At 69.6% G+C, this 115,343-nt stretch carries 95 protein-coding genes, 1 other RNA gene and 1 pseudogene (1 of these 97 only partly in view); 52 read left to right on the top strand and 45 right to left on the bottom strand.

All coding sequences use genetic code 11. The features are described from left to right. Positions 1–110 carry the 5' portion of a MauE/DoxX family redox-associated membrane protein gene (locus LDL49_RS02345; RefSeq protein WP_225289184.1) on the bottom strand. 772 nt of this gene lie to the left of the window's left edge, so only the first 110 of its 882 coding nucleotides appear in the window; the start codon lies at positions 108–110; its stop codon lies beyond the left edge, outside the window. A 16-nt stretch (positions 111–126) separates the two neighbouring features. Continuing rightward, entirely contained in the window at positions 127–2,016 is a 1,890-nt protein-coding gene (locus LDL49_RS02340; protein WP_225289183.1) for an ABC transporter ATP-binding protein, read from the bottom strand. 274 nt (positions 2,017–2,290) lie between these two features. Between LDL49_RS02340 and LDL49_RS02335 the strand changes: the two genes are divergently transcribed. After that, positions 2,291–2,461, top strand: a complete 171-nt coding sequence (locus tag LDL49_RS02335) for an SflA family class IV lanthipeptide (RefSeq protein ID WP_225289182.1) — start codon at positions 2,291–2,293, stop codon at positions 2,459–2,461. 143 nt (positions 2,462–2,604) lie between these two features. Further along, a complete protein-coding gene (gene lanL, locus LDL49_RS02330; protein ID WP_225289181.1) occupies positions 2,605–5,208 on the top strand; it encodes a class IV lanthionine synthetase LanL in 2,604 nt (867 codons plus the stop codon). 168 nt (positions 5,209–5,376) lie between these two features. Here the strand turns inward: lanL and LDL49_RS02325 are convergent, their stop codons facing one another. Beyond that, complete coding sequence (locus LDL49_RS02325; protein WP_225289180.1) at positions 5,377–6,675, bottom strand: M14 family zinc carboxypeptidase; 1,299 nt, start codon at positions 6,673–6,675, stop codon at positions 5,377–5,379. A gap of 138 nt (positions 6,676–6,813) precedes the next feature. Continuing rightward, a complete protein-coding gene (locus tag LDL49_RS02320; protein WP_225289179.1) occupies positions 6,814–7,890 on the bottom strand; it encodes a TOMM precursor leader peptide-binding protein in 1,077 nt (358 codons plus the stop codon). 383 nt (positions 7,891–8,273) lie between these two features. On the opposite strand from LDL49_RS02320, the gene efeB reads away from it, so the two are divergent. Next, positions 8,274–9,482 (top strand): iron uptake transporter deferrochelatase/peroxidase subunit, encoded by a 1,209-nt coding sequence (efeB, locus tag LDL49_RS02315; protein WP_225289178.1) that lies wholly within the window; start codon positions 8,274–8,276, stop codon positions 9,480–9,482. Here the strand turns inward: efeB and LDL49_RS02310 are convergent. The 3 genes from LDL49_RS02310 to LDL49_RS02300 form a co-directional block, all read right to left on the bottom strand. Next, positions 9,479–10,084: a hypothetical protein gene (locus LDL49_RS02310; RefSeq protein WP_225289177.1), complete on the bottom strand. Its 606-nt coding sequence runs from the start codon at positions 10,082–10,084 to the stop codon at positions 9,479–9,481. The two genes, efeB and LDL49_RS02310, sit on opposite strands and share 4 nt — an antisense overlap. A gap of 3 nt (positions 10,085–10,087) precedes the next feature. Next, positions 10,088–17,791, bottom strand: coding sequence for a polymorphic toxin-type HINT domain-containing protein (locus LDL49_RS02305; RefSeq protein ID WP_225289176.1), 7,704 nt, complete (start codon positions 17,789–17,791; stop codon positions 10,088–10,090). Between the two features lie 137 nt (positions 17,792–17,928). Beyond that, complete coding sequence (locus tag LDL49_RS02300; protein ID WP_225289175.1) at positions 17,929–18,738, bottom strand: NAD(P)H-binding protein; 810 nt, start codon at positions 18,736–18,738, stop codon at positions 17,929–17,931. Positions 18,739–18,976: 238 nt separating this feature from the next. Here LDL49_RS02300 and LDL49_RS59030 point away from each other — a divergent pair, with 238 nt between their 5' ends. Then, positions 18,977–19,138 carry a Scr1 family TA system antitoxin-like transcriptional regulator gene (locus tag LDL49_RS59030; protein WP_372470306.1) on the top strand — a complete coding sequence of 54 codons (162 nt, stop codon included), beginning with the start codon at positions 18,977–18,979 and terminating at the stop codon, positions 19,136–19,138. 34 nt (positions 19,139–19,172) lie between these two features. Beyond that, positions 19,173–20,306 carry a winged helix DNA-binding domain-containing protein gene (locus LDL49_RS02290; protein ID WP_225289174.1) on the top strand — a complete coding sequence of 378 codons (1,134 nt, stop codon included), beginning with the start codon at positions 19,173–19,175 and terminating at the stop codon, positions 20,304–20,306. A gap of 26 nt (positions 20,307–20,332) precedes the next feature. Here the strand turns inward: LDL49_RS02290 and LDL49_RS02285 are convergent, their stop codons facing one another. After that, positions 20,333–21,400, bottom strand: coding sequence for a suppressor of fused domain protein (locus tag LDL49_RS02285; protein WP_225289838.1), 1,068 nt, complete (start codon positions 21,398–21,400; stop codon positions 20,333–20,335). Positions 21,401–21,637: 237 nt separating this feature from the next. On the opposite strand from LDL49_RS02285, the gene LDL49_RS02280 reads away from it, so the two are divergent. From LDL49_RS02280 to LDL49_RS02260, 4 genes and pseudogenes are all read left to right on the top strand, one after another. After that, positions 21,638–22,054 (top strand): AfsR/SARP family transcriptional regulator, encoded by a 417-nt coding sequence (locus tag LDL49_RS02280; protein WP_225289173.1) that lies wholly within the window; start codon positions 21,638–21,640, stop codon positions 22,052–22,054. Between the two features lie 63 nt (positions 22,055–22,117). After that, positions 22,118–22,738, top strand: a complete 621-nt coding sequence (locus LDL49_RS02275; RefSeq protein ID WP_225289172.1) for a TetR/AcrR family transcriptional regulator — start codon at positions 22,118–22,120, stop codon at positions 22,736–22,738. A gap of 107 nt (positions 22,739–22,845) precedes the next feature. Continuing rightward, positions 22,846–23,381, top strand: a pseudogene (locus tag LDL49_RS59835) (ABC transporter ATP-binding protein). Further along, complete coding sequence (locus LDL49_RS02260; RefSeq protein ID WP_225289170.1) at positions 23,378–24,079, top strand: DUF6297 family protein; 702 nt, start codon at positions 23,378–23,380, stop codon at positions 24,077–24,079. Before LDL49_RS59835 ends, LDL49_RS02260 begins: the two are co-directional and overlap by 4 nt. Before the next feature lie 31 nt (positions 24,080–24,110). Here the strand turns inward: LDL49_RS02260 and LDL49_RS02255 are convergent, their stop codons facing one another. From LDL49_RS02255 to LDL49_RS02240, 4 genes are all read right to left on the bottom strand, one after another. Next, on the bottom strand, positions 24,111–24,269 hold the full coding sequence (locus tag LDL49_RS02255; protein ID WP_225289169.1) for a hypothetical protein: 159 nt from the start codon (positions 24,267–24,269) through the stop codon (positions 24,111–24,113). 158 nt (positions 24,270–24,427) lie between these two features. Beyond that, on the bottom strand, positions 24,428–25,636 hold the full coding sequence (locus LDL49_RS02250; protein ID WP_225289168.1) for a cytochrome P450: 1,209 nt from the start codon (positions 25,634–25,636) through the stop codon (positions 24,428–24,430). Between the two features lie 1,193 nt (positions 25,637–26,829). Beyond that, on the bottom strand, positions 26,830–27,333 hold the full coding sequence (locus tag LDL49_RS02245) for a hypothetical protein (protein WP_225289167.1): 504 nt from the start codon (positions 27,331–27,333) through the stop codon (positions 26,830–26,832). 119 nt (positions 27,334–27,452) lie between these two features. After that, positions 27,453–27,881, bottom strand: a complete 429-nt coding sequence (locus LDL49_RS02240) for a hypothetical protein (protein WP_225289166.1) — start codon at positions 27,879–27,881, stop codon at positions 27,453–27,455. Positions 27,882–28,623: 742 nt separating this feature from the next. Between LDL49_RS02240 and LDL49_RS02235 the strand changes: the two genes are divergently transcribed. Together LDL49_RS02235 and LDL49_RS02230 are read left to right on the top strand one after the other, a co-directional pair. Continuing rightward, a complete protein-coding gene (locus LDL49_RS02235) occupies positions 28,624–29,493 on the top strand; it encodes a dioxygenase family protein (protein WP_225289165.1) in 870 nt (289 codons plus the stop codon). Beyond that, positions 29,490–29,654, top strand: coding sequence for a hypothetical protein (locus tag LDL49_RS02230; protein WP_225289164.1), 165 nt, complete (start codon positions 29,490–29,492; stop codon positions 29,652–29,654). Before LDL49_RS02235 ends, LDL49_RS02230 begins: the two co-directional genes overlap by 4 nt. Positions 29,655–29,763: 109 nt before the next feature. On the opposite strand, the gene LDL49_RS02225 is transcribed toward LDL49_RS02230, so the two are convergent. The 3 genes from LDL49_RS02225 to LDL49_RS02215 all read right to left on the bottom strand — a co-directional run bounded on the left by LDL49_RS02225 (position 29,764) and on the right by LDL49_RS02215 (position 32,719). Continuing rightward, positions 29,764–30,450, bottom strand: a complete 687-nt coding sequence (locus tag LDL49_RS02225; RefSeq protein ID WP_225289163.1) for a response regulator — start codon at positions 30,448–30,450, stop codon at positions 29,764–29,766. Between the two features lie 56 nt (positions 30,451–30,506). Beyond that, positions 30,507–31,742 (bottom strand): sensor histidine kinase, encoded by a 1,236-nt coding sequence (locus tag LDL49_RS02220; protein WP_225289162.1) that lies wholly within the window; start codon positions 31,740–31,742, stop codon positions 30,507–30,509. Positions 31,743–31,960: 218 nt separating this feature from the next. After that, positions 31,961–32,719, bottom strand: a complete 759-nt coding sequence (locus tag LDL49_RS02215; protein WP_225289161.1) for a hypothetical protein — start codon at positions 32,717–32,719, stop codon at positions 31,961–31,963. Between the two features lie 481 nt (positions 32,720–33,200). Between LDL49_RS02215 and LDL49_RS02210 the strand changes: the two genes are divergently transcribed. The 4 genes from LDL49_RS02210 to LDL49_RS02195 all read left to right on the top strand — a co-directional run bounded on the left by LDL49_RS02210 (position 33,201) and on the right by LDL49_RS02195 (position 36,032). Further along, entirely contained in the window at positions 33,201–33,731 is a 531-nt protein-coding gene (locus LDL49_RS02210; RefSeq protein ID WP_225289160.1) for a PadR family transcriptional regulator, read from the top strand. 93 nt (positions 33,732–33,824) lie between these two features. Then, entirely contained in the window at positions 33,825–34,850 is a 1,026-nt protein-coding gene (locus LDL49_RS02205; RefSeq protein WP_225289159.1) for an alpha/beta hydrolase, read from the top strand. Then, the gene (locus LDL49_RS02200) at positions 34,847–35,380 is read left to right on the top strand and encodes a nitroreductase family deazaflavin-dependent oxidoreductase (RefSeq protein ID WP_308016052.1); all 534 of its coding nucleotides are present in this window, start codon (positions 34,847–34,849) and stop codon (positions 35,378–35,380) included. Before LDL49_RS02205 ends, LDL49_RS02200 begins: the two co-directional genes overlap by 4 nt. Before the next feature lie 148 nt (positions 35,381–35,528). Further along, a complete protein-coding gene (locus LDL49_RS02195) occupies positions 35,529–36,032 on the top strand; it encodes a hypothetical protein (RefSeq protein WP_225289158.1) in 504 nt (167 codons plus the stop codon). A gap of 31 nt (positions 36,033–36,063) precedes the next feature. Here the strand turns inward: LDL49_RS02195 and LDL49_RS02190 are convergent, their stop codons facing one another. After that, entirely contained in the window at positions 36,064–36,465 is a 402-nt protein-coding gene (locus LDL49_RS02190; protein ID WP_225289157.1) for an NUDIX hydrolase, read from the bottom strand. A gap of 158 nt (positions 36,466–36,623) precedes the next feature. On the opposite strand from LDL49_RS02190, the gene LDL49_RS02185 reads away from it, so the two are divergent. The 3 genes from LDL49_RS02185 (at position 36,624) to LDL49_RS02175 (ending at position 40,574) form a co-directional block, all read left to right on the top strand. Beyond that, positions 36,624–37,247: a phosphotransferase family protein gene (locus LDL49_RS02185; protein ID WP_225289156.1), complete on the top strand. Its 624-nt coding sequence runs from the start codon at positions 36,624–36,626 to the stop codon at positions 37,245–37,247. 416 nt (positions 37,248–37,663) lie between these two features. Beyond that, the gene (locus LDL49_RS02180) at positions 37,664–39,583 is read left to right on the top strand and encodes a sialidase family protein (RefSeq protein ID WP_225289155.1); all 1,920 of its coding nucleotides are present in this window, start codon (positions 37,664–37,666) and stop codon (positions 39,581–39,583) included. Positions 39,584–39,839: 256 nt separating this feature from the next. Beyond that, entirely contained in the window at positions 39,840–40,574 is a 735-nt protein-coding gene (locus LDL49_RS02175; protein ID WP_225289154.1) for a FadR/GntR family transcriptional regulator, read from the top strand. Positions 40,575–40,868: 294 nt separating this feature from the next. On the opposite strand, the gene LDL49_RS02170 is transcribed toward LDL49_RS02175, so the two are convergent. Beyond that, complete coding sequence (locus LDL49_RS02170; RefSeq protein WP_225289153.1) at positions 40,869–41,282, bottom strand: VOC family protein; 414 nt, start codon at positions 41,280–41,282, stop codon at positions 40,869–40,871. 125 nt (positions 41,283–41,407) lie between these two features. On the opposite strand from LDL49_RS02170, the gene LDL49_RS02165 reads away from it, so the two are divergent. Both LDL49_RS02165 and LDL49_RS02160 read left to right on the top strand, forming a co-directional pair. Continuing rightward, the gene (locus LDL49_RS02165) at positions 41,408–42,271 is read left to right on the top strand and encodes a sigma-70 family RNA polymerase sigma factor (RefSeq protein ID WP_225289152.1); all 864 of its coding nucleotides are present in this window, start codon (positions 41,408–41,410) and stop codon (positions 42,269–42,271) included. Continuing rightward, the gene (locus tag LDL49_RS02160; protein ID WP_225289151.1) at positions 42,268–42,684 is read left to right on the top strand and encodes a VOC family protein; all 417 of its coding nucleotides are present in this window, start codon (positions 42,268–42,270) and stop codon (positions 42,682–42,684) included. The genes LDL49_RS02165 and LDL49_RS02160 overlap by 4 nt, the downstream gene beginning before the upstream one ends. 475 nt (positions 42,685–43,159) lie before the next feature. Here LDL49_RS02160 and LDL49_RS02155 read toward each other — a convergent pair whose 3' ends face one another. Next, the gene (locus tag LDL49_RS02155) at positions 43,160–44,779 is read right to left on the bottom strand and encodes a hypothetical protein (protein ID WP_225289150.1); all 1,620 of its coding nucleotides are present in this window, start codon (positions 44,777–44,779) and stop codon (positions 43,160–43,162) included. A gap of 303 nt (positions 44,780–45,082) precedes the next feature. Between LDL49_RS02155 and LDL49_RS02150 the strand changes: the two genes are divergently transcribed. Beyond that, positions 45,083–45,691 (top strand): hypothetical protein, encoded by a 609-nt coding sequence (locus tag LDL49_RS02150; protein WP_225289149.1) that lies wholly within the window; start codon positions 45,083–45,085, stop codon positions 45,689–45,691. Between the two features lie 108 nt (positions 45,692–45,799). Next, positions 45,800–46,135, top strand: a complete 336-nt coding sequence (locus LDL49_RS02145; RefSeq protein WP_225289148.1) for a hypothetical protein — start codon at positions 45,800–45,802, stop codon at positions 46,133–46,135. Here LDL49_RS02145 and LDL49_RS02140 read toward each other — a convergent pair. Both LDL49_RS02140 and LDL49_RS02135 read right to left on the bottom strand, forming a co-directional pair. Continuing rightward, complete coding sequence (locus LDL49_RS02140) at positions 46,130–46,690, bottom strand: hypothetical protein (RefSeq protein ID WP_225289147.1); 561 nt, start codon at positions 46,688–46,690, stop codon at positions 46,130–46,132. The two genes, LDL49_RS02145 and LDL49_RS02140, sit on opposite strands and share 6 nt — an antisense overlap. After that, positions 46,687–49,212 (bottom strand): toll/interleukin-1 receptor domain-containing protein, encoded by a 2,526-nt coding sequence (locus LDL49_RS02135; protein ID WP_225289146.1) that lies wholly within the window; start codon positions 49,210–49,212, stop codon positions 46,687–46,689. The genes LDL49_RS02140 and LDL49_RS02135 overlap by 4 nt, the downstream gene beginning before the upstream one ends. A 399-nt stretch (positions 49,213–49,611) precedes the next feature. Between LDL49_RS02135 and LDL49_RS02130 the strand changes: the two genes are divergently transcribed. Further along, complete coding sequence (locus LDL49_RS02130; protein WP_225289145.1) at positions 49,612–50,904, top strand: helix-turn-helix domain-containing protein; 1,293 nt, start codon at positions 49,612–49,614, stop codon at positions 50,902–50,904. A 43-nt stretch (positions 50,905–50,947) separates the two neighbouring features. Here LDL49_RS02130 and metK read toward each other — a convergent pair whose 3' ends face one another. The 5 genes from metK to LDL49_RS02105 all read right to left on the bottom strand — a co-directional run bounded on the left by metK (position 50,948) and on the right by LDL49_RS02105 (position 57,115). Continuing rightward, on the bottom strand, positions 50,948–52,129 hold the full coding sequence (gene metK / locus LDL49_RS02125) for a methionine adenosyltransferase (RefSeq protein ID WP_225289144.1): 1,182 nt from the start codon (positions 52,127–52,129) through the stop codon (positions 50,948–50,950). A gap of 174 nt (positions 52,130–52,303) precedes the next feature. Continuing rightward, positions 52,304–54,094 (bottom strand): methionine--tRNA ligase, encoded by a 1,791-nt coding sequence (gene metG / locus LDL49_RS02120; RefSeq protein WP_225289143.1) that lies wholly within the window; start codon positions 54,092–54,094, stop codon positions 52,304–52,306. Positions 54,095–54,096: 2 nt separating this feature from the next. After that, positions 54,097–55,242 carry a pyridoxal phosphate-dependent aminotransferase gene (locus LDL49_RS02115; protein ID WP_225289142.1) on the bottom strand — a complete coding sequence of 382 codons (1,146 nt, stop codon included), beginning with the start codon at positions 55,240–55,242 and terminating at the stop codon, positions 54,097–54,099. Beyond that, positions 55,239–55,991 (bottom strand): SDR family NAD(P)-dependent oxidoreductase, encoded by a 753-nt coding sequence (locus LDL49_RS02110; protein WP_225289141.1) that lies wholly within the window; start codon positions 55,989–55,991, stop codon positions 55,239–55,241. Before LDL49_RS02110 ends, LDL49_RS02115 begins: the two co-directional genes overlap by 4 nt. Positions 55,992–55,993: 2 nt before the next feature. After that, positions 55,994–57,115, bottom strand: a complete 1,122-nt coding sequence (locus LDL49_RS02105) for an SIS domain-containing protein (RefSeq protein WP_225289140.1) — start codon at positions 57,113–57,115, stop codon at positions 55,994–55,996. Positions 57,116–57,301: 186 nt separating this feature from the next. Between LDL49_RS02105 and LDL49_RS02100 the strand changes: the two genes are divergently transcribed. Together LDL49_RS02100 and LDL49_RS02095 are read left to right on the top strand one after the other, a co-directional pair. Then, positions 57,302–58,837, top strand: a complete 1,536-nt coding sequence (locus tag LDL49_RS02100) for a toll/interleukin-1 receptor domain-containing protein (RefSeq protein ID WP_225289139.1) — start codon at positions 57,302–57,304, stop codon at positions 58,835–58,837. Positions 58,838–58,869: 32 nt separating this feature from the next. Next, positions 58,870–60,600 carry a tetratricopeptide repeat protein gene (locus tag LDL49_RS02095; RefSeq protein ID WP_225289138.1) on the top strand — a complete coding sequence of 577 codons (1,731 nt, stop codon included), beginning with the start codon at positions 58,870–58,872 and terminating at the stop codon, positions 60,598–60,600. On the opposite strand, the gene LDL49_RS02090 is transcribed toward LDL49_RS02095, so the two are convergent. Then, positions 60,590–61,006: an HIT family protein gene (locus tag LDL49_RS02090; protein WP_225289137.1), complete on the bottom strand. Its 417-nt coding sequence runs from the start codon at positions 61,004–61,006 to the stop codon at positions 60,590–60,592. The genes LDL49_RS02095 and LDL49_RS02090 overlap by 11 nt on opposite strands. Positions 61,007–61,324: 318 nt before the next feature. Here LDL49_RS02090 and LDL49_RS02085 point away from each other — a divergent pair, with 318 nt between their 5' ends. The 3 genes from LDL49_RS02085 to LDL49_RS02075 all read left to right on the top strand — a co-directional run bounded on the left by LDL49_RS02085 (position 61,325) and on the right by LDL49_RS02075 (position 62,798). Further along, positions 61,325–61,804, top strand: a complete 480-nt coding sequence (locus LDL49_RS02085) for a hypothetical protein (protein ID WP_225289136.1) — start codon at positions 61,325–61,327, stop codon at positions 61,802–61,804. A gap of 203 nt (positions 61,805–62,007) precedes the next feature. After that, complete coding sequence (locus LDL49_RS02080; RefSeq protein WP_225289135.1) at positions 62,008–62,457, top strand: hypothetical protein; 450 nt, start codon at positions 62,008–62,010, stop codon at positions 62,455–62,457. Further along, positions 62,454–62,798 (top strand): tyrosine-type recombinase/integrase, encoded by a 345-nt coding sequence (locus tag LDL49_RS02075; protein WP_225289134.1) that lies wholly within the window; start codon positions 62,454–62,456, stop codon positions 62,796–62,798. Before LDL49_RS02080 ends, LDL49_RS02075 begins: the two co-directional genes overlap by 4 nt. 77 nt (positions 62,799–62,875) lie before the next feature. Here LDL49_RS02075 and rnpB read toward each other — a convergent pair. From rnpB to LDL49_RS02055, 4 genes are all read right to left on the bottom strand, one after another. Then, an RNA gene (gene rnpB / locus LDL49_RS02070) (RNase P RNA component class A) lies at positions 62,876–63,271 on the bottom strand. Between the two features lie 67 nt (positions 63,272–63,338). Next, entirely contained in the window at positions 63,339–64,661 is a 1,323-nt protein-coding gene (locus tag LDL49_RS02065) for a bifunctional RNase H/acid phosphatase (protein WP_225289133.1), read from the bottom strand. Further along, on the bottom strand, positions 64,658–65,398 hold the full coding sequence (locus tag LDL49_RS02060) for a zinc ribbon domain-containing protein (protein ID WP_225289132.1): 741 nt from the start codon (positions 65,396–65,398) through the stop codon (positions 64,658–64,660). Before LDL49_RS02060 ends, LDL49_RS02065 begins: the two co-directional genes overlap by 4 nt. A gap of 2 nt (positions 65,399–65,400) precedes the next feature. After that, positions 65,401–66,201, bottom strand: a complete 801-nt coding sequence (locus LDL49_RS02055) for a Nif3-like dinuclear metal center hexameric protein (protein WP_225289836.1) — start codon at positions 66,199–66,201, stop codon at positions 65,401–65,403. Between the two features lie 114 nt (positions 66,202–66,315). Here LDL49_RS02055 and LDL49_RS02050 point away from each other — a divergent pair, with 114 nt between their 5' ends. From LDL49_RS02050 to LDL49_RS02035, 4 genes are all read left to right on the top strand, one after another. Next, positions 66,316–67,779, top strand: a complete 1,464-nt coding sequence (locus LDL49_RS02050; RefSeq protein ID WP_225289131.1) for a flavin-containing monooxygenase — start codon at positions 66,316–66,318, stop codon at positions 67,777–67,779. Positions 67,780–67,788: 9 nt separating this feature from the next. Next, on the top strand, positions 67,789–68,571 hold the full coding sequence (locus LDL49_RS02045) for a GNAT family N-acetyltransferase (protein WP_225289130.1): 783 nt from the start codon (positions 67,789–67,791) through the stop codon (positions 68,569–68,571). Between the two features lie 69 nt (positions 68,572–68,640). Further along, positions 68,641–70,071, top strand: coding sequence for an Nramp family divalent metal transporter (locus tag LDL49_RS02040; protein ID WP_225289129.1), 1,431 nt, complete (start codon positions 68,641–68,643; stop codon positions 70,069–70,071). A 50-nt stretch (positions 70,072–70,121) separates the two neighbouring features. Then, positions 70,122–71,078, top strand: coding sequence for a helix-turn-helix transcriptional regulator (locus tag LDL49_RS02035; RefSeq protein ID WP_225289128.1), 957 nt, complete (start codon positions 70,122–70,124; stop codon positions 71,076–71,078). A 49-nt stretch (positions 71,079–71,127) separates the two neighbouring features. Here LDL49_RS02035 and LDL49_RS02030 read toward each other — a convergent pair whose 3' ends face one another. Genes LDL49_RS02030 through LDL49_RS02020 form a run of 3 tightly spaced genes read right to left on the bottom strand, consistent with a single transcriptional unit; the run spans position 71,128 to position 74,752 of the window. After that, positions 71,128–72,612, bottom strand: coding sequence for an AMP-binding protein (locus LDL49_RS02030; protein WP_225289127.1), 1,485 nt, complete (start codon positions 72,610–72,612; stop codon positions 71,128–71,130). After that, positions 72,612–73,589, bottom strand: a complete 978-nt coding sequence (locus LDL49_RS58145; RefSeq protein ID WP_225289126.1) for an acyl-CoA dehydrogenase family protein — start codon at positions 73,587–73,589, stop codon at positions 72,612–72,614. The genes LDL49_RS02030 and LDL49_RS58145 overlap by 1 nt, the downstream gene beginning before the upstream one ends. Then, positions 73,586–74,752, bottom strand: coding sequence for an acyl-CoA dehydrogenase family protein (locus tag LDL49_RS02020; protein ID WP_225289125.1), 1,167 nt, complete (start codon positions 74,750–74,752; stop codon positions 73,586–73,588). The genes LDL49_RS58145 and LDL49_RS02020 overlap by 4 nt, the downstream gene beginning before the upstream one ends. Positions 74,753–74,935: 183 nt before the next feature. Between LDL49_RS02020 and LDL49_RS02015 the strand changes: the two genes are divergently transcribed. From LDL49_RS02015 to LDL49_RS02000, 4 genes are all read left to right on the top strand, one after another. Continuing rightward, entirely contained in the window at positions 74,936–76,162 is a 1,227-nt protein-coding gene (locus LDL49_RS02015) for a sensor histidine kinase (protein ID WP_225289124.1), read from the top strand. Positions 76,163–76,165: 3 nt separating this feature from the next. Then, complete coding sequence (locus tag LDL49_RS02010) at positions 76,166–77,515, top strand: sensor histidine kinase (RefSeq protein WP_225289123.1); 1,350 nt, start codon at positions 76,166–76,168, stop codon at positions 77,513–77,515. An 11-nt stretch (positions 77,516–77,526) separates the two neighbouring features. Further along, positions 77,527–78,126: a TetR/AcrR family transcriptional regulator gene (locus LDL49_RS02005; RefSeq protein ID WP_225289122.1), complete on the top strand. Its 600-nt coding sequence runs from the start codon at positions 77,527–77,529 to the stop codon at positions 78,124–78,126. Positions 78,127–78,192: 66 nt separating this feature from the next. Next, positions 78,193–79,158 (top strand): AurF N-oxygenase family protein, encoded by a 966-nt coding sequence (locus LDL49_RS02000; protein ID WP_225289121.1) that lies wholly within the window; start codon positions 78,193–78,195, stop codon positions 79,156–79,158. A 6-nt stretch (positions 79,159–79,164) separates the two neighbouring features. On the opposite strand, the gene LDL49_RS01995 is transcribed toward LDL49_RS02000, so the two are convergent. After that, a complete protein-coding gene (locus tag LDL49_RS01995) occupies positions 79,165–79,923 on the bottom strand; it encodes a class I SAM-dependent methyltransferase (RefSeq protein WP_225289120.1) in 759 nt (252 codons plus the stop codon). Positions 79,924–80,038: 115 nt separating this feature from the next. Between LDL49_RS01995 and LDL49_RS01990 the strand changes: the two genes are divergently transcribed. Both LDL49_RS01990 and LDL49_RS58140 read left to right on the top strand, forming a co-directional pair. Next, the gene (locus tag LDL49_RS01990) at positions 80,039–80,632 is read left to right on the top strand and encodes a copper resistance CopC family protein (RefSeq protein WP_225289119.1); all 594 of its coding nucleotides are present in this window, start codon (positions 80,039–80,041) and stop codon (positions 80,630–80,632) included. Then, entirely contained in the window at positions 80,629–81,654 is a 1,026-nt protein-coding gene (locus LDL49_RS58140) for a CopD family protein (protein ID WP_225289118.1), read from the top strand. The genes LDL49_RS01990 and LDL49_RS58140 overlap by 4 nt, the downstream gene beginning before the upstream one ends. On the opposite strand, the gene LDL49_RS01980 is transcribed toward LDL49_RS58140, so the two are convergent. Together LDL49_RS01980 and LDL49_RS01975 are read right to left on the bottom strand one after the other, a co-directional pair. Next, positions 81,612–82,799 (bottom strand): hypothetical protein, encoded by a 1,188-nt coding sequence (locus LDL49_RS01980; protein ID WP_225289117.1) that lies wholly within the window; start codon positions 82,797–82,799, stop codon positions 81,612–81,614. The genes LDL49_RS58140 and LDL49_RS01980 overlap by 43 nt on opposite strands. Before the next feature lie 95 nt (positions 82,800–82,894). Further along, a complete protein-coding gene (locus tag LDL49_RS01975; RefSeq protein ID WP_225289116.1) occupies positions 82,895–84,178 on the bottom strand; it encodes a cytochrome P450 in 1,284 nt (427 codons plus the stop codon). Between the two features lie 82 nt (positions 84,179–84,260). Here LDL49_RS01975 and LDL49_RS58135 point away from each other — a divergent pair, with 82 nt between their 5' ends. The 3 genes from LDL49_RS58135 (at position 84,261) to LDL49_RS01960 (ending at position 88,551) form a co-directional block, all read left to right on the top strand. Further along, a complete protein-coding gene (locus LDL49_RS58135; protein WP_225289115.1) occupies positions 84,261–84,668 on the top strand; it encodes a PaaI family thioesterase in 408 nt (135 codons plus the stop codon). Between the two features lie 47 nt (positions 84,669–84,715). After that, the gene (locus LDL49_RS01965; protein ID WP_225289114.1) at positions 84,716–87,568 is read left to right on the top strand and encodes a CocE/NonD family hydrolase; all 2,853 of its coding nucleotides are present in this window, start codon (positions 84,716–84,718) and stop codon (positions 87,566–87,568) included. 131 nt (positions 87,569–87,699) lie between these two features. Further along, entirely contained in the window at positions 87,700–88,551 is an 852-nt protein-coding gene (locus LDL49_RS01960; RefSeq protein ID WP_225289113.1) for an ABC transporter permease, read from the top strand. A gap of 385 nt (positions 88,552–88,936) precedes the next feature. Here LDL49_RS01960 and LDL49_RS56545 read toward each other — a convergent pair whose 3' ends face one another. Next, positions 88,937–89,062, bottom strand: a complete 126-nt coding sequence (locus LDL49_RS56545; protein ID WP_263654453.1) for a hypothetical protein — start codon at positions 89,060–89,062, stop codon at positions 88,937–88,939. A 121-nt stretch (positions 89,063–89,183) separates the two neighbouring features. On the opposite strand from LDL49_RS56545, the gene LDL49_RS01955 reads away from it, so the two are divergent. Continuing rightward, positions 89,184–91,295, top strand: a complete 2,112-nt coding sequence (locus LDL49_RS01955; RefSeq protein ID WP_225289112.1) for an ATP-binding protein — start codon at positions 89,184–89,186, stop codon at positions 91,293–91,295. On the opposite strand, the gene LDL49_RS01950 is transcribed toward LDL49_RS01955, so the two are convergent. Then, a complete protein-coding gene (locus LDL49_RS01950) occupies positions 91,292–92,212 on the bottom strand; it encodes a terpene synthase family protein (protein ID WP_225289111.1) in 921 nt (306 codons plus the stop codon). The genes LDL49_RS01955 and LDL49_RS01950 overlap by 4 nt on opposite strands. A 154-nt stretch (positions 92,213–92,366) precedes the next feature. Continuing rightward, positions 92,367–92,768 carry an ankyrin repeat domain-containing protein gene (locus LDL49_RS01945; RefSeq protein WP_225289110.1) on the bottom strand — a complete coding sequence of 134 codons (402 nt, stop codon included), beginning with the start codon at positions 92,766–92,768 and terminating at the stop codon, positions 92,367–92,369. Positions 92,769–92,853: 85 nt separating this feature from the next. Here LDL49_RS01945 and LDL49_RS01940 point away from each other — a divergent pair, with 85 nt between their 5' ends. Together LDL49_RS01940 and LDL49_RS01935 are read left to right on the top strand one after the other, a co-directional pair. Continuing rightward, on the top strand, positions 92,854–93,753 hold the full coding sequence (locus tag LDL49_RS01940; RefSeq protein ID WP_225289109.1) for a proteasome assembly chaperone family protein: 900 nt from the start codon (positions 92,854–92,856) through the stop codon (positions 93,751–93,753). A gap of 114 nt (positions 93,754–93,867) precedes the next feature. After that, positions 93,868–94,929 (top strand): Gfo/Idh/MocA family protein, encoded by a 1,062-nt coding sequence (locus LDL49_RS01935; protein WP_225289108.1) that lies wholly within the window; start codon positions 93,868–93,870, stop codon positions 94,927–94,929. Between the two features lie 288 nt (positions 94,930–95,217). Here the strand turns inward: LDL49_RS01935 and LDL49_RS01930 are convergent, their stop codons facing one another. Beyond that, complete coding sequence (locus tag LDL49_RS01930; RefSeq protein WP_225289107.1) at positions 95,218–96,009, bottom strand: tyrosine-protein phosphatase; 792 nt, start codon at positions 96,007–96,009, stop codon at positions 95,218–95,220. A gap of 65 nt (positions 96,010–96,074) precedes the next feature. Here LDL49_RS01930 and LDL49_RS01925 point away from each other — a divergent pair, with 65 nt between their 5' ends. Then, positions 96,075–96,947, top strand: a complete 873-nt coding sequence (locus LDL49_RS01925) for a hypothetical protein (protein ID WP_225289106.1) — start codon at positions 96,075–96,077, stop codon at positions 96,945–96,947. Here LDL49_RS01925 and LDL49_RS01920 read toward each other — a convergent pair whose 3' ends face one another. Beyond that, on the bottom strand, positions 96,948–99,470 hold the full coding sequence (locus tag LDL49_RS01920) for an ATP-binding protein (protein WP_225289105.1): 2,523 nt from the start codon (positions 99,468–99,470) through the stop codon (positions 96,948–96,950). A 71-nt stretch (positions 99,471–99,541) separates the two neighbouring features. Then, the gene (locus tag LDL49_RS01915; protein WP_225289104.1) at positions 99,542–101,650 is read right to left on the bottom strand and encodes a M6 family metalloprotease domain-containing protein; all 2,109 of its coding nucleotides are present in this window, start codon (positions 101,648–101,650) and stop codon (positions 99,542–99,544) included. 76 nt (positions 101,651–101,726) lie between these two features. Here LDL49_RS01915 and LDL49_RS01910 point away from each other — a divergent pair, with 76 nt between their 5' ends. Both LDL49_RS01910 and LDL49_RS01905 read left to right on the top strand, forming a co-directional pair. Beyond that, entirely contained in the window at positions 101,727–102,908 is a 1,182-nt protein-coding gene (locus tag LDL49_RS01910) for a PucR family transcriptional regulator (RefSeq protein WP_225289103.1), read from the top strand. 123 nt (positions 102,909–103,031) lie between these two features. Next, positions 103,032–104,063, top strand: coding sequence for an amidohydrolase family protein (locus LDL49_RS01905; RefSeq protein WP_225289102.1), 1,032 nt, complete (start codon positions 103,032–103,034; stop codon positions 104,061–104,063). Between the two features lie 7 nt (positions 104,064–104,070). Here the strand turns inward: LDL49_RS01905 and LDL49_RS01900 are convergent, their stop codons facing one another. Then, complete coding sequence (locus LDL49_RS01900) at positions 104,071–104,490, bottom strand: MarR family winged helix-turn-helix transcriptional regulator (protein WP_225289101.1); 420 nt, start codon at positions 104,488–104,490, stop codon at positions 104,071–104,073. Positions 104,491–104,560: 70 nt separating this feature from the next. Between LDL49_RS01900 and LDL49_RS01895 the strand changes: the two genes are divergently transcribed. From LDL49_RS01895 to LDL49_RS01880, 4 genes are all read left to right on the top strand, one after another. Next, positions 104,561–106,294 (top strand): ABC transporter ATP-binding protein, encoded by a 1,734-nt coding sequence (locus LDL49_RS01895; protein WP_225289100.1) that lies wholly within the window; start codon positions 104,561–104,563, stop codon positions 106,292–106,294. A gap of 97 nt (positions 106,295–106,391) precedes the next feature. Beyond that, positions 106,392–107,702, top strand: a complete 1,311-nt coding sequence (locus LDL49_RS01890; RefSeq protein WP_225289099.1) for an MFS transporter — start codon at positions 106,392–106,394, stop codon at positions 107,700–107,702. 72 nt (positions 107,703–107,774) lie between these two features. Then, on the top strand, positions 107,775–109,376 hold the full coding sequence (locus tag LDL49_RS01885) for a gamma-glutamyltransferase family protein (protein ID WP_225289098.1): 1,602 nt from the start codon (positions 107,775–107,777) through the stop codon (positions 109,374–109,376). A 53-nt stretch (positions 109,377–109,429) separates the two neighbouring features. Continuing rightward, positions 109,430–109,753 (top strand): DUF5709 domain-containing protein, encoded by a 324-nt coding sequence (locus LDL49_RS01880; RefSeq protein WP_225289097.1) that lies wholly within the window; start codon positions 109,430–109,432, stop codon positions 109,751–109,753. 31 nt (positions 109,754–109,784) lie between these two features. On the opposite strand, the gene LDL49_RS01875 is transcribed toward LDL49_RS01880, so the two are convergent. Next, on the bottom strand, positions 109,785–110,438 hold the full coding sequence (locus tag LDL49_RS01875; RefSeq protein WP_225289096.1) for an HAD family hydrolase: 654 nt from the start codon (positions 110,436–110,438) through the stop codon (positions 109,785–109,787). Positions 110,439–110,687: 249 nt separating this feature from the next. Between LDL49_RS01875 and LDL49_RS01870 the strand changes: the two genes are divergently transcribed. Continuing rightward, entirely contained in the window at positions 110,688–111,308 is a 621-nt protein-coding gene (locus tag LDL49_RS01870) for a Uma2 family endonuclease (RefSeq protein WP_225289095.1), read from the top strand. Positions 111,309–111,324: 16 nt separating this feature from the next. Here LDL49_RS01870 and hrpA read toward each other — a convergent pair whose 3' ends face one another. Further along, a complete protein-coding gene (gene hrpA / locus LDL49_RS01865) occupies positions 111,325–115,194 on the bottom strand; it encodes an ATP-dependent RNA helicase HrpA (RefSeq protein WP_225289094.1) in 3,870 nt (1,289 codons plus the stop codon). Positions 115,195–115,343: the final 149 nt, after the last annotated feature.

The following is a 115,343-nucleotide window of genomic DNA, read 5'->3' as shown; positions in this document are numbered from 1 at the left end:
CGGTAACCCGCGATGTCGGCGGCGAATCCCGCCAGGTCACGGGCCTTGCTCACGGCCGCGTACAGCAGGACCGCGATCAGCGCCGCGTAGGCCGACGACAGAACGATCATCGAAACGCCCAGGCGGTCATGTGGCCGCGTCCTGGTAGGCCTGTGCCTGGAGGGTGTACATGTCGGCGTAGAGGCCGCCCTCCTCCATCAGCTCGGCATGCGTGCCCTGCTGGGCCACCCGGCCGTGGTCGAGGACGTAGATGCGGTCGGCGTACCGGACGCTGGCGAGCCGGTGCGTGATGAGGACGATGGACCGGCCGTCGGCGTATTTGCGGATGCGCTCGAACAGGGCGTGCTCGGCGCGGGCGTCCAGCGCGGAGGTCGGCTCGTCGAAGATCACCAGGGCGGCGTCGCGGTAGAAGCCGCGGGCCACGGCGATCCGCTGCCACTGCCCGCCCGACAGATCGTGACCGCCTCGGAAGCGCTGGTCGAGCAGCGAGTCGTAGCCCTGCGACAGTCCCGCCACCACCTCGTCGGCCCCGGCGGCGGCCGCGGCGGCGGCCAGGCGGCCTTCGTCCAGCGGGCGGCCCATGAGGATGTTCTCGCGGAGGGTCAGCGGCCAGCGGGTGTGGTCCTGGGCGATCACCGAGATGAGCCCGCGCGTGTCGAGGCCGGCCAGGTCGGCGCCGTCCCAGCGGATGCTTCCCGAGTCCGGCCGGTACAGTCCGGCCAGCAGCTTGGCCAGCGTGGTCTTGCCGGAGCCGTTCTCCCCGACCAGCGCGATGACCTCGCCGAACCCCACCGAGACGCTGATCCCGTTGAGCGTGGGGCCACTCGCCCCCGGGTAGCTGAACGTCACCTGGTCGGCGGTCAGCCGCCCGGACGGTTCCGGGGCCGCCGTACCGGATGGCCGTCGCACGCGCGAGGCGGCCAGCTCGCGGAAGGACAGGTAGTCGCCGAAGTAGAGGCCCGACTCGTACAGCCGGTTCATCATCTGCACCAGCGCGGCAAGGGACATCTGGCCGGCACGGATGGCCAGCACGGCCGCGCCCGCCACCGAGAGCGGGATGACGCCGATGGCCAGCAGCCCGGCGAGCGCGGCGTAGACGGCGACGGTCGCGGCGCCGGTCAGCAGGTCGCCGGCGGCCTTGGTGACGGCACGGCGGCGCGCGACGTCGAGTTGCACGTCCTGTTCGAGGTCGGCGACGGTCCCGTATTCGCCGAGCAGGAAGTCGCGCAGCGCGAACGCGCGCACCTCGGCGGCGGGCAGCCGCTCGGCCATCAGGTCCGACAGCATGAACTTGCGCCGCCGCGCGGCCGACAGCCGGTAGTACGCCTGGTACTGCAGGCGCGCCGCCCGCACCGCGGCCCAGCCCGCGGGCACGACCGTGACCAGCAGCAACGGCGTCAGGAGCGGGTGCATGAGGCCGAGCGCCACAGCCGAGGCCAGCACGCCGACGACGCCGCCGATCACGGCGAGCGTCGCCTCGACCACGCCCGCGGCGTCGGGCACGCCGCTGTCGCGGGCTCTGCGCATCGCGTTGTGGAACTCGTCGTCGTCGAACGCGGTCAGCTCCACCTGGGTGGTCAGCTCGAAGAGCCGCGTCTCGGCCAGCCGTTCGACTTCCACCTTGAGCCGCGCCTGGGCCCAAGTGGCGGCGGTCAGCAGCGCCCCGCGCAGCCCGGCGGCGGCGGCGACCAGCGCCAGCGAGGGCAGCGCCGCCCGGACGCGCTCGGGCGTCGGTCCGCCGGCGAACAGCGAGGCGAGCACGTCGGACGTCGCGACCAGGCCGTAGACGGTGAAGATGCCGGCCGCCAGGTTTCCGGCCAGCGCGATGATCGTGTCGCGGCGGTGCGCCTCCCAAGCCATGCGCAGCGCGGACATCACCAGGTACGGCAGGCGACGCGCGATCTTCGCCAGGCTCGCCGTCAGGAGTTCGTCGCCATGGCTCTCCCAGTAGGCGACCGCCAGCCCCGACCTGTCCGCCGAGACGTCCGGGGCTCGCTTCTTCCAGAACGCCTTCATGCGGGGGGCCCGGGGATCACCTAGCCAATCTAAGTGACCGTTGTGTCGTCGTAAACCCCTTCTGTAAACGATTTCCCGTCAGTGCGGTCGGGGCAGGGAATCCTGTTCCATGACGCCTGGACATATTTGGCGAGATATGCACATAATGCGTCCGTTTGGCCGCGACAGGCGATTCCCATCGCGGTCAAGGCACGGGTAACGGCACTTATCCGGTGCCGTCCCGAGGCTCAAGCCCCGCAGCGGCCACCTACCGGTGGCCAAGGAAGGAGCCCTTATGTCCGTTCTTACACTGGAGCCCCGCGACGCAGGCGTTCTGGAGTACGAGGACCTCGCCGTCGACTTCGAAGGCGAGCTCACCGCACTGCTCCATGGCCCTCAGGCCTGCGTGAACACCTGCAAGCGCACCGTTTGCTCGACGTTCCCCTGCTGCCCTTCGATCGTGTAATCGAGCGGTAACGCGTTCGGCGTTCCGCGGCGGCGCGCTTCTTGCGCCGTACCGCTGTGGAAAGGCCATCGGTGCACTTCCGGTGGCCTTTCTTCGGGCATCCGGCCGGTCGGTGCAGAAGGGTTTTCTCGTTGACAGTAAATGTGGTCGTTTCCCTTACCCATTTTGCCGAGTCGAACACTAGGGAAATCTACGAGGGCGACACCTGGGTCAGCGTCCACGACCCGCGTGCCACCACCCCCCATCAGGGGTGGAAGCTGCATGTCTCCGCCCGTCCCGGCACCCTGGGCGACACGCTCGAACGGGTCCTGCCCGTCCTGGCCGGCGTGTCCTGCGACTTCAAGGTCGCCCGCTCGCCCGAGAAGCTCGCGGAGCTCAACTCCGGCGACCTCGACGCGGGCGCGGTCGGCAAGGCCATCACCGTCTACCCGCAGCCGGACGAGGTCGTCCCGCTCGGTCACCGGCTGGCCGAGGCGCTGGCGGGGCTGGCCGCGCCGCGCATCGTCAGCGATCGCCGGGTGCGCCGCGACGCGCCGGTCTATTACCGGTACGCCCCCTTCGCCCCCCAGTACCGCGTGGACGAGAACGGCGACTTCGAGCTGATCATCGTCGGTCCCGACGGCGAGCACCTGCCGGGCGCGGCAGGGCCCGAGTTCTCCTGCCCGCCGTGGGCGACCGACCCGTTCCGCCCGCAGAGCGGCGTCCCCGGCTCGCCTTCGGACTCGCTTCGTGAGAGCGCCACCGGCCCGGACTCCGGCGAGGCCCCGGCCAGGCTCATCGGCAACCGGTACCGCGTCACGTCCGGCGTCGCGCGTGGCCCCCGCGGCAACGTCTACCGGGCCGAGGACGCCGACGGCCGGCCGGTCGTGGTCAAGGAGGCCCGCGCCTACGTGGGCGAGAACGCCGAGGGTTGGGACCTGCGCATGTACCTGCGCAACGACCTTCGCATCCTCAAGGCCCTGGACGGCGTCGCGGGCATCCCCACGCCGATCGACCACTTCCGGCACGGCGAGGACGAGTTCCTCGTCATGACCGACGCCGGGAGCCTGGACCTCAACCGGTTCGTCGGCGAGCGGGGCCGCTTCACCGAGGGCGGCGGCGACCGGGACCTCACCGCGCTGGCGGGCCGGCTGCTGGAGGTGCTGGACGCCGTGCACGCGCGCGGCGTCGTCGTCAGGGACTTCTCCCCCAAGAACGTTGTGCTCGGCGAGGACGGCCGCTGCACGCTGATCGACTTCGGCAACAGCAGGTACGAGGGGCTGCAACTGCCCGGGTGGAGCCGTGGCTACAGCGTGCCCGGCCAGCAGGCGGACCGCCCCTCCGAACCCGCCGACGACTACTTCTCGCTCGGGGCGACGCTGTTCTTCTCGGCGACCGGGATGAACCCCATCATGATCGACACCGACCCGGCCAGGAACGTCGAGCGGACGCTGATGTGCCTGGCACGGATGTTCCCCGGCGTCACGACGGGCGTCATCGGACTGCTGCCGCGCCTGCTCAGCCTCGACGCCGAGGAGCGGGTGGCGGCTGCGGCCGACCTGAGGGCTTGTGTCAGCGCCGACGCCGGGTCCGACGTCAGGGCCGGGCGGGCGGGTCGTACGGTGTCGCGGTCTGACGGGGTGCGGTTCAGCGGTGCTCTGCTGTCGCAGGTCCTCGAGCACACCACCCGCGTGTGCGTACGGTTCGCCGAGGGCCTGATGGACGGCCCGGCGGACTCCCGGACGTCGAGCCCGCCGGTGACGAACGTCTACGGCGGGTCGGCCGGGGTCGGCATGGAGCTGCTGCACCACCCCGAGGCCAAGACCGTCGCCGCCGACCTGGCCCGCTGGACGGCGCGCGTCATGCCGCCGACCGCGCTCCCCCCGGCGCTCTACTTCGGCCGCACGGGAACGGCGCTGTTCCTGGCCGCCGCGCGGCTGACCGCCGTCCCCGAACTGCCGGACCCCGGGCCGATCGTCTTGGAGGGCGAGCAGCGCGCGGACCAGGCCCATGGCGTCGCCGGCATCGGCACGGGACACCTCTCGCTGGCCGCGCTGGAACAGGATCCGCGCCACCTGGAAGTGGCCGCCGAGTGCGCCAGGCGGCTCGTCTCCGGCGAGGTGACGGACTCCGAGGACGCGGTGGCACCGGCCCAGGCCGGTTCGGGCGTCAACGTGGAGATGGCCTTCGCGCACGGCGCCGCCGGCTGCGCGGAGTTCCTGCTCTCCTACCACGAGGCCACCGGCGACCACGACGCCGGGCAGGCGGCCAGGGAACGCTTCGAGTCGCTGGCCGCCGCCACCGAGACCATGCTCGGCGAGCTCACCGGCCCGGACGCCAAGGCCATGGGCGCGTCCTGGTGCCAGGGCGCCTCCGGCATCCTCGGCCCGCTGGCGCACGCGGCCACCGCGTACGGCGAGGACCGCTACCTCGACCTGGCGGAGCGGGGCGCCAGCGCGAGCCTGGCCATCGCGCCGCAGGCGTGGGTCGTGTCCCAGTGCTGCGGCCTGGCGGGTATCGGCGAGGCGCTGATCGACCTGGCGATGGCCACCGGCGACGACTCCTACTGGCGTGGGGCCGAAGAGGTCGTCGAGCTGATGCTGATGCGCGCCGGCGGGGAGCTCTCCGCACCGGTCTTCACCGGCAACGATCTCGACAAGCCCGGCTACACCTGGGCGACGGGCGCGTCCGGTGTCCTGTCGTTCCTCCGCCGCCTCGACCGCCGCACCGGCTCCCGCCTGTGGACGGCGAACTGGCGGCTCCCCTAGCCCCCCGGGTGGTTCGTCACGCGACCGGCGCGAGCTTTCTGAAGGTCCGTGGTGGCTGGGGTCCTTGTAGAGGAATACCCCCTTCGGGGGCGAGGAAAAAGCCGGCCCGTCGTGGCAGAGGTCCCCATGGAAGAACACCCCGCCGGGGAGACGAGGAAGACGGCCCGTTCAGCGCAGGAGGCGGGTGGCGGCCAGGGCGGCCTCTGTCTGGATCGTGACGATCCGGTCGAGCGGATCGGTGAGCTGGACCAGCTGGCCCTCGGCCTCCGCGCAGAGGCGCCCCAGGCGCTCCTCCAGCGCCGCGCGGACGGCCGTCAGGTCGGCCGGGCGGTTGCCCGCCGCCGCCTCGGCCGCCAGCAGCCGCAGGAACATGGCGCTGGCCCGCAGCGGCAGGCGGCGGACGGTGTCGTGAATGCCGCTCGCCTCGGCCCGCGTGACGGTCCTGGCGGCGTCCTCCCGGTCCACGGCGCCTTCGAGCGAGGAGACCAGCAGGTGGGAGACGGCGAGCGTGTCGTCCACCGCCGCGTGGAACGGGGTGTGCGCGACGCACTGCGGCCGGACGTCCGTACGCGCGCGGGCCAGCGGCTCGATCTCCTCGCGCAGCCGTACCGCGGCCGTCTTGACCAGGTGGCCGAAGGAGAGCCCGGCGTCCGAGGGGTCGTCGCACCCCGGGGTGGTCCACAGGGGCACCTCGGCGATCAGCGTGAACGTGCCGTAGCGGTCGGCGTAGTGCCAGCTCGACGCCCCGTACGTACGAGGTGTGCGCGCGTCGCCGCCCGTCTCCACGAAGTCGATGTGCTCGGCCGGCGGCAGCAGCGTGACGCCGGGGCCGGCGACCTGGTAGCCGACGGTGTCGATGGGCCCCAGGTCCAGCGGGACGCCCTGACCCGCGGCGATCGAGGCCAGCTCGGCGGCCAGGCCGGGCACGTCGCGGGTGATCTGGAAGTAGGCGCCGCCGAAGTCGGCGTTGTGCAGCGACAGCATGAACGCGGGCCGCAGCTCGTCGATGACCCGCATCATGGCCAGGGTCTCCGGCAGCGGCCGGTCGAACCGCTTGCGCCCGGCGTGGATGGGGAAGGTCCATTCGGGCTGGTCGCTCATGGACGGCCGGTAGAAGTGGCGGTGGTAGTGGCTGATCGTGTACGGGCCCGCGTACCAGCCCTCGTTCAGCCGGGCGCCGTCGGGATCCACGCACGCGATGAAGTGCCAGGTGAACCCCCGCCGCTCGGCCGCGTTCTCGCACAGCACGGAGGCCAGGCGGAGCACGGTCAGGAAGCCGGCGGGCTCGTTGGCGTGGGGGCCGCCGAACACCAGGGCGTTCTGGCGCCCGTCCCCGATCGAGACCAGTTCCAGCGGCTCGCCCCGCCGGGAGGCGCCGATGAGGCGTCTGCGGCAGGTCGCGGGGAACCGGTCGCACAGCTCCCGCAGTAACGCGGCCATGTCGTCGATGGTCGGGATGACGCGCATGGGGGAAGCCTCTCAAGCGCGCGCCGCCACGTCACGTGGCCGATACAGGACGTTTCGCAACCTCGCCCGCCCCGAAGATCCCCGCGGAACGCAACCTCGGCCGCCTCGTAGGATCCCCGCGGAACGCGGCCTCGCCCGTCAGGCGGGATCCCCGCAGACCCGGCAGGTGTCGAGCCGGGTGACGGGCTGCTCCGCCGTCGCCATCGTCAGGAGGTCGAAGTGGACCACCCGGCCGACCAGGGCCGGCGGGACCACGCCGGTGAGGTAGCGGACCGCCTCGGCGGCGACGAACCCGGCGACGATCGCGCAGAGCGGGCCGAACGCCGGAATGCTCCGCCCCTGGTTGAGTATGGCGGGCAGCTCCCACCCGCCATTACGGCCCCGGAGCTCCTCGTCCAGGCAGGCCAGGCAGGCCGAGCCGCCCGGCACGACCAGCGGTCCCGCGATGCCCAGGTGCTGGCTGAACCCGCCCGGCAGGAGTGGCACCCCGGCGGCCACGCAGCCGGCGTTCATCCATTGGCGGATCTGCGGCTGCGGGCTGTCGGCCGTGGCGATGACCAGGTCCGCGCCCGCGACCAGGGCCGCGACGTCCCCGGCGCCGGTCAGCGTGCGGTGGTGCGTCTCCACCTTGACCGCCGGGTTGTGCTCGGCGAGCCGGCGGGCGGCCGAGTCCACCTTCGGGCTCCCGACGTCCTCCGCCGAGTAGAGGTATTGGCGGTGGAGGTTGGACTCGTCGACGTCGTCCTGGTCGACGAGCCGCAGCCGCCCCACCCCGGCGGTGGCCAGTTGCAGGGCGACGAAGCCGCCGATCCCGCCGACGCCGAGGACGGCCACCGTACGCCCGGCGAGGTCCCCTGCCATCTCGGCGGCCCGCGACGCGGGCTGGAACATGGAGAAGAACAGGGCCTGCCGCGACGTGGGCACGTGGCGCGTCAGCAGCTCGACGTCCTGCTCCTCGACCAGGATCCTGGCCCCGAGCAGAGCGGTGATGGCCTGGTCCACCTCGGTGGCCGTGACGCCGCCGATCCCCGCCGTGAGACTGACCAGCTCCTCACGGGGCAGCGCGGTGGAGGCGCACCGCCGTACCAGCTCGCGCAGGGCCGGGGAGGCGGACTTGAGCACCTTTCCGGTGCCCGGCAAGTCGCCCAGCCGGATGAGTTCGCGGTGGTCCTCAATGAACAGGGGAAACGCCGGGTTGACCAGAACGCGCGACAATTATCCGCTCCACGTCAGAAAAAGGCGCGGGATCGGCGACCCGGGTGGCCACCAATCCCGCGATGAGTATCAGCTGTTGCTGTTACCGCACGTGAGCTCCACTGCCTCTATCTCGGCAATCGTGATCTCCATGCAGTCCCCCCTCCTGATGATGCTGGGACATTTGGGGCTATAGCGAAGAAATGTCCTCGAGCGAGGAAGGTAGTTTCCCCAACCGTCAGTGTCCACCGCTTTGGTGATAAATGACCCACTTGAGCCAGTTTGTTCAGTAGCCCGTCTCCGAAACGGGCTTTAGGGGGAAGCCCTATCAGGCCAGTCGAGACGCCCCCGGGAGGCAGGATCCGGAAGGCAGGATAAGGTCAAGATCTTCGACGGGAGGTCCGGTGGGGAGACTGAGCAGGCGCGGGCTGCTGACCGCCTCCGGCGCGGGCGTGGTGGCCGGCGCGGCGGCGACGGCGGGCGCCTTCCTGCTCGGCGGGCCGGAGCCGCCGGCGAGCGGCGCGGCCCCCGCACAGGTGGTGGGCTTCCATGGGCCGCACCAGGCGGGCATCGCCACGCCCGTCCAGGACCGCCTCCACTTCGCGGCCTTCGACGTGGCCGTGAGCACGCGCGAGGAACTGGTCGCGCTCCTGGTCTCCTGGACCAGGGCCGCCGAGTCGATGACCGCGGGTCGCGTCACCGCCGACGACGACTCCGGTGAGGCCCTCGACCTGCCCGCCTCCCGCCTGACGCTGACGGTCGGGTTCGGTCCCACGCTGTTCGAGCGGGCCGGGGAGGATCGCTTCGGTCTGGCCGCCTCCCGGCCGCCCGCGCTGGCCGACTTACCGCCCTTCCCCGGCGAGAAGCTCGACCCGGCGCGCGGCGGCGGCGACATCGCCGTCCAGGCGTGCGCCGACGACCCGCAGGTCGCGGTGCACGCCATCCGCACGCTGGCCCGTATCGGGCTGGGCCGGGTGAGCGTACGGTGGTCGCAGCTCGGCTACGGCAAGACCTCCTCGACCACGCCGACCCAGCTCACCCCGCGCAACCTCATGGGCTTCAAGGACGGCACCGACAACATCCCGCACGACGACCACGCCGCGCTCGACCAGCACGTCTGGGTGGCCGCCGCCGATGGGCCCGCGTGGATGACGGGCGGCAGTTACCTGGTCGCGCGGCGGATCCGCATGCACCTGGAGTCGTGGGACCAGGCCTCCCGGCAGGACCAGGAGGCCACGATCGGCCGTACGAAGACCGAGGGCGCCCCGCTCGGCGGCAAGGGCGAGCGGGACAGGTTCGACCCGGCCAGGCTCCCGGCCGACTCCCATGTGCGCCTGGCCCATCCGCTGTCCAACGGCGGTGTACGGCTGCTGCGGCGCGGCTACTCCTTCGTGGACGGCAGCGACACCCAGGGTCGCATCGACGCGGGCCTGTTCTTCCTCGCCTACCAGCGCGACCCGCGCCGCCAGTACGTACCCGTGCAGCGCAGGCTGGCCACCGACGACCGGCTCTCGACCTACATCCGGCATGTGGGGTCGGGCCTGTGGGCGTGCCCGCCCGGCGTGTCCCCCGGCGGGCACTGGGGCGAAACGCTCCTCGGGCAGAGCGGCTAGAGCTCGTCCGGCCGGATCCAGCCGCCGGGCACCAGCAGGGCGAGCTGGTCGCGCAGCAGGTCGCGCAGCGGCCCGTCGGGCTGCTCGCCGTAGACCTGGAGGAGCCTGCCGGGCCGCTCCAGGATCTCCTCGGGGTCGTCCTGGCGGGCGGTGTACTCGGCGATCAGCTCCGGCAGGCGGGCGGTGACGTGCTCGTCCAGGCCGAGCCGGACCGCCGAGCACAGCGCGTACTCCCAGGCCACCAGGTAGCGCCAGAGCTGATCCTCGCCCTCGAAGGAGGCGCGCTCCAGCCGGGAGAAGGCGCCGAGCACCGCGCCGTGGTCGCCGTCGCGGTAGGCGAGCACGATGAGGTGGAACAGCGCCCACTGGTGGCCGCGCCGCAGCAGCTCCGCCCGCTCGAAGGCGGCCCGCGCCTCGGCGTGGGCGCCCAGCAGGTACAGGGTGTAGCCCCGCACGTAGTGGGCGTCGGCCGAGCCGGGGGCCTCCTTCAGCAGCCGCTCGCTCTCCCGCAGCAGCCGCCCGAACGTCTCGGGAACCTCAGGCCCGTCCTCGGCCGCCTCGATCAGCCCGGTTATCGAGGCGGGCGGCGTGTCAGCGGGCACCGCTCACCATCCTCCGGAGTGGCCGGTGGATCTGCCGTTGGCCATCCAGCGCTTGGCGGTGGCGCGCAGCTCCCTCTCGATCTCCGGCAGCATACCCGGGTGCTCCCTGATGAAGCGTTCGAGATCCCTGGCGGCGGCCTTGAAGCCCTCGCCGTGCCGCCCGCTCTCGAAGCTGGTGTCGCCCCGGTACCGGTCGCGGATCTCACGCTTGACGGAGTTGGCCCACTCCGTCGGGGACAGCCAGCCGCAGGGGTACTTGGGACGCGGGCTGTTGTGGACGAGGACGTCGGTGCCGCCCTGGCCCACGTGGTAGGTGTGCGGACCGTCCACGCTGAGGTTGTGGACGCGCTGGCTGTCGCGGTGCTCGGTCTCCACCGCCGAGACCTGGACGAGGGTGCCCGCCGAGGTACGCAGCCACATGCCCGGCCGCAGCTCGGCGGCGGGCAGCCAGGTCTTCAGCGCGGGCACCCAGAACGGGTGGTTGTCGGTGGCGACCAGCACGCCGCCCGCGACACCCACCTTGACCAGGTCCTTGGCGCCCTGGCTGGTCATGGTGGCCACGACCGGCTGTGACGTCGTCTCGCCGGTGGCGGGGTCGGTCGCCAGGACCTTGTCGCCGACCGCGACGTCCTCGATGGCCTTGGCGCTGCCGTCGGCCATCCGTACCTTGGTGCCCGGCACGAAGCTGCTGGTCAGGCGGCAGGTCTTGCCGACGCTCTCCACCACCTCGTCGCCGTACTTGCCGAAGCGGGCGAACTTGGTGCCGCCGAAGGTGATCGAGCCGAGCGCGCCCTCCAGGCAGCCCTTGCCGAAGCCCCGGGCGTAGTCGCCGAAGGAGTGCTTGCGGCCGAGCAGCGCCCCGGCGACGGTGTTGACCAGGCCGTTGCCGACGCACGCGCCCACGGCCGCGACCACCTGCGGCGGGATCGTGCCGTCGGGGTCGGTGTAGTCGGCCGGGTCGCCGAGCGCGTACTCGTAGAGGTTGTAGCCGCCGCCGAAGCCGATGGTGTCCTCGGAGACGAAGCGCCGCAGCGACGGGGAGTACAGCCGGGACCTGTTGTCCTGCAGCCCGCCGGGGATCGGCGCGCCGGAGACGCGGCCGGTCCAGCGCAAGGTGTTGGGGTCGTCGGCCGCGGAGGAGGTGGTGGCGCCGAACAGGTCGTAGCCGTAGGTGGTGGTGATCTGGCCCGAGCCGTCGGTCAGGGCCAGCGTGGAGCCGAGCGCGTCGGGCAGCAGCCCCTGGACCTGGCCGTCGCCGCCGATCCTGGCGAGGGCCTCGTCCTGGCCGAAGCCGTTGAGGAAGGAGACGTCCGTCCCGCCGGGCCCGCTCTGGCCGATGAGGGCGTCGCCGTCGAAGCGGAAGCGGGTGGTGTCGGCGCCCGTGGTGCTGCCGACCCGGCGTCCTGCCGGATCGTAGCCGAGGGTCGTGGTGACGCTGCCGTCCGACACCGTCACGAGCTCGCCGCGGGCGTTCCAGGTGTAGGTGAAGACGCCGTCGGAGGTCAGGTTGCCGGCCGGGTCGTAGCCCAGGGTCCGGCCGCCGTTGCCGGTCAGCCGGTTGGCGTCGTCGTAGGTGAGGCCGGTCGCGGCGGCGGGCAGCTGGGCGCGTACGAGGGTGCCGCGCATCCGGGTCCGGCGCCCGAGCTGGTCGTAGGTGTAGGTCACGTCGCCGACGCCGGTGGTGCCGCGCTTGTAGCCGATCGAGGTCAGCAGGCCCGAGTCGTCGTAGCCGTAGGCGGCCGTGATGCCGCCGGGCAGGGACTTGGAGGTCATCCTCGCGTCGTCGTCATAGCCGTACACGGTGCTGACCGCGCCCCGGGTGACCGACTTGAGCAGGCCGTTGGGGAAGTAGTCGTAGCCGACCGCCGGTTGGCCCGAGGCGGTCATGGTCTTCAGCCGCCCGGCCGCGTCGTAGGTGTAGCCGACGCTCCCCGCCGAGCTGGTCTCGGAGGTCAGGTGGTCGAGGTCGTCGTAGCCGTAGGTGATCTTCCCGGCGCCGGTGGTGCTGTCGCTCAGCTCGCGGATGCGGCCTCTGTCGTCGTACAGGGCGCTCTGCGTCGACTCGTAGTTCTGGCCGTTCTTGCCGAAGCCGGTGAAGGTGGCGCGGCCGAGCTCGTCGTAGCGGTACTCGGTGACCTTGCCGCGCCGGTCGGTGACCGTGGACAGGCGGTTCATGCCGTCGTAGGTGAAGGTGTCCTTCGCGCCGAGCGGGTCGGTGCGTTCGAGCAGCCGGTCGGCGTCGTCGTAGCGGTAGGAGGTGATCTTCCCGCGGGCGTCCTTGACCGAGGTGATGTTGCCGTTCTCGTCGTAGCCGAAGATCGTCTCGTCGCCACCCGCGTCGGTGACGGACCTGAGCACGTCGGCCGCGTCATAGACGCGCCGGGTGGAGGTCCCGTCGGGGGCGATCGTCTCGATCACCCGGTTGGCCGCGTCCCGGACGAAACGCGTCTTGCGTCCCTCGGGGTCGGTCACCGTGCTCAGGGCGCCGTCGACGTAGTCGTAGGTGGTGACGCGTCCCTGCGGGGTGGTCTGGGTGCGCGGGTGGCCCTGGTCGTCGTAGCTGGTCTTCCAGGTACGGCCCATGGCGTCGGTGATCTGCTCGGGGTTGCCGCGTGTGTCGTACTTGAAGCGGGTGACGGCTCCCGTGGGGTCGGTCAGCGTGTCCGGCCTGCCGTACGGCGTGCCCTGGTAGGTGGCGTGGCCGGTCACGGTGGCCGAGCCCGCCGCGCCCTTGAGCTCCAAGGGGTTGCCCGCGGGGTCGTAGGTGATCGTGGTGGTGCGGCCGAGGCCGTCGTCGATCGTCCTGGGCAGGTCGCTGTCCGGGTCGCGGGTGATCCTGATGGTGTGCTCGCGGTCGGTGCCCGCCGCCTGGGTGTCGGTGGCCAGGTAACCGAGATCGTCGTAGGTGGTCTTGCGTACGGCGCCGTCCGGCTCGGTGACCTGGGCGGCGACGACGCGCGTGCCGTTGAGGGTGTAGCCGAAGGCATAGGTGCCCTGGCCCAGGATCGTCTGGGCGGCGACCCTGCCGTTGGCGTCGTAAACGTTGGTCAGGTAGGTGTGGTCGCGGGCGTCGGTGATGGCGTTCATCCGGCCCGCGGTGTCGTAGCCGTAGGTGGTGGTCTGGCCGGTGGGGCCGGTCACGGTCTTGAGCCGGTCGCCCTCGTAGCCGTACGTGACCGAGCGGCCCGCGTTGTCCTCCACCTTCGTGACCTTGTCGGCGGCGTCGTGCGAGTAGCTGAGCCAGAACCCGTTCGGCGAGCGGACCTCGGTGACCGGCCCGAGGTAGCTGCCGAAGCTGTTCTTGTACTTGCGCAGGATCTTGACGGTGTTGCCCTGCGGGTCACGGATCTCCTGCAGCGGCGCCTCGTCGCCGAAGACGTAGGTCATGCCGTTGCGCAGCTTGAGGTGCCAGCCGCCCGCGTTGCACCCGCCCACGTAGCGGAACCCGGACCCGGTGAACTCCGGAGAGGTGTCGCGCGCCTCGAAGACCGCGTCACAGAACCCGGTGCCCGGCGAGGTCCGCACGTAGTGCACCTGGGACCCGTCGGGGAAGTTGAGGTCGGCCTCCTGGTACTGCTTACGCGACGACAGGTACATGTTGTACAGGTCGTTGCTCCCGATGCCCATCGAGCGCTTGCGGGTGTCGCCCGGGTTGTAGCCGCGGTTGACGGTCAGCGGCATGACATCGTCGACCATGAGGTCGGTCTGGCTCAGGGTGAACAGCCCGCTGCCGAGGTCGACCGGGTCACCCGACGAGTTCAGGAACTTCAGCAGCCACTTCCACAGCGGCTCCTCGTTGCCCGGCACGTTGATCATGGCGCCGTCGAAGTCGGCGATCGCCGTCCCCGCGTCGGGGACGACCTGCCGGGCGGCCGGATCGACCTTGCCCGCGCCGAAGATCTCCCAGCCCTCGCCGCTCTTGTCATAGTGCCAGAAGTTGACCCGCTGCCCCGCCTGCAGTTTCAGGTAGTTCGGGTAGGTGATCTGGGCGGTGCCGCCCACCAGCCGGCCGCCCGCGGGCTGGACCGTGTAGTAGACGGGCACGCGCACGCCGTCCGGCATGGGGATCGGCGTGCGGTCCACCGGGATCGGCGTGATGCCGACGCGCCGTACGGGCTTGCCGTCGGCGTCCTCGATTGTCACGCCCGCCGGGATGCGCACCTCCAGGCCGGGCACGCCCGGGTTGGACAGCACGACCTCCTTGGTGGTCGGCGAGGGGATGTCGATCTCGTAGTCGGTGTCCAGGGCGGGCAGGTACGGCGTGTAGAACAGCTCGTTGCCGCCCGCCTTGAGCGGCACCTGCACGTCGAACACGCCGTACTTGAGCTTGCTCGTCGAGGCGCTGCGGCCGTCGATGCGCAGGCGGCGCACGCCCTGGCGCAGGTCGGTGAGCTGGAAGGCGCCGCGTGCGTCCGTGCGGGCCTCGCGGCCGTCGGCGCGCAGGGTGACGCCGGCCAGCGGCAGCCCCGCGGTGGTCTTCACGACACCGGTGAGGCTCGCGTCCTTGTGCTTCTTCGCGGTGTACGACGCCAGGGGCTCGCCGCGCTTCACCCCGTCGGGCAGCGGCTCCTTCTTCCGGGATTCCGTGGCCTGCTTGGCAGCGGCGGCGGCTGTCGCGACCCGGATGGTGGCCGCGCCCGTCTCGGCGTCCTTGGGGTTGATCTTGAAGGTGTACGTGCCGGCGGCGGTCAGGGTGGTGGTGTGGCTGCCGTTCTTGGACAGGCACGTGGTCCACAGGCGCGCGCCGGTGGGTGACCACAACTCCGTGGTGGTGCAGGTCGCGTATGTCTCGTCGATCATGGTGATCTTGACGGTCTGCCCGGCGGTGGCGGTGAAGGTGACCGCCGAGTTCTGTCCGGCCTTGGCCGTGGTGACCACGACGTCCGCGCCCCCGACCGTCGCCGCCTTCGTCACGTCGGCGGGCACGTCGACCAGGGTGACCGTGATCGTGCCGGTCCAGGCGTCCTTCGGGTCGAAGGCCAGCTTGTACGCCCCGGCGACGGGTAATTCCAGCGTGTCGATGTACTCGGCCGCCTGGTAGATGCACGTGTCCTTGGCCAGCTCGGTGCCGTCGGGCTTGAGCAGCCGCACCTCCAGGGCGCAGGCGGGCGCCCCGGCCGGAACGGCGAGCTTGACGAAGAGGCGATGGGCGGCCGTACCGGTGAACGTCACGGCCCCGCCCTGGCCCGGCTTGGCGATCGCCACCGCGGCCGGGGCGGCGTCCGGCGCGCTCGCCACGGCCACGTCGGCCGGGACGCCCGTCAACGCGAACGTCAGCGTGCCCGTCCAGGCGTCCTTCGGGTTGATCGTGAACCGGTAGGCGCCGTCGGCGGGCAGGGTGATCGTGTCGATGTACTCGGCCGCCTGGTAGATGCACGTGTCCTTGGCCAGCTCGGTGCCGTCGGGCTTGAGCAGCCGCACCTCCAGCCCGCAGGCGGGGGTGCCGGCCGGAAGGGTGAGCTTGGCGAAGATCCGCTGCCCTGTCGTGCCGGTGAAGGTCACCGCGGCGTCCTGGCCGGGCTTGGTGATCGCCACCGCGGCCGGGGCGGCGTCCGGCGAGGTCGCCACCACCACGTCGGCGGGCACGTTCAGCACCTGCAGCGTCGGAGTGCCCGTCCAGGCGTCCTTCGGGTTGACCGTGAACCGGTAGACGCCATCGGCCGGCAGGGTGACCGTGTCGAGGTACTCGGCCGCCTGGTAGAGGCAGGTGTCCCTGACCAGCTCGGTGCCGTCCGGGTTGAGCAGCCGCACATCCAGGCCGCACGTGGGCGTGCCCGCCGGGACGGTCACCTTGGCGAAGATCCGCTGCCCCGCCGTGCCGGTGAACGTCACCACTCCACCCTGGCCGGGCTTGGTGATCGCCACCGAAGCCGCGGCCGCGTCCGGCGAGGTCGCCACCACCACGTCGGCGGGCACGTTCAGCACCTGCAGCGTCGGGATGCCGGTCCAGGCGTCCTTCGGATTGACCGTGAACCGGTAGACACCATCGGCCGGCAGGGTGACCGTGTCGAGGTACTCGGCCGCCTGGTAGAGGCAGGTGCTCCTGAACATCTCCGTGCCGTCCGGCTTGAGCAGCCGCACGTCGAGGGCGCACGAGGGCGCGCCCGCCGGAATGGTGAGCTTGGTGAAGATCCGCTGCCCCGTCGTACCGGTGAACGTCACCGACCCGTTCTGGCCCGGCTTGACGATCGCCACGTTGGCCGGGGCCGCGTCCGGCGAGGTCTGCACGGCCACGTCGGCGGGCACGTTGATCACTGCCGCCTTGTACGGACCACCGGTGACCAGGCCCTTGGGATCGACGGCCACCCGGTACGTACCGGACACCGGCAGCGTGACCGTGTCGAGGAAGGAGTCGACCTGGTACACGCAGGTGTCCTTCACCAACTCGGTGCCGTCGGGGGCGCGCACGCCGGCGGCCACGTCGCAGGCCTTCGTGCCGGTCGGCATGCCGAGCTTGGTGAAGACCCGCTGGCCGGCCGTTCCGGTGAAGGTGAAGGCGGCCTGCTGGCCGGGGACGGTCGTGGTGAGGGTCCCCTGCGCCCCGTCCAGGGCGAGCTCGGTCGTGGCGTCGGCGACGGCGGAGGCCAGGACGTCCACCTTGCCGGTCTGGTCGTCCTGCGGGTCGAGCAGCACGGCGTAGGTCCCGGGCTTCGAGCCCTCCGGCAGTTCCCATTCCCACGTGCTGGAGCACATGCTCTGGCTGAGCAGCGTGGTCCCGTCGGGGCCGTACACGGTGATGGGCAGGCAGCCGGAGAAGGTCTCCCCGGACATGTAGAGCATGGCGCGCTGACCGGCCGCCACGTCGAACAGCGTCAGCGCGATCTGCTGCGCCGCGCCGACCGGGACCGAGGTGAGGGTGTTCTGCGCCAGCCGCAGCGCGCCGCCCGTGCCGATGTTGGCGGCCAGGTAGGGGGCGGGCGGGACGACCACGTCACCGGCGGAGACCGCGCTGCCGCCGGGGTTGACGACCTTCACGTGCCCGAAAGCGGGACCCGGCGGAAGCTTGACCTTCAGGTCACCCGTGGTGGCCTGCGTCACCTGGATCTTCGCTCCGTTGAGCGAGGTGACGTTACGGATCTTGTCCGCGTCGAAGCCGCTGCCGGGGACGGTGACCTCGGCTCCCGCGTCGCCGACCGTGATGCCCGTCAGGGAGACCGCGGGCTTGGGCCGGGTTCCGAGGACCTTGAAGCCCTTCCAGACGGCGGACTTGCCGCCGACCGTCACGGTGACGTCGCCCGAGGCGGCGCCGCCGGGGACCGTCACGGTGATGGTGTGGTCGGTGACGGCGCCGGGTGTCGCGGTGGCGCCGCCGAAGGAGACCGTCACCGCCGACTTGTCCGTGCCGAACGCGGTGCCGTAGATCGTCACGCCGGTGGCCGGGGTGGCGCTGGGCGGGGAGACCTGGGCGACGGCCAGCGTGCCGGCGGGCAGGTCGCGGACCTCGGTGATGTTGCCCGCGGGGTCGTGGCTGATCTTCGAACCGTCGCCCGGCTGGGCGAACACCCCGGTGACGCGGCCGTTGGCGTCGTGCGCGTACGAGACGTCGGCGGCCTGCGCGGGTGCCTGCCGCTGCTTGGCGGCCGGTTCAGCAGCGGGCTGCCCCCGCGTCGTGGCGGCGACCGGGACGGTGGTGAGGCGAGGTGGTGCGGCGGGCGGCGGGGGTGCCAGACCGGCGATTAAGGCAGCAACGACTAAACCCGCGATCACCCGCATGAGTACACTCCGCCTCAAATAATGATCAACCCGGGCAAACCATAAGGATCATTACAAACCCCCGTCAATGATCTCGGCCCAAGTTGTACGAAGCCCCAGCCCAGCAGCCTGATCCGGGGGAACCCGGCGGCCTAGAAGGCGTGCGCGTGCTCGGCCGCCCACGAGCGGAACGTGCGTGCCGCGGTCCCGGTCACCTCCTCCACGGTGGCGGTGACCGGCGCCGGACCGAGCGTCATCTCGGCCTGGGCGCGCAGGATGCCGTCCACGGCCGCGGCCGGCCAGCCGCGGGCCAGCATCTGCCGCCGGGCGTCCTCCGGCGAGGTCTCCTCCCAGCGCACGGGGTGGCCGATCGCCTCGCCGATGACGCGTACCTGCTCGGCCTGGGTCAGGGAGTGCGGCCCGGTCAGCTCGTACACGGCGCCGGCATGCCGGTCCTGGGTCAGTGCCCGCACCGCGACTGCGGCGATGTCCCGCTCGTGCACGACGGACATCGCGGCCTGACCGTACGGGCCACGCACCACTCCCCCGCCGCGAATCTGCTCGGCCCAGCGCAGGGCGTTGGCCGCGAAGGCGTGCGGGCGCAGAATCGTCCATCGCACCCCGGACCCGGCGATCAGCTCCTCGGCCTGCCGCTCATGGTCCCGCACAGCCGCCGACGACAGGTACACCACCCTGCGGGCCTCGGCCATCCCCTTGAGCACCGTCTCCAGCCCCTCGGCCGTGGCGAACGGCCAGACCAGGAACACCGCCTCGGCCTCGTCGAAAGCGGCATGCAGAGAATCAGGGACCGACAGGTCACCACGCACGCCCTCGACGGTCGGTGGCAGATCGACCGGGTCCCGGGTCAGCGCGCGAACCTCGACCCCGGTTTCCAGCAGCTGCGCCATCACCTGGCGGCCGACCGTGCCGGTCGCCCCCGTGACCAAAATCCGTTGCGCCATCCTGCGCCTCCCATCCATCAGTGGTTCTACTGATGGTCAACCGTAGGAGGAACAGATGAGATGACCAATGCTTAAAGGTCTGGCATTCATACGCAATCGTCTTCAGGCCGAAAGGCTCAGACGGCGATTCGGCCCAGACCGCGGTCGACGACCATGATCAGCAGGAACAGCGTCGCGGCGCCCATCATGACCCAGGCCAGTACGGCGGCAACGCATCCTTGGCCGAAATAAGCCGCCCATGCTCCTGGTGCTCGTCGATGCGGGCGTATTGCGCCGCAGAATCGGCGGCCCTGAACTGATGCGTGAGCAACTCGGCCATCTGCAAGTCCGGCGACTTCCACCTTCTGCCCTAAAATCATCCGCATCACGCTCCCCGTCGCTGGACGACGACAGGCGCTGATGGCCGCCCGCCGTCGAAGACAAGGAACGGGGAGATGGGACTCACCGCCCGACAGCTCAACCGGGCCACGCTCGCCCGGCAACTGCTGTTACGGCGCGAATCGCTGACCGTGGCCGACGCCGTCCGCCGACTCGTCGCCCTGCAGGCGCAGGAGGCCCCGTCTCCGTATGTCGCCCTGTGGAACCGGCTCACCGACTTCGAGGCGAAAGAGCTGGACGTCGCGTTCGCCGACCGCGAGGTGGTCAAGGCCACGCTGCTGCGCATTACGTTGCACGCGGTGCATGCCGAGGACTACCCCGACTTCCACACCGCGATGCGGCGCACGGTACGGGCAGCGCGGCTGGGCCATTCCCGTTTCACCTCGAGCGGACTGACCATCGCCGACGCCGATGCCCTCCTTCCCCATCTCGCGGAGTTCGTGGCCAGTCCGCGTACCAGCACCGAGATCGAGGGCTTCCTCAAGGACAGGTACGGGGAGCCCAAGCGGGGTGCGTGGTGGGCGCTGCGGACGTTCGCGCCTTTGCACCACGCGCCGACCGGTGGGCCGTGGTCGTTCGGCGCACGATCGTCATTCCTCGCCGCAGGCACCACCTCAGATCCGGAATCTGAGGACGAGTCCGTACAGCGACTGGTTCTGCGTTACCTACAGGCGTTCGGCCCCGCCTCGGTGCCGGACATGGCGCAGTTCACCCTGCTCAAGCGGTCGGTGCTGCGGCTGGCAGTGCAGGCTCTGGCCGGCCAGGTCGAGGAGCGGGAGGGGCCGGGAGGGGTGACGCTGTTCGACGTGCCCGGCGCACCGCTCCCGGCGGAGGACACCGTCGCCCCGCCCCGCCTGCTGCCGATGTGGGACAGCGTCCTGCTCGCCTACTCCGATCGCAGCCGCGTCATTCCGCCCGAATACCGCCCGATCGTCATCAGGCGCAACGGCGACGTCCTGCCGACCCTGCTCGTCGACGGCTACGTCGCCGGTGTGTGGCGCCCGGTCGAGGGCGGCATCGAAGCGACGGCATTCCACCGGCTGGACGAGGAGGTGTGGAAGGGGCTTGCAACGGAGGCCGCGGCACTGGCGGCCTTTCTGGCGGATCGCGGGTCCACTGTCTATCGCCGCTACGCCCACTGGTGGACCAAGCAGTTGCCGAGCGCCGAAGTCCGTTTACTCCCCAGCTAGGCCGTGACAGCACCACACAAAGATCGTTAGCGCCTGTCTCGGTCCACGATGTGCAACGGTACGTCCCGCTCGACCCGCTCCAGCACAGCGGCCGCGTTGCCGCCCTTGGCCGCGACGTACTCCGCCTCGGTCAGCGCAACGACCTGCAAGAACGTCACACGGCCGTGCGGGGTGTCCAGCACACCCAACTGCGGGTCGACGGCGAACGCGAGCGCCGCGAGTTCGGTTGGATCGTCCGCCTCCTGGTCCGGGCGGTCGTTGAACGTTCCCCGGGCCACGTGGATCGTGTGGCCGGGCGCGAACGGCCGCTCCGCGAAGACGTACCTGGCCAACTGCTGCAACAGCACGGCCGGCCACTTCGGCGGCGCTTCGTCCTGTGGGCCACGGGCCACCCGGATACTGAACTCGATCCCCCAGCCCGACTCCTCCGGGTCGTCGGTCACCTTCTCGTAGAGCTCGGACATCCCGAAGCTCACCAGGTGCCAGTGCGGTCGCGGCTCGTCCCGGGCGTAGATCCGGATCGCGTCCAACGGATCGGGACCGCCCGCCGAGTACGGCACGTCGGGCGCGAACGTCCCCACCGGTTCGGTGTCGCCGTAGAGATCGTGCAACGCCGTCTCGATCGCCGCCCAGCCGATCGCCTCCACGTCCGTGGAGATGACGATCTCGGCCCCTTCCGGTAGGTCCTTCACCTGCCCGTGGATCTGGCCGGCGACGTTGACGCTGACCACGAAGTCGATGGCGTCGATGTTGTCGACCGCGACCCGACCACCGGCGACCGGCGGGTGCTTGAAGTCGTAGACCTGTTCGGCGTCGGGGACGATCCCGGCACGTTCGGCTTCCTGGGCCAGCCCGGCCATCAGATACCGCTCCTGACCCTCCGGCGTGTCCAGCTCCGCTCGCAGCACCTCGACGCCGTCCCAGCACCGGGTCAGCGTGCCGTGCACGATGCTGAGGAACCAGCAGCCGTCGTCGGACCGGAGGAAGACATCCCCGAACGGGGACGCGAAGAGCGGCACCTTGTCTCCGATATCGGCCCACTGCCAGGCATCCAGGGCGCGCGCGTACTGCTCCGGCGAAAACGCTCGAATCATATTCACGCGGGGATCCAACCACAGTCTTGTTCGGCGAACACATCGTCGCTTCGGCCCTCTGACCGGGTAAGGGCGGCACATCACTATGCCGCTGCACGGCTCATCATCACCCCGTGGCTAGCGAACGAGGCCGCACCTCCATGGGGGTGACCGGGTCTGCCGATGCGATGCCCGCCTCAGGAAGCGGACCGATGAGTGACTTGGCGATCCAACAGGTCGTGCTGCGATAGTGGGCGGGTGCGCGTCGGCATCCTCGGTTCCCTGGTGCTGGAAACCGCTACCGGCCCGACGCCGGTCGGGGGCGCGCGGCTGCGGGCGTTGCTGGCCCGGCTGGTGCTGGACCCCGGGCGTGCCGTCCGGCCGGCGACCCTGGTCGAGGGGCTGTGGGGCGAGGCGGCATCGGCCGATCACCTGCACGCGCTGCAATCGCTGGTGTCCCGGTTGCGGCGCGTCCTGGGCGACCCCGGGCTGCTCACCTCGGGCCCGGACGGGTACCGGCTGGCGGTCGAGCCGGACGCGATTGACGCCGTCCGGTTCGAGCGGCTGGTCCGCGCGGGTCGGCGCTCGCACGCGCAGTCCCGGCCCGCCGAGGCGGCCGCCACCTTGCGCGAGGCTCTGAGCCTGTGGCGGGGCCCTGCTCTGGCGGACGTATGATCTCATGCGTTCGCATACAACCCGTACGTCCATGACGTTGAACTGGTGAGTACAATCGACGGCATGAGCACCACGCGCGGGCGGATCGACAAGCGGCAGGCGATCCTGGAGGGCGCGTTCACGGTGTTCGCCCGGCTGGGCTACGCGCAGGCGGGCGTGCAGGACATCGCCGCCGAGGCGGGCGTGGCCAAGCCGACGGTGTACAACCACATGACCGACAAGGCCACCCTGTTCAGACACGCCCTGGAGGCCGCCGCCCAGACCGTGCTGAGCGAGCGGCTGGCCGCCCTCGATCCGCTCGTCGCGCCCGGCGACGACCTGCCCGCCACGCTGGAGGGCGTCGCGTACGAGCTGCTCCGGCTGCACACCGACCAGCGATCGTGCTCGCTGAAACGGCTGCTCTACTCGGAGATCACCACGTTCCCCGACGCTCTCGACCTCGTCCTGGACAGCGGCCCCCATCGGCTCAACCAGGCCCTGGCCGACCGGCTGGCCCGGCTCGTGCTCTCCGGACGTCTGCGCGCCACGGATCCCGACCTGGCGGCCGAGCAGTTCATGGCCCTGCTGACCGGCCCCCTGGAGGCCCGTACCCGGATGGGGACGCAGCAGATCACCGACTCGGAGCTGCGGACCATGGCCCGCGCGGCCGTGGAGACGTTCGTCCGGGCTTGGAGCGCTTCCTAAGGCAGCGATAGGAAAACCCAATAGCCCACGCTCATGCCGTCCGCCGCGTATGCGGCGAAGCGCAAAATAGACCTGAGCGCCGTCGCGATCGTCGCCGACGACTTTTGATGGATCTGTTCGCGGACTATACGGCCGAGGAGCATTGCATCGCGATGAGCACGCCAGCCACGCCTGACCTGTTATGCGTGTCGCACTTAACCAAAACCTACTTCAACGTCCCCATACTGCAGGACGTCAGCTTTTCGCTTGTCCATGGTGAGGCAGTGGCCGTTGTCGGCCCCAATGGCTCCGGCAAGTCGACCTTGTTGAAGTGCGTTACGGGGATCGAGGATATCGACGACGGCACTGTTGAGCTGAATGGCGAGGCATGCGCGAACTCGACCTGTCATCGGCGGCGAACCAGCTTCCGATCACCCTGTCCAGCGGACAGCGTCACCGGCTCGGCCTCGCCGCCTGCTTCGTACGCCCGCGTCGCCTGCTCATCCTCGACGAGCCGGAGCAACGCCTGGACGCCAAGGGTCGGGCCTGGCTGGCATCCCGGCTGCGGGCGGAGAAGGAGGCCGGCGTCGGCATACTCTTCGCCTCCCACGATCGCGAGCTGGTCGACGCGGCGGCCGGCAGGACCATCGAGGTGGCGGCGTGACCGTGGTCGACGCCCAGGTGATCGTTCCGAAGGCCGGTCAGATCCGCAGGAGGAAGCGGTCCGGGAGACCGCGGCGGTCCATCGCGTACACGCTGTCCCTGCTGATCGAGCGGGCGCTCTACTTCGCGATTCTGGGCGGCCTGATCGTCGAGGTGGTCCGCTCAGGTCTCGGGCGGATCGACGAGGGCGGCGCGCCGCCCGAGTCGCTGCAGATGTCGGTGACGCAGCTGACCGCCGCGGTCATCACCGTCTTGTGCCTGGTGCTGCTCGCCAAGGCGCTGCTGGCATTCGGGCCCCTGTACGTCGGCGCGCCGGCGCGCACCTGGCTGCTCAGCACGCCGGTCGACAGAGCCGGCCTGCTCATCGGACATCTGGCCGCGGCCGTGGCGATCGGCATGGTCCTGTCCGTGACGCTCGGCTTCGTCTTCCTCGCCGTGACCCGCCTGGCGATTCCGCCGGCGCCCTGGTTCACGCTGTGGGCGGCCCTCGGCATCATCGAGACGTGTGTCTGTGTGCTGGCCGAGCAGGACAGCACCTCGGTACAGGTGGTGTACGTCAACATGAAGATCGCGACACCGCCGACCTGCTGCCGCATGGTCTGTGCGAGCAGGACGAGTCGTTGCCGTTCGGTGGAGTGCCCGCCGATCTCTCCGTTGAAGAACGACATCATCCGCTCGACGGTGGCCTCGCGGCCGTGACGCGCGCTTCCGGAGCCGGCGTCAGCCGATGTCAGCCCCAGGCTTTGCCCGCGGCGACGATGACGTCGCCGACCGAGTCGCGCTCGGACACCATGAACAGACGCGAGGCGGCCTCGGTCACCCACCTTTCGACGCCGTTGGCCATGGACAGACGCGAGGCGGCGGCCACATCGGTGCTGCTGAAGGGCATCGGCGGCCGTTACTTCGAAGCCTGCGACGAAGCCGAGGCGCCCCGCGCGATCCCCGGGCCGTCCCGCTTCGGACGGCCCGAGGAGTTCGCCGGCCTGGCCCTGCGCCTGGTGGCGACTGGTCGTGCCGCCAGGGCCGCGTGCGCGGGGCGGGATGGGTTTACCAGGTCACAGGGAGTTCGTAGACTCCGTACACCGCCCCATCGTGCTTGAACGGGATCTGCTCCAGGTCGGCGGCCAGGCGCAGGGTGGGGATGCGCTTGTAGAGGGTGTTGTAGGCGACCTGCAGCTCCATCCGGGCCAGCGGCTGGCCCAGGCACTGGTGGACGCCGAAGCCGAAGGCCACGTGGCGGCGGGCGTCGCGGCGGATGTCCAGCTCGTCGGGGTTGGGGAAGATCTCGGGGTCGCGGTTGCCGATGTCGTTCGGCATGATCAGCCCCTCCCCCGCCCGGATGGTCTGGCCGGCGATCTCGATGTCCTCCAGGGCGACCCTGCGGCGTCCGCTGTGGGTGATGTTGAGGTAGCGCAGCAGCTCTTCCACGGCCCCGGCGACCAGGTCCGGATCGTCGCCGGCGCGCAGCAGCGCGAGCTGGTCGGGGTTCTGCAGCAGGGCGCACGTGCCGAGGGCGATCATGTTGGCGGTGGTCTCGTGCCCGGCGATGAGCAGGAGAACGCCCATCTGCGCGGCTTCCATCTGCGACAGCTCACCGGTCTTGACCCGTTCGGCCAGCCGGGACAGCAGGTCGTCGGCGGGGTTGGCGAGTTTCTCGCCCACCAGGGCGTTCAGGTATTCGGCCAGCCGGGCGCTGGCAGCGGCGCGGACCTCCGGGGCGGTGCCGCGGTTGATCATGACCTTGCTGCTCTCCTGGAAGAAGTCGTGGTCGGCGTACGGGACGCCGAGCAGCTCGCAGATCACCAGCGACGGGACCGGCAGCGCGAACGCCTCCACCAGGTCCACCGGCTTCGGACCGGCCAGCAGGTCGTCGATCAGATCGTCCACGATCTTCTGTACGGCCGGCCGCATGCCCTCCACCCGCCTGACGGTGAACGGCGCCTGCACCATACGACGCAACCGGTGGTGCTCGGGGTCGTCCATCATGATGAAACTGGCGAACGACCCGTTCATGGGACCCTGCCTCGGGTAGCCAGGGCGGGAGAACTCGGCGCTGACCCTGGGATCGGCCAGGAGCGCCCGCTGCTCGGCGTAGGTGGTCACCATCCACGGCGTGCTGCCGTCCCACAGCCGGACCTTGGCCAGCGGCCCCTCCTTCTGCAGGGCCTGCAGGTTCGGCGGCGGGTCGAACGGGCAGCGCGCCGCCCTCGTGCCGGGGAACTCCGGGACTTCGGGGTGACTCAAGATCTCGGTCATGACTTACGTCCTTCCACACAAGGCTGGAGCCACGCTGGGCATCGGTTCCGGTATCGGGTCCACGTCCGACTCACCTGTCACGGGCGCCGTCCATATCGCACGATCGGCGTCGATCGGGCCGATCGCCGCACCGTGTCGGCTGGCGCGGCGCGGTGCGGGGTGCGGCCCTCGGCCAGTGCCCGTTCGTGGTCGGCGCACGTGTGCGTTCATCAGGGTGCTGGTCATGTGCTTGCGCTCGGCTCGCACCGGCGGCGGGAGGTCGGGAAGGCAGCGGTTCAGGCCGTCCAGGATCCGTACGAGCGCGGGAGAGGTGAGCGCCTCGTCGATATCGCGCCTCAACGGGACTCCTTCCGAACCGGCTCTCCTGCATTGTCAGTAAACTCTCGCCACCGGATTAAGTCAATTGCTTGATTTAACCTGATGGCGTCAACGATCCATGCTGATCAAACTTCGGCGGTGCCAGCCTGATCGCTTGCCCACTGCTGGGGCTGCGGACTACGGACTACGGGACTACGGGTGCGACCGGGAAGTTGCGAGCTGCGGGCTACTGATCACAGCTGGCCGCTGTTAGCCACGCGTGCTACTGACTGGCCTACTGCCCCTGCTGCTGCGTACCGCGAGCCGGGCCACTGCCCACGCTGCCCGCTGACCTACCCCAGGCTGGCCGATTGCCCGCTGCGTATCGCGGGTTGGCCTAACTGCCTGCTGCGTACTGCGGGTCGGCCTACTGTCCCGCTGCAGGCACTACGGGGTGGGCAGGCACCCCTGGCGCGCTGCGACAACCAGGAACTTCTCGTACGCGCCGCCGACCCCACGCACGCGCACACTATTTTGCGAAACTGGCCGACCTGGCACCTCGCTTGCGTTGGCGGTCAGAAACCCCGGCCGGCGGTCACCGACGGTCCTGGTGGACGGCCCTGGGCTCCAGGCAGGCGGCCACGAAAGATCCCGGCGGCCGGACTCGTCTCCCGAGGGCCGACTCCCGTACCGGGATGGATGGGTCCGATGCGCTCGTCGGCGCGGCCCGGCTCCGCGTGGCGAGGTCCGGGGAGACCGTGCTCGATGCCGTGGGGCCGACGAAGGAGGCCCTGCTGCGCCGATCGCCCCCAGCCCGCCACAGCGCGGTAGCGGCAGGGCGGTCGGCGCAGCGGTCAGCTCGCGCACATCACCCACTCCATCGCAAGGAGGAAGGTTCAGCCGGTGACCCGGGCCAGGAACTGGCCCTTGGCGTGCTCGTCGGTCTCCCGGGTGCCGTAACCGGTGGCCCGCAGGCCGCCGCCCGGCACAGCGCCGAGCTGCTTGATCCGGTAGTCGTCGAGCAGCGGCGGTTTCGGCGCCTGCTGCCAGGCGGTGCCGTTCCAGCGCAGCAGCACACCGACGCTGCGCGCGGTGGCGTCGTCCTGCCCGCTGCCTCCGGCCCACAGCTCGGTGCCGTTCCAGGCCAGTGAGGTGATGGAGGATCCGTACCAGCCGGTGATCGCCGGGGTCGGCGCCACCGTCCACGCGCTACCGTTCCAACGCATGGCGAACGCCTCGCGCTTCTTGACCGAAATGCCGTTGACCTCGTAGGTGGTCCGCTGACCGGCCGCCCACACCTCGCCGGGCCGCGCGGCCACCGCGTCCAGGGTGGTCTCGACCAGCGCTTCCTTCGGCGGATCCGGCAGCCGGGACCAGGTGTGGCCGTCCCAGTGCAGCACCAGGGTGTGCGCGTCGGCGCTCGGCCCCTAGCGGTTGGTGGTACCGACCGCCCAGACGTTGTCCGGCGCCAGAGCATGCACCGCGCTCAGGTCGGTGTTGCCCGCGAGCGGCGGGAGGCTCATCTTCTGCCAGGCGGTGCCGCGGCGGCCGACACCGAGGTCAGCGCGCCCCGGCAGGTGTTATCCGGCCGGTCGTTCACCCATGTCTGACCGTTCCAGCGGAACAGGTCGGGGCAGACCACACCCGGCGGCGGGTACGGCCAGCCCTCCATCCGCACCTGCCCCACAGCCCAAGCTTGGGTGCCGCTCAGCGCGGCGACATCGTTGAGTTCTTTGAGTTGCTTCTCGGATTCGACGTATCCGTAGGGAAAGGACAGGAGGTCCCAGACCGGCGCGAGTGTCGCGCCCGCCGGCGCCGCGGTCGCCAGGCTCGCGGTCGCCAGGCCCGCGGTGAGCGCGACCGCGCCAAGAATTCTGCTGGATGTCAGGAATAATATTTTTCGCTTGGTCACGAACGCTTTCGTACCATCGCCGGTCAGCCCGCGCACATGGCCTAAGGGAATGCATAGGGGCCCTGGAGGAATCATAGGGGCCCCTAGGGGTGCTCACTGGCGCGTCCATTACGATAGGTATACGCGTAAGATTGGCGGCTGGTCCGTCGCCGACCATATGCGAGGAGAATTCGTCACGGAAGACGGCCATCGAGCTTCAGCGTCTCGAGATTGGCCAGACGATCATTCATTCTGACCCGTGGGCGCAGTATGCCGGCGCCTTGGCCGATGACGTTTTCTCGCTGAATTTCAGCTCATCTACCGGGTGCTCGAAATGGACGAGAACGAGCGCGGCGCGGACCAGATCGCTGACTCTGCTGGGGGCTGAGCGTTTCTGACGTATTGGCGGGGTCAGCAGTGGCGGTCCGCCAACGGTTCCCACGTTCCGACGCCAGCTACCGCAGGGCGATCGTAGGGCGCTCTGGCTGGCCACCATGATCGAAACCGGGACCCCGACGTGGCCGCCAGACCAGCTCCCCGGTGACCGTGTACCGGGAGAACTCCTGTCCGTCTGCCAGGATCCCCATGTCTGCCTACCGGGAGAAACTCCTGACCGTCCACAGCGTGGCTGGCCGACCCGACACCTCGCGTGTCTGGCCAACGTGGCAGCTCGCGTGGCTGGCCGACCTGGTGGCGAACAAACGCTGTACGACAACGCAACTCAATGTGACACGTACACCGGAGACTGGCTTCCGGACCACCTCATCGGCCAGTGACTACCGAGCAGTGAGGAAACCCCATGGACTTCACCGTCGAGACCGCCACCGACGCGGTCGTGGACAGTTTCCGGGGCACCGAAGATCAGCGACTGCGGGAGATTCTGGACAGCCTCACCCGCCACCTCCACGCCTTCGTAACGGACATCGAGCCCACTCTCGAGGAGTGGGAGGCCGCGATCGGTTTCCTGACGGCCGTCGGGCGGAAGTGCGACGACACCCGGCAGGAGTTCGTCCTGCTCTCCGACATTCTGGGCGTATCCATGATCGTCGAGACCATGAACGGCGCCGAAGAGGGCACCGAGAGCACCGTCCTCGGCCCCTTCCACATGACCGTCTCCCCGCGCCGCGAACTCGGCGACTCCATCGACCTAGTCGGCACTGGCCGTCCCTGTGTGGTCTCCGGCCAGGTGCTCAGCTCGGACGGCACTCCCCTGCCGGGCGCCGAGCTCGACGTGTGGCAGTGCAACGAGCAGGGCTTCTACGACGTACAGCAGCCCGACACGCAACCGCCGGGCAACGGACGCGGGCTGTTCCGCACGGACGACGAGGGCCGCTTCTGGTTCCGCTCCGTCGTCCCCTCCCATTACCCGATCCCCACCGACGGCCCCGTGGGGCGCCTCCTGGACGCCACCGGCAGACACCCCTACCGCCCCGCCCACGTTCACTTCATCGTGAGCGCCGCGGGCCACCGCCCGGTCACCACCCACGCGTTCGTCGCCGGCAGCCCGTACATCGACTCCGACGCGGTCTTCGCCGTCAAGCGGAGCCTGATCACCGACTTCACCGAGTCGTACGACGAGCAGGAGGCAGCCCGCTTCGGCGCGTCCATGCCCTTCACACACGCCAGGTTCGACGTCGTGCTGACACCGGAGGCGGCGGCATCGCAATGACCTTCACCTACGAGGCGCTGCCCATGCGGGCGGTTAACACTGAACTTCACGCGCGCGATCGGGCGAATCTCGGACGGACGAACGGGCGGGCGGACGAACGGGCGGACGGGCGGGCGGGCGGGCGGGCGGGCGGGCGGACGATCATCGAACATCGCGCGTGAACGCCGAACACCCCGGGGGCGGACGGGGGAACCTCGAACGCCGCGCGCGATCGGGCGAACCTCGAACATGGCGGGAGCGAACAGGCGAACGTCCCGCGTGCGATCGGGTTCAGGAATCGGTCGATTGATGAGCGGTGCTCACCAGCCCCGACTCGTAGGCGCTGATCACCAGTTGCGCGCGGTCCCGCGCCCCGAGCTTGGTCAGCAACCGGCCGATGTATGTCTTGACGGTGCCGGTGCTGCGGTGCAGGTATTCGGAGATGTCGGCGTTGGAGAGCCCACGGGCCACGAGCATCAGGATCTCACGCTCACGCTCCGTGAGGTCGTCCAGCGAGGAGCCCGGCGCCTGGTGCCCATAAGGAAGGCGAGCGAACTCGGCGATCAGGCGTCGGGTCACCGACGGTGCGAGAAGAGCCTCACCCGCGGCGACCGTGCGGATACCTGCCAGCAGGACATCGGGTGAGGTGTCTTTGAGGAGGAAGCCCGCTGCTCCGGCCCGCAGCGCGCCGTAGACGTACTCGTCGAGGTCGAAGGTGGTGAGGATGAGAACTCGTGTCCCGGCTGTCTCGGGAGATCTGGCAATGTTCCGGGTCGCCTCGATGCCATCCATTCCGGGCATCCTGATATCCATCAGCACCACGTCCGGGCAGAGCCGTCGGGCGCTCTCGACGGCTTCGGCACCGTTGCTCGCCTCGCCCACTGCGGTCAGCCCAGGGGCGGTGTCGATGAGCACCCGGAAGCTGCCTCGGAGCAGAGACTGATCATCGGCGACGAGTACTCGGATCGGTTCGGACACGTCCCTCTCTACCCGGATCGGTTCCGACACGGCCCCCTCTACCCGGAGCGGTTCGGTCACGCGGCTCCCTCTTTCCGGCTCGTGGCCGTGCTGTGCTCAAGTTCGGGCGAGAGACGAGCTGACACGGCGAACCCGCCGCCGGGCCGCGGGCCGGCGGCCAACGTCCCCCCGTACATCATCACGCGTTCGCGCATCCCCACGAGCCCGTGACCGCCCTTGAGCTCCGTCCCATCGGACACCACTGCGTTGCCGGCTCCGTCATCCACTACCTCGATATGCACATCTCCTCGCGAGTCGACGGTGATCGTCACCAGGCAGTGGGTTCCGTCGCCGGAGTGCTTGACCACGTTCGTCAGCGCCTCCTGAACGATCCGATAGATGGCCAGCGCGGGCCCCGTGGGGAGTTGGACGGCCAGCTGGGTGCGGAGTTTGGTACGGACTCCCGCCTGCTCGGCACGTTGGATGAGGGCCGGCAGGTCATCCAGTCCGGGAAGGGGAGCCATCTTCGCCGAGCCGGGATCTCCCGCGCGCTGATCGGCGGTTTCGCCGCGCAGCACCCCCAGAGCACGCCGCATCTCAGCGAGCGCCTCTCGGCCGGTCTGCTCGATCGTCCGAACGGCGTCGCGCGTCTCTTGGGGGCGTTCCTCTGCCACGTGGTTGGCGACCGCTGCCTTGACCACGATCACGCTGAGGCTGTGCGAGACGATGTCGTGCAACTCTCTGGCGATGCGTAAGCGCTCCTCGGTCAGCGCCTCCTCCGCCAGGCGCCGCTCCTGTCGGGCCGCTCGGGCTCGCCACTGGTGCACCACACGGCCGGCGGCCCAGGCTGCCCCGATGATCAGCCAGACGAACGCTGCGGTGCCGACGGCTTCCGACCACGGACCGGATGGCGTCATGACCGCCTCACCGGTGATGACCGCGGCTGCCGAGATCACCAAGGTCAGGGCGAGCGCCGCCGAAGCCCGGCGTACCGGCTCGACGAGCGCCACCACATAGGCGGCCAGGGCCGTTGATATGTAGGGATCGCGGGTGATGTCGAGGAATGTCGCCGCTGCCGAAGCGGCCAGAATCAGCGCCAGGGCTGGCAGGGGCCACAGGCGCCGCACAGCCAGCGGCGCTCCCACACAGACGGCCACCAGCCAGCCCAGCCACCACGGACCGGAGAACCGAGGCAAGCCGTCCGAGGCGTCTTGCCCGGCCAGGGCCACGTGTACGGCTACCACGCCGGCCGCCACGCAGGCGTCGAACGCCAGCAGGTGCGCACGTGTCCGCAGGTGCCCGCGTGTTCCCATGTGCGACCGTGTTCCTACGTGCTGGCGTATTCCCACGTGCTGGCTGGCCCACCGGCGCCACTGGGCTATGTGCATCGCACGACGATATCGATGCCCGCTCATCCGGCCTCCCCCGAAGTTCCCTGCTCATACGGTCTGCTCGAAGACGCCCGCCCCCGATGCCATTCATCCGGCCGACCCGAAGACGCCCGGCCCTCCGGTCTCCCCAAGACGCCCGCTCATCCGGCCTGCCCCAACAGGAACATGGCGACGCCCACCGCCCCTACCAGGAGGAGCCTTCCGGCGACCGTGGCCGTTCGCGGCACCGGCCCGCTGCGCAATGCGGCCACGCCCAGAGGGACGAGCGCGACGCACAGTCCCGCAACGGCGGCGACCGACCACGGAGTCGTTCCCTTCAGCACCCCCAGCGGCATCGCCGATGCCAAGCCGAGGGCCAAGGCACGTAGTGGTCCGAACACCCCCGAGCGGTACGCGCCGATGGCCAGCAGAATCCAGCCGCCCATGATGGCCGCGTTCAGCGTGCTGAAGATGTGGAACGCGCCGTAGGTCTCGCTCACGGTTCGAGTCGCCGATGCCGCCCCCTGAATGGTCACCAGCTGGAAGTCCAGATGGTCGACACCGGCATGAAACGTCCGGGCGAACAGGCCGAGGACCGTTAAGGTGCCGCCCCATGCAGCCAGCTCCCGGAAACCTTCGCCGATCCTGGCAGCGAGAAGCACGACTCCTGGCCAGAGCAGCACCCACCCGGCGGCGACAAAGCTATAGGACGCCGTCATGAGGGCCGGATCGTGCTCGTACGCGCTCAGCTGCGCGGGGAAGAAGAAGTCGTAGGGCAGACGAAGCAGGACCCCAGTGAGCAATAGCAGGGGTCCTACGACGAGGGAGGCGCCGCCCACCCAGCGTCCCGGCAGGGCAGGACTCGAAACGGCGATCGACGGAGTCGTGAAAGTCATGGGCCAACGATGCTGCAGCCGCATGCGCCACGTCGTCGGAGCACGGGCCACACTTTCAGATCAGACCGTGGTCGTACTGACCTGCCTCATGTCGGCTTCCAGTCCGGTCTTCATGCACGTGCCTCTTGGCGGCGCCCTTGCCCCAAGTACGCGGAGGCAGCCTCGGTCGCGGTACTTCAGCGTGTCATCCTCCTCCCCGGCCGGGGTCGTCACCAGGCTTGGCAAGCGGACGCCACCCGGAAGCTGTGCCTTGCGGGAAGGGATGGCAGCCGAGGGAATGGGGCCGTCCAGGGATGGTGAACCGTACATCGCCGGTGGACACGACTGGGCCACCGCCTCAAGCCTCGGCGACCCTCAGGTCAGCCATACGGACATCGACCCCCACCGAGCCGCTGGATCAGTGACCTGAAAGAGCAGCGCGTCTCGGTTCCGCTGCACGGAAGGCTAGCCTGGGGCGGGCGCGCGATCGGTGGGTACGACGTGCCCACGGCGAGTGAGGGAGACGATGTCGGCGACGCGACTGCTGGTCCTCGGCGTGGTACGGCTGCACGGTCAGGCACACGGCTACCTGGTCGGGTCCGAGCTGGATTCGTGGGAGGTCGCGCAATGGGCAGGGCTCAGGTCGGGCTCCATCTACCACGCTCTCCGTCAGCTGGCCAAGGACGGCCTGCTGGACGCCACGGAGGTACACGAGTGGCCGGGCCGCATCGACTACGCCATCAATGACAAGGGCGAGGCGGAGTTCCTGGGGTTGCTGAGAAGTGCTCTGAGCGTGCCGGACCGACGCCCGGAGCTGCTCGGCGCAGCCCTCGCGCTGCTGCCCGCGCTGCCCGAGAAGGAGGCGCTCGCGCTGCTCAAGGAGCGGTTGCAAGCGCTTGAGGTCGAGCAGACGCGAATCGTGGCCGCGATGTACGAGCAAGAGCGGCCAAGGCACCTGAGGGAGCTGTTCGGCCTGCGCGCGGCGCAGGCGGCGAACGACGCCGCGTGGACCCGCGGCCTGATCAGCAGGTTGGAACGGGGCGACGACCCGGCCTAGGGCGGCCGAAGTTGACGGTGGGGAGGCCGATGAGCCATAGTTCGATACCCAAATTTGGTTAACCAAATTTGGGTAGCAAACGATAGGAGTTCCATGCGCATCGCGGCAGCAGTATTACTGGCGCTGATCTCGATTCCCGTGACCACGACCATGATCCCGGCGACGGCAGCGAACGCCGCCACCCCTTGCAGAGCGGTCAGCGCCAAGGTGGCGATGACCGCCGGTGGGGCCGCCGACCAGCGCGTGGCCGGCACCCTGTGCCTGCCGCGCGGCCGTGCCACCAGCGTTCAGCTGCTCATCCCCGGCGGCTTCTATGGCCAGGCCTACTGGCAGATGCACGGGGACCGGCGGCGGCCCTCGTTCGTCGAGACGATGACCGCCGCCGGGTACGCCACGCTGGCCATCGACCGCCTCGGCACCGGCGCCGGCTCGTACCCGCCCAGTGCCCGATTCCAGCAGGACACCCACCAGATCGTCATCCGCCAGCTCATCCGGCAGCTGCGCGAGGGCCGTCTCGGCGGCCCTCGCTTCGCCAAGGTCGTCCTGGTCGGCCACTCGCTCGGCTCGACCCTTGCCCGTACCCTGGCCGCCGCGCATCCAGCGGAGGTGGACGGCGTCATCCTGACCGGCGAGTCGAGCGTGCCCAACGAGGCCGCGTTCGAGCAGATGGGCGCGGGAATCTACCGGGCCGCCGACGATCCCCGTTTCGCCGGCCGCGGGCTCGACGACGGCTACCTCACCACCCGGCCGGGCCTTCGCGCCACCTGGTTCTACCACCGGCCCAACGCCGACCCCGAAGTCATCGCCGCCGACGAGGCCGCCAAGACCACCGATGTCTTCCCGCCCGGCGACTCCTACACCCCGCCCTCGATCAACAAGAGCATCCAGGCGCCCGTACTGATCGTCAACGGCGAACACGACAAGCTGCTGGCCGGAGCCCGCTCCTCCTCCGCCGCGCTCCGCAGGCAGGAGGCCCCCTTCTACGGCCCGCGCGCGAGGCTGGAGGCCATCGTGGTTCCCGGCACCGGGCATGTACTGAACGCACACCGCACGGCCCCTCACTGGTTCGCGCAGGCACGCGAGTGGGTCGACCGCCGCGTGGGCGGGGCGGCCCGATGAGCGAGGTACGGGGCGGCCCGATGAGCCACGAACAGGGCGGCCCGATGAGCCATGAGCCGACCGACAGCCCGGCCAGGTGGGTGGCCAGGCACGTCAACAGCTACGTCGAGTCCGGTGGCACCCGAGGCCACCTCTTCCACGGCGCGCCCACTCTGCTGATCACCACCACCGGCCGCCGTTCAGGGCTACCGCGCCGCACCGCGCTCATCTACGGCCGCGACGGTGACCGCTACCTCGTGGTCGCCTCCAACGGCGGTGCGGCCGACCATCCGCTCTGGTTCCACAACCTGCTTGCCCAGCCGCAGGTACGGGTGCAGGTCGGCGCCGATGTGTTCGACGCGGTGGCCCGCCCGGCGACCGCGGACGAGCGGCCCCGCCTGTGGGAGACGATGACCGCGATGTGGCCGCACTACACGAGCTACCAGCGAAAGGCGCCGAGGGAGATCCCGGTCGTCGTCATCGAGCAGGCGGTCACGCCAGGCGGCCGCGGTCTTCAGACGGATGCCGCCCAAGCGAGCGGTACATCGTGAAGAGTGGTTCATCGTCTTCGTCATGGTCACCTGGTGACGTTGACCAAGGTGCCGGGCGGGAACGCGGCGCACGTCGCCCTGAAGTGGCAATACGATCAGACAAGAGTTGGCGAGCCATCTAGACGAACAGGCTGACGGGGATCCAGAGTTGGCGACCATGGACCCGGCCAACGATGCGATCTTCGACCAGCCCGACCTCTTCCCCGCGCCCGAATCCGACGTCGACGTCGACGTCGACGTCGACGTCGACGTCGGATTCGCCACCAGCTACCGCGTCACCGTCACCCGCACCGGAAAGCAGTGGACCGCCACCGCCACCGACCTTCCCGGCGGGCACATCGTCCAGGCCCAAGGCACAAGCTGGGTCGAAGTAAGGAGAAACATCGGCGGTCTCATCGTCGACCTGCTCAAGGACGAACCCGGCACGATTGCGCTCCATGTCGTCCCCGCCGACCCGGAGGCCGCCGCCGCCCTGGCGGCCGTCATCGAAGCCCGCCAGGCGCGCATGCTCGCCGAGCAGGCCGAGCGTGACGCGGTTCGCCACGCCGCCCGCCTCCTCATCGCCCAGGAATGGACCACCAGGGACGCAGGCAGCGCCATGCGCTTGTCCCACCAGCGCATCTCCCGGATCGTCTCGGCCGCTACCCCGTAGGTCGTACACGTCCCGGAAAGCGGCTCTTGAGTCAGTGAAGCTGGCCGGTCTCGTGCAGGTGATCGAAGATGATCTGGTCCACGGGGGCTACACGATCGCGGGCGGCGTACGTCAGCCAGATGACTTCTTCGATCTCGCTGCTGGGAGTGGGTGTTCCGTGGTGATCGGCGGTGTAGCAGGTCATCTGTACGGCAACGCCGTCGGCGTGGCCGTGTGCCTGCGCCTGGTAAGTGCCCACGTGGGTGGCTGTGGCGGGGTTGATGGCGACGGACAGTTCCTCATCGATCTCGCGAACGAGGGTGTCGAGATCGGTTTCGCCGGGTTCGCGCTTGCCGCCAGGGAGGTAGTAGACGTCCTTGCCGCGTGAGCGAGTGCTGAGGATTCTGCCGTCCCGCAGGTGGATCCAGGCGATCTTGTCGATGATGATGGCCATCGTGCGTCCCCCTCGCTGGTTGAGAACGGCCGCTTCGTCCGGTCGTTCGGATGAGTCTGGCATGACTGGAGGCGGCTCCGGCGCGTACCAGGGCGACGGCGCGAGGGGCGCCCATCGCGCACGTACCGATAAACCACGACAACAAGATCGGAGAGTGCATGGACACCCAGGCGAGCAAGCACACGATCGAAGTGCGGTCCGATGTCGTGATCAAGCGGTACCGACGGCTGGACTATGGCCAGCCTGAGCGGGAATGGCGAGCGTTGGAGCTGCTCAACGAGTATTCACCTGGACTCGCGCCGGCGCCGGTGAAGGCCGACCTGGAGGCCGACCCGCCAACCGTGGTGATGTCCCGACTCGGCGGCGCCGCCGTGGAGGGGCCGATCAAGGGACAACTGGCGGACGCGCTGGCCGACGCCGTCACGGGAGTCCAGCAGGCGATCCCTCAGCGTGTGCTGGAGCGGGTTCCCGATCGAGCCGGGCATCCAGTCGAACTGCTCGATCAAGTTCGATCATGGTGGGTGGCGGCGGCGCCTTCTGATGCGGAACCTGCGGTCAGGGACGCGTTTCGCGACGCTGGGAACTGGGTGCAGCAGCCCATGTTGGAGGGGCTGCTGGCCCAGCCGGGCAGTCCGGTGTTCGGCACCGGTGACGGGAACCTGGCCAACTATCTGTGGGACGGAACCAACGTCGGTGTCGTGGACTTCTGTAGAGGGCCGATTCCGCTCGGCCGGAGCCCACGCCGCGATGGACGGCGCATTTACCATCGTGAATTTCCCTGACCAGACTGCTCCAAGCATGGTCTATGCGGCAGCGGCTTCGACTGGCACCTGCTAGAAGCCGAACTGCACGGTCGCGGGCACGACACAGTCGCCGTAGACCTTCACATGTCCGATCCGCAGGCGGAGCTCTGGGACTACGCGGAAGCCGTGATCCCGACTGGTCGGCACGCAGCGGTCGGCCCTCGTCCGATATCGACGACGACTACGAGCTCTACCTGCGTGACGTCCCGTACGAGCTGGCCGAGCCGCGCATGTGCCGATGTCCCCACGATGGATTCTCTCAGGCCAGCCGGACGATCAGCTCGCGGACACCTTCGCTCACTCACGAACATCCTACATTCATCATCTGTTAAACATCCAACGTTGGACGTAGGATGTCCCCTCCATGACTGTCTCCTGTCAGGAAGGGCAAGGACATGCACGATGGTCACCCCCCAGAGGTCCGTACCGGGCGCTCCTGGCGCCGCCGGGCGGGCGCCGTAGTGGTGCTCGCCGGTTTACTCGTCAGCGGGTTAGGCGCGCCGGCGACCGCGGCGCCGGCGGACAGCTCCCAGGCCGGTGCAACGGGCGACACCGCGCCGTTCGTGGACGAGCAGGTGCTCTACAAGCAGGGCGACTTCGGATACGGCTGCTTCCGGATCCCCGCCGTGGTGCGGGCCACGAACGGCATGGTCCTGGCGTTCGCCGAGGGGCGGGTGAAGGACTGCGGCGACGACGAGGACATCGACCTCGTGCTGCGCCGTTCCGCCGACGGCGGGCGGACCTGGGGACCACTGCAGGTGATCTCGGAGGGCAACGGTACGACTCACGGCAACCCGGTGCCGATCGTTGACGAGCGCACCGGGCGGATCGTGCTGGTGAGCACCCACAACGGTGGGGAGCCGTGCCCGAACGGCTGTGACCGCGACCCCTGGGTGCAGTTCAGTGACGACCACGGGGCGACCTGGTCGGCCGCCAGGGAGATGACCGAGGGCAAGCGTCCGGAGTGGAACTTCTGGTACGCCACCGGCCCGATGCACGGCATCCAGCTCAAGCTCGGCCCGCACGCCGGCCGGCTGGTCGTCGGGGCGAGTTTCGAAAGCTGGGACCGGGTCGGCAAGCACGTCTACGGCACGCACCTGCTCTACAGCGACGACAGCGGGGTGACCTGGAACATCGGCGCCGAGACGTCCCGCGATGACGGAACGGTCATCGCCCAGGAGGTCACCGTCATCGAGCTCACCGACGGGCGGATCTACGCCTCGGCCCGCGAGCGCGGCACCGACGAGGGCAGCCGGGCGTACGCGACCAGCAGCGACAGCGGCGAGACGTGGGACGCGCCGTTCCGCACCATGCCGGCGCTGGCGACGACCGACATCCAGGCGTCGCTGCTGCGGTTCAGCAAAGAGCGCATCCTCTTCTCCGCGCCGATGCACCCGGGCGCCCGGGAAGCGATGGGGATCCGGTCGTCCTACGACGAGGGGCGCAGCTTCGAGACCTGGAACGAGGGCAAGGTCTTCTCCTGGGGGCCGTCGGCGTACTCGGACATGGTGCGCCTGGACGGCGACGAGGCGGCCTTGATGTACGAGGCCGGCACCATCACGCCGTACGAGCAGATCCGGTTCGCGCGGTTCAACGAGGCCTACCTGGAGACGCCGAACGGCACCCCGCCTGGCATCCCCGGCCCCCCGGCGCCCGGCCCGACGACGCCGGACAAGTCGCCATACCGCAACGAAGCGTATGTCCGCGGGGGTGCGCAGACCACCGACGGGCGGTTCGGCAACGGGCTGGCCCTGGACCGGGTGGACGACCGGGTGGAGGTGCCGTACGACGACTCCCTCGACCTCGGCGCGAAGGACTTCACGCTGACCTCCTGGATCCGGTACTCGGAGCAGACCGGCGCGCACACGATCCTCTGGTTCCACCGGGTGAACAGGGGCACCAACCCGCCGGCGCTGTGGCTGCGGGCCGAACCGGCCAGCAACCGCATCCGAGCGGTCCTCTCCGTCGACCGGTTCAACGTGACCGTACAGTCGCCGAGCGCGTACAACGACGGGCAGTGGCACTTCGTGGCGCTCCAGCGGGTAAGTGGCGAGCTCCGGCTCCTGGTGGACGGCGTACAGGTTTCGTCGGCGACGGCGCCGGCCGGTTCACTGACCCTCGGCAAGGAGTTCGGGCTCGAGGGAATCCACATCGGACAGCGGCTGGACGGTGTGGACCGCTTCCGCGGGACGCTGGACGAGGTACGCGTCTACCGGCGCGCCCTCACGGCCCACGAGCTGGACGTGATCCGACGGTGGAACCTCCCGATCGGCGGCCGGCTCGGGCTGCGGCTGCCGTTCGATCACGTCGGCTAAAGGGACACGAACCGCTTGGCGATGGCGCTCGCGAGGTCACGCGGGCGTCATCGCCGTGCCTTGACGATGTCCTTCGCTGCCGGCCATGGACACCCGGCAGCGAAGGACATGCTGCGTCTCGAACGCGCGGGAACCGGCAACGTCCGTCCGGTTGCCCATCTGTGTCGTCGGCGTAAATTTTCCTGCTCCGCCTGGCCTTCCAATATCAAGAGGTGGGATGTTTGGACATAAGGACTTCGACGAGCCTAGGGGCAGCATGCGTATGCGCGACGGCACGTCGCTTCAGGAGCGCATCGTCGCCCTGATCCACGAGCGCGGACTGGCCCCCGGGTCACCGATGCCGACCGAAGTGCAACTGATGGACCTGCTGGGGGCGAGCCGCAACACCGTCCGCGAGGCCGTACGGGCCCTGCGGGCGCTGGGCATCGTCGAGATCCGGCACGGTCATGGGACGTTCGTCGGGCACGCGCCGCTCGACGTGCTGACCCCGTCGCTTGCCTTCCGGGTACGTTCGGGGCCGGGCGGCGGGGTCCGCGCGCTGCAGGATCTGGTCGAGGTCCGCGAACTGCTCGAGACCGGGCTGGTCGGCCAGGTGGCCCAGAGCACCAGCGCCGCCCGGCTCGCCGCGTTGGACGCCCTGGTCAACGGCATGGACCGGGACCCGGAAGCCGATCGGGCGTTCCACGCGCTGCTGTACGAGTTGTGCGGCAACGAGTTGGTGCTGCAGCTGATCGGCCTGTTCTGGGACGTCTACCACCAGGTCGAGCCGACACTCGGCCCACCGGAGGAGCGGAGCGCGGAGATCGTCGTCAACCACCGCCGGATCGTTGCGGCGCTCCGCGCTCAGGACGCCGAGGCCGCCCGGGAGGCGATGCGGCTGCACTTCCGCGACGTCAAGGCGCGCATCGCGCGGGCGGAGGCCCGGCCCGTATCCGCGGCCGACCCGACCCGGCCGCCCGGCCATACCCGGTCACGCCAGGCCGACGGCTGATGTCCATGCCTAAGCCGAGGGCCTGACGGCCGCCGTCGGCGATGGGGCGTAGGCACTCGCCGTCGGCACTCGGGAGGACAGCCGCGAGGCCCGGTTCGACGTCTTCGCCAGGGCGCATCTTTTGAGTTCGTGAATGGGCGTCCGACAACGCGCGGTGGTTCGGCGTCGACACGGTCCCGCGTCGACGCCGAACCTACTCGTCGGTACCGATCATGCCGCGGGACCATCCGTTCAGAGGAGTCCGGCCGACGTGCCCGGCGATGGCCGCGTCACCCACACTCGCCAGAGGCATTGCTACTCCGCGTAGGGCTGGTCCTTTCCCTGGGCGCTGTAGGCGAGACTCCAGATGTAGCCGTCCGGGTCCGCGAAGGAGCCGCCGTACCCGCCCCACGGCAGGGCGCCGGCGGGCTTGAGGATCGTGGCGCCGGCCTTCTCGGCCTCCGCCATGACCTCGTCGACTCGCGCCTCACTACGGACGACGTACGTGAGGACCAGCCCGCTGAAGCCGCTGCCCTCCGGGCTCGTACCCACCTGGGAGGCCAGGCCATCGCGACCGTAGAAGCCGACGGGCGAGGCTCCGTCCGATTCGAAGAACACCGAGATGCCGTAGTCGTCCTTGACCTTCCAGCCGAGCCCCTCGGTGTAGAACCGCTTGGCCTGGTCCATATCCCGGACGCCGAGGAGGATCGAGCTGACGTGCGCTTTCATGCCTTGTCTCCTTTTGTGCTTCAGATGTACGTGCTGCCCGAACATCCGAGCCAGGCCCGGATGTCACACCGGCGTGGGTTCGCCGGTCAATTGGTATGACAGGCCCGGACGGAGGAACGTGACGGATGACTGACCAGGACTGGGTGAGCGAGCGGTTCGCCGAGCACCAGGACCGCTTGCGAGCGGTGGCCTACCGGATGCTCGGCTCAGCCGGCGAGGCCGAGGACGCGGTGCAGGAGGCGTGGCTGCGGGTCAGCCGCGCCGACACCGGCCAGGTGGAGAATCCGGCGGGGTGGCTGACCACGGTCGTCGCCCGGGTCTGCCTGAACATGCTCGACGCACGCCGGAGCCGGCGTGAAGACTCGGCCGGGGCGCTGCCGCCCGAACCGGACGCCGGTATCCACCCTCCAGGCCACGCCAGCCCCGAGGAGGAGGCGCTGCTGGCCGATTCGGTCGGGGTCGCGCTGATGGTGGTGCTGGACACGCTGACTCCCGCCGAGCGGCTCGCGTTCGTCTTGCACGACGTCTTCGCCGTGTCGTTCGCCGAGATCGGCACCATCATCGACCGCTCCCCGGTGGCGGCCCGGCAACTCGCCAGCCGGGCCCGGCGCCGGGTGCAAGGAGCGGCCGGGGCATCCGACGCCGCACGCTCGGCGAAGCGGGACATCGTCGAGGCCTTCCTCGCCGCCTCCCGAGGCGGGGACTTCGCCGCCCTGCTCGAGCTGCTCGATCCGGACGCCGTGGTCGGCGAGGTCCGCGGCGACCAGGCGGTGGCGGCCTTCTTCGCCGGACGAGCCCAGGCCGCCCGGCTCGCTCTGGTCGACGGGGTACCGGCGGCCGTCTGGTCGCACCTCGGCCGGCCGAAGGCCGTCCTCACGTTCACCATCGACGACGAGAAGATCACCCGCATCGACATCGACACCGACGCCGACCGGCTCCGCGACCTCGACATCGTCATCCTTACCGCCGGCGACAAGGAGCGACGTTGAGCCGTACGGATCTCAAGCTCTCCGCTTGCACCCTCACCGTCCACGACCTCAACGAGGCGCTCGGCTTCTACCGCGACGTGCTCGGCTTCGAGGTACGCGACGACGACGGGTCTGAGGGGATGCGCTGGGTGAGCGTCGGCCCGCCGTCGCAGCCGGGCGCGCGGATCGTCCTCGAATCCCCCGGCACGGACCCAGGAGTCTCGCCGGCCGACCGGCAGGCGATCGCAGACCTGCTGGCCAAGGGCCTGCTGGGCCGTCTCGTCTTCCTAACTGACAACTGCGACGCCATCTTCGAGCACGTCGAGGCCGCGGGCGCTGAGGTGATGCAAGAACCGATCAATCAGCCCGAGGGCGTCCGCGATTGTGCCTTCCTCGACCCCTCCGGCAACATGCTGCGATTCACCCAGCCATGACAGGTGGTCCAGGCACACACCGCGAGGGACCGCCAGGCACCCTGAAGACCTCGGGCGCGGAAAGGGGGGGTGGCCTTCGTGGTGCTGCCGTTCTTCGCATGCGGTCGTGAGTTCATCCTCAAGCTTGTGGACAAGTTCACCGTATGGGCGCGGGTCATCGTCCCGAGGACCGATGCCAAGTGATGCCAGGGATGTGAGACGAGTCGGCCTGTAGGCCGGGTTCTAACGTGGCATGCTTTCGAGCTTAACGGGTTACAGGCATACAGCTTCCTGAAGTGCGATGACGCTGCCATGCTCTGCCATCGCGTGATGTAGTCCTACACCGCCATGTGCCCTGAAAATGCCCGTGATCGCCGGCAGCCGGGCGATCCTGAGTGAAGCACGAACCACATCACGCGCGAGGATTGCCAAGGCCCGAAGCCCGGCATTCGCATGGAGAGTCCGCATCACGTGTCCCGACCTGACACACCGCCGCTCAGGGCTCCGGCGAACGGTAAATCGTCCCTTCCTCAGCGAGGTGGACTGCCGCGAGCGCGACAAGATTCGGATCATTTCCCAGCGCGGCGGAATCGGGCTCTATTGGCGACGGCGCCGCACGCACGATGAATTCCGACAGCGCGAAGCCGGCGGTCGGCGTGCAGAGCGTCAGAAGCGGCGCCTCGTCCCCGATCCGGACGGCAAGCACCACATGCCTTCCATCGAGCGCCGAAAAGCCCTGCACCACGTACCGGAACCGGTGCCCGGACTGCATCCAGGCCCGCACACAGTCCGTGAACGGCAGATCGACGACATGAGTGACATGGCACGACTCCTCCAGTGGCCCCCTCCAGACCACCCGCCACGCGTCGTCGGCGGCGCAGGCTAAGGACACGTTCGCCAGGACTCCATGATCACCGCCGAGCCCCGCCAGGAACCTTAGCCGCGCCGGATCGTCGAGTTCGTACAACTCGACGACGTCCACCCCGTCCGATCGCTGGCGCCGTACCTGGACGGCCACGATGACCCGGTCCCGGGTGGCCCCGGCCGTCAGCCGGTACCGGTCGGCCAGATCACTCAGCCGCCGGGCGATGACGTAGATGTGCCGGTCGGGTCGTCCCCCTGAGAGGAGGCGTTCCGGTTCCACCGCTTCCGTCAGGGGCAGGAGCACCGCTTCGGGACGTGCACCCGGCCTGATCCGTTCACGGTCGAAGAAACCAAAGGTCCCCAGTTCGGAGTCGGTGTCAAAGGTGATCGGGAGGGAGAATTCCGTCCGCAGCAGCTCGACCATGCGCCGTTTGAGTTCCCGCACCTCGGGGGTACGCGGGGCGGGGTGCCCGAGCGCCTCGAAGTGGAGGCTCACCCGCTCGATCGCCAAGCGGCGCAGGCGCGACCAGAACAGCTTCAGTTCGGGAAGCCGCGCAAGTGGATCGGCCGCCATGGTGCCGTCGATCTCCGCCCAGGCGTCCTTCGCGAAGGCCGCCCCAAACCCCGCCCACAGGTCGTCCGCGGTGCGTCGCAGCAGGCCGAACCGCCAGTCGGGGCGGTGCCGCTCGGGCACGTCGGCGAGGTGGAATCGCGTGATCCCCCGCTCCACGAGTTGCTCCAGAGCGGGAGTCTGCATGCAGACGGCCAGCGCGCTGGTGACGGCGACCGCCCTCCAGTAGGGCCAGGATGAACCGTCCACGTCGGGCATCAATGATCCGGCCGCGAGGGCTCTGCCCAGGTGCTCCCAGTAGCCGGGATAACCGGAGAGCAGCACCTGCGGCTCGACCCCAGTCGTCCGGGTGAGGTCGAAAACGCTGGAGTGGGTCGCGTAGGCCTCGTGGGTGAGGCGGCAGGCTCCGACGAGTTTCCCGAGGAGCGCAGTGAACCGCGAGTCCGGGGAAGACCGGGAAGCCACCAGGACGGCCTGAAGCACCCCGCCCCAGGCAGTCGAACTGTTGAGGGCCATGTGGCCCGCCTCGTGCAGGGTGATCATTCTGCTGACGATCTCGTCGTCCAACCCGCCGGGGGTGACCTGCCAGTGGTCCTGGCCGAACCGACCGCGCCCGTGCTGGGCCTTCTCCTCCGGGAAGAACCACAGGATGTGGTCGTCCGGGTCAGGCACTTCGTCCATGCCGTACCTCCTCCCCGCCACACCCGTCGCGTGGCACCATGAGCGAATACGCCATTCCGGCTGGTTTGAGCATGACGTCTGTCACCTGCATCGACCCGGCGACAATCCCCGCACCGCGCAGTTCGTGTCAAGCCACGAGTCGCACCACCAGCAGCTCCAGCACTCGACGAGCTTTGGAGCCGTCACCCGGGTCTTCCACTCCCTGGGAGCCACCACCGGCCGGGTGGGCTACAGTGACCTGGCCTGGGTGCTGACCCAGGCCAGCACCCAGGCCAGGAAGTCTTCGCCTCTTAGGTGCTCTTGATGGCCCTCGGCTGGAGCCGCGAGGAGGTCATCGACCTCTTCCCTTCCTACGCCCGCTACTTCGACGCCATGACCGCTCTCGCCGAGTCGATCACCAGCCCCTACCTTCGTTTCCACGCGGGCCACGCGCTTGCCCGCGCCTGCATGCAGACGACGATCATCGACCGGGTCCTCGAAGCCGGTTTCGACGGCTTCACCATCGCCCGGCTCCGGGAGCGCGAACTGCCCGACTCCCGTTTCATGCGGTTGCGGCGTTGTCCTTTGCGCAGGCCAGAGGTTACCCATCCCGACCCCAGGACGAGACAGCCGGTGGAGGCCGACTCCCTCATCGCCGAGATGTTCGATGTGGAGCTGGAGAAGTGGTGGAACACGGCGAACAAGGCGATGTACGAGGCCGCCGCTCTCGGCCCCGGCTCGACGCTGCCGGTCAACGGCCACCTGGACCGGACGCCTCATCTCGTGACCACGGCCCGGCGCCTCGCCCGAACCCTCGGCGTCGAGGCGACCAGGCGGAGCCGGCCCGCCCAGGCGCGCGGCATCGTCCTGGAGAACATCGAGTTCGAGGTGTTCTCCGTCGCCGACCCTTCCCGCGCGGATTCTCCGCGCTGACGTTCCGGCCGAGCACCGCTAGCTACCGGCGTCCCTCTGGCCACCGCCGTTCCGCTGACGCTGGAGGACCGGGCGAACGTCCTGGGAGGCGTCCCCTCCGCGCTGATCTTGGACGTACCGCTGGTGGAACACCTCGACCACTGGCCGGCGACCCCGGGAAGCCTCTTCCACCACGTGTTCCTGCACATCGAGTCGTTTGGACGGGTCGCGCCATTCCTGATCGGCAGGCTGGACAACGAGGAGCGGGCAACGTCGCCCCTCATGATCCGCCCGCTCTCCCACACGGGCGTCCGCATCCACAAGGCCACCACCCTCGACGAACTCTACGGGCCGGACGGCAAGATCCGTGAGGACGGCACTTTCCTCAACGAGCACCAGGACGTTCTCGATCTCATCCTCGCGCACACGGCTGGGGAGGGTATCCGGTTCGGCCTGCGGTCATGACGGTGCGGGCCTGGTGAGAAGCAGCCTGATGCCTGGCGTCGGCTCCGCCGTCGTGCCCTCGTCCGCCGCGTCGCCCATGGCCTGGAGGAAGTCGCCGTAGTCCAGCGGATGAACGGTCTCGGTGAGATGGGCGGGCAGTGCCCCGCCGGTGACTGGGATCTCCACCCGGACGGGCCAGGCACCGGGAACGACCACCGCCGCCGCCAGGTCGGTGGCGGCCGGCAGCACCTGGGCGACCCAGGCGATGGAGTTGTCCGCCCATCCGGCCTCGACCAGCCAGGCAGCGACGAGCACCTGGAAGAGCCCACCGCGGTTGTGCTCGGTGTCCAGGTCCAAGCTCCACTCGTCGGGGTGCAGTTCGAACCACTCGTCGGTCGGGCGCTCGCCCCGATCCCAGGTCAGGCCGCACACCTTAGCCGTCGCGGCGATGAAGTCGTCGGGGTCGGCGCACCCCGCCGCCATCGCAAGCCGCTTCAGCTCAGGCGCCCGGACTGTTCCGATCGGGGCCTCCGACCGGCTCAGGATCGCCTCGATGCCGTCGTTCTCTTTGTTCATCGTTCCTTCTCCGGGTCGGCCGGTTCCCCCGGCTCGAAGCTGTCAGCGGGCTCGTCACCCAAAGCCGCTCGGTTGCGGGTGATCGTGGTCAGATCGTCGGCGAACCGTTCGGGATGGCGCTTCACCCAGGGGCCCAGGAGGTTGACGGCCTCCTCTAGGACCCGTCGGGCCCCGTCCCGGTCGCCGGCCAGGCGTCTGACGACACCCAGCGAGTTGAGGGCGCCCGCGAGCGCCGCCACATAGGCGTCCGGGCGGCGCGCCGACAGTTCCCGTCGGAGGGCGACGGCCTTCTCGGCCTCGATGAGAGCCTCGTCGAGGTCACCGTTCTGCGCGGCCGCCGCCCCCAAGTTGTCGAGGGTGTCGGCGAGCAGCGAGGTGTAGGTCCGGCGGTCGTCCTCGGCCAGGGCGGTCGCGAGGAGGACCGCCTCCCGTGCGTAGGCGTGGGCCTTCTCGACCACGCCCGCGACCCGGGTACGCACCGCCTGGTTGTGGAGCGCCGTCGTCAGGCCCGCCTTCCCGGGGTTTCCCTCCGACCGGTACGCCTCCACCGCCCGTTCCCCCGCCTCGATCGCCTCGCCCGACTGGCCGAGCGCGTCCCGCACAAGCGCAAGGGTCGCGTACGCCTCTGCAGCGGCGACGCCGCCGAGCAAGGCGGACACGGCCACCTCGGCTGCCGAGCGGGCCTCCTCCAGCCGCGCCGACTGGGCGACCGCCCGGGCGGCGAACCGCAGGCCCAGGCGGACGGCCTCCTCGCCCGACGACCGGCGCCAGGCCAGACCCTCACATGCCAGAGCGTAGGTCCCGAGCGTGACACTGCGCTGGGGCAGGCTCGCCGTCACCTCCGCGAGCGGCGCGTCGTCCAGGCCGTCCAGCGCCTCGGTCATGGCGGCCACGAAGGGGTCGGGCAACGGCGTCGCAGCCGCGACCACGACGCACAGCGGAAGCAGACGGGCGGGCGCCGCGCGCAACGCCGCCACCAGCTCCGGCGCGAGGCGCGGATGGTGGTCGAGCACCCCTGCGAGCACGCCAAGCGCCCGGACGGCCTGCCGGTCGGAGACCTCGCCCAGCATGTCGAGCAGGGTGGGGGTCCGGCGCAGCGCGTCGACGACAATTCCCCTGGTCAGACTGGCCGATGGAGTCCCGTTGAGCGCCTTATCGCCGGGATAGACTCCGCGCGCCCAGTCGGCGTAACGCTGGACCGACTCCGGGTTCGGCTCCCCCCCGCGGAAGGTGGGCAGGAGGCTGAGGGTGTGGACCGCCTCGGCGTCATCGTCCGCACCGAACAAGCAGCCGACGGCCAGCACCTGCGCGCACCGTGCCCTGTGCGGATCGAGCAGCTCGTACAGGTCGGCCAGGTGGTTCCAATAGACACGTTCGCGCGCCAGCAAGTCCGCCGAGCCTGACGTTCCGAGCAGATCGGACAAGGCCGCCTCGTGCGCCTCGAGCGGCGTGCCGAAGCCAGTCTTCCTTTCCGCGAGTTCCGGCACCGGCATCCGCAGCTCCCTCGCATAGGCCCGCAGCGCCCAGGTGTACTCGGTGGCGCCGTCGCCCGCCGTCAGTTCCATCTGGGCGACCGACGGTGCGAGCAGCCCACCCCACTCGACGTCCTGGATCTCCTCGAACCAGTCGCCCGGCGTGCGGGCGAGCGCAAGCACCGCCACCCTCGGTAGGTTGGGCGAACGTCCCAGGACCGCAGTCAATACGGCGTCAATCTGTGTGGTCCTGGTTTCCGCCTCGTCGACGACCAGCAGTGCGGGGCCGCGCGCCTTCCTGACCCGGCGCAGGGTCTCGGCGGGCAGGCCTGGCGGCACGAAGCCGACCGTCCAGTTCTCGGCTTCGAGACGACGGCACACCTCGACGGCGAGCCGCGTCTTGCCCACCCCGGCGGGCCCGGTCAGCAGTATGGCCGGGGAATCGGAGACGTCCCGGCAGCGGTCCGTCAGCGTGTCGGCGTCGCCGCCCCGGTCACGGAAGGGGACGACTTTCTCGCGCGGATCGAGCAGGGCACTCGGGCGGTTGGTGCGCGGCGGCCGCCGGTCCTTCCCGACGACGTCGCGCAGCCCCAGTTCGGGAAGCAGTCGCTCGATCATGCGGGCGAGCCGTTCGAGGTCGGTCTCAAGCGTGCGGTGGTGGAGCCTGGTGTGGTTCTGGACGGTCAACTCGCCGATGCTCTCCGGGATGGCAGACCTGGCCGGCATCTGCGCGTTCACCAGGACGGGGATGATCGGAATGCCCTCGGCGAGAGCAATCTCGATCTCCCGACGGACCCAGTCCTCCGGTTCCTCCAGCCGGGGTCGGCCGCCCTCGCCGCGAACCGAGGCCCACCCCGACCCGATGACCGCCACTAAAGCCGACGAGGTGTGGAGCCGGTCGAGGATCTGCGGCTGGAAGTCGCCGGCCTCCACAGAACGGCTCGCCCGGAAAACGTTGTCCTTGCCGAACCGCGCGCACAGTTCGACGTCGATCAGACCCGCGGCCCAGGGCTCATCCTGGTTGCGATAGTTGATGAATACCCCGGTCATCGTGTCATCTCCTGGGAGGACGGCGGGAGCGGATCTCCCGCGCCGCGAGAAAGAGCAGGTACGCTCCGATCAGCAAGAGGACAGCAGCGGACGCCCACCTTTCTCCGCCCGGCAGGTCGCGCCGAAGAGTCAACGCCACCGCCCCCCCGATAAGACAGAGACCGAAGAGCACGGCCCACAACGCCGTAAAGACATTATCTCCCCCGATTCTCCTCATGACATCTTGTCGCCTTTCCGGTCGGAGTAAATCATTGTTTTGGAACCTCCGATAGAGAACACAGGACCAGAATGCGGCCGTGATACAGTGCCCGCTAAGACCGTCGACTAGAATCCCTGAGAACCGAAATCCCGGCTGAAATTATCACCCAGGTACCCCATTGCGAACCTTGGACGACCTTGATGGAAAGATCGGAAGACTTCGGAATTGAATTGCGGCGGCGACGTGAGGCCGCGGGCATCTCTCTCGGGCAGTTCGCGGAAATAGCCCACTACAGCAAAGGGCATCTCAGTAAAATTGAGAACGGCCTCAAGAAGCCGAGCCGGGAGATGGCCGTGCGGTTCGACGCGCTTCTCGGCGCCGGGAATGCCCTCGCCCGCCTCGTCCTTCCGCAGGATGCCCCGGACACCGCCGCGCCTCCACATCCGGCCCGCCAGGACCGCTCCTGGGTGATCGAGCTGAACGCCGACGGCCAGGCCAGAGTCATCGCGATGAACACCCCGGGCTTCGGACTGCCGCCGACCCCCACCGCGGTGATTCGGCTGCACGGCTCCCACCCAACAGCGCTGGAACCCACGAAGGCCGCGCACGCGGACATGCTCACGGCGATTCGGCGGGTAGGGCAGACCGTCGGCCCGAGAGGGCTCCTGCTTAGCATCGTGCCCCAGATCCACGCGCTGAAGGCGCTGGCGCAGGCCACCCGGCGAGGCGAACGCGACGGTTTCCTCCTTCTCGCCGCCCACTATGCCGAGTACGCCGGCTGGCTCGCCCAGGAGAGCGGGGAACGCGAGATGGCCGAGGAGTTCACCCTCGACGCCGCCGCACTGGCCGAGGAAAGTGGTGACAAGGACATCCCCGCCTACGCCCTCATCCGCCTTGCTCTGATCCGCCTGTACGAAGACGACGGCCAGGGCGTGATCGACCTGGCCGAGCACGCGCTCACCCACCGGTCGGCCTCGCCGCGGGTGCGGGGACTGGCGCTGCAGCGCCTCGCTCAGGGACACGCGCTCACCGGAGACCTTTCCAACTGTCTGAAGAACCTCGAGGCCGCCGCCGGCTTGCTCGGCGACATCGAGCGGGCCGACGGAGAATCCGTCCGTCCCACTCTCGGATCGATGCACGTGATCAACCCGGTGGAAGCGGCCTTGGGCTGGTGCTTCTACGACCTCGGCCGCCCCCGCCAAGCCGCCGAGCACCTGACCCGCACCGTGGCCGTGCTTCCCCCCAACGCGCAGCGCAGCCGCGCTCGCTACGGCGCCCGCTACGCCCTGTCCCTGTACGCCATGGGCGAGGTGACCCAAGCCTGCGAGACCGCGTCCGAAGTGCTCGACCTGGCCACCGCGGTGGACTCCGCGACGATCAGGACCGATCTGAGGCGGCTCCGCCAGGGGCTCAGCCGGTGGCGCGGCCATTCGCCCGTCCGGGAACTGCTGCCCCGGCTCGACCGGCTCAGCCGCGGCGCCGAACGGGTGTGACGGCCCAGGGGCCCGTCTCCGGCCATCCCCGGCCGTCCCCGGATCAGAGCCCGGCCTCACTGGCGAGTTCCTTCGCCCGGCCGGGCGACTCCCAGGTGAACTCAGGTTCGTGGCGGCCGAAGTGGCCGTAGGCCGCGGTCTTCTGGTAGATCGGCCGGAGCAGGTCGAGTTCCCTGATGATCGACGCAGGCCGCAGGTCGAAGACCGCGACCACCGCCTCCTGGATCCGCTCGACGGGCACCCGCTCGGTGCCGAACGTCTCGACGAACACCCCCACTGGCCGGGCCCGGCCGATCGCGTAGGCGACTTGAATCTCTGCCCGCTCGGCCAGCTCCGCCGAGACGATGTTCTTCGCCACCCACCGCATAGCGTAGGCGCCCGACCGGTCGACCTTGGATGGATCCTTCCCCGAGAACGCGCCGCCGCCGTGCCGGGCCATGCCGCCGTAGGAGTCCACGATGATCTTTCGGCCGGTCAGTCCGGCGTCGCCCATCGGTCCCCCGACCTCGAAGCGGCCCGTCGGGTTAACCAAAAGCCGGTGGCCGCCGTCGTTCAGGCCGAACTCAGTGAGGACGGGATCGACGACGAACTCCTTGATGTCGGGTTCCAGCAGGCTCTGGAGGTCGATGTTCCCGGCGTGCTGGCTGGAGACCACCACGGTGTCGACCCGCACCGCACGCTGCCCCTCGTACTCAAGGGTCACCTGGGTCTTCCCGTCGGGGCGGAGGTAGGCCAGCTCACCGCTCTTGCGGACCTCGGCCAGCCGCTGGGCCAATCGGTGCGCCAGCACGATGGACAGTGGCATCATCTCGGGGGTCTCGTTCGTGGCGTAGCCGAACATCAGGCCCTGGTCGCCCGCGCCCTGGAGGTCGTCGTTCTCAGCCGGGACGCCGTCGGCCAAGCCGTCGACGCCCAGAGCGATGTCGGGGGACTGGGCACCGATCGACACCGAGACACCGCAGGTGCGGCCGTCGAAGCCCTTCTCGGAGGAGTCGTAGCCGATCTCGACGATCTTCTGCCGAACGACCGACTGAATGTCGACGTTCGCGGTGGTCCTGACCTCCCCCGCGAGGTGAACCTGCCCCGTTGCCAGCAGAGTCTCGACAGCCACCCTGCTCTGGGCGTCCTTGGTCAGCATCGCGTCGAGGACGGCGTCGCTGATCTGGTCGGCCATCTTGTCCGGATGTCCTTCGGTCACGGATTCGGAGGTGAACAGACGTCTCAATTTCGGCTCCCATCGAGATGGAACATTTCAGTCCATTGTCGAGAAAACCAGCTCCGATCTCCCTGGTTGCCCGCGTCCCCCATCCTTAGGAAACGGGAAACGGGAAACGGGAAAGGGCGTAAAACGAGCAGGGAGCGGGCCCTTCCCGGCCCGCTGCCCCACCCGTCCCCAGGGTTATCCCGCCCCCCCGCCCATACGTTCGAGCTCATCCTCCACGATTGCCGAGTCGAGTTTCTGGAAAAGCAGTCCCGGCGCGCTCAGCGGTATTCCCGGCTTAATCGGCACCGACTTCCACACCGCGCTCGTCGAATAGTCGCCCATGAGCACGGTGTAGGTTTCGCCGTCCTCCTCGACCTCCCGCAGTTCCGGCATCCCTGACCAGGGCGCGGATCCCCCCAGGATCCGGTGCACTCGTTCGGAGGACTCGGGCAGAAACGGGGTGAGCAGGCTCTTGCAGTCGTCGACGACCTGGAGCGCGACGTGCACAACCGTGGCGGCGCGTTCGGGATCCGAGCCGTGCAACGCCCAGGGCCGCTGCTCGGAGGTGTACTTGTTCGCACTCGCCACCACCTTCATCACGGCCGCCAGCGCCGCCCGCTGCCGCTGTTGCTCCAGCAGGTCACCAACCAGGCCGAAGGACGCTCGTGAGGAGGCCAACAGCTCGTGGTCGAGGTCGTTCAGCGCCCCGGCCTCGGGGATACCGCCGAAGTACTTGGCCGCCATCGAGACCGTCCGGTTGACCAGGTTGCCCCAGCCGGCGACGAGTTCGTCGTTGTTCCTGCTGACGAATGCGCTCCAGGTGAAGTCGGTGTCGGCGGTCTCCGGACCCGCAGCGGCCAAATAGTAGCGAAGCGAGTCACTCGAGTACCGTGACAGGAAGTCGCGCACGTGGATGACCACGTCACGCGAAGAGGAGAACTTCCGCCCTTCCATGGTCAGGAACTCGCTGGAGACGACCCGCTCGGGAAGGTTCAGACGGCCCAGCCGTCCGGCCGTCCCGCCCTTGGACCCCTCTCCGTTGTATCCCAGCAGGATGGACGGCCACATGACGCTGTGGAAGACGACGTTGTCCTTGCCCATGAAGTAGTGGGCCCTGGCGTCGGGATCGTGCCACCAGGCCTTCCACGCGTCCGGGTCGCCGGTGCGCCGAGCCCACTCCACCGAACCCGCGATGTAGCCGATGACCGCATCGAACCAGACGTAGAGGCGCTTGTCCTGCCGGTCGGCCCAGCCGTCCAGCGGGATCGGCACCCCCCAGTCGAGGTCGCGGCTAATCGCCCGAGGGGCCAGGTCGTTCAGCAGGTTCATGGTGAACTTTAGGACGTTTGGACGCCACCCCTGCCGGGTTTGCAGCCAGCCGCCGAGAACCTCGCCGAAGGCGCGCAGGTCGAGGAAGAAGTGCTCGGTCTTCACAAAGGCGGGGGTTTCGCCGTTTACCCGGCTGCGCGGCTGGAGGAGGTCGATCGGATCGAGCTGCTTGCTGCAGTGGTCGCACTGATCTCCCCGCGCGCCTGGGTCACCGCAGTGCGGGCAGGTCCCCTCGATGTAGCGGTCGGGCAGGGTTCGACCGGTCGACGGTGAGATCGCGCCGAGCATCGAGCGCGAGAAGATGTAGCCGTTGTCGTGGAGGCCGCGGAACATCTCTTGGACGATCGAGTAGTGGTTGCGGGTCGTCGTCCGGGTGAAGAGATCGTACGACAGGCCTAGGCCGCAAAGATCCTCGGAGATCACCCGGCTGTACTTGTCAGCTATGTCCTTCGCCCGTACCCCCGCGGCGTCGGCCGCCAGGAGGATGGGCGTGCCGTGCTCGTCGGTGCCGCTCACCATGAGTACGTGGTTGCCGCGCATCCTCTCGAACCGGCTGAACACGTCCGACGGGACACCGAAGCCCGCAACATGACCGATATGTCGAGGACCGCTCGCGTAGGGCCACGCGACGCCCGTAAAGACATTCTGACCTGCCATGATCAAGCAACACCCTTCTTGATTGTACCGGGCCGGAGTTTCCTGATCCGGGCGGCGGCATCGAGGAGTTCGGCGTCCGGTGCGGAGAAGCAAATCCTGATGAGAGGCGCGGACGGCGGCCCGAGATGGAACGCCTCACCAGGGACGGCGCCGACACCGGCCTCAGTGAGCAGCAGCTCGGCCGCCTCGGCCCCGGTGTCCACGCCGAGCGGGAGACAGCCGATGAACAGGTAGTAGGAGCCCTCGGGCTCCGGCACCGTGCAGCCGGTCTCCCTGAACGCCGACGCAATGATCTCCTTCTTCCGCGCGTACATCTGGCGCAGATCCGCGTAATAGCCGGTGGGCAGGCCGAGCGCCGTGCACGCGAGGCGCTGTAACGGCACCGGAGCGCAGATGGAGATCACGTCCGAGACCGCCCTGACCGGATCCACCAGGCGCGGCGGCCCGGTCAGATAACCGAGCCGCCAGCCCGGAACGCTGAAAGTCTTGGACAGGCCGCTGATCGTTACTGTGCGGTCGGCGAGATCCTCCACCGTGGCCGGTGACAGATGGGCGGCGTCCGTGAAGTGAATGTATTCGTAGATCTCATCGGTGATCACCAGCAGGTCGTGCCTTCTGGCCAGGGCCGCGACCGCCGCGATCTCCGCGCGGTCAAAGCGTCTCCCGCTGGGGTTGGCCGGGGTACACACCACGATCGCGCGAGTCCGCGCGCTGACCGCCCCGGCGAGCGTGTCTTCGGTCAGCCGCAGGCCGGGCCCGCAGAGCGGGGCCACCCGCGGGGTCATGCCGCACAACTCGATCGCGGCGCGGTGGTAGCTGTAGAACGGCTCGATGAGGACGACCTCGTCGCCGGACCGCAGATGTGCCCGCAAGGTGGCGTAGAAGGCGCTCGACGTGCCCACCGTCACGAGCACCTGGGTATCGGGATCGGCCTCGATGCCGTTGTCCCTCGCCAGCTTTTCCGCGATCGCGAGGCGCAGGTCGGGGATGCCCCGCGCGTCCGAGTAGGTGTGCTCCAGACGGTCGGCCCGCGCCATTGCCTCGATCAGCGGCACGGGCGGGTCCACCCGGCACAGGCCCTGCGCCAGGTTGATCGCCCCGGCCTCCACGCATCTGGCGGTGATCTCCCGGATCGGCGAGTTCCTCATGTCGCGCTCCATCCGCCGTCCACGGGGAGCACACAACCGGTGACATACGACGCCGCCGGGGAGACAAGGAACAACAGCGGGCCGACGATCTCCTCCGGTTGGCCCCAGCGTCCGGCGGGAATCCGGTCCAGCAGCCGCGGGCCCCTGACCGGGTCCTCTCGGGCCGGTTCGCTGAGCTCGGTGACGAAATAGCCGGCGGCGATGGCGTTAACCCGGACTCCGGTCCCAGCCCACTCGACCGCGAGGCAGCGGGTGAGCTGGTCGAGTGCGCCCTTGCTGGCGGCGTAGGACGCCACCTCCGCCATGCCCGACCTGCCGAGCACCGAGGAGATCGTGACGATCCGCCCCTCGCCGCGCCGCACCATCGTTCGACCCGCGGCGCGGGCCAGCGCGAAGGATCCAGTGAGGTTGACGTCGAGTACTCTTCGCCAGGAGTCGAGCCCGAGCTCGGCCGTCGGCCGCCGCTCGATGACGCCCGCGTTGTTCACCAGGATGTCAAGACGGCCCATCTCCCTGATCACCCGGTCGACGAGTTCGTCGGCGCGGTCGGCGGCGGCGACGTCGAACGCGCCGCCCGCCGCCTCATACCCCAAGGCCCGCAATCCTTTGACCGCCTCGGCGACCGTCTCCGCGGACCGCCCGATCAGGTATACCCTCGCCCCTGCCCGGGCTAATCCGCTCGCCAGTGCCAGTCCCAGGCCCCGGGTGCCACCGGTGATCAGAGAGACCTGCCCTTGGAGATCTTCCATGATCAGGAACCCGCCGAGACGGGCAGCCGCTCCGCGCTGATCGTGCTCTGGTGGTACCAGGTATTGCCCGCCGCCTCGGAGATCAGCTCCCGGGACCGGGTGTTGCGGTACCGGCCAAGTTCGAGGGTCAGAACCTGTACCAGATGCAGCGCGCAGAAGAAGCGGCGCGCGAACGTCGGCTGGCCGAGTTCGACGACGCGGACGGCCACGTTCGTGTTCTCCGGACGGGGCGCGGACAACAACGCCGCGAGGTTGGCGGCCTTCTCCTTGGTGTAGGGGTCGTCGTCGGAGGAGACGAACACCAGCACACTGTGCCGCCGTTCGGGGTTGGAAAGGGAGGCCACCTCGCTGTGGCAGAACTCGTGGATGAAGTTGCGTGTCGCCGGCACCATGGCGATCTCGTTCAGGTGCATCTTGCAAAGCTTCAGCAGACTCTCGTGGTACTTCGGCGACGCCACCATGACGACGTTGGCGTCACGGCTCTCCCTGCCCAAGGAGCGGGCGCGTGCCGTCCACGTCGCGTCGAAGTCGGCGCGGACGGCCGAGGCCAGCCCAAGGACCTCGGTCAGCGACTCCGGGCCGAGGATGCCCACCTTGACGAAGAAGTCCACGAGGATCGCGAAGTACTGGGTCACATGGAAGAGCGGATATTCCCGGTCGGGGTTCAGCAGCCGCCAGCGCAGGATCGAAATGCCGTGCTCGCGCGCCAAGTCGCCCAGGTCGCCGCCCGAGGTGAGTACCACTACCTGGTCCTTGCGGGGAAGCAGGCGCTGGAGGGCCAGCAGCGGCTCCCGGGAGAAACCGCTGTAGGAGCTAACGATGAAGAGCGTCCCGGCGTCGTGCACCACACTTCCAGGAAGCAGGCTGTCCCAGTCGTAGTCGTTCACCACATGCACCTCGAACGACGACCTCTGTTCCTTGAGATAACCGCGGATGATGTCGGAGACGATCGCCGAGCAGCCCATTCCGGTAAAGACGATCCTGCTGAACTCGCCTTCCGAGATGCGTCGGGCTAAGTCGTCGGAGAACTCGTCCGACGAATACTCGTTTCCCTTGAGAAAACCGCAGTGATACTCCTCGTTGATGAATTGGGAATATCTGGCGATGCGCGGCTGCAGGGGCATGGTGGCTACCTTCCGGTTCTCCGGTCGAGTCTGGCCTCGATTATCAGGTCCGGGCCAGAGACACTCCGGCGGTTTCCCCTTCCCCGATCGATGAGGAAACGGGAAACCCCGCGAAGTCCATTCCGGAGACCGCGGACCGCGCCGTTACCAAGACGGCAGTTTCTTCCGTAAGTAGTATCAAGAGCCGTGTCCGGGATATTTTTGAACTTCCGCTCGGCCGACGCCGGGTCATATGCCGCGGTCGTGCTGGACGAGATTCTGGGCACGATCTTCAGCTCCGAACTTGTGTTCCGGTCGAGCCGGACCATCCAGGCCGGGGTCCGTTTCGACGAGGTACTGCTCGAAGGCGTCACGACCTGCGACGTCATGCTGTCGCTTATCGGCCCCGAATGGCTGACTGCCGCCACCGCCGACGGGACCCGGCATCTCGACCGGACCGACGACTGGGTGCGAAAAGAGATCTCCATCGCCCTCAAACGGGGAATCCCGGTGATCCCGGTCCTGCTGACTGGCGCCACCCGGCCCGCCAAGGCCGATCTCCCATCCGACATCGCGGAACTCGCCGACCGCCAAGCCGTCTACCTACGGCACCGGCATATCGGCTCAGACATGGCCCACCTCATGAGCCAGGTGACAGCGGTGGCTCCCGCCCTCGCCGCAGCGGGAATCTTCGCGCCGTCCACCGCCCTCCCCGAGACCTACCTTCCAAGCATGCTGCTGCGCCCGGAGTACGGGGTCGTCCCCTTTAGTGGCAGGGAGGCCGAGCTCTCGGACCTGGACATGTGGATGGCCGGCCCTTCCGCGCAGGCGGCCCGGCTGATAACGGCGCCAGCCGGGCAGGGCAAGACTCGGCTCGCCCTGCGATTGTGCGAACTGGCCCGGGAGAGGAACTGGTTGGCCGGGGTGATCGCCGACGATACCCCGGCGAAGATGTTCGGCCGAGTCGCCCCCGTCTCCACCCCGCTGCTGCTGGTCGTCGACTACGCCGAAGGCAGGACGGCCCATCTGCGCGACCTCGTCGCCGCTCTTGTACGCGGTGCCGGAGCCAACCCTGTGCGGGTGCTCCTCCTCGCCCGCTCGGCCGGCGACTGCATGCGGGAACTGCATGACCACCCCGACGACCGGGTCGCCGACGTCTTCCTGCGGATGGTCGAACAGCGGCTGACCTCCCTGACCGACTGCGTCCGTGACCGGCACGCGGAGTTCGTACGGGCGCTAGCCGCGATGTCCGGACGGATCGGACAGTCGGCCGAGGGCTTCGACGCTCCGCCGCTCATCGAGACCGACCGCTACGACCGGGTGCTGGACGTCCACGCGGCCGCGCTGGCGGCGCTCCTCGACGAACACACTCAGGGCGAGAGCTCCGATCCGGAGGAGGACCCGGTGGCGCGGGTCTTGCATCATGAACGGCGCTATTGGAAGCGGACCTGCGCCGCCTACGAGTTGGCCGATCCGCACAGCGCCCGCCTCGACTCCGTCGTCGCGGCCGCCACCCTGTTCGGGGCGGCGACCGAGCACGACGCCGTCGAGCTGCTCGGTCTCCTGCCGACCTTCGAAGATCAGGGCAGGGACGTCGTCATGCGGTTCGTGCGCTGGCTCCAGGGCTCTATCCGGGACCGCAGGCGCTCAACTCTGTCCGCCCCGACCGGCTGGGGGAAGACCAGGCCGCCGCCGCGCTGTCCGCCGACTCCTCGATCGCGGTCAGACCATCACGGTTCGTGAATGATGGACAGCTGCGCCAGGCGCTGACCGTGATGGGTCGCGGCGCGCCCCGCCATCCGCGGCTCACCGGCGTCCTCACCGAGGTCTCGGCCCGGACCGGGGCCCGGTTCGTCGAGGCCGCCGTCACGGTCGCGACCCGGTTAGAGGATCCTCGCCCGCTAGTGGGGGTCTTGCGGGAAGCCGTCAACGAGAACGGCGACCAGGCGGTGAATCTGGTCCTTGCCCAGATCCCCGACACCACCCTGGCACTGGCGGAGTTGGCCGTCCTCGCCAACGAACGCGCCCTTGAGGCGCATCTCCTCCTGCCGGACCGTGACCCGGCCGTCACGGCTCACCTCCTGAACCGGCTGGCGCGCCGGCTGCGCCAGCTCGGAAAACCTCACGACGGGCTCATTGCGATCAGGCAGAGCTTTGACCTCTACCGGCGGCTCGCCGAAACCGACCAGGAGACCTACCTCACGCACTGCATGTCGGCGCTGCACATCGCGTCGTTGTGTCTCAGCGATCTAGGCGAGGCAGAGGCCGCGGCCGACCACGCCGAACGCGCCGTCATCGGGTACCGCGGGCTCATGGCAGCCCGGCCCGACGCGTACGCCTCGGAGCTGGCCAACTCGCTCAACACCTTGTCCAACCGCTACCGCGCCCTGAGCCGCCACCGCGAGGCGGTGGACACCGCGACAGAGGCCACCCAGCTTTACATCGGCCTCTGGGACAGCGGGCATGAGACCACGGTGATGCACGATCTCGCCAGGTCTCTCAACAACCTCGCGGTGCACCTGCGGGCCACCGGGGACCATGCTGCGGCCCTGGAGATCGTCCTCGACGCGATCGACCTCCGGCGCCGTTTGGCTGACCACCAACCGGACGCCTATCTCCCGGATCTGGCGAGCACCCTGAACACCAAGGCCCTCCTCTTGGAGGACATCGACCGGAAGGAAGAGGCCGCCGAGGCCGCCGCCGAAACCATCGAGATCTACCGCCGCTTGGCCATGCACCGCCCAGAGGTGTTCCTCAGCGACCTCGCCATGGCCCTGAACAATGGGGCGATCATCTCGGCTCCGGTCGGGCTTACCGCCGAGTCGCTGGCCATGGCTGAGGAGAGTGCCACCCTCTACCGCGAGCTCGCGATCCGGGATCCGGGGGTGTTCACCCAGGACCTCGCCATGGCCTTCAACACGAAGGCTCTGGCCCTCGGCAGACTGGGCAGGACCGAGGAGGCGCTGGAAACGATCAATGCCTCGGTGGAGATCAGAAGGAGCTTACTGCCGACCGAGGATCGAGAAATCCTGAGCGGGCTTGGTGCGGCGCTGGCCAATCTCGGCGTCCGGCTTCGGAGTATGAACCGGTTTGAGGAGGCAGCGGCGAATTCGGAGGAGTCGGTGGCCGTCTTCCGCGAACTTGCGGCGCAGGAGGACGGTTACCGCTCGCGTCTGGCCAACGCGCTCAACGGCCTCGCACTCGCCCGGGCCTCGCTCGGGCTGACGGCGGAAAGCGCCGCCGCGGCGGGCGAAGCCGTCGCCGTGTACCGCGCCATCCGCGAGGACCAGCCTTCGCTCTGCCGCAGAGACCTCGCTGCAGCGCTAACCAATCTAGCCGCCGCGGTCAACGGTGAGGAGCCGGAACGTGCGCTCGGGCTTCTGGAGGAAGCGCTCCAGCTCTGCGATCCGGTCACCGACGCCGCCCTCAGCGGAGAGATCCTAGACAGCATCGCTGCTCTCCGCCAATCCGGACCGGACGACCCGGCGGACACAGTCAACAGGTGAAGATCTCCCTGATCAGCTGGGTCGACTCACGAGCCGACGTCGCCATGACCCGCTCTCCGCCCGGCCATATATGTCCGAACCCGTCACCAAACCAACGCGGCACCAGATGGATGTGCAGGTGGAACACCGTCTGCGTGGCCGCGGCGCCCGCCGAGGTGATGATGTTGAGCCCGTTGGGCCGCAGCGCTTCCTTGATCGCCCGCGCCAGTCGCACGATGTGCACGTCCATCGAGAGCGTCTCCTCCGGCAACATCCAGATATCGGCAATGTGCACCCGAGGCACAACAAGAAGATGCCCCGGGTTTGCCGGTCTACGCGGAGCGAACGCCACCACGTCGATATCGGCATAGGCGATATCGGCCGGGGCCCTTCCTTCCACGATCGCACAGAACGAACACTGATTCATCTGACCTCACAGTGATCGGGCATTCCGGTACCGCTGCGGCTTGCCACAGCGGCCCACACTCACATCGGGAATGGTCGGGTAACACTTCCTGCCTTCCCCGAGCTCGGCCTCCAGAAAACCAGCTGATCCACCAAGAGTCGGTGACATCTGTAGCAGCAAAGCGAAGGAGGCCACGACGGCACGGTTCCCATGATCCATCACGAGGTTTCCGGTTTCCTCTGATAAGTGAAACAGGACACGGAGCAGTTTGACAAAGCTTGTTGTTTACACTCAGACAGCAAAGTGTCCCGAATAGTCTCCGATACTCAGGAGTTGCACATGGAAGGACTCGCTGGCCTTGGTGGCGTCTTCGTCGGCGTATGGTTGACCTACTGGCTCACTGTGAACCAGCGGCATCTGGCCATGACCTTCGAACTACACAAGGAACTACACGGCCCTGAAATGATCCGCGCCCGCTATACCTGCGCCGATATCCTCATGGAAAATCCCGGCCTCACCTATGATGAACTGGATCAGCATCTTGGCTATTCGACCATGGGAGACTTACGTCAGATCATCTATTTCTTCCAGCGCCTTTGGCTCTCCATCGAACACGGAGAGATTCGAAAGAAATACGTATGCCGCCTCTTTGGTGACACCTACTCCTGGTGGTACAAGACGACACTGGAAGCCAATCTAGTTCCAAACGGATCAGAAGTAGCAAAGGATCTCGAAGCACTTTGGAATTGGATGAACAAGAACTCCACCTCCGAACAAAGAAGAATCTGGCGAGGCTCAACACCCTCCCATCAGGGCTGATGCGTTCTCGTGAGGTGAGTGGCAGAGCTGGGCGAGACACGGGAGCGGAACGACGGACACGCCCCTCGATGATCTTAGATCTACAGTCCAGCCGACCATCGCGAACGGTCGCGTCCGTATGCAGCTCGGGTTTGGAACTGTACGGTTTTCGGCTCTGACACGAATTTGATGGTGACGGAGCGTGTGGGGTCTTGACCCGCCGGGTGGACGCCTCCCACACCCGGCGTCTGCCGGATGTGCCGGCCAGCCGCACGGTAGTCGTCGACCTGCGCGTACGTGGACTGGGGTGCGATGCCTGCGGCTGTGTGCGGCAAACGTTCCGCGAGCAGGTCCCGCAGCTGGCAGCCCGTCATGCTCACCGCACCGTGGAGCCGACCGCGCTGATCGCGGACCTGGCGGTGGTGCCGGCCGACCGCGCCGGAGCGGCCGTGCTGTCCCAGCCGGCGGTGAAGGTCTCGTGGACCACGGTGCTACGACTATTGATGGCCGTTCCCGCCCCTCCGGTCTGGTACCGCCGCCAAGACGGGCTGACCAGCGCCGAGAAGGACGAGATGGCCCGGCTACGACGTGAGGTCAAGCTGCTACGCGAGGAGAAGGAGATCTTGCATAAAGCCGCGGTTTTCTTCACGCGGGAGACGGATCGGCCGATATGAGGATCCGGCTGATCGATGCGGAGAAAGACCACCACGACGTCTCCCTGCTGGCCCGGGTGCTGGGTGTCTCACGCCAGGGCTACTACGCCTGGGACGCCGACGTCCTGAAGCCTGCGGTCTTCTCAGCGGGAGCACCGACGGACATGACGTTCCACGATCTTCGCCACACCTTCGCCAGTACGGCGCTCGCCGAAGACGTGCCCATCTCCGAGGTGTCCCGGTGGCTCGGGCACGAGTCCATCACCACCGTGGATCTCTACGGGCATCTGGTCCCCGAGGCGTCCGAGCGAGCTCGCACGGCCCTGGACCACGCCTTCGCCGTGGCGGGCGGGCTCGCGTGAATGTGCCCCCATTGTGCCCTCCGGCCGCTTTGATCTTGCCTGATCAGGGCTTCGCCGCAGGTCAGAGGAGAGTAAGGCGGACGAGTCGGCCTGTAGGCCGGGTTCTGTCCTTCGTCGGAACGAAGGGGCGACCATCCATCTAGGGCCGTCGTTGCCGGCGGCCTCAAGCGGTCTACCCGCGCGGCTCGGGCGGGCAGCCCTCGAACGTCGCGCGCGGGACGCTCCGGAGAGCGTCCCTTCTTGACCTTGCTCCGGGTGGGGTTTACCTAGCCGCCCACGTCACCGTGGGCGCTGGTGGTCTCTTACACCACCGTTTCACCCTTACCTCCAGAAGGATCTGGAGGCGGTTTGCTTTCTGTGGCACTGTCCCGCGGATCGCCCCGGGTCGGCGTTACCGACCACCCTGCCCTGTGGAGCCCGGACCTTCCTCGGCGGGCCCGTGAAGGGCCCGACGCGGCCGCCCGGCCGACTCGTCTAGCTGGAAGTTTACCAAACCCCCGTAGATCTTCCGTCGGTCGACCAGCCTGCTCCGCTGGGATGTCAGCGTAGGTGGGAGGTGTCGTTGAAGGACTTCACCGCGGACTGGCCGTCCGCGTAGTGCTCGATCAGCGACAGGCATGCCAGGTCCAGGTGCATACGGTAGAGCGCCGCAGGAGGTGCCATCAGCGCGAACCGCAGCAGCGTCTTGATGGGCGTCACGTGCGACACGATGAGCACCGTCCGGCCCTCGTACCGCTCGACCAGGCGCTCCTCCGCTCGCTTGACGCGCTCCGCCACGGCCTCGAAGCTCTCGCCGTCCGGGGGCGCGGTGGTCGGGTCGGCGAGCCAGGCGGCCAGTTCGGCCGGCCAGCCGCGCTGGACCTCCGTGAACGTATGGCCCTCCCAGGCGCCGAAATCGGCCTCCCTGAGGTCGTCGTCCACTTCTACGGCGAGCCCCGCGCGCTGGGCGACCGCCTCCGCGGTCTGCCGGGCGCGCTTGAGGGGGGAGGTGACGATCACGTCCAGGTGGTACGGCTCGCGGGACAGCCGCTCGGCGGCGGCCGATGCCTGGGCCAGGCCCTTGGTGGTGAGTTCGGCGTCGCCCAGGCCGGAGAAGCGGCGGTCGACGGACAGTGGGGTCTCGCCGTGGCGCAGCAGGAGCAGGGAGGTCGCCACTCGGGTCGGTGGGGCCCAGCCGGTGCCGCGGTCGCGCTGCTGGGTGGTGGCCGACTGGGAGGCGGCCACCGAGGCGGTAGGGGCGGACACGTTGTCAGCTATGTCCAGGAGGTCCGTCTGTTGGGTGGATGAGGGCCGGGGCCGGGCCGAGGTTCCGGAGTCGCCCCGCGAGTTGGCCCGGGTTTCGTTGCCGCCCCGGGTTTCGGACAAAGTTCGGGTTTCGGAGTCGGCCGGAGTAGACGTGGGCGGCGGCGAGTCCGTAAGGGCCGCGCCGCCCGCCTTCCAGGTCAAACCCTTCGCCGCGGCGTCCATCGCCTCGTTGGCCAGGCGGTCCGCGTGCCGGTTCTGGTCGCGCGGGATCCAGGTCCACTCCGTCACCCGCAGCCGTCTGGCCAGTTTGCCGGCCTCCAGGGCGAGCGGGCGCAGGCCCTCGTTCTTGATCTTCCAGCGGCCGGCCATCTGCTCGATGACCAGTTTGGAGTCCATGCGTACCGCGACCTGGGCGCCCTCGCCCCCCACCGCGAGCACCGACGTCAGCCCGGCGATCAGCCCTCGGTATTCGGCCACGTTGTTGGTCGTGACGCCGATCGCCTCCGCCGCTTCCGCCAGCACCTGGCGGTCGGTGGCGTCCATGACCACGGCGCCGTAGCCGGCGGGCCCGGGGTTGCCGCGCGAGCCGCCGTCCGCCTCGATGATGTAGGAGCTCATATGCCTGACTCTGGAGTACGTACGAGGATGCGGCGGCACTCCTCGCAACGCAGCACCTCGTCGTGCGGCGCGGCCTTGATGCGGTTCATCTCGGCGATCGACAGGGCCACCTTGCAGCCCTGGCACCGGCCGCCCCTGAGCATGGCGGCGCCCACGCCGTACTGGTCCTTGAGCTTGGTGTAGAGCGCGAGCAGGTCGGCGGGGATCTCGCCGGCGACGGCGGCGCGGCGGGTCTGGGCCTCGCCCGCCTCCTTGTCGAGGTCGACCAGCAGGGCGTCGCGGCGGTCCTCGGCGGCGGCGCGCGTGGCGGCGATCTCGTCGCGCTGCGCGATCAGGTCGAGGACCTTGCTGTCGGCGGCCTCGCGGCGTTCCATGATCTCCAGCACGACCTCTTCGAGGTCGCCCTGGCGCTTGTGCAGGGAGGCGATCTCGGACTGGAGGCTCGCCAGGTCCTTCGGCGAGCTGACGGCGCCGGAGTCGAGCCGCTTCTGGTCGCGGTCGGCGCGGCTGCGGACGGCGTCGACGTCGTTCTCGGCCTTGGCCTGCTCGCGGGCCAGGTCGCCGGCCTCGGTCTCGGCGCCGATCACGTCGGTGGCGAGCTTGGCGTAGCGCTTCGACTGCTCGTCGATCTCCGCCAGCTCCGGCATCGTACGGCGGCGGTGCGCCAGCCGGTCGACCACGGAGTCAACGTCAGCCAGGTCGAGCAGTCGTTTCTGGGCCTCGGGGGCTGCTTTCATGATCAATATCCTCTTGTCCAAGCATCGGTGACCGTGGCGGAGACACGCGTCTCAACGGTAACGCCACTCGAACCCAGGATGGACGCGGCGCTGTCGAGCCATGGCCACTCGGTGGCCCAGTGCCCGGCGTCGATCAGCGCAGGGCCGCCCTCCTCGATGAATTCGCTGGTCGGGTGGTGTCTCAGGTCCGCGGTGAGGAACACGTCCACACCCGCGGCGCGGACCGTACCGAGGAGCGAATCGCCCGCTCCCCCGCTGACGGCCACGCGCGTGACGCGGCGGGCCAGGTCGCCCGCGACGCGGATGCCCTGCGCGGTCTCCGGCAGCCCCGCGACCGCCCGCTCGGCGAACTCCGCCAGCGTCATCTCCGACCGCAGGTCGCCGACGCGGCCGAGCCCGCGCCAGGGATCGTCGGGGAACGGCCGCAACGGGACCAGATCGCCGGTCAGGCCGACGGCGCGGGCCAGAGCGTCGGAGACGCCGGGGTTCGCCACGTCGGCGTTGGTGTGGGCGGTGTAGAGGGCGATGTCGTTCTTGATCAGGTTGTGGAGCAGGCGGCCCTTGGGCGTGGTCGCGGCGACGCTCGTGGTGCCGCGCAGATAGAGGGGATGGTGGGTGACGATCAGGTCGGCGCCCCACTCGACGGCCTCGGCGGCGACGGCCGCGACCGGATCGACCGCGAACAGCACCCGCCGCACCTCCTGCGCCGGGTCTCCGCAGACCAGGCCCACCGCGTCCCAGGACTCGGCTCGGGCGGGCGGGTAGGCCGCCTCGAGCTCCTTGATCACATCCGCCAGCGTCACTCCAGCCACCAGCGCAGACTACCGGCCGCCCGGCCCCGGTACGTGATCGGCGAGGGGTGTCGTCGGAGGGACGCGCGGCGTACCGTAAGTGGATCCTGACATGTGGAGGATGCCATGGCGCCCAGGGTCGCGATCATCGGAGCGGGGTTCGGCGGGTTGTGCATGGCGATCCAGCTCGAACGGGCCGGCATCGGCTCCTACACGGTCTTCGAGAAGGCGGACGGCCTGGGCGGCACCTGGCGCGACAACAGCTATCCGGGCGCGGGCTGCGACATCCCGTCGCACCTTTACTCCTACTCTTTCGAGAAATATGCGAGCTGGACCCGCCGCTACCCAGAGCAGCCAGAAATTCTTGCCTATCTAGAGCATTGCGCCGATAAATACGACGTCAGGGGGAAAATCCGGTTCGGCAGTGAGGTCGAGCGCGCCGTCTTCGACGGCTCCCACTGGCAGGTCAGCACGGCCGGCACCACAGAGACCTTCGACGTCGTCGTCATGAGCGTCGGCCAGCTCAACCGCCCGCAGCTCCCCGACATACCCGGAATGTCCGACTTCGAGGGCACGTCCTTCCATTCCGCCCGCTGGAACCACGGCCACGATCTCACCCGCAGGCGGGTCGCGGTGATCGGTAACGGCTCGTCGGCCGCCCAGCTCATCCCGCGCGTCGCCGCCGAGGCCGAGCACCTGATCGTGTTCCAGCGCACCCCGAACTGGGTGATCCCCAAGCCCGACGCCACCTTCGGCCCCTTGACCAGGCTCGCGTTCCGGTTCGTCCCGGGCCTCCAGCGCGCCTACCGCGAGTGGATCTACCGCTACGCCGAGAACACCCTCTACCCCGCCCTGGCCCAGGGCTGGAGCGTCGGCCTGCTCAAGAAGCGGGCGCTCGACCACCTCAGGAACCAGGTCCCCGACCCGGCGCTGCGCGCCAAGCTCACCCCCGAGTATCCGCCGGGCTGCAAGCGGGTCGTCATCGACAGCACCTTCTATCCCGCCCTGACCAGGCCGAACGTGGACGTGGTGACGGAGCGGATCGTACGGATCACGCCGAAGGGCATCGAGACCACCGATCGGCCGTACGAGGTGGACACGATCGTCTACGCCACGGGGTTCAGGAGCACCGAGTTCCTCGCGCCGATGGAGGTCTCGGGGCGGGGCGGCCAGTCGCTGCGGGAGCGGTGGAAGGGCGGGGCGGAGGCGTACCTGGGCATCTCGGTGCCGGACTTCCCGAACCTGTTCCTGCTGTACGGGCCGAACACGAACCTGGGCCACAACTCCATCATCTTCATGCTCGAATGCCAGGTGAACCACATCATGTCCTGCCTGCCGTACCTCTCGGAGCAGGGGCCGATCGAAGTACGGCCCGAGGCGATGGCGGCCTGGAGCAGGCAGCTCGACGCGGCGATGGCGCGGATGGTGTGGGGCAACGGATGCCAGAGCTGGTACAAGAGGGCCGAAGGCCGCGTCACCAACAACTGGCCGGGCCCCACGACGCTCTACCGCCGCTTGACGGCCCGGCCGCCACGCACCGCCTACCGTCCGGCCACTCCAGGAATGGCTGGTCTGACCAGCGGCGGGTAAGTAACCGCAATGACGAGTGCGGAAGCGGCCGCCGCCCGTGAGGCGGCCGAGAAGACCGGTGTGACCATCCGCGAGCTGCGCGAGATCCACGATTTCCAGGAGGTCTACCGGCTGTACGACGACATCTGGCACCCCGACCCGCGCAACGCGCCCGTGCCGGTGGAGCTGATGATCGGCTTCGCCCACACGGGCGGCTATGTGGCCGGGGCGTACGAGGGCGAGAGCCTGGTCGGTGCCTCGGTGGGCTTCCTCGCGGCGGATCGGACGCTGCACTCGCACGTGACCGGGGCGGTGGTCGGGCGCGGCATCGGCTACGCGCTCAAGCTGCACCAGCGGGCCTGGTGCCTGGAGCGCGGGCTGGAGAGGGTCACCTGGACCTTCGACCCGCTCGTACGCAGGAACGCCCGGTTCAACCTGACCAAACTGGGCGCCCGGCCGGAGCGGTACTTGGAGGACTTCTACGGCGTCATGGCCGACGCGATCAACGAGGGCGACGCCTCCGACCGGCTGCTCGCCGTCTGGCGGCTGACGGAGTCGCCGCCGGAGCCGTCCGCCGGGCCGTACACGCGGGGGGTGGAAGCGGACGGGAATCGGCCGGTAATCGGCCTGGCCGACGGGCCGGCGGTGCTGGTGGCGACGCCGTACGACATCGAGACGCTGCGCCGCGAGGACCCGGAGGCGGCCCGCGCGTGGCGGCTGGCGGTGCGCGAGGTGCTCGGCGGGCTGATGGGGTCGGGCGAGCGCGTCACCGGGTTCACCGACAACGGGGAATATGTGGTGGAAACCGGCTGACTGCCTATTCCACTCAGCTTTCGGATCTCTGTAATGTGGCGCTTACGCACGTCGAGCAAGGAGATCCGCATGGCGGAATTCACCCCGACTGTTCCTGCGCGAGTCCTGCCCCCCGTCGCCGTCCGAGACCTGCCGGAGCCTCCGCGATCGAGCTGGCGCATCATCGGTCCCGGCCTGGTCGGCGCGGGGGTCGGGCTGGCCTCCGGCGAGTTCATCCTCTGGCCGTACATCGCCTCCCAGGTCGGCCTGGTCTTCATCTGGGGCGCCGCGATCGGCATCATCACCCAGTGGTTCCTCAACATGGAGATCGAGCGCTACACGCTGGCCACCGGCGAGACCGCGCTGACCGGTTTCAGCCGGATGTGGAAGCACTGGAGCCTCGTCTTCGTCGTGATGACGCTCTGCTCGAACCTGTGGCCCGGCTGGGTGACCACGTCGGCCACGATGATGACCTACCTGACCGGCACGGGCGCCGGCAGCGTGCGCTGGATCGCGATCGGCATGCTGCTGGTGATCGCGCTCGGGCTGACACTAGCGCCCGTCATCTACATCCTGCTGGAACGGGTGATCTTCGTGAAGATCGCTCTGGTGCTGATACTCGCGGTGGTCGCGATCCTGTTCGCCATCAACGCCGACAGCTGGATCGAGCTGGGCAAGGGCCTGAGCGTCGGGGCGCGGTTCCCGGTGCCGCCGCTGGAGTTCGCGGTGCTGATGGGCGCGATCGCCTACGCGGGCGCGGGCGGCGGCCAGAACCTGTGCCAGAGCAACTGGATCCGCGACAAGGGCTTCGGCATGGGCCTGTACGTGCCGCGCCTGGTCAGCCCGGTCACCGGCGAGGAGGAGGCGGCCGCCTCGACGGGCTTCCAGTTCGCGCCGACCAAGGAGAACCTGGCCCGATGGCAGCAGTGGTGGCGCTTCGCGAACATCGAGCAGGCGGCCACGTTCGCGCTGGTGTCGTTCCTGACGATCGCGCTGATGTCGATGCTCGCCTACTCCACGGTGTTCGGTAAGCCGGGGCTGGCCAACGGCATCGGGTTCCTGCAGGTCGAGGGCGAGGCGCTGAAGGCGTCGGTCGGGCCGTGGTTCGGCGTGCTGTTCTGGGTGATCGGGGCGCTGTCGTTGTTCGCCTCGGCCATGGGCATCGTCGACTACACCTCTCGGCTGGCCTCCGACGCGCTGAAGACCATTTACCTGCGCGACAAGGCCATTTCCGAGAACCGCGTGTATTTCTTCATCGTGTGGGCGATGGCGCTGCTCGGCATCGTGATCCTGCTGCTCGGGTTCGACCAGCCGCTGATCCTGCTGGTGTTCTCGGCCAGTTTCGCGGCGGTGATGATGTTCGTCTACTCGATCCTGCTGATCGTGCTGAACCGCCGGTCGCTGCCGGACGCGCTCAAGGTCAGGTCGTACCGGCTGGGCGCGCTCGTCTGGTCGATCGCCTTCTTCGGCACGCTCACCGTGCTGACGGTGATCCAGCAGGCGCACAAACTGTTCGGCTGACCCGCCATCGCGGAAGCGTGCTTTCCGCGATGGGGGGCAGACTGGCAGGCATGCTCGACACCTCGGCCCGCCTGCTCAAGCTGCTGTCCCTGCTCCAGGCGCACAAGGACTGGTCGGGCCCCGAGCTGTCCGCGCGGCTCGGGGTCTCCACCAGGACGATCCGCAACGACGTCGAGCGGCTGCGCAGCCTCGGCTACCCGGTGCACGCCACGCCGGGTGTCGCGGGCGGCTACCGGCTCGGCGCCGGGGCCGCGCTGCCGCCGCTGCTGCTGGACGACGAGGAGGCCGTCGCGGTGGCCGTCGGCCTCGGCCGCGCGGCGGGCGGCGGCGTCCAGGGCATCGAGGAGACCTCGGTACGCGCCCTGGCCAAGCTGGAGCAGGTGCTGCCGTCGCGGCTGCGCCGCCGGGTCAACGCCCTGAACACCTACACGGTGCAGATCCCCGGCGACGCGCCGTCGGTGGCGCCCGAGGTGCTGACCACGATCGCCAACGCGGCCCGCGACCACGAACGGCTCCGCTTCGACTACACCGGCCACGACGGCTCCTCGACCATGCGCGACGCCGAACCGCACCGGCTCGCGCACCGGCACGGCCGCTGGTACCTGGTCGGCTACGACGTCGAGCGGCGGGACTGGCGGACCTTCCGGGTGGACCGCGTCCTGCTGCGGACGCCGGCCACGGGACCCCGGTTCACGCCCCGCGAGCTGCCCGGCGACGGTGACGTGGCCGCGTACGTGGAGAAGGGCGTGACCACCGCGATGTGGCGCTACCACGCGACGGTGCTGCTGCACAGCCCGGCCGAGGTGATGCGCCGGTCGCCGCTGAAGCTGGACATCGAGCCGGTCGACGAGGCCACCTGCCTGGTCAGGCTGAGCGGCGACGACCTGGCGGGGATGGCCGTGTGGATCGGGTTCATCGGCGTGGACTTCGAGGTGCTCGACCCGCCTGAGCTGGCCGAGCACGTACTGCTCCTGGCGGCTCGCTACCAACGCGCCGTACGTCGCTGAGGGGGACGGTCAGTGGACCGTAGGGGAACGGTCAGCGCCCGCGGTCATTTCACCGCGAGTCGAGGTACTCCTGCCTGACCTTGGACCGCGACAGCTTCCCCGTCGGCGTGCGCGGCAGCGTGTCCCGGTAGTGGATCACCTTCGGATGCTTGAACCGGGCGATGCGCGGCTCGCAGTGCCGCAGCAGTTCGGCGGTGAGCTCGGGGTCGCCCGTGACGCCCGCCACCGGCTGGACGAGGGCGACCACGCTGTGCCCCCACTCCTCGTCGGGCACCCCGATGACGGCCACGTCCGCCACGAGGGGGTGCTCCAGCAGCGCGGCCTCGATCTCGGCCGGGTAGATGTTGACCCCGCCGGAGACGATCAGGTCGGTGCGCCGGTCGCACAGGAACAGGAAGCCGTCCTTGTCGAGGTAGCCGATGTCGCCGGGGGTGTACCACTCGCCGCGCATGCTGGCGGCCGTCTTGGCCGGGTCCTTGCGGTATTCGAAGGTCCCCAGGCTGGACTTGACGTAGATCATGCCGGGCTCGCCGGGCGGCAGCTCCTCGCCGGCCTCGTCGAGGATCCTGACCTCGAACGTGGGCGCCGGCTTGCCCACGGTGCCGGGCCGGGCCAGCCAGTCGTGCGGCTTGACCGAGAAGGCGATCGTCGACTCGGTCGAGCCGTAGTACTCGTAGAGCACCGGCCCCCACCAGTCCATGATCCCCTGCTTGACCGCCACCGGGCAGGCCGCGCCGGTGTGGATGACCTGCCGCAGGCTCGAGACGTCGTAGCGCGCTTTGACCTCCTCCGGAAGCCGCAGCATCCGGTGGAACATGGTCGGCACCATCATCGCGTTCGTCACCTTGTGGCGCTCGACCAGCTCCAGGATGTTCTCCGGCTCGAAGCGCGGCGTGATCACCACGGTGTGGCCGAGGTGCAGCGCGAACTGCGTGTGGGCGCACGGCGCCGAGTGGTACATCGGCGAGGTGACCAGGTGCACGGCCTCGCCGGGCACCAGGTCCACGATCTCGCCGAGGAACCAGACATAGAGCGGAACGACCGCCTCGGGCTCGGCTCCGGACAGCGGCCGCTGCACGCCCTTGGGGAAGCCGGTGGTGCCGGAGGTGTACCACATGACGGCCCCGCCGGCCCGCCCGCCGGGCGCGTCCCCGGGCTGCCCCTCGGCCAGCCCGGCCGTGCCGATCTCGCTCCCGGGTATGTGACCGTCCGCGGTGACCACGATCTTCGCGTCGCAGTCCGCCAGGATGTAGGCCACCTCCGCCTCGGTGAGATGCCAGTTGATCGGCACGTAGTAGAGGCCGATCTGCCCGGTCGCCATGATCATGATGACCGCGTCGAGGCCGTTCGGCAGCACGCCGGCCACCACGTCCCGGTCACTGAGCCCGCGGGCGCGCAGGCCGTGTGACACCTGGTTGACCCGGGTGAGCAGCTCGCCGTAGGTGGTCCGGGACCCGTCCACGTCGATGACCGCGAGCCGGTCCGGGTCGGCGGCGGCGATCGCGTAGAAGCCGGGCAGTCCGCTGATGTCCATCACAGCTCCAGCAGCTCGGCGAGACGGGCCCGGTGGATGCGGGGCGGGCCGAGCAGCACTTCGTCGGCCTTGGCCCGTTTGTAGAACAGGTGCGCGTCGTGCTCCCAGGTGTAGCCGATGCCGCCGTACAGCAGCAGGTGGTCACGGGCCACCTCGAAGCAGGCCCGCCCCACGTACGCCTGGGCGAGCGCGGCGGCGGCGGGCAGCTCGTCCGGCGACTCGTCGGCGGCCCAGGCGGCGAAGCGGACGATCGACTCGGCCTGCTCCAGCTTGCAGTGCATGTCGGCGAGCTTGTGCTTGACCCCCTGATAGGAGCCGATGTAGCGGCCGAAGGCGACCCTGATCTTGGCGTAGGCGACGATGGCGGCCAGCGCGGCGCGCAGCACGCCGAGCTGCTCGGCCGCCAGCGCCACGGCGAGCAGGTCGTCCACGCCGGCCGGCAGCGGGCCGAGCTCACGGCGGGGCACGCCGTCGTCCAGCACCACGCGGGCCTGGCCACGCGTCAGGTCGAGCGTCTCCAGGGCGGTCCTGGTGACGCCGGGCGCGGTGAGATCGACGGCCGTCAGGGTCTCGCCGTCGCGCAGCAGGAGGACGTCGGCCTCCATCCCGTTGAGCACCCGGTCGAGCGGGCCGGTGGCGAGGGTGGCGGCGATCCGGCCTTCGGCGATGGCGGTCAGCAGCTCCTTGTCCGGCACCCGGGTCAGCGCGATCGTGGCGAACGTCGTGGCCAGGAAGGGTCCGGGCAGCAGCGCGGCGCCCGTCTCCTCCAGCGCCACGGCCAGCTCCGCGAAGCCGGCGCCCGCCCCGCCGTACTCCTCCGGGACGATCAGCCCGGACAGGCCGAGCTCGCCGTTGAGCCGCGCGTACACCTCCCGGTCGTAGCCGTCGCGGACCTTGGTCAGCGGCGAGGCCGCGGCCAGGAACGAGCGGACGGCGGCGCGGAGCTCCTGCTGCTCCTGGCTGAGTACGAGCTTCACCCCTGCGTCCCCACCTTCAGGTCCTTGAACGGCACGGTCTTGTCCACCCGGGGCTCGGGCGGCAGGTTGAGCACGCGGTCGCCGATGATGTTGCGCATGATCTCGTTGGTGCCGCCGCCCAGCGACATGCCCGGGGCCATGGAGATCGCCTGCGCCAGCGGGTGGCCGCCGACGACCGCCTCGGGCCCGACGAGCCGGGTCGCGAGGTCGGCCTGGAACAGGTACAGCTCGGCCAGCAGCAGCTTGGCGGCGCTGCCGCGGGCACCGGGGAAGATCCCCGCCTTGGTCTCCTGGGAGAGGCGCTGGTTGAACAGGGCGAGCGCCCGCGAGCGGATGTGCAGCTCGACGAGCTCGTCCCTGACCAGCGGGTCGGTGGTGTCGACCACCTGGCGCAGCGCCGCCAGCGAGGTGGGGTCGTCCTTGCCCTGGCCCATGCCGACACCCGCCGAGATCGACAGCCGCTCGTGCAGGAGAGTCGTGACGGCCACGCTCCAGCCGTCGTTGACCTCGCCGACGCGGTGCGCGTCGGGGATGGGGACGTCGTCGAAGAAGATCTCGTTGAAGTTGGCCCGGCCGGTCATGTCCTTGAGCGGCTTGATCGTGACGCCCGGGTGGCGCATGTCGACCACGAACATGGTCAGGCCCTTGTGCTTGGGCACCTCGACGTCGGTGCGGGCCAGCAGCAGCCCCCAGTCGGCGTGGTGGGCGACCGAGGTCCAGACCTTCTGGCCGTTGACGATCCAGTCGTCGCCGTCGCGTACGGCCCTGGTCTGCAGGCTGGCCACGTCGCTGCCCGCGCCCGGCTCCGAGAAGAGCTGGCACCAGATCTCCTCGCCGCGCAGCAGCGGCCGGATGAAGCGTTCGCGCTGCTCGTCGGTGCCCCGGTCGACCAGCGTCGGGCCCGTCATGCCGAGGCCGATCGAGAAGACGTAGGTGGGCAGCGTGAAGTCGCGGGCCGCGGCGGCGAACGCGCGCTCCTCCGCCTGGGTCAGCCCCTGGCCGCCCCAGCGGGCCGGCCAGGTGATGCCGGAGTATCCGGCGTCGTAGAGCCGGGCCATGAAGTCCTTGGCCCTGGCGACCGGGTCGGCCTCCGGGGAGTCGCCGGCCGGAGCGTTTTCGAGGAGCCAGGCCCTGGCGGCATGCCGATACTCATCAAGGTTCACATCGTCTCCCTGGCATCAGTGCTCACTTACTCTAACCAGCCGAATGCGGGACGCATAGAGCGCCGTTCTGTTGGCGTTTTATCCGGATTTGTCGCTGAATCTCCGTTAATTAGGATGGTGACGACTAGGTGTGATCGGCTGATCGCCGGGGGGAAAGGCGTGGTCACACGGTTCGGGCGGTCCGTGCGTGCTCGGTTGACGCTGTTCGCGAGCGTCGCCATGGCGCTGCTGTGCCTCGTGGTCAGCGCGTTCGCGCTGCACGCGGTGCACACCACGGCGGTCGGGCGGCGCACCAACGAGGTGCTCACCGCCGCCCTGCGCGTGGTGCACCTGGTCAAGCGGCACGAGCTGCCCCCGATCATCAGCGGCGAGGTGGACGGGATCCAGGTCGTCGACTCGGCCGGACGCGTGGTGTCCACGACGGAGAACCTGACCGGCCGGCCGCGCATGAGCCGGTGGACACCCGACGCCGACAACGCCAACCGCACCCGCGTCGTGTGCGACCTGCCCGACTTCCCCGGTCGGTGCGAGATCCTGACCGTCCTGCGCGTCTACGAGCGGGGCGGCGACTGGCTGGTCTACGCGGCGGGGGCCACGGTGCCGCGGTACGTCCACCCGGCCGTGGTGGGTTTCCTGGGCGGCGACTCGCTCGCGCTGGTGGCGCTGACCTGGTTCGGCGTGTCCCGGGTGGTGGCCAGGACGCTCACGCCGGTAGACCGGCTGGCGCTGGCGGCCGAGCGGCAGCGCAGGTTCGTCGCCGACGTCTCGCACGACCTGCGCAGCCCGATCACCGCCATGCGCGCGGAGGTCGAAGAGGCCATGCTGTACCCCGGCGACGCCGACTGGCAGCGGACCGGCGGGGCGCTGCTGGGCAGCCTGGACCGTCTCCAGGCCATCGTCGATGACCTGCTGACGCTGGCCCAGCTCGACGCGGGCGCCCCCGCCGTCGACGAGCCCGTCGACCTGGCCGAGCTGGTCGGCGCCGAGACGGCCAGGCGTCGGTCGAAACCGGTGATCACCACGCTCCAGCCCGGCGTGACCGTCATGGGCGACCGGGTCCGGCTGGCCCGCCTGCTCACCAACCTGCTGGACAACGCGGAACGTCATGCCGAGTCCCAGGTCGCGGTGACCGTACGGCACAGCGATGGGGCGGCCGTACTCGAGGTCGTGGACGACGGCGCGGGCATCGCGCCGGACCAGCGGGAGGTGGTGTTCCAGCGCTTCACCCGGCTGAGCGCCGCGCGCGAGCGCGACGCCTGCGGCACCGGGCTGGGGCTGGCCATCGCCCGCGAGATCGCGCTGACCCACGGGGGCACCCTGACCCTGGAGGACTCCGACCGCGGCGCCCGTTTCGTGGCGCGGCTCCCTCAGCTCCCTCGGCCCCCTCAGCTCCCGATCGTGGAAGGCTGAACGGTGTTCGCCAGGTGGTCGGTGCGGCGCCGGATGACGGTGGCCGCCCTGCTGTCGACGCTGGTCGGCTACTTCGTCACCGCGGTGCTCATCACACCGCTCGCGCACAGCGTGCTCACCGGGTACCAGACCGAGCACGCGTCCAGCGCGGCGCGACGGGTCGCGGCCGGCGTCCAGCGGTCCGCGCCGGATCGGATGCGGCCGGTGACGGCCACCGAGGACGTCGACCTCATCCAGGTGATCGACGACCGCGGCACGGTACGCCAGGCCAGCCCTCGGCTGCTGGGCTATCCGCCGCTCATCAGGAACACCTTCACGGGCGACGACAACCGGCTGGACGCCACCGTCTGCACCGACCAGGTGCCGGGCGCGAAATGCCTGATCGTCGTGGGCTACCGGGTACCGGTCGGGTCGGCGTTCTGGACGGTCTGCGCCTACGTCCCGACCGTCCCCTGGTACATCAGCCCGCTCTATGTGGTGGCCGTGCTGCTCGCCGTGCTGCTGCTCTCCGCGATCACGGCGTACGTGGCCAGGACCACGGTGGCGAGGGCGCTGCGGCCCGTCACGGCCATCAAGACCGAGCTGGCCGAGATCACCGCCACAGACCTGGGCCGCAGGGTGCCGCCCTTGCCGCACCGGGACGAGCTGGACGACCTCGCCCGGACCGTGAACCAGACCCTCGACCGGCTGGAGCACGCGGTCCAGCAGGAGCGCAGGTTCGCCGCCGACGCCTCGCACGACCTGCGCACCCCGCTCACCGCGATGCGCGCCCAGCTCGAGGAGGCCATGCTCCATCCGGACGAGGCCGACTGGCCGCGGACCGCCGTAGCACTGCTGTCGAGCCTCGACCGGCTGCAGGCCATCGTCACCGACCTGCTGACGCTGGCCAAGCTCGACGCGGGCGCGCCCGGCCTCGGCGCCGACGTGGACCTGGCCGAGCTGGTCGAGGAGGAGCTGGCGCGCCGTCCACCCGGCAAGCTCGTGGAGCTGGACCTGCGTCCGGCGGTGGTGGTGACCGGTGACCCGCTCCGCCTGACCCGCCTGCTGGCGAACCTGCTCGACAACGCCGAGCGGCACGCCGAGTCCACGATCACCGTGACCGTCGACGAGCGGGACGGCTGGGGCGTACTGGAGGTCCTGGACGACGGCGCGGGCATCGCACCGGACCAGCGCGAGAACGTCTTCCGCCGGTTCACCCGGCTGGACGCCTCACGCAACCGCGACGCGGGGGGCACGGGACTCGGGCTGCCCATCGCCCGTGAGATCGCCAGGGCACACGGTGGTACTCTCACCGTCGAAGATTCCGACACCGGTGCCCGGTTTGTCCTACAAATCCCCCGGGCTAGTAGTTAAAGTGGCCCGCTGTGACACGGGGTTTCAGCCGATTACGGCGCGAAGATTTACTGAAGACGGCCTGCGAAGTGATCGCCGAGCAGGGGTTCGGGCATACCCGGACGATTGACATAGCCAGAGCCGCCGGCGTGAGCCAGGCGCTGCTGTTCTACCACTTCGAGACCAAGGACGAGCTGTTCGCGCAGGCGTTCGCCTATGCCGCCCGGCTGCATCTCGACACCTTGGACGCCATCGAGCGCTCGCCGAGCACGCCGCCCGAGCGGCTGCGCGCGCTGTTGCGCCGCTCCTCCCCCGCGGGCTCGGCCGATGGCTGGCGGCTGTGGATCGACGCCTGGTCGGAGTCCATGCGCAACAAGGAGCTGGAGCAGACCGCGCGACGGCTCGACTTGCGGGGCAGGACCCTGCTGCGCGGGATCATCGAGGCCGGCGTGGCGTCGGGCGACTTCGTCTGCCCCGATCCCGAGGAGTCCACCTGGCGGATCTTCGCGTTGCTCGACGGGCTGGCCATCCAGATCCACGTGCACCCCAAGGTCGTGTCGCGCCGCTGGGCCACCCGGCTCCTCCGCGCGACGGCCGCCGCCGAGGTCGGCCTGAACCCGGACGACCTGTGATCGGCGTCACTCTTCCCCTCTTATTGGATGCTTCGTACAATTACCGGGCGAGGAGAGGAGCAGGCGATGACACGCGCACCGAGCTCTACCACCGCCAGGGAGACCGACGAGCGGGTCGCCGACCGGAGCGCCTACGAGGCGGTCATCCAGCGCCTGTCGAAGGCGTCGGTCGACAAGCACTGGGAGCCGTACAAGGACATCCCCTGGGAGGATCCGGAGTTCCTCGTCGACCAGACCGATCCTCGCTGGGAGCTGCCCGGGGTGGACAAGCTCGGCGCCCATCCGTGGTACCGGAGCCGCTCCCCCGAGACGCGGGCCAGGATCGGGCTGTGGCGGCTGGCCACGGCGATGAAGATCGGGCTGCAGTTCGAGAACCTGCTCAAGCGCGGCCTGCTCAACTACGCCTACCGGCTGCCGAACGGCTCACCCGAATTCCGCTACGTCTACCACGAGACCATCGAAGAGGGACATCACGGGATGATGTTCCAGGAGTTCGTCAACCGGACGGAGCTCCCGGTGCGCGGCATGCCGGGGCCGCTCAGCCTGCTCGCCCAGGTCGCGCCCTGGATCCCGCTGATCTCGACCGAGCTGTTCTTCGTGTTCGTGCTCGGCGGCGAGGACCCGATCGACCACGTCCAGCGCAAGCTCCTCAAGGACGACCGGGTCCGCCACCCGCTCGAAGAGACGATCATGCGCATCCACATCGCGGAGGAGGCCAGGCACATCTCCTTCGCCCGGCACTACCTGCGCAACCGGGTGCCGAGGATGCCGCACTACCGGCGCCTCATGCTGGGCGTCGCCTCGCCGATCATCCTGGGGATCATGGCCAGGATCATGCTGGCGCCACCGGGGCCGATGATCAGGCGGTTCGCCATTCCGCGTGACGTGGTGACCGAGGTGTACCTGCGCAACCCGGCGGCCAAGCAGGAGATCCGCGACTCGGTGGGCAAGACCCGCGAGCTGTGCACCGAGATCGGTCTGGTGAACGCGCTCACCAGACCGATCTGGCAGGCCATGGGGATCTGGGCCTGAGAGGTTTCAGGAGCGGCGGGCGACCAGCACTTCGGTGATCGCCCGCTCTTCCCACAGGCCCGACGGGTTGGCGGCCAGGAGCACCCGCCGGACCGCGTCGGTGAACTCCGCCACCCTGCCGCCGAGCCTGTCGGGAGAGGTGAACGAGTACGACAGCTGCAGCCCGATCACGGTGTCGAGGTCCCAGGTCAGCCGCTGTTCGAACAGGCTCGACTCCAGCCGGTCGAACGGCGAGTCCGCGAGCACGTCGTCATGGTGCTCCCCGCTGGCCTGGAAGGAGTTGCCCGCCGTGAGCTCACTCATCGCGAACTCGGCCCGCACCTCCCGCACGACCGGCTCCCACGGGTGCTCGGCCGGGTCGCGGGAGGGTCCGATCAGGGCCACCGCCCCGTCCGGCGGCAGCAGCAGGTCCAGCTCGGCCAGTACGGCTCTGCGGTCCATCCAGTGGAAGGACCTGCCCATGACGACGTCGTCGAAGGGCGGCAGGGCGGCCAATGTCGTGGAGTCGCCGCTCAGCCAGCGGATGTTCGGTGTGCCGGCGGCGACGCGTCTGCCCTCGGCCAGCATGCCCGCGTCCGGGTCCACGGCGATCACCTCGCGCACGGCCCCCGCCAGCGGGATCGCCACCGTGCCGGGGCCGCAGCCGAGGTCTAACACCCGGCTGTCGGGGCCGAACGCCCGTGCCAGGCAGCCGATCGCCTCCTCCCCGTGTCCGGGCCGGTACTTGGCGTAGAAGGGGGCGGCGCCGCCGAACAGGTTCGTCATGGTGAGACGATATTCGGGTTCTGTTTGGCGTCCACTCTCCTTAGAGGGTGATGAGGAGGTCGCGTTGAGGGGCACGGTTCACCGGCTCACCCGGCGACGAGACTTTACGTGTTCGGTGAGACGGCTGGTCGTGATCCTGTTGCTCGCCTTCGCCGGGGTGGGCGTCGCCCTCCCGGCGCGAGCGCACAACGTGCTGGTCGGCAGCGACCCCAAGGACGGGGCGACGCTGAGCGCCGCGCCCGCGCGGATCACGCTCGTGTTCGACCAGGCGGTACGCCAGGGATACGCGCAGGTGGGCGTGACCGGGGCCGACGGCACGGCGTGGGCCGACGGATCGGCCGAGGTCGCCGCCGAGAAGGTGTCGATCAAGGTCAAGCCGCTGCGGACGGCCGGGGCCTATGTGGTGGGCTATCGGATCCTGTCGGCCGACGGACATCCGGTGACCGGGAAGATCGGCTTCACCCTCGCGGCGGGCGCCACGGCCGTACAGGAGGGCGCTCCGACACAGGACGCGGTCAAGGGCGGCACCGGGGACACCGGAGCCGAGGCCGCCGAGGCGGCGGCGAACGGCGGGGCGGGGATGGCCGTGGTCTGGATCGTGGGGGCGCTGCTGGTGCTGGCCGCCGGCACGGCCGTGTCCCTGCGCCGCGCCCGCACCCCGGCGCCAGCAGACAGCGAGAGGCGCGACAGTGAGGGGGCCGGCGCGTGACGATCACCGCGCCCCCTGGGCAGCGGATCGGCGGGCGGTGGGTGGTCGGCGCGTTCGCGGTGTGCGCGGTCGTCGCCGCCGTGGTGGCCAGCACGTTCACCGCCCAGGAGGCGGTGCCGGGCATCCCGATGCCGGGGCCGGTCGTGGCGTACGGGCTGCCGATCGTACGGGTGCTGCTCGATCTGGCGGCCGTGGCCGTGGTGGGGCTGAGCCTGGTGCCCAAGCTGCTCGGCTTCGACGCGCCGGAGCTGACCGAGCCGGTCCTGCGCAGGACGCGGCCGCTCACCGTCACCGCCGCGTGGGTGTGGGCGGTCTGCGCGTTGCTGACGATCGTGTTCCAGACGGCCGAGCTGAACCCGGGCGGCCTGCCCACGGTCGGCATGATCGCCGCCTACGTCGACGGCGTCGGCACCGGCCAGGGCCTGCTGTTCAGCGCCGCGTGCGCACTGGTGGCGGCGGGCATCGGGCTGATGGCCGTACGGTTCGGCGAGAAGGTGCCCGCCGAGCTTCGGATCATCGTGGCGCTGTTCGGCCTGCTGCCGATTCCGGTGACCGGTCACGCGGTCAACTCCGTCTGGCACGACCCCATCATGATCGCGATGGAGACGCACGTGATGGGCGCGGCGGCGTGGGCGGGCGGCCTGGTGGCGACGGCGGTGTTCGTCGCGCCGCGCCCGTCGCTGCTGGCCGCCGCGCTGCCGCGCTTCTCCAGGATGGCGACCGTCTGCCTGCTGCTGGTCGGCCTGTCCGGGTTGATCACCGGGCTCGGCACGATGGCGCTGACGCCCGGCGTGGAGCTGCCGGGCGCCATCGTGACCAGCCACTACGGGGTGCTCGTGGTCGTGAAGCTGACGCTCACCGCGCTGCTGGTGCCGCTGGCCGGCAACATCAGGTTCCGGCTGCTGCCGCTGATCCGCCGCGCCGAGCCCACGGCGGTGGTCGGCTGGGTGGCCGCCGAGGTCGCCCTGATGGGGATGGCCTACGGTGTGGCGGTCGCGATCACCCGGGCCTCGATCGGCTGACGCCGCGTCGCGAGCCACTCGCAGACCAGCCAGGCGATCATCAATCCCACCCCCGCCCACACGGCCGACGACGGGACCAGGGGCGGCGCGCCGAGCAGGCCGGTCTGCCCCTTCAGCGCGCCGTACACCGTTCCCATGATCGAGCTCTGCGCGGTCAGCGCGCCGTAGACGACGGCCGTCGCCACGGCCGCCCCGAGCACCGCGCGCACCGGCGCCAGACCCCGCGTGGGCAGCCGTACGGCGAACACGAGATCCACGCAGATACCGGCGGCCACCAGGAAGTACGGAAGCGCGGACGGCGGGAAATTGGTGAACGTCAGCAACGGCCAGGCCACCGTCCTGAACGCCAGGTAGGAACCGGCCACCAGCGTCGCCGCCCCGAACCTGCCGATCATCATCCGGGCCACGACCAGCACGGTCACGCCGACGACCACCGCGTACACCGGATAGAGGAAGTCCGGCACGGGCAGGGTGAAGTTGGTCATCATCACCCGGTCGACCGGACGGCCCATCTGGTCGGCGGCGAACCGCAGCAGGATGGGCTCGGCGTAGATGGCGTGGTTGTCCCAGGCGCCGATCGACAGGATGCCGTATTCCTGGTGCTGCTCGGGGAAGTGCACGTTCTCCAGGAAGAACGCGAAGAACGCGCCCAGCATGACCGTGCGCTCCCTGCCGGGCGGCGCGCCCATGAACCAGCCGCGGATCACCCCGGCGATCATGAAGAACGAGCCCCCGTACAGCATGAGGTGAGACGGGCTCCACGAGGTGATGTCCAGGCCGTTGACCCGGTGGTTGATCAGGTCGAGCGGCACCGCGACGAGGAATATGCCGGTGCCCCACTGGATCAGCCGGAGCGCCGCCTTGTCCACGCCGAAGCCGGTGTAGCCGTGGATCACGGTCAGCGCGAGGGCCAGGGCCGTGCCGACGGAGTTGAGCAGGTGGGGCGGCGCCAGGTCGTCGCGCAGCCACTTGAAGTGCCAGGAGACGTCCCAGGTCGCGCCGAGCACCTTGAACGTGAACGCCACCAGCCAGCCGTAGTAGAGAACCCTGAACAGGTCGGGCGGCGTCTCGCGCCCCGCCTGCCCGCGGGTCCAGTGCGGCAGGGCCCAGTCGGCGGCGGACTTGATGATTGCGGGAGCCTTCACGGCGGAAATCTTACGATGCCTTCTTCCGGAGCAATACGCGTATGTCCCTCGTCATCCGGCTCGCCATCCCTTGACTTCGAGACCTGTGCGCATAGTCAGGCGGAGGTCAACGGCTTTCCTCGGCGGCTCAGCCGTACAGGCAGGTGTTTGAGCCCGTTCTGGAAGTTGGACGTGAGACGGACGGGCGCCCCCGCGAGCTCGACGTCCCAGGCGAGCAACTCGGCGAAGACCGCCCGGAACTGGACGCGCGCCAGGTGGGCGCCGAGGCAGAAGTGCGGGCCGAAGCCGAAGCTGACGTGGTCGTTCGGGGTGCGGGCGACGTCGAACCGGTCGGGGTCGGCGAAGACGGACGGGTCACGGTTGGCGGAGGCGTGGTAGACGACGACCTTCTCGCCCGCGCGGATGCTCCGGCCGCCGAGCGTGAGGTGGCGGGTGGCCGTACGGCGGAAGTCCATCACCGGAGGCCAGAACCGCAGCATCTCCTCCACCGCCGAGCCGAGCAGGACGGGGTCGGCGCGCAGCCGGGCCAGCTGGGCGGGGTGTTCGAGGAGGGTGAGCAGGCCGCCGGGAATGCCGTTGCGCAGCGTCTCGTTGCCGGCGACGGCGAACAGGAAGAACATGTTCTCGAACTCCGCCTCGGTCAGGCCGCCGTCCCTCATGGCCGACATGACCGACTCGCCGTGGGTGGTCTTGGCCAGCGCGTGCGCGTACGCGAACATGTCCGCCAACGCCGCCCGGGAGCGGGGGTTCACCCCGGGCCCGAGCCGCGGGCGGGAGGCGGTGGCGAGGCGGCCCATCGGGCTGAGCGACTCGGCGTCGGCCGTGGACAGCCCCGCGTAGTCGGCGTCCTGGTAGCCGATCACCCGGGACGCCCAGTCGTACAGCAGCCGCCTGTCCTCGTCCGGCACGCCCATGACGTGCGCGAGCGTCCAGACGGGCAGGTCGGCGGCGACCTCCACGAAGTCGCACACGCCCGCGGCGAACAGGGAGGCGGCCCGCTCGGCGATCGTCCGCTCCAGCGCCCGCACCGCGCGCGGCGTGAAGGCGGCCGCCACGATCCTGCGCAGCCGGGAGTGGTCCGGCGGGTCCGTGTTCAGCATCATCGCCTGCACGAAGGCCAGGTCGGCGGGGGTGTCGGGGTCACGGATCTGCGTGGCGCCCAGGTGCGAGGAGAAGTCGTCCGCGGCGCGCAGCACGTGCTTGACGTCGGCGTGCCGGAACACGCCCCAGTAGCCGGGTCCCTCGCGCCACGGGCCCACGGCCGGTTCCGGAATCCGGCAGACTGGGGCTTCCCGCCGCAGCCGGTCGTAGAGGTCGTACGGGACGGCGTGCGCGTACGTGGACGGCAGAAAGACCTCACTCAGGGGCGGCTTTTCCACAGGCGGCGTCCGTGGCGGAACGTTATCCACAGGCTCTCGCCGCGTCTCCTCGCTCATGCTTGCCAGCCTGCATGATGGGCGGGTGACTCCAGAAGACGGTGAGGCCATTCTGCGCGACTACTTCGCGCCCTGGATCCAGCAGCTCGGGCTGCGCGTGCGGGAGCTGGGTGAGCGGCACGCGGTGGTGTGCCTGCCCTGGTCCGACGCGTTGGCCAGAGAGGGCGGCGGCCTGTGCGGCCAGGCCATGATGGCCGCCGCCGACACGGCCACGGTCATCGCGATCTCCTCGGCCAGGGGTGGGTTCGTGCCGATGACGACGGTGCAGCAGTCGACGACGTTCCAGCGGCCGGTGACGGGCAAGGACGTGCTCATCGACGTACGCATCTCCAAACTCGGCCGGACGCTGGCCTTCTCCGACGTGACGCTGACGGCCGACGGGGCGGCCGAGCCGGCCGCGCGGGCGTCCACGGTCTACGCGATCTTGGGCTGATCCACTGTCTCAGGGGTTTCTCAGGTCCGGAAAGTAGGCTCAACCACATGAAACGTGTGGCCGCGCTGGTCGCGGTGCTCGCCCTCGCGGGGGTGGTGACGTGGCTGGTGTGGCCGTCCGCCTCCGAGGCAAGGGGCCTCGACCAGCGCATCGCCGTCGTCGACGGGCCGGCCGATGACCAGCGGGTCGAGCTCGACGCGACGTTCTTCCCCGCCGCGGGTGGCGGGAAGGCTCCGGTCGTGCTGCTCGCGCACGGGTTCGGCGGCAGCAAGCAGAGCGTGCGTCAGCAGGCCCTGCGGCTGGTGCAGGACGGCTACGCGGTGCTGAGCTGGTCGGCTCGCGGCTTCGGCCGCTCGACCGGCGAGATCGCGCTCAACTCCGCCGACTACGAGGTCAAGGACGTCAAGCAGCTCATCGACTGGCTGGCCAAGCGGCCCGAGGTCCGGCTCGACGCGCCCGGCGACCCGCGGGTGGGCATCGCGGGCGGCTCGTACGGCGGCGCCATCGCGCTGATGACGGCCGCCTATGACAGCCGCGTGGACGCGATCGTGCCGCAGATCACCTGGGCCGACCTGGCCGACGCGCTGTTCCCCGACGGGGGCGGCCAGGGTCCGGCCAACGGCGTGTTCAAGCGCATGTGGGCGGGCTACTTCTTCGGCCGCGGCGCCCCGGTCCAGGGCGGCGGCGCGGCCCAGGGGCTCGGCGCGGCTCAGGGACTCGGCGCGCTCAGTCAGCAGAGTGTGCCGCTGACGGCCGAGCAGGCCAGGTGCGGCAGGTTCCTGCCCGCGGTCTGCGAGATGTACCAGCAGGTCGCCAAGACCGGGCGGGCCACGCCGCAGGCCATCGAGCTGCTGCGCAAGTCCAGCCCGGTCACGGTGGCCGGCCGTATCAAGGCGCCGACGCTGCTCATCCAGGGGCAGCGCGACTCGCTGTTCCCGCTCGGCCAGGCCGACGCCAACGCCAAGGCGATCGCCGCCGCGGGCACGCCGGTGAGCCTGGCCTGGTTCGACGGCGGCCACGACGGCGGCAACGGCGAGGCCGACTGGCTCTACGACCAGACGGCCGGCTGGTTCGGCCACTACCTCAAGGGTGACGGCTCACCGGTCCCGGAGCGGTTCACCGTGACCCGTGACGGCGGCCGCGACCCCGGCACCCGCCAGCGCATCAGGCTCCACCCCGAGTCCACCGCCTACCCCGGCCTCGGCGGCACCGCCACCACCACGGTCACGCTCAAGGGCCCCGAGCAGAACATCGCCAACCCGCCCGGCGGCTCCCCCGCCTCCATCTCCACGGTGCCCGGCGTCAGCGGCCTGCTCGGCGGGGGCGGCGGCGCGACCAACCTCAGTGTCGGGCTCGATATGCCCGGCCAGGTGGCCGTCTTCGAGTCGGCACCGCTCACCGCACCGCTCCAGCTCACCGGCAGCCCTTCGGTCAAGCTGAAGGTCTACGGCAAGGGCCAGGTGACGCTGTTCGCCAAGGTCTATGACGTGGCCGACACCGCGCAGCCGCCCAACCTGCCCGCCGGCCTGGTCTCGCCGCTGCGCGTGACGGTCCCGGACGGCGCCGACAGCGTGGAGACCACGGTCACGCTGCCCGCCGTCGACTACCGCTTCGCGGTGGGGCACCGGCTGCGGCTGGCGGTGACGACGACCGACATGGGTTACGCGACCCCCGTCGAGCCGGCCTCCTACCGGGTCGGCCTGGCCGCACCCGCCCTGGCCGTACCGACGGTGTCCGCGCTGGCCGCGCCCACGACCGGGGTGGCGTGGTGGGTGTGGGCGATGCCGCTCGCCGCCATCGCACTGGCCGCCCTCATCCTGGCCACCGGCCGGACCCCGTCCCGCCGCCGGATCCTCACCGTACGAGACCGCCGCCGGACCACCACCGCCCAGCAGGACGTCAGCCCGGACGACGTGCTCGCGGAGAACGACGCCCGCACCGTCACCGCCCAGCGGGACAACGGCCGATCCGACACCATCGCGAAGGACGACCGTCACGCCGCCACCGCCCAGCGGGACGACGGCCGGTCCGACGCCATCGTGAAGGACGACGGGCAGGCCGCCGCCGTCCAGGGCAACGGCGGATCCGGCGTCTTCGTGAAGGACGGCGATCCGTCCGGTGCGGGGCTGGTACCGGGGGAAGTGGAGCCCGTGTCCGGCGAAGAGGTGCCGTTGGAGATCAGTGGCCTCACCAAGGCGTACCGCAACGGTGAGCTGGCCGTGGACGACCTGTCGTTCCGGGTCGAGCGCGGTCAGGTGCTGGGCCTGCTCGGCCCCAACGGCGCCGGCAAGACGACCACGATGCGCATGATGATGGGCCTCATCCAGCCCGACGCCGGTGAGGTCCGCATCTTCGGCGACCGGGTGACGCCCGGCGCGCCCGTGTTGTCCAGGCTCGGATCGTTCGTCGAGGGACCCGGGTTCCTGCCGCATCTGTCCGGCCGCGACAACATCGAGCTCTACTGGGCCGCCACCGGCCGCCCCACCGCCGACGCCCGGTTCGACGACGCGCTGGAGATCGCGGATCTGGGCAAGGCGCTGGAGCGGGCCGTACGCACCTACTCGCAGGGCATGCGGCAGCGGCTGGCGATCGCCCAGGCCATGCTCGGGCTGCCCGACCTGCTCGTCCTCGACGAACCCACCAACGGCCTCGACCCACCCCAGATCAGGGAGATGCGCGAGGTGCTCAAGCGCTATGCCCGTGACGGCCGTACGGTGATCGTCTCCAGCCACCTCCTGGCGGAGGTCGAGCAGACGTGCAGCCACGTCGTGGTCATGCACAGAGGCCGTCTGGTGTCGGCGGGTCCGGTGTCGGTGCTGCTCAGTGCCGCCACCTCCACCAACGGACATGGGCCGCGCCTCGAAGACGTGTTCCTCGACCTCATCGGAGAGAAGTCGTGACCCACGGCTCCACGAACGGGACCGCGAACGGACCAGGTACCGGACCGGCGACCGGGACCAGGGCTGGGCCGGCGACCGGGACCGCGGCCTTGACCGGGCCAGGGGCCGCGACAGGCTCCACAACCACGTCCATGACCCGGTCGGCGACCGGCTACGCACCCCGCCGGACGTTGCCGTTGCGGGTCGAGATCGTCAGGCAGTTCAAGCGGCGGCGCACGCTCGTCATGTTCGGGCTGCTGCTCGCGCTGCCGTGGATCCTGGTGATCGCCTTCCAGTTCGGCCCGCAGTCCAGCGGGCAGCAGCAGTCGGCGCTGCGCATCTCCGACCTGGCGACGGCCAGCGGGCTCAACTTCGCGGCGTTCGCCCTGTCGGTGTCGGCCAACTTCCTGCTGGTGGTGGCCGTCGCCCTGTTCTGTGGCGACACCGTGGCGAGCGAGGCGAGCTGGTCGTCGCTGCGCTACCTCCTGGCCGCGCCGGTGCCGCGTGACCGGCTGCTGCGACAGAAGATCATCGTGGCGCTCGGCTACTCGGCGGCGGCGGTGATCTGCCTGCCCCTGATGGCGCTGCTGGCCGGCACACTGGCGTTCGGCTGGCACGACATCCAGGTGCCCGGCACGGGTGAGACGATCCCGGCGCTCGACGTGCTGCCGCGCTTCGGCATCGTGATCGGCTACGCCCTGGTGAGCCAGTTGGTGGTGGCGGCGCTGGCGTTCCTCATCTCCACGATGACCGACTCACCACTGGGCGCGGTCGGCGGGGCGGTGGGTCTGTGGATCATCAGCACCATCTTGCAGGCCGTGGAGGCGCTGGGGTCGCTGCGGGAGTTCCTGCCGACCTTCTGGAACACGGCCTGGCTGGACGCCATCGCACCGGAGCTCGACTGGAGCGGCATGGCCAAGGGTGCGTCGGTGTCGGTGACGTACGCGGCCATCCTGATCGCCGTGGCGTTCCGCCGCTTCCGCCGCAAGGACGTGGTCAGCTAAGACGTCCGCCGCTGCACACAGGTCCAGTCCCCGCCACCGCCACCGGAGCTGTCCACCTTCGGTGGCGCGGTCCCTTCAAGGCCCCTTCAGTGGTCTAGGCCCCTTCGGTTGTGCAGGCCCTTCGGTGGCGGACGCCCTCGATCGCGCGGCTCCTTCAGTGGCGCGACCCCGTCAGTGGCGAACGCCCCCGATCACGCAAGCCCCTTCAATGGCAAACGCCTTCGCTCGAGCAAGCCCCTTCGGTGGCGGGCGTCTACGCCAACCGGATTCTGGCCGGTGACGGACTTCTGGCGTATGAGGAAGGCGGCCTGCTGCGGGACTGTCCCGTGTCTGGCCTGCCCGACCTAACCGCGCCTGAAGGTGTCCAACGGTGCCTGACGGACGGTCACCCCCAGTGAGGTGGCTTGTCGTCCAGGTAGAAGGAGTCCGGGTCGGCGTCCTGGGAGTCGCGCCAGTCGCCCCAGCCGAGGTCCGTATCGTCGTCCGTCTGCTCCGGGAGGAATTCACTCACGGTATACATGCTACTCAGAGGGACAAACCCATTCCCGGCCCGCGCCGCTTATCCCGTACGGCGAAGGGCCCCGAGGGTACGATGCCAGGGCAGGTGTCGCCTATCCCCCGTGAGGTCGCCCATGGCCACCCCGACCGGCTGGCGGCGAGAAGGCAATCTGCCGTCGGAGCTGACCAGCTTCGTGGGGCGGACCCGCTTGCTCGCCAACCTCAAGCGACATCTCGCCGAGTCGCGGCTGGTGACGGTCACGGGCATCGGCGGTGTGGGCAAGTCCCGCACGGTGCTCCGGCTGGCGCACCAGATCCGCTCCCAGTACGAGGACGGCGTCTGGTTCGCCGACCTGGCCCGGTTGCAGGACGCCGGGATGGTCAAGCACACCATCGCGTCGGCGCTGGGCATCGCCGACCAGTCGTCGCGGACCGAGTCCGAGTCGCTCTCGGAGTGGGTCGGCGATCGGGACATGCTGCTCATCATCGACACCTGCGAGCATCTGGTGCAGGGCTGCGCCGAGCTGGTCGAGGAGTTGCTGGAGCGCGCCCCCAACCTGAAGGTGCTGGCCACCAGCCGCCAGTCGCTGCACCTGCCCTACGAGCACGTGGTGCCCGTCCCGCCGCTGCAGGTGCCGGGCGACGATCCGACCGAGAGCCTGTTCACCAACGAGTCGGTGCAGCTGTTCGGGGCTCGGGCCGGCGCGGTGATGCCCGACTTCGTGCTCGACGAGCAGAGCATCGGGGCGGTGGCCGAGCTGTGCCGCCGGCTCGACGGCATTCCGCTGGCGATCGAGCTGGCCGCCGTACGCCTGCGGGCGCTGTCGGTCGACCAGATCCTGGGGTTGCTGGCCGACCGGTTCAGCCTCTTGGCGGGCGCCAGTCGTACGGCACTACCGCGCCATCAGACGTTGCGCGCGGCGATCGGATGGAGCCACGAGTTGTGCGAACCGGCGGAGAGGCTGCTGTGGGCGCGACTGTCGGTGTTCGCGGGCGACTTCGAGCTCGACGCGGCCAGGTTCGTGTGCGCCGATGACCGGCTGCCGTCCGAGGACATCACCGACCTGGTCACCGGGCTGGTGGAGAAGTCGATCCTGCTGATCAGGAGCAATCACGCCGGCGTCCGCTACAAGCTCATCGACACGCTGGCGGAGTACGGCGAGGAGTGGCTGGACAAGCTCGGGCAGACCGAGCAGATGCGGCACAGGCATCTGGAGTACTACCTGAGCCTGGCGCAGCGCAGCGAGGACGCCTGGTCAGGGCCGAGGCAGATCTACTGGTTCGTCCGCATGCGCCAGGAGCATGACAACGTGCGCGTGGCCCTTGAGCACGCGCTGCGGTCGCCCGGCGAGTCCGTCCTGGCGCTGACCCTGCTGTCGTCGCTGTGGTTCATGTGGGTCTGCTGCGGTTTCGTACGCGAAGGCCGGCTCTATCTGGAACGCGCTCTGCAGGCCAACCCGGGAGTGAGCAAGCAGCGCTGCAAGGCTCTCTGGGTGCTCTCCTACGTACGCAGCGGCCAGGGCGACAGCGCCGGCGCGCTGGCCGCGGCCGAGCAGTGCAGCACCGAGGCGGTCAGGGTCGGCGACTCCAAGGCGGTCATCCTCGCCTCCAAGATGCAGGGGACGGCGGCCCTGCTGCAGGGCGACCTGCAGAAGGCCAGCGCGCTGCTGGGTGTGGCGATCGAGTTCAACACCGACAACAAGGAGCTCAACCCGGGCCTGCTGCCGGCCATCGTCGAGCTGTCGCTGGTGCTGTCCGCGCAAGGTGAGCTCTACGAGGCCGAGTCCCTGCTGCAGGACTGCCTCCAGGTGTGCAGGGAACGCGGCGAGCTGTGGCTGAGCTCCTACGCGCAGTGGTCGCTGTCCATCACCCGGCTGGCGACGGGCCGGGCCGAGGACGCGCTGCAGAGTGCGCGTGAGGGGCTGCGGATCAAGCGCCACTTCCACGACACGCTCGGCACGCTGCTGGTGCTGGAGACCACAGCCCGGATCTTCGCCGTCATGGACCAGGCGCCGCTCGCCGCGCGCCTGCTCGGCGCGCTCCATCAGAACTGGAAGACGGCCGGCCTGCCGATGCTCGGCGCGCCGTTCCTCACCAGCGACCATGAGCAGTGCGTCAAGGAGTGCCAGAAGGTGATGGGCGAAGACTCCTACAAGAACGCCTTCGACGAGGGCACACGGCTCGATCTCGATGAGGCGTCCGCGCTCGCGCTCGGCGAGCTGGACGCCCCAGGAGATCTCGACTAGACGGCCTGCGGCCAGCACGTGCCGGTCGGCCAGGCGTGGACGTAGCGGGCACTGCCGAGCGAGAACGCGATGTGCCCGCGCACCCAGTGTTCGAGACCGCGCACATACTTGTGCACCGGTAACGAGGCCCAGTGGTCGAGCGCCGCGCGCCTGTCGAGGAAGGCGGCGATGGCTTCGTTGTGCATGTTCGCCACTTCTTGCAGCGCCTCTTGCAGCGTGAGGGTCTTGTGCGTGGCCAGCACCGTGACGAGGTTGTGCCGGGCCTTGTCGTTGCCTCGCTCCTTGGCGTACGACAGCAGGTCATTGTCCCAGCCGATGAGGTCGCAGGCGAGATCGGAGAGCGCGCGCACGTCCGGATGGTGCCATTCCTCCGCTTCCAGCCGGTAACCGCCACCCACGTCGATGAGCGCGAGGCAGGTGTACGTGGCCCCGGTGATGCGGCGCATGAGCACGTAGTCCTCGGGCGTGGGAATCAGGTCGACCTCGCGGTTGGCCGCCTCCCAGATCTGGGCGAAGAGGTACTCCTTTACCGTGATGCGCCACCTGTCCACTTGAGCGGGGGTGGCGGTGTCCGAGATTCGGTGGAGCAGCTCGCTCAAGGCGAGCCCGAAGGGGTCGGTGACGTCCGGTTCCTTGCGGCCGTCGAGGATCTCGAGGAGCGGCGGAAGGGCGCGGGCCAGCGCAGAGGCCCGGTGTCCCATCAGCTCGCCCTCGCAGAACGCGTCGTCGAACGCGAAGAGCCAGTTGTACCAGTCGTTGATCAGCCTGAGACTGTCCCGCGGCACGGTGGGGTTGGTACGCGCGGCGAGGAGGCCGATCTTCGAGCGCCGGAAGTGCTCGATCGTGTCGGCTCCGGTGAGCATGTGCGAGGCGGCCAGCCATGCGTGGCTTTCCGAGTCGATCTCTGTGGCGTGCACGTTGATCTCGTTCGGGAACGGGCATGGCAGTGGAGGGATGCGAAGCGGTCGCCTACTGAAGGAGTGCGCAGAAGTAACCACACTCACAGCATGACGATGGACTGTTCGAAAGGCCACACTCGATAACTTCCCGGACATTTCGCCATATTTCGCACTATTTGCCGATTTGCCGGAACCATTCAAGGAACTGGTCGTTCGCGAACATCCGCGCCGTGTCCACCGCCGAGGGGGTTCCGGCCGCCGGATCCGCGCCCGCGTCGAGCAACGCTCTGACCACGGCAGACTCCTTCTTGAACACGGCACCCGCCAGAGGTGTCTGGCCACGGTCGTTCGCTCGTCCAGGATCAGCGCCCAGCTCGGCGAGCATCCTGACGGTCGCGGCGTGACCGTGATAAGCCGCAAGCATCAGCAAAGTGTCACCTTTGCTATTGGTGAGATTTGCCGGAACCCCGGCGTCCACGTAGGCGCGCAACGTCTCCGTGTCGCCCGCCCTGGCCAGGTCGAACATCCGCGTGGCGAACTCTTCGAGCTCCGGATCCTGGTCCATGTCCACCATTCTGCCTCGATAGGGTGCCTTGCACGGAATCGTTGCGGCTCGTCGTAGGTTCTGGAGAGAGTACCTAGGGAAAGGCTGTCCAACCGTGTTCGACCCGACGGATCTCTACAAGCTCGCAGAAGATGCGCCCGAGCTGGCCGATCCCGTGCTCTTGTACCACTTCGACGGCTTCGTCGACGCCGGTGGTGCCGGGCGCCTCGCGCTGGGCCACCTGCTGGCTGAGCTGGAGCACCGGACTGTGGCGACGTTCGACGTGGACCGCCTCCTCGACTATCGCTCGCGGCGGCCCATCATGACCTTCGACACCGACAGATGGGTCGAGTGCGAGAGCCCCGAGCTGGCCGTCTACGCCGCGAAGGACGCCACCGGCACCCCCTTCCTGGTGATGAGCGGACCCGAGCCGGACCGTGAGTGGGAGCTGTTCACCCGGGCGGTCGGCGCCCTCATCGACCAGCTGAAGGTCAGCAAAATAGTCACCCTGCACGGCATCCCGATGGCGGTCCCGCACACGCGGCCGCTCGGCATCACCATGCACGCCAGCCGTCCCGAGCTGATCAACGCCCAGACCAGCTCCTTCGGCCGGGTCCAGGTGCCGGCCAGCGTGGCCGCCCTGATCGAGTTCCGGCTCGGCTCCCAGGGGCACGACGCGCTGGGTTACGCGGTCCACGTGCCGCACTACCTGTCGCAGGCCGAATACCCGCACGCCGCGGTCGCCGCCCTGGAGGCGGTCACGCGGGGCACCGGCCTGCTCTTCCCGCTGGACGCGCTGCGCGAGGCGGCCCAGCGCACCACGACCGAGATCGAGGAGCAGATCCAGGCGTCGACCGAGCTGTCCACGGCCATCAGCGGCCTTGAGCAGCAGTACGACGCGTTCTCGAGCGGCTCCGATCGCGAGAACCTGATCGCCGAGGCCACCCCGATGCCCACCGGGGACGAACTCGCCGCCCAGTTCGAACGCTTCCTGGCCGAACGGGACGACGAGTAGTAGCGGCAGCAGCAGCCCACGGGACGGAGAGTCCGCCGTACGCCTGACCGCGCATGGCGGGAGACCCCCACCGCGCCGGGAGAGGGCGGTGGGGGCTCGCGTTACGCTGGGCCGATGAGCGAGATCGAGGTCGGTTTGGTCGGGTACGGCACGGCGGGCGCGTTCTTCCACGCGCCCCTGATCCACGCCACACCCGGCCTGCGGCTGTCCGCTGTCGTCACCGGAAACCCGGCGCGAGCCGACGAGGTGGCGGCCCGCTACGGCGCGGTTCCCGTGCCCGACTTGGCCGGGCTATGGGACCGCTGCGACCTCGTGGTCGTCGCCTCGCCGAACAAGACCCACGTATCGGTGGCCACCGAAGCGCTCACCCGCGGTAAGCCGGTCGTGGTCGACAAGCCCCTGGCCCGTACCGCCGAGGAGGCCCGCGAGCTCGTACGACTGGCGGCCGAGCGCGACCTGATGCTGACCGTCTTCCAGAACCGGCGCTGGGACGGCGACTTCCGCACCCTGAGACGGCTTACCGGAGAAGGCCGCTTCGGCGACGTGCTGCGCCTGGAGTCCAGGTTCGAGCGCTGGCGGCCGGTGCCCAAGGGCGGCTGGCGCGAGACCGGCGGCCCCGAGGAGGTCGGCGGCCTGCTCTACGACCTGGGCAGCCACCTGGTCGACCAGGCGCTGCAGCTGCTCGGCCCGGTGCGCGACGTCTACGCGGAGAGCGACATCCGGCGCGAGGGGGTGGCGGCCGACGACGACACGTTCATCGCGCTGTCCCACGCCAGTGGCGCCCGGTCGCACCTGTGGGCCGGCGCGCTGGCCGCTCAGGCGGGGCCGCGGTTTCGGGTGCTCGGGTCGCGGGGGGCGTACGTCAAGTATGGGATGGACGTGCAGGAGGAACGGCTGCGCGCCGGGATCTCGCCTGACTCGCCGGGGTTCGGCGAGGAGAGTGAGGCGATGTGGGGGCTCGTCGGGACTGATGACGACAAGACCGCGGTCCGCACCGAGGCTGGGGTGTACCTCGACTTCTACCGCGGCGTCGAGTCCTGCCTGCGCGCGGGCACGCCGCCGCCGGTGAGCCCTGACAGCGTGATCGACGCGCTGGCCGTCATCGAGGCGGCCCGCCTGTCGGCGACCGAGCGCGTCGTCGTCCAGCTACAGGAGAGTGCGGCTGAAAGGACCTAATACCGGGGTCCGTCACACGACGTCTCGATCCCCTGTGACGGTCCGCTGTGGCTGGGGTCCTTCGGGAGGGATACCCCCTCCGGGAGAGCGGAAGAAGCCGGTCCGTCGAGGCAAAGGCCCCCGGAAGGTAACCCCCTCCGGAAGAACGGACAAAGCCGGCCCGTCGAAGAAGGCGTCCCCAGGAGAGCGACCCCCTCCGGAAGAACGGACAAAGCTGGCCCGTCGTGGCAGAGGTCTCACGGAAGGACGCCCCCGTCGGGGGACGGACGAAGACGGCGCCGGAGGCGCCTACTCGCGTAGGCGGGACCGCATCGCCTCCGTGTCGGTCTCCGTCCACCCGTGAGACTCCAGCCACGCCGCCGGCCCGCCGAACCGCTCGTCCAGCACCGACAGGAACTGCTCCATGTACCGCGCCCGAGGCATGTGGTCGTCGGCGGGTCGTGAGTCGAGGTCGTCGCGGTAGGTGGCGCTCCCCCGCAGCCGCCGCAGCACCTGCTCCAGCCGCTCCCCGGTGGCCACGTAGTCGGCGATGATCCCCTCTCGGGTGACGCCCGTAATCTCCAGGGCCAAAGCCGACAGCACCCCGGTACGGTCCTTGCCGGCCGCGCAGTGCACCACGGCCGCGCCGTCGTTCAGCGCCATCGCCCGCAGCGCGGCCACCACCGCGTCGGGCCGGTCCCGCAGGTAGCCGTAGTAGAAACCGGTCATCCGCAGGTCCTCGTCCAGCTGGCGCTCCTGCCAGGGCAGCACCCGGTCGCCGTCGATGGTGTCGGCCTCGACGTCGGTGTGCCTGCCACCCTCGGCGAACAGCGTCAGATGGTGATGCGTCACCTCGGGCATCCGGGTCAGCGGCCCTGGGCCCTCCAGCGCGACCTCGGCGTTGGAGCGGAGGTCCACGACGTGCCGCAGTTTGAGCTCGCCGACCAGCCGGGACACGTCCTTGTCGGTGAGCCCTTGGAGATTGTCCGCCCGAAAAATCCGTCCGTAGCGGGTGACGCCGCCGTCATGGGTGGTGAGTCCACCCAGGTCGCGCACGTTGACGGCGCCTTCCAGATCGATCCATCGCGTCATCTCGTTCATTGATTAGACCCTATATGTCGCTTAAAAATGAGCGGATTCGAGGTTCATAACGCAGCATGAACGGTATGGATCCGCGTGCCCTGCCCCCGAGGCTGGTGATCGACCCGTCTCTGCCTCCGGACATCTCCATCCAGCTGCGATCCAGCCCGCACATCCTTCGCATGGCCAGAACCGGCCGGCGGATGGGCTCCTCCGTCAATCCCCTCCTGCTTCTCGTCCTTCCGGCGCTGCTGATGCTGATCTGGGCCGTGACCGACACGAGCGGCGCGATCGTGGCCGCGCTCGGGATGAGCCTGATCGCGCTGCTGCGGTGGATGGCGGTGGACTCGACGAACCGGGCGGCAAAAAAGCGTCTCCGGCTCGCCTCCGAGTACGCCGCCCACTACGTCTTACCCGAAGATCTCGACTATCCCTGCCAGATGCTGCTGCGCCGCGCCCAGGACGCCGTGGACGCGATCCTGAACTCCCAGGTGAACAGGGCAGGGCTGATCGACACCATCGACAATCGGGTGACGTTGCCGGAGGAGGTGTGGCAGATCGCCCAGCGGCTGGCCAAGCTGTCGGCCATGCACGCCGAACACGGCCGGCTCATCCCCCGTGACCTGCCCACCGGCATGGAGGACGCGTTCAAGCCGTACACCACCGCGCTGGACGCCGCCTGGACGTCGCTGTCGCGGCGGGTACGCCACCTGGAGAAGTACGCCAAGCAGGTGGTCAAGGCGGACAAGGTCTTCCACGCGCACCGGCGGCTGGAGGCGCTGGCCGCGCGGACGCCGGACTACCAGCAGCTGATCGCCGAGACCGTCCACGACGAGCAGGCCCGTACGCACATCAGGGAGCTGGCCGACCAGGCCGCGCACGTGCGCAAGCTGTTCGAGGAGAGCATCTTCCAGGCCCGGCAGGCCGCCGGCGAGCTCATCAGAGCTCCACTCCCCTGATCAGGACTCCACTTGCCTGAGCAGCTCCAGCGTCCTGCGCATGCCGGCCTCGTTGCCGAGGCTGCGGTAGATGTCCCTGGCCTGTGTCAGGGGCTCGACGGCCGCGCGCGGCCCGCCCGAGTCGAGGTGCGTCTCCCCCAAGTAACGCAGGCTGAGCGCCATCCACCACCGGTCGTCGAGCTCCTCGAAGGCGTGTACGGCCCGGCGCAGCTCGCGCTCCGACTCCTCGATCCTGCCCAGCCTGGCCAGCGCCCGCCCGGCCGACAGCGCGGTGCGCGCCACTCCCCAGGAGTCGCCGAGCGCCACCAGGATCTCCTCCGCCCGCCGGACGAAGTCGAGCTCGCGCAGCCCGTTGGACGGGTCGCCGACCTCACCGGCGGCGCGCAGGCAGCGGGCCTCCTCCCACAGCTCGCCCCGCTGCCGGAACATCTCGCTGGCGCGGTCGAGGCTGAAGCCGGCCTTGGTGAAGCCCTCCAGGGCGGCCCGGTGCTCGCCTTCGCGGTGCCGGCCGCGGGCCTGCGCGGCGAGCACCTCGCCGTAGGCCCGCAGCGTCTGGGCCTCGGAGTAGCGGTTGCCCGCCTGCTTGAACACCTCAAGGGCGTCTTCGAGCAGCTCCCTGGCCTCCTCGGGCCGCCGCTCGGCCAGCCGCATCTCGGCGAGGTTGCGCTGGGTGCGGGCCATCCACCAGAAGTCCTCTTCGCCCTTGAACGAGGTGATGGCGCCGATCAGGTAGGACTGCGCGCGGTCGAGGTGGCCGTCGTTGAACAGGGCCATGCCGATCGTCCGCATCGCCCTGGCCGCCCACCATGACTCGCCGAGGTCGGTGAAGATCTCCAGCGCCTGCTCGGCGCCCACCCGGCCCTGCTCGTGCCCGCCGAGACCGCCCTGCACGGCCGCGCGGTCGAGCAGCGCGATGCCCAGGGCGCGCCGGTCGCCGGTGCGCCGCGCGGCCTCGCAGCCCGCCTCGGCCACGGCGTGCCAGTCGGTCCAGTAGGCGCGCAGCGAGTGGCACAGTGAGCAGAACGCCCTGGCCAGCCCCGAGGTCAGCTCCCACAGCTCCAGGTTCCTGGCCAGGTTGATCATGGCGAGCAGGGACAGCCGCTCGGCGTTGAGCCAGTCGCCCGCGTGCGTCTGCCCCTCAATGCCGGAGCTGCGCCCGCCGCGGCTCCAGTCCTGCGGCCAGCGGTCCTGGGCCGCCTCCTCCGCGCGGCGGCGGTAGCCGGACAGCACCCGCTCGATCGCGGCCCTGCGCCGCCCCTGGTCGTCCTCCTCGGACAGCTCGGTGGCGAACAGCCGGACCAGGTCGTGCAGGCGGTAGCGCATGGCGCCGGTCTGGTCGACGCCCGAGCTCTCGGCGAGCTGCGCGTCGATCAGCGCCTCCAGTTGGTCGGCGCCGTCGAGCCCGGAGATGTCGAGCAGCTCGCCCGCCACCCAGCCGGGCACGTCGGGGGAGGTGAGCGTGGACAGCAGGCGCAGCAGGCGACGCTGCATGCCGGTGCAGTCGTCGTAGCTGAGCTGGACGGAGGCGCGCACGCTCTTGTCGACGGTCTGCGCGAGTTCGAGCTGGTCGAGGCGGCGGCGCTCGTCGGCCAGCCGGTCGGCCATCTGCCGCAGCGTCCAGTGCTCGCGGGTGGCCAGCCGGCCGCCGCAGATGTTGATCGCCAGCGGCAGGTAGTCGCAGATCCGGACGATCTCCTTGGCCGAGGCGAGGTCGTCGACCACCCGTTCGCCGCCGGCCAGCCTGGCCAGCAGCTCCACGCCGTGAGCCTCGCTGAACACGCCGAGCTGGGTGTCGTAGGTGCCGTTGAGGAACAGCGGCTGGCGCGAGGTGACCAGCACGGCGCAGCCCGGCTCGGCCGGGATCAGCGGCTTGACCTGGTCGGCGCCGTGCGCGTTGTCGAGACCGATGAGGATCCTGCGGTCTTTCGTCCAGGTCAGCCAGAGCTTGCGCAGCTCGTCGAGGCCGCCGGGATCGGTGGTCAGCCGGACGCCCAGCGCGCGCAGGAACCCGATCAGCACCTCCTCCGGGCGCACCGGGGCGTCGACGCCGCCCCGCAGGTCCGCGTAGAGGCGCCCGTCGGGGAACGCGCCGGCGACCTCCTGCCCGAACCTGGCCGTCAGCGCCGACTTGCCGACGCCGCCCCGGCCGTACACGGAGACGACCAGCGGCGGCGAGACGCCGCTGGACTTGCGCCGCTCGCCGAAGACCGTCCGCAGCTCGGCCAGCGCCTCGACGCGCCCGGTGAAGTGCTCGGGCACGGGCGGCCACTGGTCCGGCGGACGCGAGGACGGCTCGGCCGTCACCTCGCGCTTGGGCCGCGCCTCGGTCGTGGCCCAGGTGGTCAGGCCGACGAGGAGCGCCGCGATCATCGTCACGCCCACCTTGGCCATGGGCGGGATGTCCCACTCGACGGAGGCGGCCAGAATGCTGGCCGCCGCGGCCGCGAGGCCCGCCGAGATCGGCGCGGCCAGTGGCATCTTCCTACGCCCCGAACGCCGCTTCTCCGGCAGCTGCCCTGTCAACGAACACCCCCTCCGGGGGTGATTCAAGCGGATGGGGTACGGCCCGCGCCAGGCCGTACCCCGCCCTCACGCTAAAGGCCGATCACCGGACAGGTGGCCGTCACCGTCTTGGCCGGGTCGCTCTCCGACGTCGCGGTGAGCTTGACCTTGGCGAGCCGGTCACCACCCGAGGCGCGTACGGCGTTGACCGCGACCATCTCCTGCTTGCCGAAGTCGACGGCGGCCAGGGCGTTGGGCAGTTGGGCGGTCCAGCCCTTGCCCTGCACCTCGGCCTTGAGCCGGTAGACGTCGGAGTTGAGGTAGGCGCTGACGTCCTCGGGGTGCGTCCCCTGCGCCGGGGCCGCCTTGCCGGTGTTGAACAGCGGGAACTTACACGTCGACACGCCCTTGCCGGCCGGGATCCCGGCCGCGGGCAGCAGCTTGACGCCGCGCTTCTGCGGGCCCGCGCCGTCGAGGGAGCGGATCGCGACCGTGTACGACAGCGTGCCCTTGCGGTCGCGCTTCAGGTCGGTCACGTAGAAGTGCAGGCGGTTGGCCTGGTCGACGTACTCGTACTGGCTGCCGGAGCCGGTGCCCGCGTGGAAGAGGGCGTCGGACAGCTGGCGGTAGTCGCCGATCGTGATCGGCACCTTGGTCCCGTCGGGCATGACGTAGTCGGTCATCCCGATGTCCTGCGGGTTGGCGTCGATCACCCACTCGAACGGCGAGCGGTCCTGGTTCTTGGTCTTGGCCACGAGCACGCCGGAGTCGGGGGTGAAGGAGTCGGTGCCGACCCGGTCGACGACCTCGACCGTGTAGTTCTCGTAGCCGCCGCCGTCGCAGAGCGGGTTGGTCTGCGTGCTGCAGGCCGGGCTCTTGTCGCCGGTGTCGAAGGAGATGTTGACGCCCGACAGGTCGTTCTGGCCCGGCTGCACCTCGCGGGCGATGACCCTGGCCTTCACCAGGCCCGACTCGTCGAGGGCCTCACGAGACAGGCGCAGCACGTTCTGCTCGTCGACCATCGCCAGCTTGATCTTGTTGCGCAGCATGTGCTGGGCGCCCATGGACGCGCCGGAGGTCGGCGGGATCAGCCAGCGGGAGTGCGGGCCGCCCGGACCGTTGAAGCTGCCCCGGCTGAGCATCTCCCAGATGCCGGTGTAGGCGCGGCGGGCCGGGACACCGTACGGGTTGTTGTAGTTGTCCAGTACGCCCAGGATGTGGCTGAACTCGTGGGCGTACACGGCCATGCCGGAGCTCTCGGCCTGGACGGAGTCGACGCCGATGTTGGCGTTGGGCCAGAAGTTGGAGCCGGCCTGCCAGGAGGTCCAGTCGACGTAGCGGGTCTGGGCCCAGTTCGGCAGGGCGGGGTCGGGCGGACCCCACTCGTCGGTCACGTCCTCCTTGGTGGGAAATTTCATCATCCCGAACTCCTGCCAGGTGGACGACTCGTCCTGGCCGGCGCTCACGTAGAAGATGAAGTCGAACTGCTTGGCCGCCTCTTCGCCGATCGCGCCGATGAACGCGGCGTGACCGTCGGTACGCAGGCTCTTGTCGCAGGAGTCGCCCGCCGGGCAGGCGGTGCCGCCCTGGAACTCCATGGCGTACTCGTGGTCCTTGCCCGGCATGGTGTACGGGCCGAAGCCGGTCAGCTCGACCCCGTAACGCCCACCCGAGTCCTCCATCCAGTACTCGTGGATGGTGTGACCCTTGTTGAGGTCGTTCGGGGTGTTGAGGAAGTCCTGGTAGAACTTCGCCACCTGGTCGCGCGGGATGTCGTGGGCCTCGGCGCTCGGGTTGCGGTAGATCGTCGAGCCCTTGGGCTGGGTGACCACGAACGGCTGGTTCGGGTAGTCCAGGAGCACCAGCGCGCCCTTGAAGGTGCGCTTGGAGCCCTTGACGGCCGGGTCGTTCCAGCGGGTGCCCGGCACCTTCTTGTAGTCCGCCCACGTCATGTGGTCGGGGTTCTCCCAGTTCTGCGGGTCGATCGGCTCGATGCCGCCCACCGAGCGGCTGCGCAGCGACTGGGCGTCCGAAGGCGCGTCCTGTTGCCAGGGCTGGGTCTGCGGCCAGTGGTTCTGCCGCCAGGGGTATTCGGGATCGTCTGTGGGGGGTGCTGCGGAAGCCGGGGTCGCCACAAGGCTCATCGGAATCAGCACGAGGGCCGCCAGCAGACCTTTCAGCAGCTTCTTGGGGGCAATCACGGATCGACGTTATAGACGAAGTTGACGGAGATCACCGATCAGTTGTAGGGAAGACTTGTGGCGTGTCCTCCGACAAATGACGAAATATCCAGGTGACGTGGTGGCGGATCTCCAGCGGACCGTGGACGAGCTGGCCGCTCGTCTTGACAGACCGCTGTTGCTGGAGGACCGCGTGCAACGCGTCGTCGTCTACAGCGAGCAGAACGGCGCGATGGACGACGTCCGCCGCGACTCGATCCTGCGCCGGCACTCCACCCCCGAGGTACGCCAGTGGGTGCGCTCCGCCGGGATCCACGACGCCGCCGGGCCGTTACGCATCCCGGGCGCGCCGCACCTGGGCCTGCTCCCCCGGGTCTGCGTTCCGGTACGGCACGAGGCCGGGCTGCTGGGTTTCCTCTGGTTCATCGACGTCGGCCCGGCCATGTCCGGCGCGCAGGTCGCCGAGGCCGCCGCGGCGGCGCCCGCCCTGGCCCTGACACTCTACCACGAGAGCCTGGCCACGGGGCTGGCCTCGCACCGGGAGCTGGAGGCGGTCACCGGCCTGCTGCTCGGCGAGCGGGACTCGGCCCGGCAGCTGATCGAGGCCGGCGCCTTCCCGCAGGCCCAGCCGGTGACCGTACTGGTGGCCAGGCCGCTCTCGGACGAGCCGGACGAGGCGCTGCGGCTCGCGCTGGAGCAGGGCCTGCTCGCGCTGCGGCGGCGGCTGAGCGGCCACCACCCGCTGCACCTGGTCCGCTACGACCACGCCGTGCTGCTGACCGCGGGCGGGGCGATGGCGGCCGACGAGCTGCACGCGGCGATGTCGATCCCGGTGGTGGTCGGGATCGGGCGGCCCAGGCCCGCGCTCGCCGAGGCCGCCGGGTCGTACACGGAGGCGCGGCACGCGGCCGAGGTGGCCGCCCGGGTGCCCGACCTCGGCCGGTCGGTGGAGTGGGCCCGGCTCGGCGTCTATCGGATGCTCACCCATCTTCCGGACCACGAGCTGCATCCGGGGCTGGCGGAGCTGCTCGCCGACGATCAGTATCTGCCGCTGCTGGAGACGCTGGAGACGTACCTGGATCTGGCGGGCAGCGCGGTGGCCACCTCGCGGGCGCTGCGCCTGCACCGCACCTCTCTGTACTACCGGCTGCAGCGGCTGGAGGAGCTGGCCCGCACCGACCTGAAGGACGGCGGCGAGCGGCTGGCCCTGCATCTCAGCCTCAAGCTCGCCCGGCTCTCCGGCAGATACCGGCCCAGAGAGGCGCGGCCCGGCACGTGATTGCGTGCCCGGCCCCGCTCACGTTTAATGCCCAAAGAAAGTCCAGCAGGTATAGACCAGCGGGTAAAGCCCAGAAGGCTAAACTCAGCGATAAACCAGCAGGTCATCCGACGGGAGGTCCCCTTGCCGTCCGCGAAGCGTGCCGCAGCCGGCCGAGCGCCGAAGCTCGGCAGGCGCACGCCCGCGCCCATCGTCCTGCACTCCGCCCCGCTGGTGCTGCCGATCGGCGCCGACCCGCTGCGCGGCGCCGCGGTCGCGGTCCGCGGCGAACGGGTCCTCCAGGTGGGGCTCCGGGAAGAGCTGCTCGCCTCCTTCCCCGTCACCCGGGAGCAACGCTGGCCGGGCATGATCGTGGCGGGGCTGGTGGACGCCTGCGCCACAGCGGCCACGCCGCCGCCCGGGGTGACCGCGCGGGCCGGCGTCGCCGCCGACCCGGCCGAGCCGGCCAGGCTGCCCGGCGTCTCCTATGTCGAGGTGTCGTACGAGTCCGAGCAGGTCTGGGAGGAGACCGGGCGCGACGCGGTCATCACCGCGATCCGCGAGGTCGATCGGCCGCGTACGGTGGGCATCGCCGCGTACACGCCCGATCCGCAGGTCCTCGAGGACGTGGCGGTGCTGGCCAGGACGTTCAGCCTGCGGCTGCTGGCCGACCTGGACCGCCACTCGCCCGCCGCGCTCGACGAGGCGGGCATCCTGGGGCCGCACTGCCACGTGGCCTGCGCCCGGCCGCTCGATCCCGGCGAGCGCAAGCTGCTGCGGCTGCGCAAGAGCGTGATCGCCCTCTGCCCGTCGCCGCCCGACGACCTGCCGGCGCTCCTGGACGAGGGCAACCGCGTCGCCTTCGGCACCCGCGCCCCCGCCTCGGCCGGCCCGGTGGCCGATCTGCTCACTCTGGCCAGGTCCATCAGGCAGTACGCCAAGGGGCGCGGGGGGCGGTCCCCGGGACTCGACCGCAGGCTGGTCGAGGCCGCCACGCTGGGCGGGGCGCGGGCGCTCGGCATGTCGAGCGGGGCGGGCCGGATCGGCGCGCTCGGGCCGGGCAGCCGGGCCGACTTCGCGGTGTTCGACGCCCGCGGCCGCTACCCGTACGCCGCCCTGCTGAGCGGGGCGCCCTGCCTGGCCACAGTCGTCGGCGGCACAGTCGTCGAGAGCTGAGTGGTGCCTAGCGTGGCTGGCCGTCGACCACCCCGAGCAGCTCCTTGAGCTGGTCGCGCTGGTCCTCGGACAGGACCGCGAACAGGTCCTGACCCGCCTGCCTGCGCGCCTCCCGCGACCGCTCGTGCATCTCGCGGCCGGCCGGCGTGATCACGACCAGCGTGGAGCGCCGGTTGGCCGGGTCGACCTCCCTGCGGACCAGGCCGGCCTGCTCCAGGGTGTCGATGACGGGCGTCACCGAGCGCGGCACGATCCTGAGCTCGTCGGCGAGTTGCACCATCCTGAGCGGCCGGTCGGCGCCGGCCAGCGCGCGCAGCGCCCGCGCCTGCCCCGGGTTCACGCCGAGGGGTGCGAGGCGATGCGCGTAACCGTGCCGCAGACGGCGGCCGACCCGGTGCAGGAGCTCCGACAGCTCCACGTCCTCCATGCCGGACAGCTTAGCCGGAATAAGTATGAGTTAACCTCTGTTTGAGGGAGCATCTGATTAGGAGGCCTACTTGGCCGAGGAACCACGCGCGCCCTTGCGGCGCATCATCAAACTCTTCCGCGCCTACCGGGGCCGGCTGGCCGTGGTCGGCGCCCTCATCCTGCTGTCGTCACTGGTCTCGCTGGCCTCGCCGTTCCTGCTGCGCGAGGTGCTGGACGTGGCGATCCCCTCCCGCGACGCCATGCTGCTCGCGCTGCTCGCCCTGGGCATGATCCTGGTCGCGGTGATCACCAGCGTGTTCGACGTGCTGCAGACGCTGGTGTCCACCACGGTCGGCCAGCGGGTCATGCACGACCTGCGCACCGCCGTGTACGGCCACCTGCAGCGCATGTCGCTGGCCTTCTTCACCCGTACCAAGACCGGCGAGGTCCAGTCGCGCATCGCCAACGACATCGGCGGCATGCAGTCGGTGGTCACCTCCACCGCCACCTCGCTCATCTCGAACCTCACCACCGTGATCGCCACGATCGTGGCCATGCTGGCGCTCGACTGGCGGCTGACCGTGATCTCGCTCCTGCTGCTGCCGGTGTTCGTGGAGATCAGCCGCAAGGTCGGCGCGGAGCGCCGCCGCATCACCACCGAGCGGCAGCGCAAGCTGGCCGTGATCTCGTCGATGGTGCAGGAGTCGCTGTCGATCAGCGGCATCCTGCTCGGCCGTACGATGGGCCGCTCGCCCGCGCTCACCGAGCGCTTCGCCGACGCCTCCGACGAGCTGGCCGAGCTGGGCGTGCGGTCCAGCATGGCGGGGCGCTGGCGGCAGTCGTCGATCCAGATCGTCATGGCCGCGATGCCCGCGCTGGTCTACTGGGCGGTCGGCTACACCGGCGTGATCTCCGTCGGCACGCTGGTGGCGTTCACGACGTTGCAGGTCAGCCTGTTCAGGCCGGCGGTGTCGCTGCTGCGGCTCGGCGTCGAGGTGCAGAGCTCGCTCGCGCTGTTCGGCCGCATCTTCGAGTACCTGGACCTGCCGGTCGACATCCACCCGGGCACGCGTACGCTGAGCGACGTCCGCGGCGAGGTCCGTTACGAGCGGGTCGACTTCTCCTACGACGAGGAGCCCACGCTCACCGAGGTGGACATCACCGTGCCGCCAGGCACCAGCCTGGCCGTCGTCGGCGAGACCGGCTCCGGCAAGACGACGCTCAGCTACCTGCTGCCCCGGCTCTACGACGTGACCGGTGGCCGGGTGACGATCGACGGGGTGGACGTCCGCGATCTCACCTTCGAGACGCTGGCCGAGACGGTCGGCGTGGTCTCCCAGGAGACGTACCTGTTCCACGCCACCATCGCCGAGAACCTGCGCTTCGCCCGGCCGTCGGCCACTGACGAGGAGCTGGCGGAGGCGGCCAGGGCGGCGCGCATCCACGACCACATAGCCTCCCTGCCCGACGGCTACGAGACGCTGGTGGGCGAGCGCGGCTACCGGTTCTCCGGGGGCGAGAAGCAGCGGCTGGCCATCGCCCGCACCCTGCTGCGCAATCCGCCGGTGCTCGTGCTCGACGAGGCGACCAGCGCCCTCGACACGCAGACGGAGCGGGCCGTACAGGAGGCGCTGGACACGCTCGCCGAGGGCCGTACCACGATCATGATCGCGCATCGCCTCTCCACGGTCCGTGACGCGGACCAGATCGTCGTCCTGGACCACGGCCGGGTCGTCGAGCGCGGCACGCACGAGGCGCTGATGTCGCTGGAGGGCCACTACGCGGCCCTGGTGGATCGGGACCGCCCGCTCGAACCGGTCTGACCTGCCCGTGAGCCGCCTCACATTTCGGTCAGGCCGGAATCCGCTTCTCGGAACAGCGTGTTAGAAACCTGTCGCCCTTCAAAGAGAAAGACAAGTTTTGCCCACGCGTTCCCCCACGATGTTCCGTGCCCTCCGCCACCACAACTACCGGCTGTGGGCCGGTGCGGACCTGGTCTCCATCACCGGCACCTGGATGCAGGTGCTCGGCGTCAACTGGCTCATCCTCTCCCTCACCGGCTCGGCCACCAGCGTCGGGCTCAGCCTGGTCATGCAGGCGCTGCCCACGCTGCTGCTCGGCATGTGGGGCGGCGCGCTGGCCGACCGGCTGCCCACCCGTCCCGTCGTGATCGCCGCCCAGATCGCCCAGGCCGGGCTCGCCGCCGTGCTCGCGGCGCTCGCGCTGAGCGGCAGCGCCTCCATCTGGCCGTTGTACGCGGTGGCGCTGGCCGGCGGGGTGGTCTCGGCGCTGCACGGGCCCGCGCTCGGCCGCTTCGGCGCCGAGGTCGTCCCGCCGCAGGACCTGCCGAACGCGATGGCGCTCGGCTCGATCGTCAACTCCGCGGGCCGCATCCTGGGCATGAGCCTGGCCGGCGTGCTGCTGCCGTTCACCGGGAACGGCGGCCTGTTCCTGGTCAACACCGCCACCTTCTTCGTGGTGATCGGCGCCGTCCTGGCCATGCGCCGCGAGGAGTTCCACCAGCTGACCGCCGCCGAGCGCCGGCCGGGTGCCGTCGTCGAGGGCCTGCGGTACGTCCTGCGCACCCCCTGGCTGCTGGTCGTCCTCGCGCTCTCGTTCGTGCTGGGCAGCGTCGGGCGCAACTACCAGGTCACGATGGCCGCCATGAGCGCCGGACCGCTGGCCGCCGGTGGCGGCGGCTACGGCCTGCTGTCCACGGTCTTCGCGATCGGCACCGTGATCGGCGGCGTGCTCGCCGCCGCCCGGCCCCGGCTGACGCTGCGGCTGCTGCTGGTCACCGCGTTCCTCACGGGCGTTCTCCAGGCGCTGAGCGGGCTGATGCCGGGGCTGGCGACGTTCGCCGGGGCCATGCTGCCCATCGCGGCCGGCGCCGTGATCATCGACACCACGGTCGCGGCCCGGGTACAGATCGACAGCCCCGACGAGATGCGCGGGCGGGTCATCGCGGCGCTGGGCATGGTCGGGGCCGGCGCGGGCGCGCTGGGCGGTCCGGTGCTGGGCTGGCTGAGCGACTCGCTCGGGCCACGGGCGGCCCTGGAGATCGGCGGCGTGTCGTGCGTGGCGGTCACGCTGCTCACGGCCGTCGGACTGGCCCGGCTCTCGGGCCGGACGATCAGGCAGGCGGCCTGCCGGCGTCCGTCCTGGAGAACGCCTGACGGCACACCGCGATCTCGGGCAGGCGCACACCAGCCGTCCCTGGAGAACGCCTGACGGTACACCGCGATCTCGGACAGGTGTCCCGTCCCTGGAGAACGCCGGACAGCACCCCGTAATCTCGGACAGGTGCACACCACCAGATACGCCCCCAACGGCATGGTGTCCAGCGTCGACCACCTCGCCTCCTCCGCCGGGGTGGCGGCGCTGGAGCGCGGCGGGTCGGCCGCCGACGCGGCCATCGCCGCCAACGCCGTCCTGGCCGTCACGGCACCGCACATGTGCGGGCTCGGCGGGGACCTGTTCGCCCTGATCCACGATGGCTCGGGATCGGTCGGCCCCGGGCAGGAGGGCGCGCTCTCAGCCGACCCCGGGCAGGCGGGCCCTGTGAGCGCGCTCAACGCGTCCGGGAGGGCCGGCTCGGGCGCCGACCCGGACCGGCTGCGCGCCGAGGGCCACCGGCGCATGCCGCACCAGCACGACATCCGCTCCGTGCCGGTGCCCGGCTGCGTGGACGGCTGGCTCGCGCTGCACGCCAGGCACGGCCGTCTCCCCCTCGCCGACCTGCTCGCACCGGCGATCCGCCTGGCCCGCGACGGCTTCCCCGCCTCCCCGCTGATGCTCGCGGGGGCGCGCGTGGCGTCCCAGAGCCCCGGCGGTGGCGATTTCGCGGCCGTACGCACGGCTGGCGACCGCGTGTCGCGACCCGGTGTCGCCCGCACGCTCGAGGCCATCGCCGCGTCGGGACGCGAGGGCTTCTACGGCGGCGAGTTCGGCGCGGGCCTGCTCGAAGTCGGCGGCGGCGAGTACACGGAGTCCGATCTGTCCAGCCCGCTCGCCGACTGGGTCGAGCCACTGAAGGTGCGCGCCTTCGGCCACGACGTCTGGTCGGTGCCGCCGAACTCCCAGGGCTACCTCCTGCTGATGTCGCTCGGCATCGTCGAAGGGCTGAGCCTGCCGGTCTCACCGGGCCACGCCGCCTGGGCCCATCTGCTGGCCGAGGCCGCGCGCATCGCCGGGCACGACCGTCTCGACGTCCTCCATGAGAGCGCGAAGGACCTGCTCACCTCCGGCGAGATCGCCCGGCGGCGCTCGCGGATCGACCCGGCGGCGCCGCTGAGCGTGCGGACCCCGAGCGCCGACGGCGACACCACCTATCTGTGCGCGGTGGACGGCGACGGCATGGGCGTGTCGTTGATCCAGTCGAACGCGGCCGGGTTCGGCAGCCTGCTGTTCGAACCGCGTACCGGGATCAACCTCCACAACCGCGGCATCGGCTTCTCGCTCACCCCCGGCCACCCCGCCGAGTACGCTCCCGGCCGCCGCCCGCCCCACACCCTCGCGCCCGCGCTGATCACCCGCCCGGACGGCTCGCTCCGCTCGGTCGTGGGGACGATGGGCGGCGACGCGCAGCCGCAGATCCTGCTCCAGGTCATCACCCGGCTGCTCAAGTACGGGGAGACGCCCGGTCAGGCCGTCGCCGCGCCCAGGTGGCGGCTGAGCCCCGGCGACACCGGCTTCGACACCTGGGCCGCCCCGGCCGACCCGGTCATCGACCTGGAGGAGGGCGCCACGTGGGCGGACGGCCTGTCGGCGCTCGGCCACGCGGTGTCCACCCGGCCGTACGGGAGCCTGTTCGGGCACGCGCACGTCATCGACGTGCGCCCGGACGGGATGCTGGCCGGGGCGGCGGATCCACGCGCGCTCATCGGCGCCGCGCTCGGCCGGTAACGGTATTGCCAGGGGGCAGGATTCGGGCCGTGGCGCTGGGTAGGAGAGCGCGTATGACCGAACAACCTCCGGACAGGTACGGCTTGAGCGACGAGCAGAAGATCGAGGTCGACGAATGGACTGACGACCTCGGCCTCAGCCACGAGATAGAAGAGGACGACCCCGCGCACGAGGACACTCTCGACGAGCGGCTGCGGCGCGAGGCACCCGATAGGGAGCGCGCCCCCCGCCCCTCCCACCGGCTCACCCAGCCCGACGAGGGTCTGGCCCCCGACACGGAGAGCGAGGAGTGGGGCGAGGACTGGGGTCAGGACGACGGCGACCTCTCCGCCGAGGAGCGCGCGGTCCGCGTCGACCCCGATGACGAACTCAGGTGAGCCGCTCCGGCAGCCGGGCGGGATGACGCGTTCAGGCGAGTCGCTCCAGGGCGGGCAGCAGGGCGGGCAGATCGTCGACGATCATGTCGGCGGCCCGCGCCTGCGGCCGCTCGGCGTGCAGATACCCCCAGGGGCCCCGGCGCAGCAGCGCCGTGCGCATGCCCGCCCGGGAAGCGGGGAGCACGTCGTTGTCCAGCCGGTCGCCCACATAGAGGATCTCGGCGGGCTCCCGCCCGGCGATGGCCGCCACCTTGGCGAAGAACTCGGGGGCCGGCTTGGACACCCCCCAGCCCTCAGAGGTGTGCACCGAGTCGACGGGTAGGTCCATGGCCACCAGCGCGTCATAGGCCCTGGCCGGCTGGTTGCCCGCGACGATCACCTGGTATCCGGCCTCCCGCAGGGCCTTGAGGGCCTCGCGGACGTCGGGATAGAGGTCGTCGGCGTCGAAGTGGTTGCGCAGGCTGTGGGGTTCGTCCCGCTCCCAGGCCGCCATCTCGGCCTCGATGTCGAAGCCAGGACGTACGAGCTGGAACGCCTCGCTGTGGGAGCGGTCGAGCGCGGCCATTCCGCCGAGCGCGCCCATCAGCACGAACCTGCTCACGCCGAGCCGGTCGGCCCAGCGGGACCAGATGCGGGTCTCGTCGATGAGCGTCTCACCGACGTCGAACACCACTGCCTTGATCATCAAACCTCCTGGATAGTCCCCCCAACTGTACGGATTCCCCATCGATCTCCAGTAAGGGGACATGTCATCCGTTAAACGGGCGACGCCAGGAACCGGCAGCCCGAAGAGCTCCGGGCGCCGACGTGCCCATCAGGGACATCTCGGGACTGAGGGCTTGAGCTTCCTGGGTTTTGGAGTGTGTTCGAGTCGGGCACGTGGAATACTTAGCGTGCCCGTTCGAATACGAAGGGACAGATTCACATGGTCGCCATGACAATACGTCACGAAGAGACTACCGAGCAGGAGGCCCAGGAGCGACAGGAGCAGACCCGCACGAAGGAGCTGCCACGCACCGCCCGGGAACTGTTCGACGTCCTCCCCGAACTCCCCGGATTCCGCGCCGAAGTAATCGAAGGAACCCTGATCGTGAGCCCAGTCGGCACCCCAGAGCACGCCCGCTGCGCGATGCGTCTCTACCGCGCCCTCATGCCCGTCATGGACGAGCACGGTTGGGAGGGCTGGACAGGAAATGTAGACGTGTGCATCGAGGGTCCTCGCGAGCCGACCGAGCCTGACTTCGTGTTGGCACCGACCGACTGTCCTCGCTGGGGCGACCGGGAACTGCTGTCCTCGGGCCTGATCATGGTCGCCGAGGTCGCCTCAACCGGAAGCGCCCCCAGAGACCGCAACGAGAAGCCCACCCTCTACGCGACAGGCGGCGTGCCGATCTACTTGTTGATCGACATGGTCGCCGCTCCGCCCACCCTCGCTGTCTACAGCGACATCAGGGACGGCGCATACCGCACGACCACGACCGTCGAGGTCGGCACCTCGCTTCTCCTCCCCCACCCCATCGACGTCAAGCTCGACACCACCATCTTCACGACGTGAGCCGTTCCATCTGGCTTCAAGGCGCGAGCTTCTCCATCGCCTTGGCGATGCGTTTCTCCGATACCGGCGTGGGCGTGCCCAGCGTCTGGGCGAAGAAGCTGACCCTCAGCTCCTCGATCATCCAGCGGATCTCCAGCACGTCCGGATCCGAGCGTCGCGCCGGGTGGAGCCGGGCCAGCAGGTCCTCGTAGGCGTCCTCCATCTTGTGCACCCGGTCCATCCACTCCTCGTCCCGCCACGGCTCCTCGGGGAGCTTGGTCAGGCGGCGTTCGATGGCTCGGATATAGCGGAGGATGTCGGGTAGGCGGCGATAGCCCGTCGCGGTGATGAAGCCCGCGAAGACGAGCTTGCCCAGTTGGTCGCGGACGTCCGAGGTCGAGGCGCTCTGCCGCAGGGCGTCCAGGCGGGTGCCGATCGCGTGCCACACGGTCAGGATCTGCTCGGTCCGCCCCAGCACGTCGGCCGAGGTCTCGTACACGTGTGCGCGTACGTGCTGATAGAGGCGGTCGAACGAGACCGGGTCCCACGCGGGGCCGCCCACGTCGAGCATGAGCTTGTCGATCGCCGCGTTGACCACGTCGTCGAAGAGCGCCACCGCGCCCCCGTGCGGACTGCGCGAGAGGGCCAGCTTGGCCTGGTTGGACAGGCCGCCCAGCAGCGACTTGGCCGGGTTGGTGACGTTGAGCAGGAGCAGGCGGCGGGTGCCGGGCCAATGGGAGCGGCGCTGCTCGGCCTCCGTTTCGAAGATCTTGATCGACACGGAGTCGCCGTCGTCCACCAGCGCCGGGTAGCCCTTCATGCGGCCCTGCTCGAAGACCTTGGGCAGGGTGCCGAAGCTCCAGGTGTGCAGGCCCGACTGCTCCAGGTCGTCGGCAGCGGCCGAGAGCGTCTTGCGCAGGCGTGGCGCCAGGCGCCGCTTGAGGGCGTCGAGGTCCTTGTCCTCGGCGATCGTGCGCTTGCGCTCGTCGATCACCCGGTAGGTGATGCGCAGGTGGTCGGGGACCTGGTCGAGCTGCCAGGCGTCGTGCGGCACGCGGACGCCGGTCAGCCGCAGCAGCTCCCGCTCCACGGCCTCCAGCAGGGGTTCGCCGCCCTGGCGTACGCCTTCGAGCACCTGCTTGGCGTAGTTGGGGGCGGGGACGAAGTTGCGGCGCAGGTGCTTGGGCAGCGACCTGATCAGGGCGGTGATCAGCTCGTCGCGCAGGCCGGGAATCTGCCAGTCGAACCCGTCGGAGCTGACCTGGTTGAGCACCTGCAGCGGCACGTGCACCGTGACGCCGTCGGCGTCGGCGCCCGGCTCGAACTGGTAGGTCAGCTTCATCCGCTGGCCGAGCTGCCGCCAGGCGTCGGGGTAGTCGTGGACGCTGACGTCGGCGCCCTCGTTGACCAGCATCTCGGGCGAGTAGGTCAGCAGGTCGGGCTCGGTGGTCCTGACCTTCTTCCACCAGGAGTCGAAGTGGCGCGCGGACACGACGTCGGCGGGGACGCGCTGGTCGTAGAAGTCGAACAGGGCCTCGTCGTCGACCATGATGTCGCGCCGGCGGGCCCGGTTCTCCAGCTCCTCGACCTCTTCGAGCAGCCGCCGGTTGTCCTGGAGGAAGCGGTGGTGGCTGTCCCAGTCGCCTTCGACGAGCGCGTGCCTGATGAACAGCTCGCGTGACAGGTCGGGGTCGATGCGGCCGTAGTTGACCTTCCGCCCGGTCACCAGCGGCACCCCGTAGAGGGTGACCTTCTCCAGCGCGATCACCGCGCCCTGGTTCTTCTCCCAGTGCGGCTCGGAGTAGGTACGTTTGACCAGGTGCTGGGCGAGCGGCTCGACCCAATCGGGCTCGATCTTGGCGTTGACCCTGGCCCACAGCCGGGAGGTCTCGACGAGCTCGGCCGACATCACCCACTGCGGCTGCTTCTTGGCCAGCGCGGAGCCGGGGAAGATGGCGAAGCGGGCGTTGCGGGCGCCGATGTACTCCTGGATCGGGCGGCGTCCGTCGGGGGCCCGCTTCTCCATGACGTCCTTGACGCCGATGTGTGACAGGAGGCCCACCAGCAGCGCGGCGTGCACCTGCTGCGGGTCGGCCTGCTGACTCCCCGGCTGGGCGCCGAGGGACTGACGGATCTGGCTGTAGATGTCCTGCCACTCGCGGACGCGCAGGTAGTTGAGGAACTCCGACTTGCACAGGCGGCGGAAGGCGCTGGAGGACAGCTCGCGCTGTTTGTCCCGCAGGTGGTTCCACAGGTTGAGGTAGGACAGGAAGTCGGAGTCCGGGTCGGCGAAGCGGCGGTGCTTCTCGTCGGCCTGCTGCTGCTTGTCGACGGGCCGCTCGCGCGGGTCCTGGATCGACAGCGCGGCGGCGATGACCATGACCTCGCGCAGGCAGCCGTTCTTCTCGGCCTCCAGGACCATCCGGCCCAGGCGCGGGTCGACGGGCAGCCCGGCCAGCTTGCGCCCGATGCCGGTGATGCCGCCCTGGCCGTCGAAGGCGCCCAGCTCGTGCAGCAGGCTCACGCCGTCGCGTACCTGGCGGCGGTCCGGCGGCTCGACGAACGGGAACGCCTCGATGTCGCCCAGCCCGATCGAGGTCATCTGCAGGATGACCGAGGCGAGGTTGGTGCGCAGGATCTCCGGATCGGTGAACTCCGGTCGCTTGAGGAAGTCCTCCTCCTCGTAGAGCCGGATGCAGATGCCGTCGGAGGTACGGCCCGAGCGGCCCTTGCGCTGGTTGGCGCTCGCCTGCGAGATGGCCTCGATCGGCAGGCGCTGCACCTTGGTGCGATGGCTGTAGCGGGAGATGCGCGCGTAACCCGGGTCGACGACGTATTTGATGCCCGGGACGGTCAGCGACGTCTCGGCCACGTTGGTGGCCAGCACGATGCGGCGACCCGTGTGGCGCTGGAACACGCGGTGCTGCTCGGCGGCGCTGAGCCGGGCGTAGAGCGGCAGCACCTCGGTGTTGCGGAAGTCGGCCTTGTCGAGCGCGTCGGCGGCGTCGCGGATCTCCCGCTCGCCCGACAGGAACACCAGGATGTCGCCGGGGCCCTCGGTGACCAGCTCGCGGCAGGCGTCGACGATGCCCTGCGTCTGGTCGTCGTCCTCGTCGAGCGGCCGGTAACGCACCTCGACGGGGTAGGTGCGGCCCGAGACCTCGACGATCGGGGCGTCGTCGAAGTGGCGGGAGAACCGCTCCGGGTCGATCGTGGCGCTGGTGATGATCAGCTTGAGGTCGGGGCGCTTGGGCAGGAGCTGCTTGAGGTAGCCGAGGATGAAGTCGATGTTGAGGCTGCGCTCGTGCGCCTCGTCGATGATCAGCGTGTCGTACTGCTCCAGCAGCCGGTCGTTCTGCAGCTCGGCCAGCAGGATGCCGTCGGTCATCAGCTTGACCAGGGTGCGGTCGCTCGCCTGGTCGGTGAAGCGCACCTTGTAGCCGACCGCCTGGCCCAGCTCGGTGCCCAGCTCTTCGGCGATGCGCTCGGCCACCGTACGGGCGGCGATGCGGCGCGGCTGGGTGTGGCCGACCAGGCCTCTGACACCGCGGCCCAGCTCCAGGCAGATCTTGGGGATCTGGGTGGTCTTGCCGGATCCGGTCTCCCCGGCGATGATCACGACCTGGTGGTCGCGGATCGCCGCGAGGATGTCGTCCTTGCGCTGGGATACGGGGAGATTTTCCGGATAGCTCACAACTGGCACGGCTTCGCGACGCCGGGCCAGGCGTCGCTCGGCGCGTTCCACGTCGGCGAGGATCTCCGCGGTGATCTTGTCCCGGGCTTCGCGGGAGCGCACCCGGCGCACGCCGTCGAGCCTGCGCCGCAGTCGCCGCTGGTCGCGCGGCATCAACTCGGGCAGGCGCGACTGGAGCTCGGTGAGTGGAGAGGACAACGCAGAGGTTCCCATACTGCTATCAGGATATTTGAGCTCCGCGTCCCCGGAGCCAACCCACCATGCTGCCCGACGGCGCCGGTGTCCGCATCCGAATATCCGCTCGACCATGATCGCCCAGGTAGGGCCCGCACGCGCCGGTAGGCCGTGATCGCCCAAGACGG

This window comes from Nonomuraea aurantiaca (genome assembly GCF_020215705.1).
Taxonomy (GTDB): Bacteria; Actinomycetota; Actinomycetes; order Streptosporangiales; family Streptosporangiaceae; genus Nonomuraea; species Nonomuraea aurantiaca.
The sequence above is the reverse complement of the archived record's forward strand: the minus strand, read 5'-3'. Positions and strand labels throughout refer to the sequence as shown.

Bases quoted from the DNA above. Each gene is read 5' to 3' on its own strand.
- LDL49_RS02340 (WP_225289183.1), bottom strand. From the start codon at position 2,016: ATGAAGGCGTTCTGGAAGAAGCGAGCCCCGGACGTCTCGGCGGACAGG.
- LDL49_RS02335 (WP_225289182.1), top strand. From the start codon at position 2,291: ATGTCCGTTCTTACACTGGAGCCCCGCGACGCAGGCGTTCTGGAGTAC.
- LDL49_RS02325 (WP_225289180.1), bottom strand. From the start codon at position 6,675: ATGCGCGTCATCCCGACCATCGACGACATGGCCGCGTTACTGCGGGAG.
- LDL49_RS02300 (WP_225289175.1), bottom strand. From the start codon at position 18,738: ATGGCGCAACGGATTTTGGTCACGGGGGCGACCGGCACGGTCGGCCGC.
- LDL49_RS59030 (WP_372470306.1), top strand. From the start codon at position 18,977: ATGCTCCTGGTGCTCGTCGATGCGGGCGTATTGCGCCGCAGAATCGGC.
- LDL49_RS02290 (WP_225289174.1), top strand. From the start codon at position 19,173: ATGGGACTCACCGCCCGACAGCTCAACCGGGCCACGCTCGCCCGGCAA.
- LDL49_RS02285 (WP_225289838.1), bottom strand. From the start codon at position 21,400: ATGATTCGAGCGTTTTCGCCGGAGCAGTACGCGCGCGCCCTGGATGCC.
- LDL49_RS02275 (WP_225289172.1), top strand. From the start codon at position 22,118: ATGAGCACCACGCGCGGGCGGATCGACAAGCGGCAGGCGATCCTGGAG.
- LDL49_RS02255 (WP_225289169.1), bottom strand. From the start codon at position 24,269: ATGCCCTTCAGCAGCACCGATGTGGCCGCCGCCTCGCGTCTGTCCATG.
- LDL49_RS02250 (WP_225289168.1), bottom strand. From the start codon at position 25,636: ATGACCGAGATCTTGAGTCACCCCGAAGTCCCGGAGTTCCCCGGCACG.
- LDL49_RS02235 (WP_225289165.1), top strand. From the start codon at position 28,624: ATGGACTTCACCGTCGAGACCGCCACCGACGCGGTCGTGGACAGTTTC.
- LDL49_RS02230 (WP_225289164.1), top strand. From the start codon at position 29,490: ATGACCTTCACCTACGAGGCGCTGCCCATGCGGGCGGTTAACACTGAA.
- LDL49_RS02220 (WP_225289162.1), bottom strand. From the start codon at position 31,742: ATGGGAACACGCGGGCACCTGCGGACACGTGCGCACCTGCTGGCGTTC.
- LDL49_RS02215 (WP_225289161.1), bottom strand. From the start codon at position 32,719: ATGCGGCTGCAGCATCGTTGGCCCATGACTTTCACGACTCCGTCGATC.
- LDL49_RS02210 (WP_225289160.1), top strand. From the start codon at position 33,201: ATGTCGGCGACGCGACTGCTGGTCCTCGGCGTGGTACGGCTGCACGGT.
- LDL49_RS02205 (WP_225289159.1), top strand. From the start codon at position 33,825: ATGCGCATCGCGGCAGCAGTATTACTGGCGCTGATCTCGATTCCCGTG.
- LDL49_RS02200 (WP_308016052.1), top strand. From the start codon at position 34,847: ATGAGCGAGGTACGGGGCGGCCCGATGAGCCACGAACAGGGCGGCCCG.
- LDL49_RS02190 (WP_225289157.1), bottom strand. From the start codon at position 36,465: ATGGCCATCATCATCGACAAGATCGCCTGGATCCACCTGCGGGACGGC.
- LDL49_RS02185 (WP_225289156.1), top strand. From the start codon at position 36,624: ATGGACACCCAGGCGAGCAAGCACACGATCGAAGTGCGGTCCGATGTC.
- LDL49_RS02180 (WP_225289155.1), top strand. From the start codon at position 37,664: ATGCACGATGGTCACCCCCCAGAGGTCCGTACCGGGCGCTCCTGGCGC.
- LDL49_RS02175 (WP_225289154.1), top strand. From the start codon at position 39,840: ATGCGTATGCGCGACGGCACGTCGCTTCAGGAGCGCATCGTCGCCCTG.
- LDL49_RS02170 (WP_225289153.1), bottom strand. From the start codon at position 41,282: ATGAAAGCGCACGTCAGCTCGATCCTCCTCGGCGTCCGGGATATGGAC.
- LDL49_RS02165 (WP_225289152.1), top strand. From the start codon at position 41,408: ATGACTGACCAGGACTGGGTGAGCGAGCGGTTCGCCGAGCACCAGGAC.
- LDL49_RS02155 (WP_225289150.1), bottom strand. From the start codon at position 44,779: ATGGACGAAGTGCCTGACCCGGACGACCACATCCTGTGGTTCTTCCCG.
- LDL49_RS02150 (WP_225289149.1), top strand. From the start codon at position 45,083: ATGGCCCTCGGCTGGAGCCGCGAGGAGGTCATCGACCTCTTCCCTTCC.
- LDL49_RS02140 (WP_225289147.1), bottom strand. From the start codon at position 46,690: ATGAACAAAGAGAACGACGGCATCGAGGCGATCCTGAGCCGGTCGGAG.
- LDL49_RS02135 (WP_225289146.1), bottom strand. From the start codon at position 49,212: ATGACCGGGGTATTCATCAACTATCGCAACCAGGATGAGCCCTGGGCC.
- LDL49_RS02130 (WP_225289145.1), top strand. From the start codon at position 49,612: ATGGAAAGATCGGAAGACTTCGGAATTGAATTGCGGCGGCGACGTGAG.
- metG (WP_225289143.1), bottom strand. From the start codon at position 54,094: ATGGCAGGTCAGAATGTCTTTACGGGCGTCGCGTGGCCCTACGCGAGC.
- LDL49_RS02115 (WP_225289142.1), bottom strand. From the start codon at position 55,242: ATGAGGAACTCGCCGATCCGGGAGATCACCGCCAGATGCGTGGAGGCC.
- LDL49_RS02110 (WP_225289141.1), bottom strand. From the start codon at position 55,991: ATGGAAGATCTCCAAGGGCAGGTCTCTCTGATCACCGGTGGCACCCGG.
- LDL49_RS02105 (WP_225289140.1), bottom strand. From the start codon at position 57,115: ATGCCCCTGCAGCCGCGCATCGCCAGATATTCCCAATTCATCAACGAG.
- LDL49_RS02095 (WP_225289138.1), top strand. From the start codon at position 58,870: ATGGGTCGCGGCGCGCCCCGCCATCCGCGGCTCACCGGCGTCCTCACC.
- LDL49_RS02090 (WP_225289137.1), bottom strand. From the start codon at position 61,006: ATGAATCAGTGTTCGTTCTGTGCGATCGTGGAAGGAAGGGCCCCGGCC.
- LDL49_RS02085 (WP_225289136.1), top strand. From the start codon at position 61,325: ATGGAAGGACTCGCTGGCCTTGGTGGCGTCTTCGTCGGCGTATGGTTG.
- LDL49_RS02075 (WP_225289134.1), top strand. From the start codon at position 62,454: ATGAGGATCCGGCTGATCGATGCGGAGAAAGACCACCACGACGTCTCC.
- LDL49_RS02065 (WP_225289133.1), bottom strand. From the start codon at position 64,661: ATGAGCTCCTACATCATCGAGGCGGACGGCGGCTCGCGCGGCAACCCC.
- LDL49_RS02060 (WP_225289132.1), bottom strand. From the start codon at position 65,398: ATGAAAGCAGCCCCCGAGGCCCAGAAACGACTGCTCGACCTGGCTGAC.
- LDL49_RS02050 (WP_225289131.1), top strand. From the start codon at position 66,316: ATGGCGCCCAGGGTCGCGATCATCGGAGCGGGGTTCGGCGGGTTGTGC.
- LDL49_RS02045 (WP_225289130.1), top strand. From the start codon at position 67,789: ATGACGAGTGCGGAAGCGGCCGCCGCCCGTGAGGCGGCCGAGAAGACC.
- LDL49_RS02040 (WP_225289129.1), top strand. From the start codon at position 68,641: ATGGCGGAATTCACCCCGACTGTTCCTGCGCGAGTCCTGCCCCCCGTC.
- LDL49_RS02035 (WP_225289128.1), top strand. From the start codon at position 70,122: ATGCTCGACACCTCGGCCCGCCTGCTCAAGCTGCTGTCCCTGCTCCAG.
- LDL49_RS02030 (WP_225289127.1), bottom strand. From the start codon at position 72,612: ATGGACATCAGCGGACTGCCCGGCTTCTACGCGATCGCCGCCGCCGAC.
- LDL49_RS02000 (WP_225289121.1), top strand. From the start codon at position 78,193: ATGACACGCGCACCGAGCTCTACCACCGCCAGGGAGACCGACGAGCGG.
- LDL49_RS01995 (WP_225289120.1), bottom strand. From the start codon at position 79,923: ATGACGAACCTGTTCGGCGGCGCCGCCCCCTTCTACGCCAAGTACCGG.
- LDL49_RS01965 (WP_225289114.1), top strand. From the start codon at position 84,716: ATGAAACGTGTGGCCGCGCTGGTCGCGGTGCTCGCCCTCGCGGGGGTG.
- LDL49_RS01960 (WP_225289113.1), top strand. From the start codon at position 87,700: ATGACCCGGTCGGCGACCGGCTACGCACCCCGCCGGACGTTGCCGTTG.
- LDL49_RS01955 (WP_225289112.1), top strand. From the start codon at position 89,184: ATGGCCACCCCGACCGGCTGGCGGCGAGAAGGCAATCTGCCGTCGGAG.
- LDL49_RS01945 (WP_225289110.1), bottom strand. From the start codon at position 92,768: ATGGTGGACATGGACCAGGATCCGGAGCTCGAAGAGTTCGCCACGCGG.
- LDL49_RS01935 (WP_225289108.1), top strand. From the start codon at position 93,868: ATGAGCGAGATCGAGGTCGGTTTGGTCGGGTACGGCACGGCGGGCGCG.
- LDL49_RS01930 (WP_225289107.1), bottom strand. From the start codon at position 96,009: ATGAACGAGATGACGCGATGGATCGATCTGGAAGGCGCCGTCAACGTG.
- LDL49_RS01925 (WP_225289106.1), top strand. From the start codon at position 96,075: ATGGATCCGCGTGCCCTGCCCCCGAGGCTGGTGATCGACCCGTCTCTG.
- LDL49_RS01910 (WP_225289103.1), top strand. From the start codon at position 101,727: ATGACGAAATATCCAGGTGACGTGGTGGCGGATCTCCAGCGGACCGTG.
- LDL49_RS01900 (WP_225289101.1), bottom strand. From the start codon at position 104,490: ATGGAGGACGTGGAGCTGTCGGAGCTCCTGCACCGGGTCGGCCGCCGT.
- LDL49_RS01880 (WP_225289097.1), top strand. From the start codon at position 109,430: ATGACCGAACAACCTCCGGACAGGTACGGCTTGAGCGACGAGCAGAAG.
- LDL49_RS01875 (WP_225289096.1), bottom strand. From the start codon at position 110,438: ATGATCAAGGCAGTGGTGTTCGACGTCGGTGAGACGCTCATCGACGAG.
- LDL49_RS01870 (WP_225289095.1), top strand. From the start codon at position 110,688: ATGACAATACGTCACGAAGAGACTACCGAGCAGGAGGCCCAGGAGCGA.
- hrpA (WP_225289094.1), bottom strand. From the start codon at position 115,194: ATGGGAACCTCTGCGTTGTCCTCTCCACTCACCGAGCTCCAGTCGCGC.